This window comes from Paenibacillus sp. PastM-3 (assembly GCF_029893965.1).
In the GTDB taxonomy this organism is placed as follows: domain Bacteria; phylum Bacillota; class Bacilli; order Paenibacillales; family Paenibacillaceae; genus Paenibacillus_AQ.
In genome coordinates this window covers 1-115,343 of the sequence record NZ_JARXXP010000009.1, presented here as the reverse complement: position 1 = coordinate 115,343, position 115,343 = coordinate 1, and the positions used below count along the sequence as shown (strand labels likewise).

82 protein-coding genes, 1 tRNA gene and 3 pseudogenes (1 of these 86 running past the window's edge) are annotated in these 115,343 nt (G+C 51.5%); 19 read left to right on the top strand and 67 right to left on the bottom strand.

The window, feature by feature from the left end:
* The 5 genes from M2108_RS15220 to M2108_RS15200 all read right to left on the bottom strand — a co-directional run.
* Positions 1-1,315, bottom strand: partial view of a chitobiase/beta-hexosaminidase C-terminal domain-containing protein gene (locus M2108_RS15220; RefSeq protein WP_280777080.1) — the beginning only. 8,633 nt of this gene lie to the left of the window's left edge; the window shows 1,315 of its 9,948 coding nt (coding positions 1-1,315); its start codon is at positions 1,313-1,315; its stop codon lies beyond the left edge, outside the window.
* Positions 1,316-1,395: 80 nt separating this feature from the next.
* Positions 1,396-9,684, bottom strand: coding sequence for an S-layer homology domain-containing protein (locus M2108_RS15215; RefSeq protein ID WP_277470236.1), 8,289 nt, complete (start codon positions 9,682-9,684; stop codon positions 1,396-1,398).
* 28 nt (positions 9,685-9,712) lie between these two features.
* Positions 9,713-15,316, bottom strand: coding sequence for a hypothetical protein (locus M2108_RS15210; RefSeq protein WP_277470237.1), 5,604 nt, complete (start codon positions 15,314-15,316; stop codon positions 9,713-9,715).
* Between the two features lie 403 nt (positions 15,317-15,719).
* Positions 15,720-16,373, bottom strand: a complete 654-nt coding sequence (locus tag M2108_RS15205) for a deoxynucleoside kinase (RefSeq protein WP_090710991.1) — start codon at positions 16,371-16,373, stop codon at positions 15,720-15,722.
* A complete protein-coding gene (locus M2108_RS15200; RefSeq protein WP_277470238.1) occupies positions 16,370-16,993 on the bottom strand; it encodes a deoxynucleoside kinase in 624 nt (207 codons plus the stop codon). Before M2108_RS15200 ends, M2108_RS15205 begins: the two co-directional genes overlap by 4 nt.
* Before the next feature lie 164 nt (positions 16,994-17,157).
* On the opposite strand from M2108_RS15200, the gene M2108_RS15195 reads away from it, so the two are divergent.
* Entirely contained in the window at positions 17,158-18,735 is a 1,578-nt protein-coding gene (locus M2108_RS15195; RefSeq protein WP_277470239.1) for a stalk domain-containing protein, read from the top strand.
* 484 nt (positions 18,736-19,219) lie between these two features.
* Here the strand turns inward: M2108_RS15195 and nspC are convergent, their stop codons facing one another.
* The 7 genes from nspC to clpP all read right to left on the bottom strand — a co-directional run bounded on the left by nspC (position 19,220) and on the right by clpP (position 26,878).
* A complete protein-coding gene (nspC, locus tag M2108_RS15190; protein WP_481856915.1) occupies positions 19,220-20,356 on the bottom strand; it encodes a carboxynorspermidine decarboxylase in 1,137 nt (378 codons plus the stop codon).
* A 20-nt stretch (positions 20,357-20,376) separates the two neighbouring features.
* On the bottom strand, positions 20,377-21,576 hold the full coding sequence (locus tag M2108_RS15185; RefSeq protein ID WP_090715366.1) for a saccharopine dehydrogenase family protein: 1,200 nt from the start codon (positions 21,574-21,576) through the stop codon (positions 20,377-20,379).
* A gap of 615 nt (positions 21,577-22,191) precedes the next feature.
* A complete protein-coding gene (locus M2108_RS15180; protein WP_277470241.1) occupies positions 22,192-23,235 on the bottom strand; it encodes a FecCD family ABC transporter permease in 1,044 nt (347 codons plus the stop codon).
* Entirely contained in the window at positions 23,232-24,239 is a 1,008-nt protein-coding gene (locus M2108_RS15175; RefSeq protein WP_277470309.1) for a FecCD family ABC transporter permease, read from the bottom strand. Before M2108_RS15175 ends, M2108_RS15180 begins: the two co-directional genes overlap by 4 nt.
* Before the next feature lie 88 nt (positions 24,240-24,327).
* Positions 24,328-25,980, bottom strand: coding sequence for an AraC family transcriptional regulator (locus tag M2108_RS15170; protein WP_277470242.1), 1,653 nt, complete (start codon positions 25,978-25,980; stop codon positions 24,328-24,330).
* A 91-nt stretch (positions 25,981-26,071) separates the two neighbouring features.
* Positions 26,072-26,278: a hypothetical protein gene (locus M2108_RS15165; RefSeq protein ID WP_090715362.1), complete on the bottom strand. Its 207-nt coding sequence runs from the start codon at positions 26,276-26,278 to the stop codon at positions 26,072-26,074.
* A gap of 18 nt (positions 26,279-26,296) precedes the next feature.
* Positions 26,297-26,878 (bottom strand): ATP-dependent Clp endopeptidase proteolytic subunit ClpP, encoded by a 582-nt coding sequence (gene clpP / locus M2108_RS15160; RefSeq protein WP_068725413.1) that lies wholly within the window; start codon positions 26,876-26,878, stop codon positions 26,297-26,299.
* Between the two features lie 200 nt (positions 26,879-27,078).
* Here clpP and M2108_RS15155 point away from each other — a divergent pair, with 200 nt between their 5' ends.
* Together M2108_RS15155 and M2108_RS15150 are read left to right on the top strand one after the other, a co-directional pair.
* On the top strand, positions 27,079-27,822 hold the full coding sequence (locus tag M2108_RS15155; protein ID WP_277470243.1) for an RNA polymerase sigma factor: 744 nt from the start codon (positions 27,079-27,081) through the stop codon (positions 27,820-27,822).
* 77 nt (positions 27,823-27,899) lie between these two features.
* Positions 27,900-28,793 carry an NAD-dependent epimerase/dehydratase family protein gene (locus M2108_RS15150; protein WP_277470244.1) on the top strand — a complete coding sequence of 298 codons (894 nt, stop codon included), beginning with the start codon at positions 27,900-27,902 and terminating at the stop codon, positions 28,791-28,793.
* Here M2108_RS15150 and M2108_RS15145 read toward each other — a convergent pair.
* The 3 genes from M2108_RS15145 to M2108_RS15135 form a co-directional block, all read right to left on the bottom strand.
* Positions 28,773-30,593 (bottom strand): methyl-accepting chemotaxis protein, encoded by a 1,821-nt coding sequence (locus tag M2108_RS15145; protein ID WP_277506227.1) that lies wholly within the window; start codon positions 30,591-30,593, stop codon positions 28,773-28,775. The genes M2108_RS15150 and M2108_RS15145 overlap by 21 nt on opposite strands.
* Before the next feature lie 218 nt (positions 30,594-30,811).
* A complete protein-coding gene (locus M2108_RS15140) occupies positions 30,812-31,222 on the bottom strand; it encodes a VOC family protein (protein WP_090715353.1) in 411 nt (136 codons plus the stop codon).
* Between the two features lie 147 nt (positions 31,223-31,369).
* The gene (locus tag M2108_RS15135) at positions 31,370-35,452 is read right to left on the bottom strand and encodes a choice-of-anchor I family protein (protein WP_277470246.1); all 4,083 of its coding nucleotides are present in this window, start codon (positions 35,450-35,452) and stop codon (positions 31,370-31,372) included.
* 196 nt (positions 35,453-35,648) lie between these two features.
* Here M2108_RS15135 and M2108_RS15130 point away from each other — a divergent pair, with 196 nt between their 5' ends.
* Positions 35,649-36,806, top strand: coding sequence for a glycosyltransferase family 4 protein (locus M2108_RS15130; protein WP_277470247.1), 1,158 nt, complete (start codon positions 35,649-35,651; stop codon positions 36,804-36,806).
* Between the two features lie 322 nt (positions 36,807-37,128).
* Here the strand turns inward: M2108_RS15130 and M2108_RS15125 are convergent, their stop codons facing one another.
* The 10 genes from M2108_RS15125 to M2108_RS15080 form a co-directional block, all read right to left on the bottom strand.
* A complete protein-coding gene (locus M2108_RS15125) occupies positions 37,129-37,845 on the bottom strand; it encodes a PAS domain-containing protein (RefSeq protein ID WP_280768002.1) in 717 nt (238 codons plus the stop codon).
* Entirely contained in the window at positions 37,842-38,237 is a 396-nt protein-coding gene (locus M2108_RS15120) for a PAS domain-containing protein (protein WP_277470310.1), read from the bottom strand. Before M2108_RS15120 ends, M2108_RS15125 begins: the two co-directional genes overlap by 4 nt.
* A gap of 382 nt (positions 38,238-38,619) precedes the next feature.
* The gene (locus M2108_RS15115; RefSeq protein WP_277470249.1) at positions 38,620-38,883 is read right to left on the bottom strand and encodes a hypothetical protein; all 264 of its coding nucleotides are present in this window, start codon (positions 38,881-38,883) and stop codon (positions 38,620-38,622) included.
* A gap of 130 nt (positions 38,884-39,013) precedes the next feature.
* Positions 39,014-39,583 (bottom strand): GNAT family N-acetyltransferase, encoded by a 570-nt coding sequence (locus tag M2108_RS15110; RefSeq protein WP_277470250.1) that lies wholly within the window; start codon positions 39,581-39,583, stop codon positions 39,014-39,016.
* A gap of 72 nt (positions 39,584-39,655) precedes the next feature.
* Complete coding sequence (locus M2108_RS15105; protein WP_277470251.1) at positions 39,656-40,573, bottom strand: helix-turn-helix transcriptional regulator; 918 nt, start codon at positions 40,571-40,573, stop codon at positions 39,656-39,658.
* A 1-nt stretch (position 40,574) separates the two neighbouring features.
* Positions 40,575-41,132 (bottom strand): GNAT family N-acetyltransferase, encoded by a 558-nt coding sequence (locus tag M2108_RS15100; RefSeq protein WP_277470252.1) that lies wholly within the window; start codon positions 41,130-41,132, stop codon positions 40,575-40,577.
* 449 nt (positions 41,133-41,581) lie between these two features.
* Positions 41,582-43,417, bottom strand: coding sequence for a UbiD family decarboxylase (locus M2108_RS15095; RefSeq protein WP_277470253.1), 1,836 nt, complete (start codon positions 43,415-43,417; stop codon positions 41,582-41,584).
* Positions 43,418-43,564: 147 nt separating this feature from the next.
* The gene (locus M2108_RS15090; protein ID WP_277470254.1) at positions 43,565-44,986 is read right to left on the bottom strand and encodes a flavin-containing monooxygenase; all 1,422 of its coding nucleotides are present in this window, start codon (positions 44,984-44,986) and stop codon (positions 43,565-43,567) included.
* A gap of 171 nt (positions 44,987-45,157) precedes the next feature.
* Positions 45,158-46,138 carry a hypothetical protein gene (locus M2108_RS15085; protein ID WP_277470255.1) on the bottom strand — a complete coding sequence of 327 codons (981 nt, stop codon included), beginning with the start codon at positions 46,136-46,138 and terminating at the stop codon, positions 45,158-45,160.
* 122 nt (positions 46,139-46,260) lie between these two features.
* Positions 46,261-46,635 (bottom strand): hypothetical protein, encoded by a 375-nt coding sequence (locus tag M2108_RS15080; protein ID WP_280777079.1) that lies wholly within the window; start codon positions 46,633-46,635, stop codon positions 46,261-46,263.
* 172 nt (positions 46,636-46,807) lie between these two features.
* On the opposite strand from M2108_RS15080, the gene M2108_RS15075 reads away from it, so the two are divergent.
* Complete coding sequence (locus M2108_RS15075) at positions 46,808-48,073, top strand: S8 family peptidase (RefSeq protein WP_277470257.1); 1,266 nt, start codon at positions 46,808-46,810, stop codon at positions 48,071-48,073.
* Positions 48,074-48,165: 92 nt separating this feature from the next.
* On the opposite strand, the gene M2108_RS15070 is transcribed toward M2108_RS15075, so the two are convergent.
* Both M2108_RS15070 and M2108_RS15065 read right to left on the bottom strand, forming a co-directional pair.
* A complete protein-coding gene (locus M2108_RS15070) occupies positions 48,166-48,810 on the bottom strand; it encodes a TVP38/TMEM64 family protein (protein WP_277470258.1) in 645 nt (214 codons plus the stop codon).
* Between the two features lie 416 nt (positions 48,811-49,226).
* The gene (locus M2108_RS15065; protein WP_277470259.1) at positions 49,227-50,009 is read right to left on the bottom strand and encodes an SDR family NAD(P)-dependent oxidoreductase; all 783 of its coding nucleotides are present in this window, start codon (positions 50,007-50,009) and stop codon (positions 49,227-49,229) included.
* 272 nt (positions 50,010-50,281) lie between these two features.
* Here M2108_RS15065 and M2108_RS15060 point away from each other — a divergent pair, with 272 nt between their 5' ends.
* The gene (locus M2108_RS15060) at positions 50,282-50,728 is read left to right on the top strand and encodes a GlcG/HbpS family heme-binding protein (protein WP_277470260.1); all 447 of its coding nucleotides are present in this window, start codon (positions 50,282-50,284) and stop codon (positions 50,726-50,728) included.
* A 127-nt stretch (positions 50,729-50,855) separates the two neighbouring features.
* Here the strand turns inward: M2108_RS15060 and M2108_RS15055 are convergent, their stop codons facing one another.
* Together M2108_RS15055 and M2108_RS15050 are read right to left on the bottom strand one after the other, a co-directional pair.
* On the bottom strand, positions 50,856-51,995 hold the full coding sequence (locus tag M2108_RS15055; protein WP_277470261.1) for a zinc-dependent alcohol dehydrogenase: 1,140 nt from the start codon (positions 51,993-51,995) through the stop codon (positions 50,856-50,858).
* Positions 51,996-52,208: 213 nt separating this feature from the next.
* A complete protein-coding gene (locus M2108_RS15050; RefSeq protein ID WP_277470262.1) occupies positions 52,209-52,829 on the bottom strand; it encodes a nitroreductase family protein in 621 nt (206 codons plus the stop codon).
* A gap of 118 nt (positions 52,830-52,947) precedes the next feature.
* On the opposite strand from M2108_RS15050, the gene M2108_RS15045 reads away from it, so the two are divergent.
* Both M2108_RS15045 and M2108_RS15040 read left to right on the top strand, forming a co-directional pair.
* Entirely contained in the window at positions 52,948-53,115 is a 168-nt protein-coding gene (locus M2108_RS15045) for a type 1 glutamine amidotransferase family protein (RefSeq protein ID WP_277470263.1), read from the top strand.
* Positions 53,116-53,265: 150 nt separating this feature from the next.
* Complete coding sequence (locus tag M2108_RS15040) at positions 53,266-54,108, top strand: aldo/keto reductase (RefSeq protein ID WP_277470264.1); 843 nt, start codon at positions 53,266-53,268, stop codon at positions 54,106-54,108.
* A 224-nt stretch (positions 54,109-54,332) separates the two neighbouring features.
* On the opposite strand, the gene M2108_RS15035 is transcribed toward M2108_RS15040, so the two are convergent.
* The 7 genes and pseudogenes from M2108_RS15035 to M2108_RS15005 all read right to left on the bottom strand — a co-directional run.
* Positions 54,333-56,024 (bottom strand): methyl-accepting chemotaxis protein, encoded by a 1,692-nt coding sequence (locus tag M2108_RS15035; RefSeq protein ID WP_277470265.1) that lies wholly within the window; start codon positions 56,022-56,024, stop codon positions 54,333-54,335.
* A 28-nt stretch (positions 56,025-56,052) separates the two neighbouring features.
* A complete protein-coding gene (locus M2108_RS15030) occupies positions 56,053-56,451 on the bottom strand; it encodes an STAS domain-containing protein (protein ID WP_277470266.1) in 399 nt (132 codons plus the stop codon).
* Positions 56,448-58,925, bottom strand: coding sequence for a PAS domain S-box protein (locus M2108_RS15025; protein WP_277470267.1), 2,478 nt, complete (start codon positions 58,923-58,925; stop codon positions 56,448-56,450). The genes M2108_RS15030 and M2108_RS15025 overlap by 4 nt, the downstream gene beginning before the upstream one ends.
* 460 nt (positions 58,926-59,385) lie before the next feature.
* Complete coding sequence (locus M2108_RS15020; protein WP_277470268.1) at positions 59,386-61,728, bottom strand: PAS domain-containing hybrid sensor histidine kinase/response regulator; 2,343 nt, start codon at positions 61,726-61,728, stop codon at positions 59,386-59,388.
* Positions 61,729-62,015: 287 nt separating this feature from the next.
* Positions 62,016-62,315: pseudogene (locus M2108_RS15015) on the bottom strand (ABC transporter permease); the annotation flags it as partial.
* A gap of 12 nt (positions 62,316-62,327) precedes the next feature.
* Positions 62,328-62,676, bottom strand: a pseudogene (locus tag M2108_RS15010) (ABC transporter permease subunit); the annotation flags it as partial.
* Between the two features lie 309 nt (positions 62,677-62,985).
* Positions 62,986-63,649: pseudogene (locus M2108_RS15005) on the bottom strand (ABC transporter substrate-binding protein); the annotation flags it as partial.
* 391 nt (positions 63,650-64,040) lie between these two features.
* Here M2108_RS15005 and M2108_RS15000 point away from each other — a divergent pair.
* The gene (locus tag M2108_RS15000) at positions 64,041-65,210 is read left to right on the top strand and encodes a copper amine oxidase N-terminal domain-containing protein (protein ID WP_277470269.1); all 1,170 of its coding nucleotides are present in this window, start codon (positions 64,041-64,043) and stop codon (positions 65,208-65,210) included.
* Positions 65,211-65,281: 71 nt separating this feature from the next.
* Here the strand turns inward: M2108_RS15000 and M2108_RS14995 are convergent, their stop codons facing one another.
* The 8 genes from M2108_RS14995 to M2108_RS14960 all read right to left on the bottom strand — a co-directional run bounded on the left by M2108_RS14995 (position 65,282) and on the right by M2108_RS14960 (position 76,740).
* Entirely contained in the window at positions 65,282-66,067 is a 786-nt protein-coding gene (locus M2108_RS14995; RefSeq protein ID WP_277470270.1) for a nucleotidyltransferase domain-containing protein, read from the bottom strand.
* Between the two features lie 127 nt (positions 66,068-66,194).
* Positions 66,195-67,502, bottom strand: coding sequence for an amidase (locus M2108_RS14990; protein WP_277470271.1), 1,308 nt, complete (start codon positions 67,500-67,502; stop codon positions 66,195-66,197).
* Between the two features lie 99 nt (positions 67,503-67,601).
* Positions 67,602-68,498 (bottom strand): carbohydrate ABC transporter permease, encoded by an 897-nt coding sequence (locus tag M2108_RS14985; protein WP_277470272.1) that lies wholly within the window; start codon positions 68,496-68,498, stop codon positions 67,602-67,604.
* Positions 68,499-69,458: a carbohydrate ABC transporter permease gene (locus M2108_RS14980; RefSeq protein ID WP_277470311.1), complete on the bottom strand. Its 960-nt coding sequence runs from the start codon at positions 69,456-69,458 to the stop codon at positions 68,499-68,501. It lies immediately after the preceding gene.
* Positions 69,459-69,527: 69 nt separating this feature from the next.
* Complete coding sequence (locus M2108_RS14975) at positions 69,528-70,838, bottom strand: ABC transporter substrate-binding protein (protein ID WP_277470273.1); 1,311 nt, start codon at positions 70,836-70,838, stop codon at positions 69,528-69,530.
* A 759-nt stretch (positions 70,839-71,597) separates the two neighbouring features.
* Positions 71,598-72,413, bottom strand: a complete 816-nt coding sequence (locus M2108_RS14970; RefSeq protein ID WP_277506224.1) for an aminoglycoside phosphotransferase family protein — start codon at positions 72,411-72,413, stop codon at positions 71,598-71,600.
* Between the two features lie 523 nt (positions 72,414-72,936).
* Complete coding sequence (gene uvrA, locus M2108_RS14965) at positions 72,937-75,807, bottom strand: excinuclease ABC subunit UvrA (protein WP_277470276.1); 2,871 nt, start codon at positions 75,805-75,807, stop codon at positions 72,937-72,939.
* An 18-nt stretch (positions 75,808-75,825) separates the two neighbouring features.
* Positions 75,826-76,740: a nucleotidyltransferase gene (locus M2108_RS14960; RefSeq protein ID WP_277470277.1), complete on the bottom strand. Its 915-nt coding sequence runs from the start codon at positions 76,738-76,740 to the stop codon at positions 75,826-75,828.
* Between the two features lie 126 nt (positions 76,741-76,866).
* Here M2108_RS14960 and M2108_RS14955 point away from each other — a divergent pair, with 126 nt between their 5' ends.
* Entirely contained in the window at positions 76,867-77,757 is an 891-nt protein-coding gene (locus M2108_RS14955) for a helix-turn-helix domain-containing protein (protein WP_277470278.1), read from the top strand.
* A 136-nt stretch (positions 77,758-77,893) separates the two neighbouring features.
* Here the strand turns inward: M2108_RS14955 and M2108_RS14950 are convergent, their stop codons facing one another.
* The 6 genes from M2108_RS14950 to M2108_RS14925 all read right to left on the bottom strand — a co-directional run bounded on the left by M2108_RS14950 (position 77,894) and on the right by M2108_RS14925 (position 81,406).
* Positions 77,894-78,280 carry a hypothetical protein gene (locus tag M2108_RS14950; RefSeq protein ID WP_277470279.1) on the bottom strand — a complete coding sequence of 129 codons (387 nt, stop codon included), beginning with the start codon at positions 78,278-78,280 and terminating at the stop codon, positions 77,894-77,896.
* Positions 78,277-79,011 carry a metallophosphoesterase gene (locus tag M2108_RS14945; RefSeq protein WP_277470280.1) on the bottom strand — a complete coding sequence of 245 codons (735 nt, stop codon included), beginning with the start codon at positions 79,009-79,011 and terminating at the stop codon, positions 78,277-78,279. Before M2108_RS14945 ends, M2108_RS14950 begins: the two co-directional genes overlap by 4 nt.
* A gap of 303 nt (positions 79,012-79,314) precedes the next feature.
* Complete coding sequence (locus M2108_RS14940) at positions 79,315-79,842, bottom strand: metallophosphoesterase (protein ID WP_277470281.1); 528 nt, start codon at positions 79,840-79,842, stop codon at positions 79,315-79,317.
* Between the two features lie 48 nt (positions 79,843-79,890).
* Entirely contained in the window at positions 79,891-80,274 is a 384-nt protein-coding gene (locus tag M2108_RS14935) for an iron chaperone (protein ID WP_277470282.1), read from the bottom strand.
* 53 nt (positions 80,275-80,327) lie between these two features.
* Entirely contained in the window at positions 80,328-80,792 is a 465-nt protein-coding gene (locus M2108_RS14930; protein ID WP_277470283.1) for a DUF1801 domain-containing protein, read from the bottom strand.
* A 47-nt stretch (positions 80,793-80,839) separates the two neighbouring features.
* Positions 80,840-81,406 carry a YdeI/OmpD-associated family protein gene (locus M2108_RS14925; protein ID WP_277470284.1) on the bottom strand — a complete coding sequence of 189 codons (567 nt, stop codon included), beginning with the start codon at positions 81,404-81,406 and terminating at the stop codon, positions 80,840-80,842.
* A 254-nt stretch (positions 81,407-81,660) separates the two neighbouring features.
* Here M2108_RS14925 and M2108_RS14920 point away from each other — a divergent pair, with 254 nt between their 5' ends.
* Positions 81,661-82,005, top strand: a complete 345-nt coding sequence (locus M2108_RS14920) for a hypothetical protein (protein ID WP_277470285.1) — start codon at positions 81,661-81,663, stop codon at positions 82,003-82,005.
* Here the strand turns inward: M2108_RS14920 and M2108_RS14915 are convergent.
* A complete protein-coding gene (locus M2108_RS14915) occupies positions 81,957-82,979 on the bottom strand; it encodes a phosphotransferase enzyme family protein (protein WP_280777078.1) in 1,023 nt (340 codons plus the stop codon). The genes M2108_RS14920 and M2108_RS14915 overlap by 49 nt on opposite strands.
* Before the next feature lie 157 nt (positions 82,980-83,136).
* Between M2108_RS14915 and M2108_RS14910 the strand changes: the two genes are divergently transcribed.
* Positions 83,137-84,030, top strand: a complete 894-nt coding sequence (locus M2108_RS14910; protein WP_277470287.1) for a LysR family transcriptional regulator — start codon at positions 83,137-83,139, stop codon at positions 84,028-84,030.
* 85 nt (positions 84,031-84,115) lie between these two features.
* Complete coding sequence (locus tag M2108_RS14905; RefSeq protein WP_277470288.1) at positions 84,116-85,807, top strand: M3 family oligoendopeptidase; 1,692 nt, start codon at positions 84,116-84,118, stop codon at positions 85,805-85,807.
* A 156-nt stretch (positions 85,808-85,963) separates the two neighbouring features.
* On the opposite strand, the gene M2108_RS14900 is transcribed toward M2108_RS14905, so the two are convergent.
* The gene (locus M2108_RS14900; RefSeq protein ID WP_277470289.1) at positions 85,964-86,683 is read right to left on the bottom strand and encodes a glycosyltransferase family 2 protein; all 720 of its coding nucleotides are present in this window, start codon (positions 86,681-86,683) and stop codon (positions 85,964-85,966) included.
* Positions 86,684-86,922: 239 nt separating this feature from the next.
* Between M2108_RS14900 and M2108_RS14895 the strand changes: the two genes are divergently transcribed.
* On the top strand, positions 86,923-92,676 hold the full coding sequence (locus tag M2108_RS14895) for a bacterial Ig-like domain-containing protein (RefSeq protein WP_277470290.1): 5,754 nt from the start codon (positions 86,923-86,925) through the stop codon (positions 92,674-92,676).
* Positions 92,677-93,179: 503 nt separating this feature from the next.
* On the opposite strand, the gene M2108_RS14890 is transcribed toward M2108_RS14895, so the two are convergent.
* The 3 genes from M2108_RS14890 to M2108_RS14880 all read right to left on the bottom strand — a co-directional run bounded on the left by M2108_RS14890 (position 93,180) and on the right by M2108_RS14880 (position 95,774).
* Entirely contained in the window at positions 93,180-93,845 is a 666-nt protein-coding gene (locus M2108_RS14890; protein WP_277470291.1) for a hypothetical protein, read from the bottom strand.
* A 395-nt stretch (positions 93,846-94,240) separates the two neighbouring features.
* Positions 94,241-94,792, bottom strand: coding sequence for a hypothetical protein (locus M2108_RS14885; protein WP_277470292.1), 552 nt, complete (start codon positions 94,790-94,792; stop codon positions 94,241-94,243).
* 94 nt (positions 94,793-94,886) lie between these two features.
* A complete protein-coding gene (locus tag M2108_RS14880; RefSeq protein WP_280777077.1) occupies positions 94,887-95,774 on the bottom strand; it encodes a CPBP family intramembrane glutamic endopeptidase in 888 nt (295 codons plus the stop codon).
* A gap of 165 nt (positions 95,775-95,939) precedes the next feature.
* Between M2108_RS14880 and M2108_RS14875 the strand changes: the two genes are divergently transcribed.
* A complete protein-coding gene (locus tag M2108_RS14875; RefSeq protein ID WP_277470294.1) occupies positions 95,940-96,476 on the top strand; it encodes a CDP-alcohol phosphatidyltransferase family protein in 537 nt (178 codons plus the stop codon).
* A gap of 16 nt (positions 96,477-96,492) precedes the next feature.
* On the opposite strand, the gene M2108_RS14870 is transcribed toward M2108_RS14875, so the two are convergent.
* From M2108_RS14870 to M2108_RS14860, 3 genes are all read right to left on the bottom strand, one after another.
* On the bottom strand, positions 96,493-97,800 hold the full coding sequence (locus tag M2108_RS14870) for a DUF1963 domain-containing protein (protein ID WP_277470295.1): 1,308 nt from the start codon (positions 97,798-97,800) through the stop codon (positions 96,493-96,495).
* Between the two features lie 18 nt (positions 97,801-97,818).
* The gene (locus M2108_RS14865; protein ID WP_277470296.1) at positions 97,819-98,871 is read right to left on the bottom strand and encodes an LLM class flavin-dependent oxidoreductase; all 1,053 of its coding nucleotides are present in this window, start codon (positions 98,869-98,871) and stop codon (positions 97,819-97,821) included.
* Between the two features lie 186 nt (positions 98,872-99,057).
* The gene (locus M2108_RS14860) at positions 99,058-100,134 is read right to left on the bottom strand and encodes an ABC transporter substrate-binding protein (RefSeq protein WP_277470297.1); all 1,077 of its coding nucleotides are present in this window, start codon (positions 100,132-100,134) and stop codon (positions 99,058-99,060) included.
* A gap of 199 nt (positions 100,135-100,333) precedes the next feature.
* On the opposite strand from M2108_RS14860, the gene M2108_RS14855 reads away from it, so the two are divergent.
* The gene (locus tag M2108_RS14855) at positions 100,334-101,449 is read left to right on the top strand and encodes a FecCD family ABC transporter permease (RefSeq protein WP_481856913.1); all 1,116 of its coding nucleotides are present in this window, start codon (positions 100,334-100,336) and stop codon (positions 101,447-101,449) included.
* Positions 101,449-102,216, top strand: coding sequence for an ABC transporter ATP-binding protein (locus M2108_RS14850; RefSeq protein ID WP_277470298.1), 768 nt, complete (start codon positions 101,449-101,451; stop codon positions 102,214-102,216). The genes M2108_RS14855 and M2108_RS14850 overlap by 1 nt, the downstream gene beginning before the upstream one ends.
* Positions 102,217-102,326: 110 nt before the next feature.
* Here the strand turns inward: M2108_RS14850 and M2108_RS14845 are convergent.
* The 6 genes from M2108_RS14845 to M2108_RS14820 all read right to left on the bottom strand — a co-directional run bounded on the left by M2108_RS14845 (position 102,327) and on the right by M2108_RS14820 (position 109,007).
* Positions 102,327-102,399: transfer RNA gene (locus M2108_RS14845), tRNA-Lys, on the bottom strand.
* A gap of 157 nt (positions 102,400-102,556) precedes the next feature.
* Entirely contained in the window at positions 102,557-103,351 is a 795-nt protein-coding gene (locus M2108_RS14840) for a response regulator transcription factor (RefSeq protein WP_277470299.1), read from the bottom strand.
* Positions 103,344-105,038 (bottom strand): sensor histidine kinase, encoded by a 1,695-nt coding sequence (locus M2108_RS14835; protein WP_277470300.1) that lies wholly within the window; start codon positions 105,036-105,038, stop codon positions 103,344-103,346. Before M2108_RS14835 ends, M2108_RS14840 begins: the two co-directional genes overlap by 8 nt.
* A 119-nt stretch (positions 105,039-105,157) precedes the next feature.
* Positions 105,158-106,813 carry an ABC transporter permease gene (locus M2108_RS14830; RefSeq protein ID WP_277470301.1) on the bottom strand — a complete coding sequence of 552 codons (1,656 nt, stop codon included), beginning with the start codon at positions 106,811-106,813 and terminating at the stop codon, positions 105,158-105,160.
* Positions 106,810-107,916 carry an ABC transporter ATP-binding protein gene (locus M2108_RS14825; protein ID WP_277470302.1) on the bottom strand — a complete coding sequence of 369 codons (1,107 nt, stop codon included), beginning with the start codon at positions 107,914-107,916 and terminating at the stop codon, positions 106,810-106,812. The genes M2108_RS14830 and M2108_RS14825 overlap by 4 nt, the downstream gene beginning before the upstream one ends.
* A 44-nt stretch (positions 107,917-107,960) precedes the next feature.
* Positions 107,961-109,007 (bottom strand): ABC transporter substrate-binding protein, encoded by a 1,047-nt coding sequence (locus M2108_RS14820; protein WP_277470303.1) that lies wholly within the window; start codon positions 109,005-109,007, stop codon positions 107,961-107,963.
* Between the two features lie 278 nt (positions 109,008-109,285).
* Here M2108_RS14820 and M2108_RS14815 point away from each other — a divergent pair, with 278 nt between their 5' ends.
* Positions 109,286-109,651 (top strand): VOC family protein, encoded by a 366-nt coding sequence (locus M2108_RS14815; RefSeq protein ID WP_277470304.1) that lies wholly within the window; start codon positions 109,286-109,288, stop codon positions 109,649-109,651.
* 417 nt (positions 109,652-110,068) lie between these two features.
* On the opposite strand, the gene M2108_RS14810 is transcribed toward M2108_RS14815, so the two are convergent.
* Positions 110,069-112,261, bottom strand: a complete 2,193-nt coding sequence (locus M2108_RS14810) for a rhamnogalacturonan lyase (RefSeq protein WP_481856914.1) — start codon at positions 112,259-112,261, stop codon at positions 110,069-110,071.
* Positions 112,262-112,486: 225 nt separating this feature from the next.
* Positions 112,487-113,806 (bottom strand): APC family permease, encoded by a 1,320-nt coding sequence (locus M2108_RS14805; RefSeq protein WP_277470305.1) that lies wholly within the window; start codon positions 113,804-113,806, stop codon positions 112,487-112,489.
* A 404-nt stretch (positions 113,807-114,210) separates the two neighbouring features.
* Here M2108_RS14805 and M2108_RS14800 point away from each other — a divergent pair, with 404 nt between their 5' ends.
* Positions 114,211-114,861 (top strand): transcriptional regulator, encoded by a 651-nt coding sequence (locus tag M2108_RS14800; RefSeq protein ID WP_277470306.1) that lies wholly within the window; start codon positions 114,211-114,213, stop codon positions 114,859-114,861.
* 340 nt (positions 114,862-115,201) lie between these two features.
* On the opposite strand, the gene M2108_RS14795 is transcribed toward M2108_RS14800, so the two are convergent.
* Positions 115,202-115,343, bottom strand: a 142-nt coding sequence (locus tag M2108_RS14795) for an IS3 family transposase (protein WP_277470313.1), incomplete at its 5' end; no start/stop codon positions are given.

The window sequence follows — 115,343 nt, the reverse complement described above, 5'->3', positions numbered from 1 at the left end:
TTACAGTATTACCGCTAGCCTGAATATCAGCTGTATTCTTATAAGCATCTGCTGTTGAATTATTCAAAATAATACCCTTAGCGGCGTAACCGATTAATCCGCCGGTGTAGATATTTTGTAAACCAGTTGCGGTTACAGCCGTAGCGTTAGTGTATGGCTTAGTCCATGTAACAGTGCTGCCTGCATATCCGGCAATCCCGCCTGTGTGCACATTGCTCCCGCCATTATTAACAATAGCTGCAGTATTGTCGAATGCAATACTCATATCCGGACTGGTTATCACACCAGCCGCGCCAAGCAAGCCGCCTGCATATGTTGCGTTTGCGGCAGGAGCCTCAATAGTAACCGGTCCGCTATTGCTGGTTGCGTCTGAGAATACTGCCGTATTGTCAATTTTACCGATAATGCCTCCCGCATAGACAGTAGAACCACCATTTACAGTAACTGGAGTAACGTTACTGATAACGGTGTTTTCATCATTGAGGAACAGCGCACCGATGGCATAACCTGCAATACCTCCGGCGTAGACGGTATCCCCGCCTTGTGCGTTAGCAAGCACAGAGCCTGAGTTGGTGACCTTTTTGATATTCAATCCTGCTGCATCTCCGTAGCCTACAATTCCGCCGGCTGCCGAAGAACCGTTAGCAGTAACTGCACCATAGTTGAAAGAGTTGGCAATAGAGCCTTCCCCCATCCCTACAATCCCGCCTGCATACGCAGTGAAGGGAGCACTATCCGTTGTAACAGTAATGTAGTTGTTGATGTCATAAACGATACTGGAACCGGACATTTTTCCGACTGCCGCTCCTGCATAGACATCATAGGTAACACTTGTTACACTGATCGATCCGTTATCCCGGAACTGAAATCCCCCAACGGTACCTCCAATCATATTACCTACCAGCCCCTGGTAGGACAGATCAGGCTTAACGTTCATCCCGGAAATTTCGATTATTTGTCCATCCTTTGAAATGAGCGTTCCACGAAAAGGGTAATCGCCGGTTCCAATAGGTACCCATAGATATCCGCTCAAATCAAGGTCTTGGTCTACTTCCAAAATTTTGCCGCTGAGACCATTAATCTTATTTCCATTGTCATCCGTATCTTCATTTACCAGCTTCGCCACCCCAGCGAGCTTCCGAACTGAATCAATCTTAAAAGTCGTATAGTCCGGGTCGTACCATGACGTCTCTGCCGTGGTTAACCAGGTTTGGCCGTCAGCTTTGGCCATCAAACCGCCGGTAACTGCCGCGATAGTCAGTACGATCAGTACAACCGCCAACCCGAGGATTGATTTTTTCTTTATTGCCATCATGACACCACCTTAAAATAGGAATGTAATTCAATACAGCAGGATACCCACACCAGTTCTTTAACTGGTGCGGGCCCTCTGATCTATTGTTTGTCTGTAATATACTGGCTGAGTCTAATTGCAATAACTGCAGCTTCGGCACGGGTTAATACGCCGGATGGATTAATGCTGCCATCAATACCACGGATGATGCCGTATTTGATGCTGAGCGCGGTCGATTGCTTAGCCCAGGCCGGGATTGAATCTTTATCTGCGTAGGTACTGAGTAATTGCGTAGCTTCCGCATCACTAAGGACCTCACCGTCGGCACTGACTACATTCAGCAGTCTTCCAACCATCGTCATTGCTTCCATTCTTGAAACAGTATCTTGAGGAGCATATTTACCGGTACTTTGTCCGGTGACGATACCAAGTCCGGCTGCAATGGATACACTGCGGTTATACCAGCTGCCTGCTGACACATCCGTGAAGTTCTGACCGGTGAACGTATTGTTCATAAGACCTGCTACTCTAAGCAGAATAGTCGGCAGCTCTGCACGGGTAACTTGTGCCTGAGGAGCAAAGCTGTCAGCTGATTTACCCAGCACAAACAGTTTGCCGGAAGCTTCATTAATTCCCGCTGCTCCCCAGAAGCTGCTGGATACATCTTTGAAGAGCTTGCTGTTGTTAATAAAGAACAGGCTGCCTTCTCCCGTAATCTGCATATCCAGATTATTTCCGCTGCTATCCTTCTTCCAAGGGATAGTTGTCCAGTTTCCTTGTCCATCCTTCAGTACCACCGCTGTAATTTCTGCTGCTGTTATTCCCGCAGGAATGGCTACTTTAGCCTTTACAGACGGTGTCCATTTGCCGGAAGCCAGATTGGCTGTAACTGTGGCTCCTTGTCCAGAACCCAGTACACTGAAGTTCTGCGCTTTCGCCAGTGCCGTCATTGCATTCTTGTCTGATACAGCGTTGTTTGCAACGGTAAGCTTGAGCGGGCCTGTAAGTCCGGCCAGGTTCTCCGGTGTAAGCACAAACTGTCCAAGCGGTACATTGACCGCAATATTCTTCTTCGCTGTAACAGCTTGCTGTACTACACTCAGATCCAGTGTTATATCATAGCCTGTTGCTGTAGTATCAGTGCTGCTGATCATAATATCGCCACTGCCTTCTGCAGCTTTACTGCTGTCAGTAACATGGATTACTGCTGTAGTATTATTCCACGTAGCATCAACATCCTGACCGTTTAATGTTACCGAAGGTAATACTCCAGGTGCAGGTGTAGGTGCCGGCGATGCTGCCGGTGGAACAGCGCCACCGCCGCCAGAACCACCACCACCCGGTATACTAATAAAGATTTTCGCAATGGTCATGGCAGACGAAACGGCCAGCTTATCTTTGGAAGTCCGCTTAGCTACAATAATTGCGTCATCAGGCTTGGCAGCAACTACTCCGTTTGCCGGCAGCAGACTCCAGCTGCTCAAGTCCGAATTGAATTGCGGAAGCACAGCGTCCTTACCACCGCTATAAACTTTGTAGGCAAGTTCCTGACCGGCCAGACCACCGGAATCAAGGATTAATTGAGTATGTGCGGTATCATTGCTGATTTCTTTTGCCGAAAGGGATATTTTGGAATAAATGATTGCTCCAGCCATCCCTGCCCCCATAGAGAGCTTGTCCTGGGTAGTCCGTTTAGCTACGACAATGACATTACCGCTGCTCACAGTAAGCAGTCCATCATCAGGAAGTGTACTCCATGAGCTTATATCAGACTTAAATTCCGGAAGTACTGCTGTGGCCGCACTATTGTATACCTTGTATACCAGTTCCTGGCCAGCCATATTACTAGGTGCTACATCAACCTTTGTACGAAGCTCATCATTGTTGACTGCCTTTGTTGAAACAGACAAGCCAGTAAAGACAATGGCCGGTACGGTAGCAGCTGCCATAGCCAATTTGTTCAGGGATGTCCGTTTGGCTACTACAACGACATCACCAGTCTTAGCAGGAACCTTTCCGTCCGCAGGGAGTATACTCCAGTCACTCAAATCCGCTTTAAACTCCGGAAGAGTAGCTTTACTGTCTCCGCTGTAAATTTTATACGCCAGCTGCTGGCCTGTCATATCACCAGAATCGGAAACAATAACGGTACTATGGGAGGTGTCATTGTTTATTGCATGTGATGAAATAACCAGGCTGCCCAGCTTCACAGGCTCAGGCACTTCAACCGAAGCAACCATGTAACCCTGGATTGTTACTCCATCCGCTACTGTGTACTCCCCTGTAATCAGGCTTGAGCCGGTTGCCAGGGCTGTAACGGTCGTGGTCCGTTTTTGGGTTGCCGCATCCACAGTAGTCACAACGTCAACCGAATCTCCGGAAGCTAACGAGTAGGTGATTTTGCTCATGTCACTCTCTTTAACTTCCACTTGCTTATACTTCGTCTTACCGTTCTCGTCCTTGCCGTCGGCCACTTTAAGATAAGCTGTCTTGATAATGCTGGTCTGGCCAGGCTCCAGAGATGGAACCTGTTCGAGAATCAGTGCCGAAGGAACATCAAAGCTTTCATTGGAAATGTTCACCACTGCCGAATTTTCATTGCCTGCACCATCTGTAGCGGTGAACTGAAGCGCAACAGTCGGATCAGCCGACGCTACCGGCACTTGTGCATTAAAGGTTCCGTCTTCAGCAACCGGCACTACCGTGCTGCCTACTTTCAGGAGAGTTCCCTTTGTAGTAGTACCCGCTACAGTGATCTTGTTGCCCGAACCGTCGTTAACCGTTCTTGCTCCGGTCGCCGGCTGGTCAATGTAGAGCACAGGCGCAATGGTATCAACGGTCAGATACAGCATGGTTACGGAAAGGTCCTTGGTTACTGTATTCGTTGCCCGCAGTTCTACAGCAAACGGTCCGTCTGTCTGGAACTTGGTCAGCTTCAGCGTACCCTGGCTTCCGCTTGCAGTATTGCTGAGTGCTGCCTTGCCGATTGACTCTTCTGCATAGAACGCTTCTACCGTTACATTCTTCTGATCCGAAGTAAACGTCAGTGTCTGTTCCGTTTGCTTGGTAAGCAGATTGATGTAATCACCGGTGTTCTCCACGGTACCTTGACCTGTCACATTCAGCTTAGGCTTAACAGGTACAGGAAGCAGCTTCTTCGCAGCAGCAACCCGGTCCGCGTAATGGTAATTCTGGTTTTTGTCATCAGCCTCGGTCGGAACAGTTGCTGCCGACACGCCGATTTCGTATTCATATCCGACTTCAAGACCGACATATTTCACATCCTTCAGGTCGATCGTGGTGCCTTCCAGACTGCCCAGCTCCACAACATCTGATGTAGAGGTTGCGGACCAGCCGCCGATCAGAATGCCTTCGTACTTGCCTGTTGCCGCATTCCAGTAAGGGGCAAGCTCGGCTTCCGTAAACAGGATTTCGCCGAAGTTGTCATAATCCTTCATTTCGCCGTCCTGCAGACGTTTCGCATCAATAATATAGCTGTGCTCATAACCGCTGTGTCCGGCTTTTTTCGCTCCCGGTTTGAAGGAGAGGGCAAACAGTCCGTTTCCTGCCGGTTCAACCTTCAGATCGCTGACGTTCTGCGGTGCATACGGATCAACAATCTCAAACTTCTGCACCGAAGTCTTCGTAGCGAAGGTAGCGCTGGATTTCAGCTCGGCACGCAGATAGTAGTTCCCTTGTCTCAGCAGTCCGCGGATATCCTCCGGATTACCCATCAGGGTTACATTGGTTACGTCAATGCTTGTGCTTCCGCTGGTTACTCCGTTACTGAGGCCGCCATTCTGGCCAACCGGAATATCCTTGGCAATCAGCAGACCCGGATCACCTGCTTCAAGCACGGGCTCTCCGTTGTCCAGCGTCGTTGTTTTCTTGGAAACGGCGTCCTGGGCCAGATACAGATTGATTGTATCTCCTTCAGCCGCATTGGCAACTTTCCAGGAAGCGTTGAACTTGTTCGCATCCGAGCTGTCCTTAGCCAGAACGATATCATTCAGCTGCGGTGCAGTCGGTACGTTCAGCAGCTTGGTTTTGACCGGGGAAACCGCCGTCAGTGTCCATGTGCCGCTATTTACCTTATCTGCTGGAACAATGATATACGCTTTACGCACATCGACCTGATCCTTGGAATTTGCTGCCGGAATATACTGGGTGAACGCATTGGCAGTCGGGTCTGTATTCGTGTTATCGAATTTAACCGGGAATACCTTGCCGCTTGCATCCTTCAGCGTGAATTCCGGACGATCCTTGGATTCATATTCCATTTCGATAACCGCATTACCGGTTACATCACGCATTGGAATTTCATGCACTCTGCCGCTGTTTTTAACCGTGATGCCGCCTACGCTGACGTTCAGGGAACCATTTTCAACGTATTCCACACCTTCGGCTACTTCGCGGTAGACAATTTCCTGATTCTCCTGCTCAGCTGCAGGAACAGCAGCTTCGGAGGTCGCTACAGTCTCAACCCCCTGTCCGATAACCATCAGACGCGGTCCGAGCTCAGGGTCATCTACAACCAGATGAATCACGCCATCCGGCAGCTGGTCTGTTGAGGTTCCGAATTCAACCCCGCCGCCCCAGTAATAAGTGATTCCGAGCGAGATCAGCAGAATGCCGATGCTGCCCCATACTTTGTCATTGTTGACTCCGAGGAACATGCTGGAGAGCGGCATACCGCCGACAATCGGCACATCATTAGGAATCTGGATCTTGGAGCCGATATAGCCTTCAAAATCGGTGCGGTTCTTCTCGAGATTCTGCCCGACGAAGATCCCCGCTTTACCGATAATGATATCCCATCCGCCGATATCCATCTCTGCCTGTACGCGCACGAACCATGGAGTTACCCACTGGGCTTCAAGCAGCGCTTTGGTCAGCATCGGCAGCTTGTCATCATCTTCCGGCTCTGCCATCGTGGAGAAATCCATCTTGCCTTCCACTTTCAGTCCGGTCCGTTTCACCGTAAGATCGACATCTCCGAAGAAGTAAGCCGGAGCCATACCGAATCGTAAGCTTACACCAGCTGACACAGTCAGCGGGAACGGATCATCCTTGCTTCCGCCGGCGATCGTATCCGCAAGCTCACGGACCGCACCGCGGATTCCTGTCAGATACGTAGCACCGGTGATCAGAATCCCCGGAGAAGGCAGCCCTGCTCCGAAGGCAATGACATCCGGCAGGATCCGGCCGTCTCTAACCTTTTTAAGGGACAGCTCAACGGATACTTCAAGCATGTTCTTAAGCTGGGCATCAAAGGCCAGTCCGTACTGGTTCTCTACCGGCTCTCCGCCGATATCCTGAACAAAGTGGGTTACTGTAATTTCACCGCTTGGACTCTTAGGCCCGTCATCATCCTTTTTCTTGGCGCCTTCCTTCTTGGGTCCGAATAAGCCGATCGATTCTCCCAAGTCAAATTTGAGCGCTGCGTCAATGCCGACAAAACCTTTATCATTGAACACAACGTTGTTAATTTCTGCATTAACGATCTTCATCGACAGGGAGCCGCCGAAGGAGATTCCGCCTTCTCTTAACATAAAGTCATTAAAAGAAAGTCCGAAGCCGTCAATCGAGAAGCTTGGTGCTGCAAACAGCGACTGTCTGTTGAAATATACATCCTCGATCATTACCTGGCGCAGCGGGTTCAATCTGTCGCCCACGCCTCCGACTGCCCATTTCAAGCTGCCGTTTTGGGTATCATCTTCCGGGTTCGTATTTTCTTCTTCCTCTTCTTCCTCGTCATCATCACCTGTGCCGGCAGATGGAAGGTTAAAGTTCTCATCCCCCAGCGACTTGTTGAAGCCGTTGAAGAAGTCCAGCGTCCATTCCCCTTTGTGGAAAATAAAGCCGCTGCTCGCTACGCTCAGCGTTCCGTCCCCTTTGATGAACAGGGTATCCAGGAACGGCATGTCATCCGACTGTGTGGTTCCGAAGATATTCAGCTTACCGCGGACAAACGCCAGGTCTTTACCTGTATAAGCTACAGCATCATTAATAATGGCCGGTTCTGTCTTTGTATCTACAATAACCTGCTCGTCAGCCTTGGAGCCGACCTGCTTGATCATCCCGCGGATGACAACAACCACTTCGCGGTCAATTTCCTCTTCCTCTGCTTCAGCCTCGAATTCCTCCAGCTCTTCCTCGGAGTCAAACAGCCTGTAGTTATAGAGAGGTGTTTCTTCAAGCGCTTCATCATCCATGAATTCACTCAGCTCGAACTCCGGATCAACGGCCTTGCTGGCCATTCCGATTACCGCTTTGGTCTTCTTGTATTCCGTTACTGCGTTATAGAGGAACGCTCCGTCTTCAAACGGCTCGTCCGGGAACAAACTGTTCAGATCGTCGAGCAGATCTCCGCTTACAGACGATCCGTTTGCGATGCCGCTGACATCCACCAGCTGCTTGTATACGACCATAATGCCGGCTTCACGGATCCGTGATTCGTCATTGTCGGATACGAGAATGGTCTGTTCGGTGGTGATGTCGTACATGGAGGCCATTTCCTCGTCACCGCCGGCATCGCCCTTGTAGTCAATCTCCACCTGGTATTCACCGAGCGGAAGCTCTGGTCCGAGGCCTGCTTCGATTACATTGCCGGCCTCATCCACTTTATCTCCGCCGCGGTAAGTGATTCTCATATCACCGGACATACCGTCATCAGTCGGCTGCATAACAACAGCATCCTGGACGTTAATTTTGTAGCGTTCACCGGTCACTGTCTCTTTCAGATACAGATCAAAGTTAGGCGCTGTCGTCTCATTACCTGTATTGTAGGCTTCGATGTTCGACAGATTGACGGTCATATACTTTACGTCTGTGCTGTACAGCTCATCAGGAGACATTCCGTATACATAGGTCGGTGTAGCCTCACCTATAGGCGGCAGCAGAATGAAGTTCGATTTATTCGACTCATACTGTGCTTTGATGCTTTCATCCGCCATACCCTCTATCTCACTTTGGGTCTCCGGACTGCGTGCTGTAATCATATATTCGCGGGTAGTAGGCCAAGGTCTGCCTTTTGCCTGCACCTTGAACGATGCGGCAATCGTATCACCCGGCTTGTACTTCGGCAGGATGCCCTGCTCCGCTTCTTCAGGCGATGCCGTTTTCTTGAATTCCAGCGTCCGGCTTCGCGTATTCTCAAGCACCGCATTGCCGTTCGCATCTCTTACGACGTTCCCTTTACTGTCAAGTCTGACGAAGTTCAGCCCGCTTTCGAGCGTAAGCTGCACTTCAATCTTGGAATGCTCCATGTTAAAAGCGGCCAGATTCTCCACCTCGGCGGTGATATCGAAAATGCCCTCATCCCTGTAGGCACTGTCATCTTCAAGAGTCGCCAGCTGCTGAATCTGATCTACATAGCGAATCGAGAATACTTTATCCGGGGCAATGATTTCCCCGAGCCCGTAAATGGTCTCGAAGCTCTGGGAACCACCGGCGGCAATTTTGTCCGGGTTCCAGTAGAAGGCGACTGCAGAGTCGGCACTTCCGTAATCATTGGTGTCGCGGGTGAAATCCAGATTCGGGTTCACCTTGTAATCCCATTTCGTGTTGGCCAGCCCGTTCCAGTGGCCGACAATCATCTCATCAACAATGTTGATGTTCTGCTCGGCAATATTGTTGAAGCCGTAGGCGACAACATTTGTCGCCTGCGGATTGGTCAGGTCCAGCTTGTCACGCATAACCCAGTAGGAAGGAAGCTTGTACAGCGCCGCATCCTCTTCCGGAATGCCCGCTGCCTGCGGGTCATGCACCAGCTTTCTTTCTACCATCAGCGGAGCCTGGTAGGCAGTGCCGATCTGGAACAACGGTCCGTCATTGGCGCCGACCATTGTATCCAGCAGGATCCGGCTGCCGACCTCAACGACAGCGCCGCTCTTGTTATTGACTTCATAGCGGATATTGATATTACCGGAATTCACCATATCCTTGCTGTCGGTATAGAGCATCAGAATCTGCTTGATCTCTACGCCTTTGATTTTCCACAGCATTTCGAGCTGCTTGGTTCCATTAGAGTTCTCTACAATCTTTGGTGCTGTTGTTTCGGAATAAAAGCTACTGTCAAACTTGTATTTGTTACCGTAGATATAATCTGTACCATCAATCCGGAACGTCGTAAACGACGTTTCCGGATCATCTCCCTGGTACAGCAGGTTCGTATTCTGGTCTTTTTTGCGTATTGGCTGGCCATCCACTGTACGGACACCGTAACGGCCCGTAGCATTATCCACAGTGACTTTGATGAAGTCATTGGCGATCGTGGTTGTATTCGTCGCCTTGGCCGCATCCGCCAGGGCATGCAGGCTCTCTGATGTAGACAGGAATACCATCACGAAGGAGAGCATTACCGCACACGTTTTTTTAAGCAGCTTCACCTATAGTCCCCCTGTTCATAGTTCTTTTCTAGTTCGTGCTGCTAACGAAGAAGGTCGCATACTCACGGTCGCGCTCCTGCGTTCTCACGATAATTGTGTACCAGCCGGCTTTCGGGAAAGTAACCTTGTACTGTCCGCTCACGAGCTGATCATAGGTGATTTTGGTAGCGATTGTTTTCATTTGCCCTTCGCGGTAGAGCCCTGACTGATACATCAGATCGAATGTACCCCACTCATTCACTTTGTCAGCGCCTGAAACCTTCATTGTGTTGTAGCCGCTGATCTTGAAGGTAATGGTATTGCTGCTGAACAATGCGGATTCTCCGGAGGATGCCGAAATCAGTGTATCGTCCCCGAAAATAAGCAGTCCGCCGTCCTTCACGACAATAACATCCTGCGTCGCAACGGTTTTATTGCCGACCTGGTCAGTTGCAGTGTAAGTAACCTGCTGGCGGCCCAGCTTCGTCAGATCAAGACCGGTAACAGCCACCTTCACATTTGCTGCCGCCGATACATTATCGGAGACGGTGTAGCCGCCGAGGTCAACGGCGAAGTTAAAGTTCTGCTTGTTCTGGGCAATGCCGACAGCGCTCTTTTTCAAGGTCAGCTCAGGGGCCGTGTTATCCAGACCTTTTACCGTAACCGGAATTTTGCTCGAATTACCGAGCAGGTCGGAGATCGTCATTACCGTTGAACCGGCGCTTTCAAATTCTCTTGAGTAAGTGAATGTGCCGTCAGCCGCACTGATTTTGTTCGTGTAGCTTGCGCCCGACTGAATCGGCTTGAGTCCCGAGAACACCATATTCGGTGCTGTCGTCTTGCCGGACACCGTCACTTTCACCTTACCTTGTGCGTACTCCTGTCCGCCGATCGTAACGATCTTGCTGTCAGGTACTGCTTGGCCTGCAGCGTCCACGAACGTATAAGTGATTTTATCCGCATCCGGCGCTGTGTTCAGGATATTGGTTACAGTCTCTTTGATCACTGTCGTATTACCGAACTGGTCAGCTACAGTAAAGGAACCTACACCGTTCTCTTTCAGTGATACGGTCTGATTCTGGCTTGTGATAAAGATCTGCTTCGCCGAGTTATCCGCCTTTTGCACTTCCAGCGTCACTCCGGAGGAGAGCACCACATTGCCGTTGCCGTCCTTAATCGTGCCGAACTCCTTGCTGCCGTCAGGCCCGTACTGGTACGAGCGGACAATTTTCACCTTAGGTGCTTCTTTATCAATATTGTTCACTGTGGCTACCGCTGTGCCGGTGTTGCCTGCGGCATCCTTGAATTCAAAGGTAAACGAACCGTTCTCCTTAAAGGTGTAAGAGCTCTTGCCGTTGTTGTTCGTGATAATAATCGGTTCTGATGGGTCGACCAGCTGTGCTGTAACATTGCTGTTCGTCAGTGCTGTGAACGGATATTCTACGGTAGCCATCGGCGCCGTTCCATCCACATTCTTAACGACAACATACAGGGTGTCTGTACGCTCGGCATCATTAAGATCAATCAGATCAAAGCTGTAGAAGCCGTTCTCTTTGACATTAAAGGTATTGCCGGTGCGTGTCGGTACGGTTGGATTCACCTTTCCGACAATAACCTTGACGCCTGCAGGAACAGCCACCTCAATATTGGCACCCACAGTTGCATTCACTGGGCTCGTAGTGTTCATGCTGGCCAGTGCATATACCGGAGCATCATCCGGCATCTGGGCCGGTATCTTCAGCTTCGCAGCGTCGCTGATCTTGCCGCCCGGCGTTCTGTACTTCACCATCACTTCCAGGAATGCAGGATTGGCTGTAGGAACCTTAACCGATACAAAATTCGTGTAAGGCTTCCAGTTCACCCAGCTTGCGCCGTTATCCGGCGAAATGGAATATTCATAGCCTGCTTTATCCTCTGTCTCGATGCTCAGCTTCACAATCGCTGTATAGCCGTCTTCTTCATCACCTGACAGATACAGAAGTGCTGATTCGGCTGCTGCCGGAGGCGCTTCTGTATCTCCGCTCGCTGAAACCTTGAAGCTTTCAGGCGTGTGGGAGATGACACTGTTGCCTGCTCCGTCAACGGACCACACATACAGGGTGTAATCGGCTACTTCCCCCGGCTTCAGATCCTTGCCGGTAATTTCAACGGCTCCGCCGACCGGAAGGTCTGTCCATCCCTGGGAGACTGCATCCGGTGCAGGAGCATCCGCCTTGACCCATTGGTATTTCGTCTTAGCGCCTGTCTTGCTGTACAGTTCAGAAATCGTAACACTCAGCGACTGCTTAGGCAGCGGATAATTAACGCCGTTCTTGCTGTAGGTTACTGATGACGGCTCATTATCAAAATAATAGGCTTTGGAGTAGTAATACGCCTTGTCGCCCTGCTTCACAATTAAATGCACATACTGCACACCGTTCTTGGTGGCATCGGCCGGAATCAGATATGTGATCTTCTCAGGCTCTTCTTCTGCCGCCAGCAGCATGGCTGCCTGATCTGTCCCTTCTGTCAGCTCAGCATCCGCAGACGGCGATGCTTCCGGTGCGGCAGTTGGTGCCGGTGTTGCCGAAGCTTCAGGAGCAGGTGTAGCCTCCAGTGTATTGACAGCCACTTGCTTAAAGCTGCCTGTATTCAGCAGGCCAACGGACAGCAGCTTCATCATTGCCGCCGGTCCGACCGCTGCGCCGACTGCCGGTTCTACAGCCGGATCGGCTGCGGGTGTTGGTGCCGGAGTGATTTCCGCTCCTCTGCCTTCACCTGGAGCAGGTGTTGGCGTTGCTTCTGCTCCGCCGCTGCCTGCTTCAGCTGATGAAGACGGTGAAGGTGATGGTGATGCTTCCAGAAGCGATTTTTTTTCCGTTATTTCTACCGGCTCCAGTGCCGTAAATTCATTGTCGCCAGCCGGATGATTGGAGCTGCCGGTAATGGCATATCCGACAAAGTCCGGTGTAATGCCTCCAATGCTGAACATGACATCATGACTCTGTACATAGTTCGGGTTGGACGGTGGGGTGAATTCAGCGGGCATGCTGTCCTGTGAATTCACAGTGACCGTCTTGCTGTAAGCCACATCCGTAATTTCGTTACCGGCTTTATCAGCCGCCTTAAGGTAGAGCCAGTAGCTGCCATCCTCAAAAACATCCTCGTAGGTTGACTGGGTTACTGTTGTGCCATTGTAGTTCGCCGGCTTCCAGTCCACATCCGCCGGCTGATTGCCGTCTTTAACCCACTGGTACTTCACGGTATCGATGCCGCTGTGCGGATCAGATACAAGGGCTGTAATCTCAACGCTGTTCGAGTTGTCGTTGCTCGGAGTACCATTAGCAATGGAAGGAACCTGGTTGTCCAGCTTCAGGATACCTACGTTATGTGTCCAGTTGGAGTCATCCTTCTTGAAGTAGTCCAGCTTCCATACATTTGTATCGCCGTATTGTCCTACCGCAACCAGTGCCTTGTTGTCGGCATACAGGATTTTTTCATCTTCCGTGCCTGGAGCCTCTGCAAGCCAGGCCTTGTACTGCTCATCATGCTCTCTGACATATTGCTGCTTCAGCTCGTACTGCTTCAGCTCACGCGCTGAATCCCAGGTCATGTCTGCAGTCCATGTGTGCAGATACCACTCTCCGCTGTTCTCAGAGGTAAAGGCTTCTGCCGGAGGTGTCAGCAGGTTCGTCTTGTTATTGGCAACTTGGAGCTTGATATCCTGGAACTCGTCCGGATACAGTTCCTCGGAAGGCTGCTTCGCAGACAACGCATAGCGTTTAAGCGCAGCATAGTTATCATCCGCTACGGAAGCGAACGGATCTGCCGGACTCTGGCTCCACAGGTAGTACACCAGGCCAACCGACGGTGAAGCCGAACCGGTCATATTCGACGGGCGGTAAATCCCCCGGCTTGGTCTGTCAAGGCCGCGGTCCGCAGTAACCGGATCATACGCAGGTACCTTTACTGCCGGATCATTGGCATCAATGGTAACCTTGCCTTTTTTCTGATAAGTCGTATTGCTGCCTCCGCCTGTTTCATAACGGTAGCCGATGATCGGCAGCGTATTGTCGATGGACAGATTCGCCCAGTCGATCTTGGAATTGACCAGCGACGTATCACCGTCCACATGCTCGCCGTCATAGTTGGCCGGCTGGAACAGCAGGTTACCGGCATAGTCCTGAATAACGTTGATGTCGGTATTGTCACCCTTCGCATCATGCGAAAGTGCAATGACCTTAAGCAGCGGAGCCTCTACCGCAGTACCGCCGGGCACCGTCATCCGGAACGTCCAGTTCTTTGTATTGGAACCGCCAGTGTAGTAAGCCTTCATGCCGTTATTGAAGCGCAGGAAGGTCTGGGCAGTAACCCAGCCTTTTTTAACAACGGCTTCTTCGGTCATTTGCACCGTAAAATCAATAACATCGCCTTCATTAAGCGTCACCCCGGTCAAAATCTCCGGCTGGATGCCGTTACCAACCTTTGTGTACTTCGGCCGCACCGCATCGACAATGACCCGGTAACCGCCGCTCTTATAGTTGAACGGATCGACTGTCTTGCCCTGTACATTCGGCAAGCTCGCTGAGCTGCCTGCATTCGGGAAGCTGATCGTCGCCATATTACCCGCTGCATCGGCAAGTCCGGCTGCCGTGAATTTCTCCTGCATGGTCTGTTCCATCGGAGGATTGTTCGGGGTTGTCCCTGCAATCTTCGGCTCCACCGGAAGGTTTCCGCTCTGGGAGTATTCATTCGGGCTGTAGGAGAAGGCGATCGAATTATTCAGCGTACTCAGATTGGAGGAGCTGTAAGTGGTGTTCTCCAGATACTGCATCTGCCCCGCCCCGGGAAGTCCGGTCCCCGCCGGATTCATAAACAACGGATGCCGGAGGAAAAAGTCAGAGTTGCTGGCTACCAGCGTTGTAGGCTTAACCGGCTCTGTGAAATTGTAGGCGACCGTTACATTTTCGCTCTTTTTCACATACAGCTCAGTCTGGTTGATTGTTGTATTCTCACGGGTTGCACCGTTGCCGGTGAAAGTGTAGTCTTTCAGCACCGGACGCTGCATGTCCTCGAATTTGAGGTAGAAGCCGCGTACACCTGCCGCCTCACCATCGTCATCCCCTTCACCGTAGACCCACACGTTAATAACGGAGTTTGGCTTGATAATGGCAGAGGCCGATTTGTTATAAACCTGGCTGCCTCCGGTTCTTTCACTAATTAGCGTCTTTCCATCGATGCTTATATTAATAGCAGATTGACGTGTCCATAAAAACCCGGAGTGGCGTCTCAGAACCGCGAACCCGGTCTTCATTTCGGCATGTCCGCTCATGGCCATTTCGCGCAAAATCGGATTGTCTGCTACGCGGACTTCGAATTGAACCGTTGCTTCATTATCGTTGACACCAGCAAAAATATCGCCGCCTGCCCAGTCATATTGAGCATCCTTATCCGTCTCAGTCTGTCTGAACCCTTCTACCTGATTGTTATAGAAGTTAATAAATGTATTGGTAGCAGAATAGGACAGATTTCCTATACGCGCCCCGCTCTTAAAGACCACTTCAATGTCTTTTGCCGCAGCCTGCACCCGCCCTGTCCACATATCAGGTATCAAAGACAGCAGCATAATAATCGTCAGACTTAATGCGGTGTATTTCTTTGCTTTCCTGCTCATCAGCAATTCGATGCTCCCCCTTATTGTTTCATCATTCTAAGTCCGCCGTCCTACAAGAATGGTTGGTGTTTAGTCTCTTTTACCTTGTGTCTGCACGCTCTCTCCTTTCGGCTCCCTTACGACGGACAAGAATGATCAGATTCAAAATACCTATTTTTTCATATCTAAAATTCATTCTAGCAGGGAGCTCTAAACAAACTCTTAACAAATCTCGACAAAATACTGTTTCAGAGGGGATAAAAGGGGGTTAATTACATAAAAATGCGTATTTTTTTCTTTTTCCTAGAAAATATTTTTGTTTATTCGACTTTTTATTTGTTTTTGTGCAAGTTTTATATGCCTGTAAAAACAAAAAAAGCCAACCGCTCGCGATTGGCTCTCACTCTATACTCTATATAAAATATTACTTCGCTACCGCACCCCGGTTAATCGCCTTGCCCACCTGCTCCAGAATCGCGGACATTGAAGCCGGATCTTTTACATCATAGTCATCGATATTCAGGCGCAGCACCGGACAGGCGCTGAACTCGTTGATCCACTGGGAATAACGTCCGTGCATATGCTCCCAATAGGAGACATCGGTCTGGATTTCCATCTCGCGGCCGCGTTCATTGATCCGGGTGAGGATCGACGGCAGGCTGCCTTCGATATAGATCAGCACGTCAGGATGCGGGAAATACGGCGTCATCACCATAGCCTCATACAGGCTGGTATACGTGTCATAGTCAGTCTTGGACATGGTGCCTTGATCGGCATGCATTTTGGCAAAAATCCCGGTGTCCTCATAAATCGAACGGTCCTGCACAAAGCCGCCGCCCAGCTCGAACATTTTTTTCTGCTCCTTGAACCGCTCCGCCAGGAAGTAAATCTGCAGATGGAAGCTCCACCGCTCAAAATCATGGTAGAACTTCTCCAGGTAAGGGTTGTGGTCAACCTGCTCCAGCGAGGTCTGGAAGTTCAGCCGCTCCGCCAGCGCTCCGGTCAGAGTCGATTTCCCGACGCCCACCGTTCCGGCTACTGTAATAATAGCGTTCTCCGGAATGTTGTATGTGTTCATTTCATAAGCTCCTTTAATTGTGCGGCGATGGTGTGGTAATCCTCCTGATTTTCCACAAAATCAACCTTATTCCCATCAATAGTAACAATAACCGTCGACGGCTCGCGGATGGCAAGCTGGGCCATGGCATCGTCGTAATCCTCGATCAGCTGCTGCAGATAAGCCTTGGAAATTTCCTCCTCAAACGGACGGGCGCGCTTGGCGATTCTCGCCAGCAGTGTATCCAGATCTGCCCTGATATATAGAATGATGTCCGGCTTCGGCAGATCATCGGTGAGCACATGGTAAATTTCACGGTATTTGTCCCGCTTCGTCCCCTTCAGCGTCCGTTCGCTAAAAATCAGATTTTTATAAATATGATAATCCGAGATAACCGGCTTCCCTTTCACTATATACTCGGTCACGGTGTCTTCCAGCTGCTTGTACCTGTTACATAGAAAGAACATTTCGAGCTGGAAGCTCCAGTCATCCATGTTCTGATAGAACTTGTCCAGGAACGGATTCTCTTCAACAATCTCTTTAATCATCGGAAGCTCAAGCTCAGCCGCCAGCATGGTAGCAAGGGTGGTTTTTCCGGCTCCGATCGGGCCTTCCACTGCAATAAAAGGTGCATGTTTCATTAACGCTGATTTCCTCCTCAGATACGGACAAAACTAAAAAAACAGACTAGGATATTGTATCACAGGTCAGCCGGCAATGAGCGACATTTTTCTGCAGAAACTTTTTACATGGATGGAGCGTCTAATTGTAAGTTAATGGATTTCAAATTCTAAGGAGACCTCTTATGAAAAAATGGACAAAATTGCTCGGCCTGGCGCTAAGCCTGGCTGCAGCAGCCGGCTTTCCTGCAGCCGGCAGCGGAGGAGCTGCGGCAGCAGCCGACACTGCAGCTGCTGTTGCCAGTATCGCCGCCTATGGGCCGGATCACCTGATCAAAAAGGACGGCAGCCTCTGGGTCTGGGGCGACAGCCGCTCGGTGCCTACACGTGTGCCGGGACTTGCGGAGGTTAAAGCTTCCTTTGGCCTGGCCGGGGGCGGAGGGCTTGCGGTTAAGCAGGATCTCTCCGTCTGGCAATGGCAGACCAATACCAAGACTTTAGCAATGGAGACTGCACAAGTTCCGGAAATGACTGGCTTGACGGACCTTGCACTGGTGCAGGGTACATACCTGGCTGTAAGCGGGGCTGGTGCGGTCTATCAGGCAACGTTACCGGACGACGGTACCTCGCGGGTCTCCTTCTCCCCTGTTGGCGGAATAGAGGGAGTAACTGCTGCGGGGGGTTATTTTGAGGATAATGAGCAAGGCTCCTGGAAAAGATTCCTGTTCCTGAAGCAGGACGGGACGGTCTGGACCTCAACCGATCAGCTTACCTCCTTCCAGCCTGTCCGGAAGCTGAGCCAAATCATCCAGCTGGAGAGTAACTTCGCGCTTGCCGGAGACGGCACGGTCTGGACCTGGCCCGTCGAGTCGATTTATAATCCGGTTGCCGGGAGCGATGTAATGAATCCGGTACCTGTAACCGGACTGAAGGATATCCGTATCCTACGTGATAACGGGCGCAGCACGCTTGCCATCGACAATAGCGCTAACCTCTGGTTCCGGGGAATGACCATTACCGGCAGCTCCGACGGCACAACCTTCCATGAGCAGACGGTACCGCTGCGCTTCACCGGAATCAGAAATGTAACGGACGCCTATATTATGGAACGATCTATCGTGGCTTTAACAGCGGACGGCAAGGTATACACAACCTCCATCGGAGAAGAAACGATTACTGCAGATGCAGTGTTCACCTTGCTGGCCTCCAATATTACCTCCATAAAGGGCGGCGGACGCCACATCATTATGCAAAAGAGTGACGGCACCCTCTGGGGCTGGGGCGTCAACAAAAACGCTCAGCTCGGCTACGCCAACTATGATTTCAGCTTTGACCAGCCGGTGCCTATGCAGAAGCCGATAGCCGTTACCCTGAACGGAGAGCCGGTCAATCTGACGAATGGTGTGATTACCCGCGGCGGCCAGAACTTCGTTCCCTTGCGGTCGCTATTTGATAAACTGGGAGCCATCGTTGCCTATAAAGAGAACCATACGACCACTCCCACCAATAACGGCGGCACAGCATCCAAGGTGGACAAAATAGTAACCATTACCCGCACCGCCGTGAATAAAGCGTCTCTCTCTATCTCCATTAATACGGTAAGCGGAGAGACAACCGTCAACGGTACATCAGTCACCCTCGCCACACCGCCGTTCATTGTGAACGGTACAATCTATCTCCCGCTGCGTTTTATCAGCGAGCAGCTCGGCGCCACCGTCAACTGGCTGCCGCTGCAGGAGGAGATTGCGATTAGTATGAAGTGATTCAGCCTTGCTCTGATGTAGCTCTGATGTAGCTCTGATGTAGCTCTGATGTAGCTATGGAGCAGCTAAAGTGCAGTTAAACAATAGTGTCTCCACTCAAAGCAGCCCCGTGTCCCGCCTAATAGACGGTGATGCAGGGCTGTTATTTTCATCCTTTATGTAAAATATGCTTCAAGGGGCTGCTATAACTGCACTTTCTGCAACTATTCGGCGCGAAAAGAGGCTATTTTTCATTTTAACTGCAGTCTGTGCAATTAAAAATCCCCATTTTGCTTCTCAGAGCCGAAATTGCCGCTTTTAGTTGTATGAAGTGCAGCTAAAGCCGTGGCGACAGAAAAAATGAGCATAATAAGTGTACAAAGTGCATCTATCCACTATCCACTATTCACTATTATCTACTATCCACTATCCACGAGAAATCAAAAAAAAGCGCCCCGCAAGCCAACTCCAGCCGGCTTGCGGGGCACTCTATTATAAAAAAGAATTAAGACAAACGGCGACTGAAGTCACTATATTCAAACTCGCGGATAATCTTCAGGCCTTCTTCATCGTTGTAGGAAGCAATGGCCGGCAGGTTCACGCCGTTGAACATATGGTTCTTGACCATGGAATAGATCGCCATGTCGAGGAAGACCAGCTTGTCGCCGTATTTCAGCGGTTCCGGGAAGGAATAATCCCCGATAACATCACCCGCCAGGCAGGTCATGCCGCCAAGTCTGTACGTGTACGGGTATTCTCCAGGCTGCCCTGAACCGATAATGTTCGGCCGGTAAGGCATTGCGAGCACGTCCGGCATATGGCATTCAGCCGAAGTGTCGAGAATGGCAATGTCCATGCCGTTGCGCATTGTATCAAGCACAGTTGCTACCAGATATCCGGTGTTCAGCGCAACCGCTTCGCCCGGCTCCAGGTAAATCTGTACATTGTAGGTTTCTTTCATATGAAGGATACACTTGATCAGTGTCTCCAGGTCATAATCATCACGGGTAATATGATGGCCGCCCCCGAAGTTGAGCCATTTCATGCCGTGCAGATACTGCCCGAACTTTTCCTCTACAACCTTGAGTGTACGCTCCAGTGTATCGGAGTTCTGCTCACACATGGTGTGGAAATGCAGCCCTTCAATGCCGTCAAGCTCTTCCGGACGGAAGTTCGGCAGGGTTACGCCCATACGGGAGTAGTTGTAGCAAGGGTCATACAGCGGCACTTCAATCTCGGAATATTCCGGATTGACACGGATTCCGCAGCTGATTGGCTTGCCGGCATTTTGCACCCGGTCCTTGAACCGGTTCCACTGGTCAAACGAGTTGAACACAATGTGGTCGGTATAGCCAAGCAGCTCATCGAATTCACGTTCCATGTAGGCCGGCGCATAGACATGTACTTCCTTGCCCATCTCCTCGAAGCCCAGACGGGCCTCGAACAGGGAGCTGGAAGTAACGCCATGCAGGTACTTGCCGACAAGCGGGTAAAGCGCGTGCATGGAGAACCCTTTTTGCGCCAGAAGAATCTTGGCACCGGTGCGTTCCTGCACGTAATTCAGGGTCTCCAGGTTCTTCTTGAGCAGGCGCTCATCGACAAGATAGGCAGGTGACGGCAGCGAGCTGATGTCGATATCGATTTCTTTCATTGCCTTACGCCCTAGTCCAGCAGCGTTGGCGAGAAGTCTTCTTGCCAAGGCAGCCCGTGTTTGTTAAGTGCATCCATGAACGGATCCGGATCGAACTCTTCGATGTTGTGTACGCCCGGTTTGTTCCAGATGCCCTTGATAATCATCATAGCCCCGATCATGGCAGGAACGCCGGTTGTGTAGGAAATGGCCTGGGAGCCCACTTCTCTGTAGCATTCTTCATGATCGCAGACATTGTAGACATAATAGGTTTTCGGCTGGCCGTCTTTGGTGCCTTGAATAATACAGCCGATGTTGGTTTTGCCCTTTGTTCTTGGTCCAAGGGATGCCGGGTCAGGCAGGATTGCCTTCAGGAACTGCAAAGGAATAATCTCCTTGCCTTCATACATAATCGGCTCGATCGATGTCATGCCGACATTCTCCAGCACCTTCAGGTGAGTCAGATAGTTCTGCGAGAAGGTCATCCAGAAGCGGATTTTCTTTACGCCTTTAATATTTTTGGCCAGGGATTCCAGCTCTTCATGATACAGCAGGTAAATATCCTTAGGACCGATCTCCGGGAGATCGTAGACTTTCTTCTCGGACAGCGGAGCCGTTTCAATCCACTCGCCGTTCTCAAAGTAGCGTCCGTTCGCAGTAATTTCGCGGATATTGATCTCAGGATTGAAGTTGGTGGCAAACGGGTAACCGTGGTCGCCGGCGTTCGCATCAACAATATCAATCGTGTGAATTTCATCAAAATAATGCTTTTGCGCATAAGCGGTGAACACACCGGTTACGCCCGGGTCAAAGCCGCTGCCAAGCAGCGCCGTAATTCCGGCCTTCTCAAATCTTTCCTTGTACGCCCACTGCCAGGAATACTCAAATTTCGCGGTATCCTGCGGTTCGTAGTTAGCTGTATCTACATAATGCACTCCGGTAGCCAGGCAAGCATCCATGATCGTCAGATCCTGGTATGGGAGAGCCACATTAATCACGACATCCGGCTGGAAGCTCTTGATCAGTTCAATAACCTCTTCCGTGTTGTCCGCATCAAGCTGAGCCGTAGAAATCTTCGTCTGGCCGCCATCCAGTTTCTCCTTAAGAGCATCGCATTTCGCGACCGTACGGCTGGCAATACAGATTTCTTCGAATACATCCGGGTTCTGGCAGCATTTATGAACAACAACGCTTGCTACACCGCCAGCGCCAATAATTAACGCTTTTCCCACAATTAATAACCCCCTAAATTTGCTTAAGTTATTAGTTATTAGCCTTGCTGCTCTGGATTCGTTTCGTTGTCAGTCGTTTCGTTTCATCAAGCTTGGGCAGGCTACATCCTATGAAAAATCAACAAGGCTGATTATACATAAAGCACAGCAATAAATCAATAAAAAACGACAAAAATTGATGCATAGTCTGTAAAATCTTGCGATTATCCTGTTAATACTCCTGAACGCATGCAAATACACGCTTATGCTTCATTTTTCTAAGATTTATAAACATATCCTGTCAGAAGAAGCAGCTCATCCGAACATCATATTCCGCAAGAAGGACAACTAGGCTATTGTATCACAGCAGCGCCTTTCTTCATACGAATTTATTTTACAACCAAACAGCAGGCTCACCTCCGGATTCAGGCGCATAAATTAACCTTACCCGTTTTGGCTTGTCTGCTAACTGCTTCCAGTACCGCCCTTCGCGCCATTTTGCCGTTATCTGTGTTATTCTCCATTAGTAGTATGTGTAACAGCGGGAATCCAATACCTTCTTAACTGCTTCTGCTATATTTGAAAAAAAGAGCCCAGGCGCGCTGAAGCTCAGCGTCCTGGACTCTGCTTGTGATCTTATTTCACACGTGCCTTGAACAGCAGCAGGATGAAATAAGGTACGCCTATAATGGAGATAACGATGCCTACCGGCAGCTGCGCCGGTGCAAATACGGTTTTGCCGATGAAATCTGCCAGCACCACCATCAGCATCCCGATCATGCCGCATAAAGGAACAATGTACCGGTAAGCATTGCCGATCAGGCGCCTCGCGATATGCGGGGCAATCAGCCCGACAAAGCCGATGCTGCCTGATACAGAGACACAGGCACTGACCAGCCCGACGCAGCAGAGCAGCAGGATCTGTCTTTCACGGCCGGTTGCAACGCCCAATCCCTTAACACTGACTTCGTGAAGCTGCATCAGGTCAAGCACTGCCCCCCTCCGCCAGATGACCGGAGTCAGGATGATCAGCCAGGGCAGAGTGGATAATATCTGCCGCCAGTTCGCATTGTTAATGCTTCCGGCCAGCCAGACGGTGGCCATTTCGAAATTTTGCGGGTCCATCTTGAGCGAGATGTACAGTGTAACCGCCCCGAAGCCCGAGGCCAGTGCGATTCCGACCAGAATCAGCTGCTGCGGATGGAACTCGCCGTGCTGCCTCGCGAACAGGAACAGCAGCACAACTGCGACCAGTCCGCCGATGAAGCCGAACACCGGCATGGACATGACCGACAACCAGGCCGGAGCCTGCATAGTGCCTGCAGTGAAGAACATAAACAATACCACGAATGCTCCGGCGGCGGCATGGATACCCAGAATACCCGGATCAGCCAGCGTATTACGGGTGATTCCCTGAAGGACAGCACCGGCGATGCCGAGCCCGAAGCCGACGAGTGCGCCGAGTACAATGCGGGGCAGGCGGAATTCGAAAATCACAAGATCATAATCCTCAACAGGATTAATCCGCAGCAGTGTGCGGAACACATCCTTAACGGTAAGATCAAACGTCCCGTTGGTCAGGCTGACATATATTCCGGCCAGCGTCAGCAGGCTGAGCAGCAGAAACAGCGGCCAGAATCTCCGCTGCTTGGACTTCGGTGCAAGAGAAGGCTTATTCATGCCTGGCTGCCCCCTCTCGTCTTCACAAGATACAGGAAGAACGGCACCCCGAACAGGGCTGTGACCACGCCGACCGGTGTTTCGAACGGATAATTGATAAACCGGCTGATCAAATCGCACGCCGCCAGAAATAGTGCTCCGAAAAACGCGGCAAACGGCACGATTTTGCGGTAATCCTGCCCGATTAACAGCCGCGTAATATGCGGGATAATCAGGCCGACAAAAGCAATTTTACCGGCGATGGCGACCGAGATGCCTGTCAGAAGCACAACACTCAGCATCGTAAGCCCCTTAACGGCAGTCACCTTGAGACCGAGTCCTGCGGCTGTTTCCTCACCTAGCGACAGCATGGTTACCGGCCGGGACATGAGCATGCCCAGCGTCAGCCCGACAACCGCAAACGGAATGGCAAGCTTGATCACCGCCGGGTCCATCATATGCAGCCTGGCGTTATACCAGAAGCTGATATCCTGCGACACCTGAAAATAGACCGACAACGCCTGGGACACTCCGCCAAGGAAGGTACCGATGATTGTGCCGAGTACGGCCATCGTCAGCGGGGAAGCACCGCCGGGTACCAGCTTCGAAATTCCGAACACAAGCACAGCGCCCGTTGCAGAGCCTGCCAGGGAATACAGAATCATCGTCATGGACGACGTACCCGGCAGAAATACCATACACAGGGTAATCGCAAAGACCGAGCCGTCGCTGACACCCATAATAGAAGGTGAGGCCAGATAATTCCGGGTCATCCCCTGCATGAGCGCACCTGATACCGCCAGGAAGGCGCCGGTCAGCAGTGCTCCGGCAACTCTGGGGATCCGTGAAGTAAGGATAATCTGGTGGTCAATATTATCCGGGTCAAAATGCACCAGTGCATTCCATATCGTTATGTAGCTTATGTCTTTGGAACCGTAAAGCACTGATAATACACTGACAATGACAATCAGGACAACCCCCAGCACCAGCAGGGAGGCTGCTTTCAATCCGGCCGCTCGTTTCATCTCATCCCACTCTTTTAACATTCTTGAATACGATAATGATTATCATTACCGATTATAGCGGGACGCCAGCCGGTGCTCCATGGACAAATTACGGAACATGTATGGACGATTGGCCGAGGAACAGCTGCCTGATTTCCCTGATCATCCGTAGCTGCGCATAAGCAGACTGTTCACGCCAGGGATCGGAGGCCAGAAAATGCACCCGGTGCCGCTGCACAGCCGCGATCTTCAGCCACTGCGGATCATTTTGCAGCCGGCTCCATTCATTCAGCGTGTCACTCTCCCTGCGGATCAGCATCAGCAGATGGTCGGCACCGATCGCTGCAATTTCCTGCGGAGTCACCGGAATATTGTAGATTTCCCCTCCGGCATCAAATGCAGGCTTCAGCTGCAGCTCCTGGTAGATCATGCTGGCCATGCTGCGGCTGCAATGCAGGTACAGCTTATTATGCAGCATCCGGATAACCACCACCGATTCACTGCCGATCTGGGCATGCAGCTGTTCCCTGACCTGCCCCGCCTCCCAGTCGAAAGCGGCCAGCCATTGCTCCGCCTGCCAGGATTCCCCCAGCAGCTCTGCCAGCTCCAGAAAGGGGCTGCGCCAGTCAGCCGGCTCGGAGGACAGATAATGGACAGATGCAAGCTGCTCAAGGGCCGCCTTCTCCTCCGCCTGCAGCGATTCCTCAGCCAGAATGAGATCGGCGGATACCTGCCGCAGCACCTCCAGATTGGCCTGCCAGTCCTGGTTGCTGCGGTAAGCGCTGATATGAACGGGAATTTCATTGCGGTAGTTCATGTAATAGTACTCCGTCCACTTGGGATGGAGTGCCGCCGCATACGGCATCAGATTTAATGGAAGCAGCTGCCCCAGCAGCGAGGAAGAGTAGGCTACCAGCTTGCGCCGGCGGCTCTTCATGTAGACTGCCGGAGGCACTCCGATCATCTTTTTGAATTTGCGGCTGAAATAGAATTCGTCAGCGTACCCGACCTGATGGGCGATATCCCGCAGCTTGGCGCCACTCTCCGCCATCAGGCGTTTGGCCTGCTGGAGCCTCAGCTCGGTGGCATAATCCAGGGCGCTTTTGCCGTATTTCCTTTTGAACAGGTCGTTGAAATATTTGGGGCTGAATTCGGCAGCCTGGGCCAGTGACTGTGAGGTCAAATCCCGGGTAAAATGCTCTTCTATGTATTTCTTGGCTTGCTCCAGCGCATAATTCGTATCCCGGGGACGCTGCCAGCTGCTTACCCGGACATTGTAGAGCAGCTCCTGAAAAGCGATCTGTGCCCGGAAGCTTACCTTGCGCTGCTCCATTTCCTCCCTTTGCGCCAGCTCATTGCATAAGGTCAATATAAAGGGCATCGGGATCTGTGCCAGCTGGCCGGTCTGCGGAAGCAGCTGCGCATCCTTAAGGAGACGGCTTCCTTCGTCCGCTGCACCGTACTGATAGACGTTAAAATAAAACACATACATCTCCAGGCTCCCTGACTGCTCCACAGCTCCGAAGGTCTGCCCTGGAAGACAAAGACTGACCGAGCCTGCTGCCAGCTCCAGGAGTCCGGTATCCGCCAGAAGCTGCACCGTACCGCCGGTTACTACAATCAGTGCATAGGATAAGACAAGCTGCTGGGGCAGGTGTATCTCGTCGCTCCCCTTCAGCACTTGAACCGACAACAGCCGGAAGGCCAGCCCGTCCCAGTCCATCGGCTGACCCGCCTGCTCAATCATCTTCTCTTGCAACATCGACTGCTCACCACCATCAATAACATTTCATTCCTCTAAGTATAATTGATAATGATTATCAATGGAATCCTGTTGCCGGTGTAACGAATATCTATTGCCCGAATCCGACCCGCGGCCGTTCGCGTTCCTTGGTTTCAAGCGCAACTGCACGGATGGAAGTGACAGGAATATAGAGCAGCTGATACTCCGTCCGGTATTTTACAAAACGTTCGTCAAGCTCCTCAAGCACCCCCTCCCTTACACTTGTTCCGTCCAGAAAATGTACCGCCACCTTCTGTCCCAGCAATTCCTTCAGCATGTACGTCAGCTCCTTTGGTTATAAACTTGAAATCACTTTGTCGATAATGCCGTAATGGAGTGCTTCCTCCGCTGTCATGAAAAAATCACGGTCCATATCCCGCTCCACCCGCTCTGCCGGCTGGCCTGTCCGCTCTGCAGTAATCTTGACGATCTTCTCCCTGATCTGCAGAATCCGTCTGGCGCTGATGGCAATGTCGCTGGCCTGTCCTTGCGCACCGCCATGCGGCTGATGGATCATGATCTCGCTGTTTGGCAGCGCAAATCTTTTGCCGGGAGCTCCGGCCAGGAGCAGCAAGGAGCCGAAGGAAGCCGCAAACCCCGTGCAGATCGTGCTGACCTGCGGTTTGATTACCTGCATCGTATCATAAATGCCGAACCCGGCGGTAGTCGAACCGCCTGGACTGTTAATGAACATCTGGATATCCTTCTCCGGGTCCTCCGCCGCCAGATACAGCAGCTGGGCAATGATGCTGTTGGCCAGCTGATCATCTATCGCCGCACCGACAAATACAATCCGGTCCTTGAGCAGACGCGAATATATATCATAGGAACGCTCACCTCTGCCCGTCTGCTCAACTACATAAGGAATAACACTCATCCTTCATACCTCCTTGAAATGATCATTAAGTGATAACTGGTAAACGGATGAAGGCCGAAAAAGGATACGGGAAACAGCCAGACTAATCTCCCGCAAAAAAAAACATGCCGGCTGCGTACCTTTTATCTGAAGATATTCGCTTATATAATAGAGGGAACTAAACACAAGGGTAAGGATTGCCGAAAAGGAGATGAACGAGCATGTTAATCCTTGATGAACATAATCTAACGGATACCGCAGCTGAAGAACGCCTGCAGCCGCTTGATACAGCCTTGAACCGTTATTGCCTGGCGCTCACCCGCTCCGTGCATGAGGCTGAGGATCTGGCCCAGGACACCTGGGCCAAGGCGCTGGGCTACAGCGGTTGGGCCGCCAGCCCCAATCCGCAGGCACTACTGCTGCGGATTGCCAAACATACATGGATTGACAGCCTGCGGCGCAAAGCTGCACATCAACGCGCGGTGGAGCGCGGGCTGCAGCCGGCCGTGGCTACAGCTGAACAGGAGCAGACTGGCCTAAGTGAGCTCGAAACGGTATTTCATGCCCTGGTTAACTATTTGCCGCCGCTTCAGCTGTCGATATTTCTGATGCGGGATGTGTTTGGCTACCCGGCACAGGAAACGGCTGATCAGCTGGACACCACGGAAGGAGCAGTCAAAGCCGCACTGTACCGGGCCCGGCAGGCTCTCGCAGCTGTGCGCATGGAGCTGGCAGCGGATGGGCCGGCTCTGGCCGAAGACAGCGATTTCCGGAGGCTGCTGCGCGCGCTGGCCGAAGCTTACGAGCAGGGCCAGCTTCCCGTAATGCTGGAGCTGCTGCGCCGGGAGAATGCTGCCGGGATTACAATGGCAGCCGGCATCAGAACTGTCCGGTCCCGGCACAGTACAGTCCGCACTGCTGACCGTGCTGGTATGTACGGCAGCGTGCTGATGATGGCTGCTTAACTGACCCAGGCCCAATTAACTGGCCAGCGGACTCAAGGAATCTGCATGAAAATTTGATTCAACCAGGGAGGGAAATGATGAGGAGCATATTAGTACTCGGAGGAACGAGGTTTTTCGGCAAACGGCTGGTACAGCGGCTGCTGGAGGACGAAGATACAGAGGTGACGATTTTAACCAGAGGACAGACAGAAGATCCCTTTGGTGAGCGGGTGATCCGGCTGACCGCCGACCGCTTTGACGCTCAGGCGCTGGCTGCGGCCGTTCACGGCCGGCACTACGATGTCGTCTACGACAACATCTGTTACTCGCCAGACGATGCGGCGGCGGCGGCCCGGATTTTCGCAGATACTGCAGGCCGGTATATTCTGACCTCCAGCCTGTCCGTGTATGATCCAAGCAAGCAAATGCTGCGTGAAGCCGATTTTGACCCGGCACATTATCCTGTCACCCTCGGCCCCAGAGAAAACTTCAGCTACCAGGAGGGCAAACGGCTGGCCGAAGCCATTCTGCTGAACCAGACAGCCTTCCCTGCGGCGGCGGTCCGTTTTCCGATTGTACTCGGAACGGATGATTACACGCGCCGGCTGCATTTTCATATTGAACACATTCTGGAAGGCCAGCCTGTCGGCATACCGAATCCCGATGCGCTGATCTCTTTTATCCGGTCCGATGAAGCTGCTGATTTCTTGTATTGGCTGGGCTTCTCATCGCTGACCGGGCCTGTGAACGCCTGCTCGGACGGGGCAATTTCGATTAAGGAGATCATCTCGCTGCTCGAAGCCGTTACAGGCGTACAGGCAATAACACCAAGCCGGACCGAAGAAAGGGATATGTCCCCGTTTGGCATCACTGAGTCCTGGCATATGGATACAGCAAAAGCCCGCACTGCGGGCTTCGTCTTCCTGCCGCTTACCGGATGGCTGCCTGAGCTGGCGGCTTCGCTGCACGCGTCACTCCGCGATCGCCAGTAACGGAGCTTCGTCTGCGTTGTCCTTACTGCTGCGGGCTTCCTCTATAATCAGCACCTGCCCGCCCTGCGGCTTGATGTTCTCTTCCTGACCGATCTTGAACACATTGATCTCCCTGAACAGCCGCTGTGAAAGCTCGCTGATTTCCAGCGCCTGCCGGGCGATATCATGAATGGCCTGATCCTGCTGGGTGCTCGATGCATTCACTTCCTGAACCCCTGCCGCTGTCTGCTCGGCAACGGAGGCTACGGAATGGATGGATTCGCCCAGCCGGGAATTAATCCGCCGCGTCTCCGCAACCTTTCCGTGAATCAGTGTAATCTGCCGGCTTATTCCGGCAATCGAGCCGTCTATGGCCTGGAAAGAAGCCAGCGTTTCCGCAACCTGGGAATCCTGTTCCTCCAGGCTTTTTTTCGTATCCAGCATATACTCCTGAAATCCGGCCATGCTCTCCTGCAGCTCTCCGATAATCCGGCTGATCAGAATCGAGGAATCGCTGGTCTGCACCGACAGGTGGCGGACTTCGTCAGCAATGACAGCGAACCCTTTGCCTGCAGCCCCGGCCCGCGCCGCCTCAATCGCCGCATTCAGCGAGAGAATATTCGTCTGCTTGGAGATTTCTGTAATGGAGTTAGTAATCCGTGAAATATCCCCCGACTGCTCTACCAGCTTCTCCAGTGCTTCATACACTCTGCCGATGGAGGAGCGGGAGCGCTGTGAAATCCGCTGCAGCTCTCCGACCGTCTCGGAGCCTTTGCGCGCGTTATGATCAGCACTGCCGCTGGTCGCCAGCATTTTGTCGGTATAGTCGGTGATCTCCGCCACTTCCCGTTCAAGCTCCTGCAGCAGGAGTGCACTCTGTTCAGACTGAACTGCCTGCTGGTCAGCCCCCACTGAAATCTCCTGAATCGTTCTGACAATTTCCTGATTCATATTTGCGGTAACTGTTGAGGATTCCTGAAAGGACCGTGAATAATCCGCCAGTGTGGAAGCAACCTGAACCGTCTGGCGCAGCATATCACGCACTCTGCTCACCATATGGTCAAAATGGAAGCTCAGCTGTCCCAGCTCATCATTATACGGGGAATTGATCTGCTGGCGGAGATCCCCTTCAGCGATATTGCGCAGCGCATGCTGCAGCCGGCCTACCGGAGCAAGGAACGAGCGTGTCAGCAGCACAGCAAGTACAAGCATGAACAGGACTACTGCACCAGCGGCATAATAAACTATCGAAACAGTGTGCTCCAGCAGCCTGAAGGAATCCGCCTGTGCCTGGTCGGCATTATCCGCTGCTGCCGTATAGAGCTTGGTGTTAATGTTGAGCAGCTGCTGATGAACAGCCAGCGCATTTGTATGCAGACCGTCAATCTCCTCAAGCACCGTAAGCGGGTCAAGGCTTGGATCCTCCAGCGTTTCTATCAGCTTCCCGACATGTCCGGTATACATATTGATTGCAGACTTCAGCAGCTGCAGATCCTTCCACGCGGCGGTTTCTTTATCAAAATCAACCTTGGCCACAGCTTCGTCCAGCTGCTGCTGCTTGTCCATAAACGGCGCTGCCAGCTCCAGGTCACTGGATTCGGCAAGTGAGGTCTCCAGGCTGTTCAGCTCCTGCAGCAGCTGGGTGATGGTCGAAACGGTGATTCTTTTTTCCATCTCCGACTTCTGGCGTTCCATCGATAGCTCCACCTGGCTAATCTTCTGCCCCTGAAGCAGGGCAACCCCTAAAAAGATCAGCGAAATCGCAGTAAAACTTAGAATCAGCTTCCATTTCATGGATAAGTGCAGCACACTTCTTTTCAAACCAATCATCCCTTCTGTTAAACCTTTGGTCATTTCGTTATGTATGTCATTTTTGCCACGCACTTATTGTAGAAGCTGGATATTAACGGGTCTGCGGGGTTATGTATGTGGAATGTAAAGAATCTGTTGCAATACTGTAAACACCGGGGTATGCAGCAACACAAAAAGGCAAGCACCGCGAGGGCACCTGCCTGAACACTTTTCTATAATTCAACCTTTTACTGAGCAGCACTCTCATCCATATACACGACTTCCCAAAGATGCCCGTCCAGGTCCTGGAAGCTCCAATTATACATGAAGCCGTGATCAACCGGAGCATTGAACGGCTTGCCGCCGGCATCCAGCGCCTTCTGCACCAGCTCGTCCACCTGTTCCCTGCTGGCTGCCGAGAAGCAGGTAATGACCTCTGTATGGGCAGCAGAGTCAATGATCGTCTTGTCCGTAAACGTGCCGAAATACTCCCGTGTCAGCAGCATCGCATACGTATTTCCGTTAATGATCATACAGGTTGCGTTCTCATCCGTAAACTGAGGATTAAACTCAAACCCTATTGCGGTAAAAAAATCAACCGACCTCTGCAGATTGGCAACGGGCAAATTAATAAACAGCTGGCCTGCCTGGAATCCCATTCGCTGATCACCTCATACATGGATTTGGGAGTGCTGCCTTCCATTATAACATGTCGTTTTGCAAAACTATAAAATTTAAGATACCCGTGCCGCAAAAAATGACCGGCCTCTCTCCGGCTGTTTGCGGCGCGGAATGCTCCATACTAATTAGTACTGCTGCTGCACAGCCTTCAGCAGTTTTGCCAGCAGCTGTGCGGTTTCTTCACGGGTTGCCGGCGCCTGCGGGGCAAAGTTAATCTTGCCGTCCGCCGCTGCCTGGCCGGACAGGATGCCTGCCTGCCGGACTTCTGTTGCAGCTTCCTGTGCGTAGCTGCTGATCGACGTCTGATCAGCGAAGCTGGCCGCTGCACCGCCGTTCACCGGCAGTCTCCAGTTCATCGCTTCAGCCAGACGGACAATCATCACGGCCAGCTGTTCCCGTGAAACATTGGCTTCCGGCGCAAATTTGCCGTCGCCAGTACCGTTCACGATTCCGTTTGCGCTGGCCCAGCTGACCGCAGCAGCGAAATAATCATCCGCCTGCACATCAGTAAAGCTGCCGGAGGCTGTATTGCCAAGCTCAGCACCGGCCAGTCGGGCCAGCAGCAACGCTGCATCCCCGCGACTCAGCTTGCTTTTCAGGCCAAACTGCTCTTCCGAGATACCGGAAATGATGCCCCGTGCTGCCAGATAGGTAATAGAATTCTGCGCATAGCTTAATGCTGTATCACTAAAGGCCGGTTTGTAATAACCGACAGCATACACCGAGAAATGCGATGTCTGGAAGGTCAGCTGGCCGGTTTCCGCATTATAGCTGCTTGCCGGCAGCACCGTCAGCTCACCCGCTGTGGATACATAATAAGCAACTACAGCAGCGGCATCTTCTCCGGCGGCAAGTGTATAAGGAACACTTACCACCGCTCCGCCTGTGCCGAAGCTGGAAACGCTCCGGCTGCCGGTCTTAACCTCAAGGCTCACTACCGGACGGCTTCCGATCAGGCTTGAGCCGGTTGTAAGATTTACAGCAGCAATCGTCAGGCTGACCTCCTCACCTGCAGCGGCAGTTTGAATAGCCGTGACAGCCGCCCGGTCCAGGGAAATCGTGCCGGTGCTGCTTGCAAAGGTTACTGTCTGCGCAGTGCTGCCGGCAATCTCGGTCCAGGCTGCCGAAGGAACATTAAGTGTAGCCGTCCCAGCAGTATTTCCTGCAGCCGTGCGGAATACCAGTTCGTCCGCGGCGGAGCTCTTCAGCGCCTCAAGGGCTGCTGTCACCTCTGCCGCGCTGACCGGATACGATGGATTGCCCGCCGCATCCGTTGCTGCTTTGATTTCAAGGATTGCCTTACCGTCAGAAGTACTCACTTCTGCAGCCGGCGTGGTCACCACTGCAGTTGATCCGCCCGAAGGGTTTGAGCCCGGCTGGCTGATTACGGGTTCTACAGCCTGCACAGTCACTTTAGCTTCAGCCAGACCATAGCCGTCTGCACTGTATACAGAGATTACGGCTGTTCCCGCTGTCAGCGGCGTGACCTTGCCTGTCTGGTCTACAGCAGCTACAGCTGTATTGGAAGAACTCCAAGCCAGCTCTTCCGTTCCTTCACCCGCAGGCTGTACTGCCGCTGTGAGCACTGCTGCTGCACTGCCAGCCTGCAGGGACAATTCGTTCTTGTCCAGGGTTACCTTAGTCACATTCAGCTGGTAGATGGCAACCGTGCCGCCAACTTCATTGGCAACCAGCACTAAGGGCAGTCCGGTCGGGCTGTCTGCTGCCGCAATGAACTCGATTCCTTCCGGCCCGGTGTCTGTCTCCAGGTTATTTTTCGGAGTGAACTCGCGCGTGTTTATATAGTTCACAAACTGCGGCTGCTCCGGAGTGGTCACATCATAGGTCATCAGACCGCCGATCCGCTCCAGCCCGATAAAGGCCAGCGCCTTCTTGCCCACCTTGCCGATTTTTACATATTCCGGCTCAGGCCCTTTTTTGCTGCTGCGGCTGTCCAGGGTAGTGTTGCTGTTGCTGGCATTGAAGTACGCCGGCAGCCTTTCAGCCGTAATCTGCTCAAAATCGCTGCCGCTGTCATATACCTGCTTCATGTCTGCAGCATCCCAGATGGAGAAGGAACGGCCTCCGTATAGATAAATGCCGTCATGCCCCATATCCGACATCACTTCAACACCATCATACTTTGTGGTTCCAGCCAGGAACCCCGCGGCATCCGAGTCCGGATTGAGCGAGCCTTTCATTTTGCCGATGGTGCTGGCATTCTCCTTGCTGTCCCATTCCGTTGCATCGCCTTCGTTGGCCGTGAACAAATAGGTTTTGCCGTTAACCGTATACTGGCTGATCCCATCCGGCATGTATACACCGAAGAACGGTACATTTTCCAGCTGAATCTTACCGTCATTGAGCAGGTCGAGCGCGTTGCCCGGAGCATTCAGGTTCTTCACCCCAAGCCCCTTAACCGACAGCAGCTTGCCGGATGCAATATCTACAGTGGCAATAGCGTTGTTCTCCTGAAGGCTGACATAGGCCGTTTTCTGGTCTTCGGACAGCTCGATAAATTCCGGCTCCAGGTCACGCACAGCGTCTTCTTTGGCGCCTTCACCGGTGATCAGCTTCGTCTCCGGGTCAACCGCTCCGCGGATGTGCACCAGGTCATCAATAACCGCAGGGTTATCGAACCTCACCCGGTTTACTGTTTTGGTCACTGTGTCGATAATGGTCACGCTGCCTTCTGGATCGCCGGCCAGCGTACGCGGCTCTGCTTCATCCGCAGTCAGGATATAGCGGCCGTCTGCCGTATATTTAACCATGTCCGGCTGAACCCCGGCCTCAAAGGTTTCCAGCAGCTTGCCGTCATAATCGAGCACAAGCACCTTGCCGTTCTTCATGGCATCGGCTTCCTGCACCGCTACAGCAATCCGCCTGGTTGCCGTATTAATGTCCACGCTGGTCAAATCACCATATACAAAGCCGCCTGTCTCGGACAGTGCCTCTACATTGATGCTGGTCTCTTTTTCCGGATGAGCGCCATCTTTGAGGTTAACCACATCTACAGTCGCAGGCTGCGTCGAACCGTTAACCAGATAAAACTTACCGTTATCCCGGTTGTATCTGACAATCTCGGCTACACCGCCGTCCTTATTCGTCGTACCTACGGAATAACCTCCGATTTTGGTAATGCTGATCAAATCCGTTTTGGGCTCAGCAGCAGGCTTGCCCACTTCCAGCTTGAGGATTCCTGTAACTTTGGCAGGCGTTGTCGAGCTGTCATAAACGGTATAGCTTACAGTAGATGTACCTGCTGCCAGCGGAGTCCCGCTGATCGTACCGGTTGCTGCATCAAGCTTAAGGCCTTCTGGCAGACCAGCTGCAGTAAAGGAATAGGGCTGTATGCCGCCGTACACCGACAATGCAACTGTATATGGTGAGCCTGCTGCTGCCGCTGGTAGTTCGGTGGTTGCTACGCCGAGGGCCGGAGCTTTGATTCCCCACGCCCCGTCTGCGCTGCTGTGCGGCTTCATCAGATTCATGCCCGCCGCATCCAGATTGTCGAAGCTGATCTGCTTCAGATCGCTTTTATTGTTGTCCGTATCGGTGAAGTCCGCGCGGCGCACCGATTTCTGCTTGGAGGTTCCCTCCTCCTTGCCGGTCGGATAATCTCCTTCGTAGCCGTCGATGGCGGAGCCTTTGTCATTTCCTGCTGTGCCGATCATGTCCACATAAGCCGCTGTTTTGCTCGCGAACGGATTAGCTGCAGTCAGCAGGTCTGTATTGCTCAGCAGCACAACCTTCATGCCTTTATTATTGAAAAGAAGCCCGCCCCACGTCTGGTCCCCTTTGGCACTGATGTCGCTCTGGAAGGTGGGGTTATTTTTGCTGTCGGTAATCAGGTAAGAGGAGTGTGCCTTGATGGTGCCGCTCAGCTCCAGCCTGCTCCATGCCCCGTTCATTGCCGGATCGGAGTATTGCAGCGACCAGCCGTTCAGGTCAACATCTGTGTCCAAAGGGTTATACAGCTCAATATAGCCGTTTGAAAAATAGCCGCCGGTAGTATCTGCATCCCCTCCGCCATAAACCTGATTCACAATAATATGAGGAACCTTTACATTATAAGTGCCGTCAGCATTATACGGAGTGCCCGGCAGCTGTGCGGCAGCCGCCGCTGCAGGGGCAGCGCTCCAGGCGGGAACAAGTGCGATTTCAGCTGCAAGCAGCAGAGAGAGGATGGTTGTGCCTGATCTTTTCAAGTCGTTGTCACTCCTATAGTTTATTTTTTAAATAACTATAGTGGACGAGTGTTTGCGGTTATGCTGATTTGTATCAACGGAGCGTAAAGTGCGGGGACATGCCGGCATATCCCGAAAAAAGCCTTAACATTCCGCTGACTCCGCTCAAATATTCACCTGTTATGATCAGGGCAATCAGAGCTCTGGAGGGGATATTATGCGTCTTGCCCTGTTTACAGACACTTATCTTCCGCAGACCAACGGCGTCGCCCGTACGCTTCAGCGGCTGACCGGCCATCTGCACCGCCGTGGAATCGAACATTTGCTGTTCACCCCGACATCGGCCTCAGAGGAAGAATGCGATGATCCGGTGCGTAAAATCTCCAGTATCCCCTTCTTCCTGTATCCGGAGTGCCGGCTGGCTCTGACGGGTATATCCTCGATTCAGCATGAGCTGCGTTCTTTCCGGCCTGACCTGCTGCATATGGCCACTCCCTTTAACCTCGGCCTGTGCGGGCTGCGGTACGCCCAAAAGCACAGCCTCCCGCACATCGCCTCCTACCACACCCATTTCGACCGTTATTTGCACTATTACCGGATGCGGGGGCTGATTCCGCTCTACTGGAAATACATGAAATGGTTTCACCGCACCTGCGATGCTGTGCTGGTCCCCTCCCAGGAGACAGCAGGTGTCCTGCGGGCACACGGCTTATCCGGTCTGCGGCAATGGTCGAGAGGGGTCGATTGCATGCTGTACGATCCGGCAAAACGTTCAACTGAGGTGCGGGAGCGTTACGGGATTGAAGCTCCGCTGCTGCTGCTCTATGTCGGACGGATTGCTCCGGAAAAAGATCTGCCCACGCTCATTGCGGCTATGCGCCTGCTGCCGGAATCCGTTGCCGCCGCCGTCCATCTGCTCGTCGTGGGTGATGGTCCGCTGCTGCCGGAGCTGCGGGCTGACGCTCCGCGCAATGTCAGTTTCGCCGGCAGCCGGCATGGCGGGGAGCTGGCAGAGCTGTATGCCTCCGGCGACCTGTTCGTGTTTCCGTCCAGTACGGAAACCTTCGGCAATGTCGTGCTGGAGGCCATGGCCTCCGGCCTGCCGGTGATCGCCGCAGATGCAGGCGGCCCAAGCGAGCTGGTCGCCTCCGGCCGGAGCGGCATCCTGCTTAGCCCGCAGCAGCCGGGGGCAATGGCCGAAGCCATCTGCCGGCTGGCAGAGCAGCCGGAGCTGCGCCTGGCGATGGGCCGGGAAGGCCGGCGGCTGGCGCTCAGCCGCTCATGGGATGAGATTTTTGACCGGCTCATCAGGGACTATGAGGAGGTCATCGAGGCGCGGCGCCGGAAGGACGGCGCGGGGATTTATACGGCTTAGCGGCAGGGAGGGGCAGCGGGAATGAGAGGCATTTTTCCCTCTCATTTCGCCATCCGGCCCGTTTCCACCGAAATCAGAGGCATTTTTGCTTCTCATTCCGCCACCCGGCCCGTTTCCGCTCAAATCAGAGGCACTTTTGCCTTTAGTTGCCCGTAACTAGTCTCTTTAATGAGACTTCTCCCTCTATTCCACCCAGCAGCGCGCTTACCGAACACTGTAATAGGACTTCTCCCTCTATCCCACCCGGCAGCACGCTAACCGAACATTAAATAATGCCCAGCAGTGCGGTGCCGGCGTTATGGATTTTGGAGATATAATCCTGCTATACAAGGTTTAGGCCGATCTTTTGTGCCAGATAGGCTATTCCGATAATCGCATTCATCGGTGTACGGATCTCATGGCTCATATTAGCCAGAAAATGCGACTTGGCAACTGTTGCTTCTTCCGCCAGATTAAGCGCGGATTTCAGCTCCGCCTCCTGCCGTTTAGCATCAGTAATATCCTCCGATACACTGAGCAGGTAGAGCGGCTGCCCCTCGGCATCCATAATCGGGAGCTTGGTGGTCTGCACATATCTAAGGTTACAATGCTCACCGTCGTCCGGAATAATCTCGATCTCGCTGAAGGTCTGGCCGGTGGCGAGTACTCTTTTATCCGCATCCATCAGCTTGCGAGCAATCTCCTCAGGGAACACCGTCCGCAAATCCAGACCCACCAGCTGCTCAGGAACTACGCTCAGGAAATCCGCACTAGCCTGGTTAGCCCTGAAAATCTTCAGGTGCTGCGCATCCTTCACCGTTATCATGACCGGCATATGGCTGATAATGGCATCGAGGAAATTGCGGTTATCCATAATCTGTTTTTCCTTCTGCTTCAGATCGCTGATGTCCGTCATAATTCCCAGATACCCGCCGACCGAATAATCAGACAAGCGGAAAGCAGACAGGGAATACAGGATATGTTGATCCTCCCCTGAAGCAAACGTTCTGACAATCTGCCGGTTCGAGGATCTGCCGGTCGCCGCCACTTCAGTCATCATCTCACTGAGGTGAAGTACAGCTGGTCTGACAGCTCTTTTTTCATGCGCTTGTATTCTGAAATATCCTCCTTGATGCCAACGTAATGCGTAACCTCGCCGCTTTCATTTTTGATGGAGGAGACCAGCACAGCTTCCGTATATTCCTCACCGTTCTTTTTACGGTTAACAAAGTGCCATCTCCCCCCTGCCTCCAGCATGTCATTTAATTGGTTATAGGTCTCACGCCTGGTCTTGTCTGTCTTCAGGAGGGACGGTGTCTTGCCGAGTATCTCTTCTTTGGAATATCCGGTCACCTCGGTAAAGTATGGGCTGATATATTCGATACGCCTGTCTTTATCGGTAATCAGAATGGACATCGGCGCCTGCTCAATAACATTCAGATAGAGGCGCAGCTTGTCGTTGTACTCCCTTTAAAAGAGGGCCCCACCCTTCAGCATTCGCGGAGTATTCTCCGGTTTTGCTGCAGGTCCTGTTCTGCCCATCTGCAGCGTCCCCATAATACCGCTGGCTATAATACCTGCGATGGAGAGCCTATACAGGCTGTCTATGTATGGACTTGAGATCATTCCCTTAATTTCGATAATATTTCTTTACTCTAGCTCTGCTGCCGGTTCTTGATAGTGTTGTTTCATTCCACTCTTATGCTATCTTATTCCTACTCCTTTTTCCGACATTCTTCTGCAAATAACTTAGCCCGGCCAAGTCTCCACCTGGGAGTTTGGACGGGCTATTAGCAACTTTTGGCCGGGAAAAAGAAGAATCCTGCTGAAATAATTACACGCTGGATTCCGTTCCCTCATAATGGTCTCTCGAAAAGTAGCGGTCAGCACAATCTTTGACAAGATATTCCCGGGAATCTTCATGTAACTTCAATAGCTGGTTTAACACAAAAATCCGCTGGACATTGTCCTCTGCATACATAAACAGCTGCTGCTTATAATGATCGATCTGCCGCTGGTTGGCCCCGGAAGGCCGTATGCTTTTTTCGTATACACTTAGCAGTTGTAAATGCAGCCTGTAAACCTCTTCGTCATTCATGAAAGGCATCCCCCTGTAAAAACAGTTCTTAGATGCCATTGTCTCCATCTCTGAATGATTAATACCTGTTAATAGAGTGATTAGGTAGATTTGATGAACTTCCCACTGGACATGCTGGGATAAGTTCCCTCTACTGCACCACCTTTATGTAATAATCCTCATAAGGCAGCTCCTCGCTTCTCTCCAGCTTGTGGTAGCCCAGCTTTTGAAGAACTGCGACCCGCTGCACCGCCTGCTTAACTGCCTTGGTTAACAGGCCGCTAAAGGTAAAATGCTGCGGAAACTGCTGCTCTACCAGCTCTATCATTTCAGATAACACTCCAGACTGCTCATACTCAGAGGCCAGGTCAAGTCTCAGAATGCCCGCCTCACCCTTTTCATCCCCCTGCCCAAGCTTCCTGGTGAAAAATTCGACAGTTCCGATTACCCGCTCAGACGTTTGTTCAACAATACTGAATCGTACAAACCCCCGTGCCCGGAATTCTGCCAGCCAGGCTTCAATACAACGCCCCATTTCCTCAAGCGTGTTCATGCTGAACCCGTAAAGGCAATTGTCGCTGTTAAACAGAGGGATAGATTCGGGATCACTGTAGCATCTGAGCAAATCCGCAGCATCGTCCATCCGGACTAACCTCAGGCTAAAGCTTCCGGTTTCATATACGGGGCAACTGGTATAAGGATCTGTAATGCCAAGGTTCATGGTAAAATCCTCCTTAATGAATGGGAATGAATCCATTATAAGCAGGTAAACCGGACAACAGCCTGTCGTCATTTACGCATATTGCTGCAAAATCATCCGGGCGTGGCTCTGCAGCCGCTGGCGCAGCGTCTCAGGCTCCAGCACGGTACAGCAGCCGGCGTTCAGCAGCAGGATCCCGAACCAGCCGGTTTCCGTCTCAGGCACACTGAATTGCAGGATCAGCTCACCGCAGCGTTCTTCAACTACCCTTGCATTTGGAAAAGCCTCCTCCAGCTGAACCCTCCTGTCGACAGGACAGGTAAGCTTGATGTCAATATAAGGCCGCACATCCTGATGGTCAGCAAGCAACTGCTCCGCATTCCCATGACTATGCATAATGGCCTCGCCGGTATTCCGTATCTCCCTGATCCGCGACAGACGGAACAGCCGGTAATTTTCACGTTCGCAGCAATAAGCAAACAGATACCAGGCATACCATCTGTATGACAAAAGCAGAGGCTCCACAAAACGGCTGGTCACAGACTGTTGTGCATCCGTGTATTGAAACTGCACCGCAGTCCGGCTGCGGATCGCTTCTTCAATAACTTCGATAGAGTGTAAGGTTCCGCTGCCTTCACGCAGTGTATCCAGCTGCAGCCGGAACGGCTGTTCAGGCAGAAGGCCCTCCGGGGACAGGGATATCATTTTTTCTACCGTTTCCTCTGCCCGCCTGCTGTTGTACCCGGAGACCAGTCCCTTTAATGCAGCCAATATGTACATGTAATCCTCTGACTGGAGCAGCTGCCTGTTCATTTTGAAGCTGTTCAGAATGTAATAACCGCCACTTTTACCCTGAATAGAACCAACCGGGATACCCGCCTCACCAATCGAGTCCATATCACGCTGAATCGTCCGCGGAGAAACTTCAAATTTCTCGGCCAAGGCACGTGAGCTGACCACATCCCTGTTAAGCAGGTATACCACTATGCCCAGCAGCCTGTTCACTTTCATCTCATTTCACCGGCTCCGCCATACTGAGCCATTCGCTCCCCAGCAGGCCGTATGCAAAGGTATCATGCCATTTGGGTTCACCCTGCTCATCATACTTAAAATAACCGGTCTCGCGGAAAAAGCCTTCCCGCCGGAGCTTCAGCCGTTCCAGCAGCCGCCATGACGGAGTGTTATCCGGATTACAATGGGCCGTTACACGCCGCATCTGCAAATCGGTGAATCCGTAATCCAGCAGCCGCCGGCAGGCCTCCGCCGCATACCCGCAGCCGTGAAAATCACTGTTAAACACATAACCAAGCTCCCAGGTCCGGAATGCTGCTGGCTGCTGCTGCTGAAAATACAGGTTGCCGATCAGCTTGCCCGAATCCTTCAGGCAGACGGCCCAAAACGCCGGATCACCGGAACGCCGCAGCGCCTCTGCCTCACACTCAGCCTCATGATGTACACCGTATGGCTCAAATTTCACAACATCCTCCCTGGAGAGGTACTCATACAAATCCGTGGCATCCTCAGGCTTGAATCGCCGCAATATCAGCCGCTCTGTTTCCAATACTTTCAATGAATTCACCTCATACTGATCGTTATGGGACGCACCAGTTCTTTCATCCATATTTTTCCTAACCAGTATAAAGGAGCGCATGGGTTTCTTCAAATGAACATATGAAGGCGGTGGGCTTGCGGTAACTCTGACCTTCTTTTCGCTAACCATCCTGTCAGCCGGCTCTATAAAAAGGATGAGAACGCTAACGGACTCAAATGACGTTAATTCGCAAATACAGGGCACTCGCACAGGCTAACGGACTCCACAGTCCTTATTTTTCCAAAAACCATGCCATCAGCTCGAAATCATCAACAATAAGGGCAACTGGGTCCGTTAGCTTGTCGAGTCACTCTAAAATCCGCAAATAACGGCAACTGGGTCCGTTAGAATATGATTCTGCTGTATAAAAGAAAAAGAGATGCCCGCCCGGCCATTACCCGGCTGACGGAACATCTCTTCTCCATATATCACTTGCGGATGCCGCTGAGGCTTCCGCCCTGTGCAAACACCCGTTCAATATTACGCTGCACATCCGGATCGGGAATGAGCGGCGGCGCCTGGTGCGGCTTCACGCGGGCATCGATAATTACATTGTCGCAGGCCCAGTGCTTGTGTACGATTCTGCTGTTTACACCGTGAATATCATGCGACGGGTTGCTGCGCGTAAAGGTGGCCCACAGGAAATTGTTCAGCTCCTCGCTGATAAACCTGCTGTCATCGCACAGAATGATCATCGGGCACTCGGGAAGCGCCCCCTGTGCTTCAATGGCAGCACTCAAGCGGCTCATTTCCTGCTCTGTATCCTCATAGGTTGTGAACGCAGGTCCCTGGAGTGCCACTATTCCCGGCAGGACCAGCTTGGCTTCACCGAAGCCTTCCAAAGAAGCCAGAACCTCCGGCACCTCTGTGCACAGGTTTCTTTTCTTATCGCCTACTGCGGCAAAAACAACCTTACTCCCCGTGTTGATCCCCGTTCCCGAGTAATCCAGCGTATCAATGGTCGTATTCGTCTGAAAATGAATATCCCGCCGCAGGTCAATCCGCTCCAGAATGTACGTCAGGAAGCCGGGGATATTATGCGTGCTGAGCGGACGGTCTTCCTCGGCGGTAATGAACAGATACTTGGCCAGGCTGAGCTGGCCGGTGCCCAGCACCCGGTTGGCAATCGTCAGCAGCTCGGCGGGCTGCTTCAGCTGCTGGTACGGCGTGTAGCGCTCGCTGCCGATTGCGAACAGCAGCGGATGCACACCGGCCGCATCGACGGCATGCACTTCTTTTACACCGGGCACCTCATTCTTGATCGCACTTCCGGTCAGCTCATGGATCAGCTCGCCGAAGGCGGTATCCTCCTGCGGCGGCCGTCCGACAACGGTGAAGGGGAAGATTGCGCCTTTTTTGGCATAGACCTTATGCACCTTCATTACCGGAAACGGATGAGTCAGGCTGTAATAGCCCAGGTGGTCGCCGAACGGCCCTTCCGGCTTCGTGTCGCCGGGATGGATCTCACCGGTAATTACAAAATCCGCATCCGCACTGACGCAGAAGCCGTCAACATAGCTGTAGCGGAAATGGCGTCCGCCGATCAGGCCGGCAAAGGTCATCTCGCTGAGGCCTTCCGGCAGCGGCATAACAGCAGAGAGCGTATGGGCCGGAGGGCCGCCGATGAAGCAGCTGACCTTGAGCGGCTCGCCGCGCTTGACCGCATGGGACTGGTGGATGCCGATGCCGCGGTGAATCTGGTAATGGACTCCGACCTCTTTGTTAATCTCATAATCATTACCGCTGAGCTGGATCCGGTACATCCCGAGATTGGAATTCATGATCCCCGGCTTGTCCGGGTCCTCCGAATAGACCTGCGGGAGCGTCACAAATGCGCCGCCGTCTCCTTGCCAGTGCTTGATCTGCGGCAGCTCGGAGATCTGGATCTCCTCGAAGCTAGGCGGCAGACCGCCGGGCAGCTTGAGCGGCAGCGCCTTCCGGGCGGCAAGTCCTGTGCCGACATATTTGAACGGTGCCTTCAGCGCCTTCATCGGATCATCCCGCAGAGCGATAACACTCTGGGAAGATTCCCAGGTATCCCGGAAAATAAACTTGCTGCGCTCGATTGTCCCGAACAGGTTGGACACGGCTCGGTATTTGGAGCCTTTTACCTTTTCGAATAATAATGCGGGTCCGCCGGCCTCATACACCTTCATATGAATGGCTGCCATCTCAAGATGGGGATCAACTTCCTCAGTGATCCGGATCAGATGCCCGTGCTTTTCCAGGTCGGTAATGCATTCTTCCAAATTGCGGTATGTCATTGGTCTTACTCCAATCTGCAGAAGAAATATGAACCTCTTTATTATCAATGAGCCGGGAGCCAAGGTCAAACTTCTAATGTGCTGCAGCAGACAAAAAAACCTGCCCGAACCATTGTTCAGGCAGGCGTTACTCTATAAATGAAATAATCAGGCCTTGGCAGGCTGCCACTCAGCGGTAAACTCGGCCACATCATATTCGTAAAAAGCCTGCAGCACCGCCTCCCGGTCATCCGTGAATAGCTGATCCGCCACGCCGGCGACCAGCTTCGGAATTGCGTTCCGCATTCCGGAAATCGCCGAGGCCGACAAGCCGTTGCTGGCCAAAGCCGAATAATTGAACACAAACAATCCGTGCAGTAGCTGCTCGCCCTCCTTACCCCTGCTCTGCAGGGCGAAGCCCGGGCTGAGATATGGATGTGCATCGAGCAGCGGATTGGCCGTTTCCGGCGGAGCCTGATAACGGTCGCTCCAGCGCGCGATGTGACGCTCAATCAGCTGCAGCTCAGGACGCAGGCCCGGATCACTGAGCAGTCCTGTGCTGACAATCAGAAAGTCAAAAGTAAACTCACCCTTGGGAGTAGTGACCAGCGCCTGATCGCCTGCCGCTTCCACCTTCAGCCAAGGCGAGCCGAGATGGAGGCGGAAGCCGGGCCAGGCTGCCGCGCGGGCGAAGGTATCGTTCGTCGGCGGCTGATTATATTTGAAGAAATGCGAGATAACCCCGTATTTGTCAGCATCCGCCAGGGTATGGAACCGTTCGATCATTCCCGACTGCTCCATCTGGCGGATCGGATTAATGCTGGGCAGCTGCTCGCGGCGTACAAACACATGAGCTTCAGCAGCACCCTCCGACAGCACATAGTTTGCATTGTCAAAGGCAGATGCGCCTCCGCCGAGAACGGCGATCTTCCGGCCGGCCAAGGCAGCAAAATCAATGGCTTGCGAAGTATGGGCATAGAGGTGCTCCGGCAGGCTGGCCGCAATCACCCCGGGCACATGCCACTCGCCTCCGCCCTGGATGCCTGTGGCCAGTACAACCTTACGGGCCAGAAGCACTTCTGACGGCGCTCCCGCTCCGGCAATATGCAGCCGGTGAATACCGTTCCCAGCCGGCTCAATGAGCTTCAGGGTTACTTCATTAATAACCGGCAAATGGAGCACGCTGCGGTACCAGCGCAAATAATTCATCCAGTCGCCGCGCGGAATTTTATCGACCGCTTCCCAGCCTCCGGGGCCATGCTGAGATTCCCACCAGGCGCGGAAGGTCAACGAAGGAATTCCCAGATCAATAGAAGTCAGATGCTTCGGTGTCCGCAGCGTAACCATCCGGGCATAAGTCTCCCAGGGCCCTTCCCGCCCCTCCTTGTTCTCATCAATCACCAGAATATTGGAGATCCGCTCCCGCAGCAGCCCAAAAGCCGCTCCCAGCCCGCTCTGCCCGCCGCCAACAATAACAACATCATATACATGACCTTCGGGATGCTCCAGGGGACGCACCCAATCTGCTCCGCCGTAGGCCAGATAGGAAAGATCGGTTTTCACTCGTTCGTTCAAAGCTTCCAGGCTCATCATTCCTCAGACCTTTCACCGGCATATTATCAGGAACCCCTTTATGCAGGCCGTTCCCATGCGCTTCAGTAATATTATTTGCCATATTATATCCGCTGCAGGCTGTCTTTTGAATATATATGTGAGGTTAATTGTCATTAAAGCTAAAAAACAAGCAAATGATTGTACATTTCAACCAAATTTCAGCGCCTGGTTAACCTCATCCATCATTCTTTGTAAAGTATCCTCATCAAAAAACAAGCTGGTCCCTTCCAGACACTCTGCTGTCCCGGGATCAAAATCCGCAAAGTCAGTGTCCTCTCCCAGAGAGTAAAGCTTAGCCTCTGTAAATCCCTCCCACTTCGTAATCACCGGCTGCACCAGCAGGTTCACCACATAGACCAGCCCGTGGCCGACATTCAGGTATAGATATTGATCCACCCGTCTTGACGGCTGCGGCTGTGCGGACGGCAGATACAGCTTATGGACAGGCTCTTTCGCCGTTATGTCCAGCAGAATAACTTCATTACTGGACTCATCCACAGACAAGGTCAGATTCGGTGCAAGCCCGGCAACAAAACGCAGTGCCGCAGAATGTCTTAAGGAATCGTCAAACGGCCAGCCGAGCGGCATTATTCCAAATTCAACAGCTTCACCGCCGAAATAAGCCTGCTGCAGCAGGGCTTGAACCTCTTTTACCTCTGCATCCTCATAAGGTTCAAGCTCTGTAGTATCGACAGTGTAATGCACCAGCCTGCGCTTTTGTCCGGAGTACCAGTGCTCACTATCGTTATGACGGTACAAATCCTTCATGACAGGTAAAATGCCAGTCTCTGTTTCATGGAACAGCCTGGCCGATCCGGGCTTCAGCTGATTCATATGTACTGATTCAATCCGCCCTTTGCGTTCAAGCTGTGTCACCACACCGAAATGCGGAGCCACCTCCCGCATAATCCGCTGCAGCATTCTATCATCAGGCACTGGAATGGTAATATTGAAATCCACATTGAGCAGAACACTTCCCGCTGTAAAATATTGGGCCAATGCGGTCATCCCTTCCGGAGCCTCTGTTGTGACTGTATTCATAAAAAACCGGGAGCGGTCTCCAAAATTCATGCGCTCCTGCCTGCTGCAATACTCCAGTAAGCGGTAGTCCTGAATCCATTTCCACATGGCTTCTGCCTCCTATCGTTACAGTATATAAGTAGAAATGCAACATATCCCCTATAATATCCTATTCAGGATGTTTATAGGGGATTAGGATGTGACTATTCTACATTAAGACTGTAAATCTATTAGAAACGGGCTACAAAAAATTCACGGTTAGCGGATACACTTTTAGTTGTCAGAAGGTTACCAGCTTCATCTCTTATCCGCAGCACATAGGACACTGTCGTCAGAGTAGAAATGGTCGGAAATTGGGCTACACCAAAATCGTCGAAATCCGTAGTCGTTGTGACCGTCCCGCTAGTCAGCGAGGCTGTCCAGCCGGTGGTATCCTTATTTACATTGCCTGTGCTTGTTGCCAGAACGACGAAACGGCTGAAGGTTTGTTTGATTCTCCGTTTTCTTTTCACAACCTTCTTTGCATTCGTTTTGCGGGCCATCAGTGCTTTCTTAGCCAGTAATGCTTTTTTTGCCAACAATGCTTTTTTCTCAGCTTCTCTCACTTTGCTTCACCACTTTCTTTTAAGATAGTGTATTTAATGCAATTTAAGAGCTGCCTGAAAGGAATAATGACCTACTCTCGTAAAAATGTGGTATTGTCTCCGTTTCATAGATTGGTGTCCGCCGGGCTGTTCTCTGCATAGGATGTGCTATTGGAGAGGTGAAGCGACAGACATGAGTGAATCAATGTGGGTACGGCATTACGCCGCCAAAATCAACAGGCCTCTAATGCACAAGCTGCAGAATTCTATGGGATCAGCTAAACAAGCTGCCGCAGTTCCTGTAATTGTCCAGTTCAAGCACAGGCTGACCCCGGCCCGGATGCAGGCTCTGCAGAAGCATTTAGGGGGGCATTCTTTTTCTGTAAAGCACAGGCTGTCTCTGCTGAATGCCGTATCTGCACAGGTTTCGGTGAAATGTCTGGAGCGGATCTGCAGCTGCGAAGAAGTCGGCAAGGTCTATCTGGACGGGGTCAAAAAGGCTTTCCTGAATGTCGCCACTCCTTCAATCGGATCGGCAGCCCTTCAGCAGACACGGGGGCTTACCGGAAAAGGAATTAACATTGCTATCATTGATACGGGGGTTTACCCTCATCCCGATCTGACCCGGCCGGTCAACCGGATTATCGCCTTTAAGGACTTCATTAATCACCGGAAGAAGCCGTATGATGATAATGGTCACGGCACACATATCAGCGGGGATGCCGCAGGTAACGGCTGGTCTAGCAAAGGCAAATACAGAGGGCCTGCTCCTGAAGCAGGTATAGTAGGGGTAAAAGTGCTCGATCAATACGGCGAAGGCTATGATTCTACCATTATTAAAGGCATTGAATGGTGTATCGCCAACAGGAAGCGGCTTAGACTGCGCATCCTGTCCATGTCCTTCGGCGGACCGGCAGCTGCTTCAGCCGCAGACGATCTGCTCGTCCAGGCAGCTGAACAGGCCGTCAAGGCCGGACTGACGGTAGTCATCTCCGCCGGCAACAGCGGTCCCTTGGCCCGGACGGTGGATTCACCGGGAATCAGCCCTTCCGCGATTACAGTCGGAGCGGTTAACGACCGCCGGACGCTCACCCAGGCAGATGACCGGATTACGTTCTATTCCAGCCGCGGTCCTGCTCCGGGCGGCAGAGTAAAGCCGGATATCGTGGCGCCCGGGGAGATGGTCATCTCCCTCCTCGCGCCCGGTTCCCGGCTGGCCCGCCAGCAGCCGGGACTGAGAGTGGGCAAATGCTACATCAAGCTGTCCGGCACTTCAATTTCTACGCCGATTGTCTCAGGCGCGGCCGCCCAGCTGCTGCAGCTCCGTCCATGCCTGGCACCGCAGCAGGTAAAAACCACCCTGAAACGTAACGCCTTCAGGCTCAACCTGAAACCAAACACTGCCGGGAGCGGCGAGGTAAATATGCGGTTTCTGGACTGCCGGAAGAAGCGGAAATGATGAAGCTGCGGGCTGTGAGCGCAAAGCAAGGCACGGGGGATGCCCGTGCCTTTATGTTTTCTTTTTATTTGGCTAAACCAAATCCACATACTCTACTGTTTGTTTTCTAAGCGTCGAACACTTTTGATGTTCGGAAACAATCGGACATAGATCAGATATACAACACTTAGAAAAACAGTATATATCAGCAGCACCGGCAACCAATATTGAGATCCAGATACTGCAGAGATACCGATATAAACAAAAACGAGCATCGTTGGAATTTTCCCGAGGGCGGTTGCTGTCACAAATGATACGAACGGGAGTTTAAACCAACCGGCATATCCATTGATCAGAGCGGCAGGAATAAATGGCAGCATACGCCCGATAAGAACGAATAGAAATGTATGGTGTTTGATATGTTCATTCCATACATGCAGTTTGCTCCTGTTATTTGGACTAAAATGTGTCTTCCCCCCTGCAGCCAAAATGAAATAAGTGAGTACGGCAGCCAGTGTCGATGCTGTTACGCTCAATGCACCTCCCCCCCACAGCCCGTATTTGATACCCAAAAAGCCTGAAACCAGCGCAAATGGGATGACCGGGACCATGGCAAGCACAGAAGAAAGCAGCAGGATAATGGGCCAACTGCCGGGGGCCAGGTTATCCAGCCAGGGGAGCACATTATCTTTTATTACATAGATCACACCAATCAGAATTAAATAGAAGGTTACTGCAGCTATCTTACGAGTAAACATCCTTTCCTAGTCGACTCCCTTCTCTCTTTATTGTGTGGCCACACTTTCGATGTCAGCCCGCAATACCCATATCAAGTCTTATCCCTAATATATAAACGCCAATGACACGTATCAGCCACATTCCGATTGCCGTGCTATACATGGGACTCTTGGTGTCTCCTGCACCTTGCAACGCTTGCTCTGTTTTCACCTGAATTGTTTTATTAAGGGTAGACACAATGTCATATCCCTTAACTGGCGGTTCGGTCAAAGGTACTGAATCTTTTTCCGGTAAGTTAACGGCATTAATGTTCTAATATATTTTCATATGTAATATAGTAATTCACTAAATAATTGGCAATATAAATTTTCAAGTGCCAACTGTAGAATCATACAAATGTTAAGCAAAAATATATAGAATGTATTCGCCTCTCCTATTATTTACTTTTTTCCTTTAACCAACTTTCAAATTCGGAGGCCACAATGCGTTCCCCCGTGATGCCCTCCGCTTCCGGTGAAGCCAAGAAGACAATAGGCTCCGCCATAACCTCCGGCTGCATCAGCCGGAATTTCGCCTCGATCTCGCTGCGCAGATCCTCCGGAATCATTCCCGTCGCCGTTGCTCCGCCCGGAAGCAGCATGTTGACCGAAATTCCTGATTCCTTCAGATCCTCCGCCATGATCGCCGACAGCGATTCTGTTGCGGCGCGCGATGGACCGTAAGGAACAAAACCCTTTCTTTTCATGGTCTCATGATTCATTGAAATGTTGATGATTCGTCCCTTTCCTTGTTCGATCATGAGTGGGGTGAATCCTCGCGCTACCAGAAAGTAACCGGTGAGATTGGTTTCGATAAGATCGCGGAAGCCTGCCGGTGTCACCTTGTAAAAGGGCTGCGGCTCCTCCAGAAAACGCGGGTTAACCGTTCGCATCCCGATACCGGCATTGTTTACAAGGACATCAATTTTACCCCATTTAGTTTTCACCCATTTCACAGCATCTTCTACCGATCCCTCTGACCTTACATCCAGCGGAAGCTCAAAAACAGTAGTATATCCCTTTGCTTTAAGTTTTTTTACGGCTTCAGTTAATTTTGACCCTGGACGGGATGCTAATGCTACTTTTGCCCCTTTATCAAGAAGGGCTTCTGCCATGGCATAACCTAAGCCGTCGGAGGCACCGGTAATGACAACATGTACATTTTCTAATGCTTTTACCACTCTTTCACCTCTTTCAAATTGTTAGAGTGTTCTCCACTGGATTATACACAATTATGTGAAGAAATATCCGTTTTTCGTTTTTCTCCGGTTTGCTCGACATAGTAGTTCCGTCATAACACTTTAGGATAATACTATAGAGAGCAAGAATAGAAGCGGAATTTTACCCGCTCCATTCATGGATGTACGAATGCCTATAATGACGGGATCGAATGCATACCTAAACCATATGATTCATATCATGTATCGACTCAGTCGAGAGGGAGAGGACGCAGATGTTGAAAATTACTCTAGAAGTCGCTAAAGTTTTGATTCACGCAGCGGAACTCCGGGCAAGGGAGCTCGGGATCGCGGAAGTGATCGCCATCGTAGACGATGGCGGGAATTTCGTTGCTTCTCATCGGATGGACCATGCCTGGCTGGCCAGTGTCGACATCGCCCATAATAAGGCATGGACGGCGGTCGCGCTAAAAATGCCCACGGCGAGGCTTGCTCCGTTGGCGGTCCCGAGCGGGGAGCTGTACGGGATCAATACGACCAACCACGGACGCGTTGTCGTATTCGGAGGGGGGATTCCGTTGTCGTTCGAAGGGAGAATCGTCGGGGCGGTCGGCGCAAGCGGCAGTAAGGTCGCAAACGACATTGAGGTTGCGGAAGCGGCGGTGCGGGCTTTCGAAACCTATCCGAAGGCGCGGATCGGGTCTTCCGGGAGCTTGCTGTAAACCTGGCGGCTTTAGCCCTATAACGAAACTAGGTCCCACCAATATTGGCGAAAAATCGGCTAAACACATGGGGCTGTCCCTCAGGGTACAATACCCCGTGGCACAGCCCCTCTTGTCATGCCATCATTTAAGGCTTCAGGACGAATTTAATGCATTCGTCCGCATGGTTGTAAAAGGTGTTGTACGCGTTATGCGCCTGATCGAGCGGCACTTTATGCGTGATGATCTCCGTCGGATCGAACTCGCCTGCCATAATTTTTTGATACAGCATCGGCATGTAATGAATCACGGGCGCCTGTCCCATCGTCAGCTTCACGTTTCGTTCCCACATGTTTCCGAACATGAACTGGTTGTATTTCGAACCGTATACCCCAGTAATCTGAATCGTGCCGAATTTTCGCACCGCATTCATCGCGATGTTGATCGGGCTGAGCGTTCCGCCAACCAGCTTGGCCTTCTGCTCTTCCTCCTCCAATGGCGTCTTCTTGCCGTCCATTCCGACGCAATCGATGACGACATCAGCACCCCCGCCCGTTATTTCTTTTATGTGAAGCCCCATGTCTTGGAAATCTTCAAAGTTGAAGATTTCGACGTTATTCATTTTTTTAGCATGGTTCAGCCGGTACGGGAGATTGTCGATCGCGATGACCCGTTTGGCCCCTTTCATCCAGGCGAATTTTTGCGCCATCAAGCCGACGGGGCCGCAGCCGAGCACCACCACCGTATCCCCCTTCTTCACGCCGCCGTTGTCCACGCTCCAATAGGCCGTCGGCAGCACGTCGGACAGGAACAGGAGCTTCTCATCCTCCAATTCACATGACTCCGGAATAACGAACGGCATGAAATTGCCGTACGGCACGTAAAGCAATTCGGCTTGTCCGCCCGAATAATTCCCGTAACGTTCCGTAAACCCAAAGTAAGCTCCTGTATCCACTTGGGGATTGGGGTTGGAGTTGTCGCATTGGCTCTCCATATCATGCTGGCAGTAATGACAGCTGCCGCACGATATATTGAACGGGAGCACGACCCGGTCCCCTTTTTTGACCTTTGTCACCTCAGGGCCCACTTCTTCGACGATGCCCATCGGTTCATGTCCGACCACGTATCCGGGTTGGGCTTGAATAGCCCCCTGGTATATATGGAGATCGGAACCGCATATGGCCGTCGAGGTGATCTTTACGATAATCCCGTCTTTTTTCTGAATCGTCGGATCCGCGACCTGCTTCACTTGCATATTCTTCATGCCATTGAAAGTTACAGCCTTCATAATCACCCTCCTGTTATGACATGCCTTGAATTTGCATGCATGCTTCTATTATGGAATTGAAGAGTGAGGATCATACATTCGGTATAAGGTATTTTCGATCGGATAATTCCAGTTCCTTTAAATTTCCCGATGCGGACATCATCATGGCTATGAAAACAGCTGTGTCCAGATCTATTTATATAATATAGGTACGCTTGCCTTTTCGAATCCTGATTAATGGAAAATGGCGATTCGGTCGACAGGATGGCGATGGGTGGGGTATCCTTCGGCGGCTTTGCGCCCGATCGGCACCATGGCTGCGAACTTGACGTGTTCAGGAAGATTCAAGATTTCCCTGACTTTATTCTGGTCGAACCCAAGCATCGGGACAGTGGCATATCCCATCCCCTCAGCTGCAAGCAGTAGAAATCCGAGCGCGATATAAGTTTGCCCGAGTCCCCATTGCCCTCTTTCTTCTACGCCCATCGGCCCGAAGTAAGCGGACAAATTGGCCGTTTCCTCTTCTTTTCTCTCCGCAGACAGTCCCGGATGTACGGTATCCGCAAGCTTTTCCATCACATCCTCCATATCGCTGGCGACTATGGCGACCGCCTGGGCGGAAGTAACTTGCTGCTGGCCGTATGCGGCTTCTTGCAGCTTCTCCTTCATCGCGGGATCCGCGGTGATGTGAAACCGCCAAGGCTGGAGGTTCCATGCGCTCGGCGCCAACCCGGCCAATCTTATCATTTCCAGCAAATCTTGTTTCGGGATCGCTTCCTGATCGAATTTACGTATGCTGTGGCGGGATTCGATCGCCTCCTTGACGGTCAACGGCTGAGCTGTAACTTGCGGCATGCGGATTTCCTCTTTTCGATTGGATTCGGGAGCTCGTCCCACTATTATATTTCCCTCCGTGAATGGGTTTCAAAAGTTGAACGCATACTAAAATAAACCCAATAATGGAGGGATTTGCATGAGCAAAAGAGTGTTGATCGTATCGGGAGACGCGGCCGTTCTTCCGGAATTGATGCATGGGCGGGAATATACGGCTTATCCGAATTGCCAGCCGGATGTGACGGCATGCGGAGCCACCTCTATCGATCAAGCGCTGCATACGCATCGCATTCTAGTTTCGGGTTAAGCTTGGCCTGATGTACGGATAGCGCTGCTATTGCCCCTCGTACTGAGTGCGGCAGTCGCCATTATGATCAATCGCCTGCCCTATTCTCTATGGAGTATAGGACGGGGCGATGCGGGAAAACATATTGTAAAAAAATAAGGGGGTGGGCGCGTGGTAACCCTTCCTGACGGGACGTCTTTGCCCAGCATCGGTCAAGGTACGTGGTATATGGGGGATGAGCCGTCCAGGAAAAATGAAGAGCTTCGCACGTTAATACGCGGTGTGGAGCTTGGATTGAACCTGATCGATTCGGCTGAAATGTATGGCGACGGCAGATCCGAGTCCTTGGTTGGAGAAGCGATCGAAGGGATACGAGACCAAGTGTTTCTGGTATCCAAAGTGTATCCGCACAATGCGGGACTGAATCGCATCGCCCGCAGCTGCGAACAAAGCTTGAAGCGGTTAAAGACGGACCGCCTCGACCTCTATCTCCTTCACTGGAGAGGGAGCATTCCTTTAAGCGAAACGGTAGAAGCGATGGAACAGTTGGTCGAAGAGGGGAAAATTTTGCGATGGGGCGTTTCGAACCTGGACACGGACGATATGAAAGAACTGTTCGATGCCGCGCGAGGGACGCATTGCATGGTCGATCAGGTGCTGTATCATCTCGGTTCCCGCGGCGTAGAATATGACCTGCTCCCTTGGTTGAGAGAGCGAAAAATCCCGATGATGGCCTACAGTCCGCTCGCCCAGGCGGGCACTTTACGAAAAGGGTTGGTTGAGCATCCAGCGGTTAAGGAGATTGCCGATCGGCATGGCGTGAAGCCGCTTCAGATTCTCTTGGCTTGGTGCACTAGAAGCGGTGACGTGATTGCCATTCCTAAGGCGTCGACAGCAGCGCATGTAGAAGAGAATGCCGAGGCAGAACGGATTAAGTTTACCGAGGAAGACTTGGGGATGTTGGATGACGCGTTCCCCAAACCGACTAGAAAGGTTCCGCTCGACATTATTTAAGAAAGCCTTCACATGAAAGTTCCTACAGGTTAGACTTGTTTAATGGATTCCCGAATTTCAAACCGCTGCTTTCCGTCATTTACGACAACTGTAGCACAATAATGCCCGCTCGGCACAGCGGTTTTCGAGCAGCAAAAAATGGCAGTCCGGAACTTGTTGGTTCCGGCTGCCATTTTGTTATCAACGCCCTCATCACCGATGTCACGACAGATCGATCCGCCGGTTTATGAAATTGTGAATTCCTTTACTTTACGGTTCAAGTTACTGGCCATAAAGTTAACCCCGCGCGAAGCGGAGAAGATTTCGTTCACGGTTGCCGACTGCTGCTGCGCGGAGGCAGCGACTTCTTCCGCGACGGCGGCCGAATTCTCAGCAAATTGGCGGATCACTTGGATGGACTGCATCACGTCCTCCGAATTATCGACCAGCTCGGAGAACAGCTCCTGCAAAGAAGCCGCATTCTGTTTTGTTTCACCTGTTTTGTCCACGATCTGCTTCAGCGCTTCCCCGCCTTTGGTAATGATTCGCACCTGCTCATTAACGGCCGACAGATTGGTTTCCATCGTTCTTACCGTAACAGAGGTTTCGGATTGAATGTCCTTGACCAGGTTCGTAATCCGCTCCGCTTCGATCTGGGACTGCTCAGCCAGCTTGCGCACCTCCGCCGCAACGACGGAGAACCCGCGTCCGCTTTCCCCGGCGCGCGCCGCCTCGATGGCGGCGTTAAGCGCCAGCAGATTGGTCTGGCTGGCAATATCCGAGATCGCTTGAATGATACCTCCGATCTCTTCTGAACGCAGCCCCAGCTTTTGGATCGCATCGGTCGCAAATTTAACGGTTTTGGTAAAAGTCGAAAGATGCTGAATAGCTTCTTCGATCGCCTGATTTCCTTCATCGGCGATTTCAGCGGACAGAACCGCGTTGCGGTAGGTTTGACCCATCTGCTGTCTGCCTTCCTGCACTTTGGATAAGGTACCCTGCATTTTCTCGTGAATCGCTTGCGAGTGGGTCGTCTGCTCCACGGTGCCTTCGGCCACCTGCTGGATCGCCTTGGCTACTTCATGCGAAACATGATCAGTCTGTGAAGCCGCTTCGGACAGGTAGGAGCTGTTTTCCTTCAGATTGACGGAAATATCGCCCAGATCTTTCAGCATTACAGCCAGGTTGCCCCGCATCGTCTCAAAGGATTGAGCCAGTCTCCCGGTTTCATCGGATGAGGAGATTTCCGCTTTATGCGTCAGATCCTTGTCGGCAATCCGCTGCGCCACCACAGACAGCTTGCGGATCGCTGTCACGATCGGACGGCTTAACAGGTAGGAAGCGACGATTGCGAGCAGCAGAACGATTGCGCTGATCGCTAGAATCTCGAGACGAAAGCTGTTCGCCAGCCGGTCGAACGGCGTATTCGGAACGCCGACATACAGGATTCCGATTATGCTTCCCGAAGCGTCCTTAATCGGTTCGTAGAGCGCCTGGTTTTTCGTGCCGACGACGTCCGCTTCACCCAGATAGGTTTGGCCTTGTTTCAGTACGGAGGTGCCGACCATCTCCGAAATCTGCGTTCCTACCGCGCGCTTTCCATCCTTCTGAACATTCGTTGCGATTCGCGTATCGCCGAGGAACAGGGTGACGGTATCCCCTGTTGATTTGCCTATCGCATCAACGAGGTCAAAGCTGTCATTGAAGGCCATATCGCCCTTTAACAGCTTGCCGTCCTTGACCGACCATTCGCCGGGATATTCGGCATTTATAATCATTTTGGCCATTTCCATATCGGATTTTAATTTCTGATGAGAGGCGAGCACCAGTTTACTCCGCACATTCTCTCCGGTATAAAAATTAATAATCAGCGTAAACAAGGTAAGGATAATGCTGAATACAAGTATTATTTTGATGGCAATCGATTTGAATTTCATGCTGCTTCCCCCATCTGTATATATAATTCTAGTATTTATCGAGCGGAAGCGGCCGGTCTCCTTCATCCGTGTTGGCGCCGTTTACCGCCTCGGCTGCTGTCGAATATAACGGAAATACCAGATCCAGCTTGGCCATCTCCAATAATTCTCTCAGCTCCCCGCCCGCGGCGATGGCGACATTGGGGCGATCGGTTCTGACCTCCTTGGCGAAGCTGATCAGCATACCGAGTCCCGTACTGTCGATCCACGCCAGCTCCAGCAGATCGAACACATAATAACGCGCCTTAATCTGCTGCTCGCGAAGGACCGTCTTCGCCTGCTGCACGTTGCCGTACCCCACCGTTCCCGTAAGCCGGAAAATTTGAATGCCGTCCTGCTGCTCGTTAATAATCGTGAAAGGATTCTGATCTGCGTTTGGCTTTGTCATCCGTGCTGCGCCTTCTCTCTGTATGTGATAAGTGTCATTATATTCCTCCCGGTTCCATTCACCCGGCAGGATATCTCGTCCGTCATTTTACGCATTAATAAAATACCTCGGCCGCAATCGTCCCACAGCATCGCTTCAAGCTCGTCCACGCTGCGGGTGAAATATAACGGGTCAATCGGATCGGCCTCATTCGCGATGTCGACGATGATCCGCCCGGCTTCAGCCTGAACCGTGACCTGAACGGGCGGCGCCTCTTCGTTTTCGCCAAATTTCCGCATCGTCGCCTCTGCGGCGTTGATTACCGCTTCATTCACGGCAAACAGCAATTGATTTGGCTTGGGCAGGCGTAAAGATAGGAACAATGCCTGCAATTCCGGCCTGAGCTCATCTGCCGACGTATTTTTGCTGGGCAGAAGCCATTCCCACCGATGCGTTTCCGAGTCGTTCAAAGGCTCCAATCCGTCCGCACCCGCTTGGCGAATAAGTTCCACACAGACGGCTGTGGCATCGTCTTTACCGGGATTCGTTTGAATAATCCCCTGCAGCCTGGCGATGACCGCATCGATGCTGTCGTCCTGCCATGTTTCAACATCCTTGATCATGTCGCTGATTCCGTCGGTCACCAGCAGCAGCCGGTCGCCGGCTTCAAAAGGGAGGGTGACGTCGTCGTAGGTCATCTGCTTTATAATTCCGACAAGGCCCCCAGGGGCTTTCTTTAGCTCAGGCTTTCCGTTCCGGTACAGAATCAGTTTATTAATTCCTCCGGAAGCATAGGTCAGCGTCTTTGCGGCAATGTCGATCTCGGCGAATAATCCTGTCGTAAAATAGCCCTCCGGAAATAACTGCAGGCATTCGTGGTTCATTCGGGCCAGTTTTTGCGCAGGGCGGAGTCCGCTGCGGCTCATTTGCTGGAGCATGAGCCGCAGCGCAGAGCAGTTCAGCGCCGTGGCGAAGCCGTGCCCCATCACATCCATCAGATAGACCTGCAGTTTCCCCTCGGTTTCCTCCCATTCATAGTAATAGAAATCACCGCTGACATACTGGCTTGGCTGATAGAGGTTTCGTATTCGAAAGGCCGGATGGTCGAGCTCTTTCGGGAGCAGCTGATCCTGAAGCCTTCCGGCATGCATAATATCCTTACGCATTTGAACCCGTTCGGAAATATCTTTTCCGACACCCGCATAGCCGATGGGCCTTCCGTCCTCGTCCCGCAGCAGTACGACGCTCCATTGAAAAGGTATCCGCAATCCGTTCCGGGCGCTGAGGCTCGTTTCCAATTCTGTTTTTTCGTGATGCAGCCCGTTTATCAAAGCTTCCGAAAATAATGCCCTATCTTCGTTGATCATCAGGGATTGAATCGGCGTGCCTTTAAGCTCCGCCATCGTTTGTTCCGTCAGCCGGCAAAGCTGTTCGTTCATTTTAAGCAGCCGCCCCTGTAAATCAAGCGCGTAGATGATATCCGGCAGGCTTTGCAGCAGGTGATCCTGCTCGTAGAAGGCGTTCTCCAACGCTTGCTCAGCCGCTTTCCGCGAACTGATATCGTTCTGAATGCCGACAAAATGAATCGCGTCGCCCTGCTCATTATCGACCGGATTGATGAGAAGCTCATTCCAGAATGAAGTGCCGTCCTTCCTGTAGTTCAGCAGCTCAACCCGGGTCATCGCCTGCTCCCGGATCCCGCTGCGGACTTTTACCAGAGCAGCCGCGTCCGTATCCGGTCCCTGCAGAAATCGGCAGTTATGTCCGATTATCTCTTCACGGGCATACCCCGTCAGCTTCGTAAAGCCGGGATTCGCATAAATAATTGGGAGATCCGGATCGGTTGCGTCGGTGATGACAACTCCTGCCGAAGAGTGCTCAAGCGCTTTCATCAGCCAGGCGTTGCTGGCGACCAGTTCCTTCAAATGCAGTTCCTGGATCATTTTCTGCCGCAGTTCCCGGCGCAGCTCCAATTCCGTCATGATCCAGCCGCTGAACTGCTGCAGTAAATCGGCTTCCTCTTCGGAGAAGCGGCGAGGCGCCGAGTCAATCAAGCAGAGACTGCCCAAGATGTTCCCGGCCTTTGTCTCCAGGGGTGCGCCCGCATAGAAGCCAATACCATGGTCGAGCACCAGCCGGTTGCCCCGGAATAACGGGTCCTTTGCCGTATCCTCGACAATCAGCATGTTCCGCTTAGCGATCACATGCTGGCAGAAGGAAGCTTCTCTTTCCGTTCGCCGCAGATCCAGCAGCTCTCCCTCCAAGCCGAAGCAGGATTTAAACCACTGCTCTTTTTCCGTCACCAGCGTAATGAGACAAATGGGCACGCGAAAAATACCGCCCACCAATTTGGTGATGCGGTCAAAACGCTCTTCAGGCTCGGTGTCCAAAATCCCGAGATCGTACAGCTCCTCTAAACGCCGCATTTCTTCTTCCAGTGAAGAATAAACGATGCCCTCTCGATGCAAATCATCTATGATAGTTTGGGTATCCACTTGATATGCTTCCTCCACTGCAGTCGTATTATGTATAAAAAGTAATATTTTCGGTTATTAGTCAGGTATGTATTAGAGCCGGGGAAGCAGTTGATTCGGCCTGGCCTCATCCTTCTCCTTTTATATCGTCAGCAGGCGGACAAAATATGAGTTTGGCGGTTCAATAGTTTTATGATTTTATAAAGAAATCACGACTATTGTTGTTCAGCTTCCTGGCCTCAACTGCTTTAGTGGAAAGGCCACCGATCCTGTTTATTCGGTGGCCTTCTCCTAATGTTATTCATCTAACGTTCCCCGTTAGCACAATGATCACATTGATGTTTTATTACACATATCTGCCCCATAGTTTAGAAAAATGGCTGCTGGGTATAAAGCGCAGCCGGACTCTTGCGATGGATTCAACTATTTGTCCAGTACCAGGCGGAGGTGTATTGAGGATTTCGTACCGCTGCAATTTTACTTACTTTCCCCATTTGTTAAGGATATGATTGATGTCAGCGTTTCGAATCGGTTTACTGATATAATCCTGCATCCCGACTGCTAAGCATTTTTCCTTGTCTTCCGGTCGGGCATATGCGGTTACCGCTACAATGGCGGGGCCTTTGTCGGCTGGAAGAAGCCGTCTTATGATGGAGGTCGCTTTAAGACCGTCCATCACGGGCATTTGCAGATCCATGAAAATTAGATCGTATTCTTTATGGGAAATGGCTTCGACGGCATCGGCTCCATTATCCACTAGATCCGGCGCGTACCCTTTTTTCCGTAAAATCGTCACAAGCAACTTTTGATTGACCGGATGGTCTTCCGCGACCAGTATGCGTAAAGAAGGATGGTGCGCATCTTTTTTTTGGTTGGCTGTTGTCGTTTCTGCGATGTCTACGGAAGATTCTTCTTTAGGAGTGTGGGATATGATAGTGAATCGGAAGGTTGAACCATCGCCCTCCGTACTTTCGACCCCTATCCTGCCGCCCATCAGCTCTACCAACTTTTTGCAAATCGCGAGGCCTAGCCCGGTACCCCCATATTTGCGGTTGATAGCCGGATGCAGTTGGGAAAAGGATTGAAACAGTTCACCAAGCCTATCAGCTGGAATTCCGATTCCCGTATCCTTAACCGAAAATTCCAACAGAATAATACTTGAATCTTTTGTCGGATTTTTATCAACAGCGACTAAAATCTCACCGGTATCCGTAAATTTCAATGCATTACCTACTAGATTAACTAAAATTTGCTGTAGCCTGTGGGGATCCCCCATGATAAAGGTTGGAATCTGCGGGTCTATGCGATAGGTCATCCGGATATTTTTTTCATTCGCCTTGCCTGCAAACAACTCGGCGATACTTCTTAAAATGGAATGTAGGTCAATGGGATCATGGCTCAGCATTAATTTGCCGGCTTCTATTTTGCTGAAGTCCAAGATATCGTTCAAGATATAGAGTAGGTCTTTCCCACTTTTCCGGATGATTTCAGCGTAATCCGCCTGTTCTAGAGTCAATCCGGTTTCCAGAAGCAAATCGGTCATGCCGATAATGCCGTTCATTGGAGTCCGCAGTTCATGGCTCACGATAGCGAGAAACTCGGACTTCGCATCCGCCGCCCGTTCCGCCGATTCTTTCGCTTTCAGAATCTCATTTTCATTCGTGATATCGCTAAAGACGACGACCGCTCCTATGATCCTACCGTTTTCAATAATAGGATTGGTAGTGTAATCAACCAAGAAGCTCGAGCCGTCCTTCCGCCAAAAAATTTCTTCCTTCACTTGTCGGGGCTGGCCGTCCTGTATCGTTTTATAAATCGGGCAATCTTCCAGCGGATAGTGATTGCCGTCCGGTTTGGTGTGATGAATCGCGGCGTGGTTTGGAATTCCAATAAATCCCATCGCCTCATATCCCAACATTTTGGCTCCCGCAGGATTAATGAACATCGAGATCCCTTGAGTGTCCATGCCGAATATTCCTTCGTTAACAGAGTTCAGAATAAGACTGTGCTGATAGCTGAGGGTTTCGATCTGCTCTACATATTTCTTTTGTTCGGTGATATCCATAGCTATGCCATACACTCCGACAATCTGTCGATTGATAACGATCGGTACGTTGGTCACATCAAGGACAAGCGTGTGGCCTTCTTTATGAATAATGCTGATTTCATAATGCTGAGGAATTCCTTGGGTGGCCTGTTTAAAATGCTCCTTCGTTCGCGTCAAATCCTTCGGATGAATGAGGGGGACAAAGGAGTTCCCCACCAATTCCTCCTTGGAATAACCTGTCATTGCTTCCAAGTTGGAGTTGGCGGACAAATAAACGCCCTGTAAATCAAAAGAGTATACGGCAGCAGGTGTGTATTCAAATAAGGATTTATATCTTTGCTCACTTTCCTGCAGCTGCTTTTCCGCTTCTTTCCGCTCGGTAATGTCCCGTGAAATGGCTATGATTTCTTGAACTTCTCTGGTCTCTTCGTCATAGGTATACCGCCCCGTGCTTTCAAACCAGATATATTGGCCGTCTTTATGGCGGATCCGGTAAGCGACGGTATATACACCCTTGGACTCCAGGTTTGCCAAAAGATATTCTTTGATAAGATGAATGTCTTCGGGATGAAAATAATCGAATGCGCTAGCGCCGAGCAATTCGTCGGGTTCGTAACCGAGCAGAGTTTTGCATGAGGGGGAGGCATATAAATAAGTTGCTTCCTCCGTTGCGGCATGTCTCGATATAAAATCAAGCGAGTATTCTGATATGAGACGGAATTGTTTTTCGTTTTCGGATAGGCGTTCGGTTGTTTCTTCTTGATTGGGAGTCTTCATACAATGTGGCTCCTTCCTGAATTGCTTCAACTAGTATGTCGAACGATCTCCATGAGTAATCTTACTCAAATAACTATGTATGTTCAACTGAAGAATTTGCTAATCTGTCCATTACCATCCTGTATTGGCCACTTTGCAGAAGTAACGGGAAACTATAGTTCATCAACATAGCGGCCAGTCTATGGCTTTGTTTTTCGTTCAGATCGGATATTCGCCAGGCGTATACGCTCTATGAATTATCTTGCCCCACTCCGGATCGGGCGGCTGCGCGCCAAGACCGAGGAAGCCCAGAGCGATATCCGCGCTCCGTACAGCACGCGTGTAAACAGATCACGGCCGAGATCGTCCGTACCAAACCAGTGATCGGCCGAAGGGGCCTTAAGCCGGTTGACAAGCTCCTGCTCTTTATAGTCGTAAGGCGCTATTAACGGAGCCAGCAGCGCGATCAGAATAAAAAAGACGATAATGCACAAACCCACCATGGCCGTTTTGTTCTTGCGGAAAGCCTTCCACGCATCGCGCCAAGGACCGGAGACCTTTTCGGCAGGGGCATTCGGAGGTGCAGCATTTAAGGTTGCCTGTGACACAAGGTTCACTCCTTACTTGTATTGGATGCGCGGATCGATGGCGGAGTACAGCAGATCCACAAGCAGATTGATGACTACAAAAATGAACGCGATAATCAGAATGCCGGTTTGGAGACCGACGACCGTCAGTACGGGAATCAGCGAGTTCTTCAGTGCGTGCTTGTACACGACCAGAAACTGTGACAGACCTTTTGCTTTTGCCGTGCGGATATAATCGGAATTCATAACTTCCGGCATGCTGAGAGCGCGTCATCCGGGCGATAATCGTATCGATGACATATAGATTCGTTATGCTCTCAACCGGATCGCGCTGATCCATTCTTCCTATTGAAGGAAGCCAGTGCAGCTTCAGGGCAATGATCATGGCTGTGTAGTCAGGTGTATTAGAGGATAACACCAACTTACCGCCGCTGTTTCAGCGGCGGTAAGGCTGTCTGTCAAACGTCTATTCGAAATATACTTCGCTGTAGTACTCGGTACCTGTCGGGTCTGGCACTGGCACATATCCCTTCAGATTGGCTTTGGCTGCCAGCAAAGGCGTTGTATGCACAAGCGGAATCCACGGTGCGTCCGCTTTAATGATTTCCTGCGCCTGTTTATACAGGTCGGAGCGTTTATTCTGATCTGTTTCCTTCTGAGCGTTGATCAGAATGGTGTGTAGCTCTTCATTGGCGTAGAACGAACGGTTGTTGCCCGGGATGGAGCGGACGATCACCTTGTTCACTTAGGCAGACCTTCCTTCCAGTAGTCCGCATTCTTATCCAGGGTGATGGCGTCATTGCGTTTCCATTCCACAAACTTGAACGGACCCGTGCCGACCGGCTCATTCTTGAAGTTCTCTTTCTTCTCCTTAACCGCGGTAGGGCTGGCGATACCGAAAGAAGTCATGGCTATGTTTTGCAGGAACGGAGCCTGCGGCTGGTTCAGTGTAAACTGCACCGTCGAATCGTCAACGGCTTTTACTTCCTTAATAACGCGGGAACCGTCCGGTCCGAACATGGAGTCGTAGTAGTCAAAAGAGTCCCCTTCGAATTTAAATTCGCTGTTAGGATCGCTCCAGCGCGTAAAGTTGAAGACTACGGCTTAGGCGTTGAAGTCAGTATCGTCATGGAATTTGACGCCCGGGTGAAGTTTGAAGGTGTAAGTCAGGCCGTCTGCGGAAACTCCCAGCTGTCCGCAAGCAATGCCTGCACTTCGGAAGTCCCCGGTTTATACTCCAGCAGGGAGTCGAACACCTGGTGAGCGATTTTGAGGGACTCGCCGTCGGTGACGATGGCCGGGTCCAGCGAAGCCGAATCGCCGCCTCGTCCCACAATCAGAGTATCCTGCGTCGATGCCGTAGCGTTGCCGGAGTCCGCCTGCGGCGCATTGGTCGCCGCCGTATTTCCTCCTGCATGGCGATCATCACCCGCTGGCGCATACCTCCGGACAGCTGATGCGGATATTCGTCGATGATCGCTTCCGGCCTCGGGATACCGTCGATAAGATGAAACCGGTTTCCCAACGAAATCGCTGCGTAAGGTTCGATTTCGAGCCCTTTTTCCTCTGCGCCAACTTTGTTTTCTTTTGATAGATAGCAGTATATTCTAGTTGTAGAGTGTTTTGTATATTTTTTCTATTTTCCCTCATATAAAGGAAACATTCTCCTTCATTCCTCGTCTAATCTTTTGAATCGTATATAAAGCTTCTGCCTAATCCTATTATTCCGAAAGGAAGGTAACCTGTATGATCAGAAAACTGCTGCTCCTGTCCACTGCCGGACTTATGCTTGTATCAGGCACAATGTCAGCTCCGGCATCAGCCAGATCAGGCACCGAAGAAGTGAAGTATTATGTGACTTATAGCAGTGACAGCGGCATATCAGGAAGCTCCGTAGGTACAGCCTTGATTAAAAACGGTGTATCCTATCTGCCGGCTAACATCGTTAACAGCCTCGGTATCGAAATGACCTGGGACAAGACCCGTACACGCGCTTCATTCAGCGGCTGGGAAAAAAGCTTTGCCGTACGGCTAGGCAGTACAAATGGAGTACTGGATAACGTCAGTGTGAACATCGGCGGTACCCCTTTCCTTATCCAGGACGAGCTGTATCTGCCTGCCAAATTCCTGGTTAAGGCGCTGGAAGGCGGCCCGGTCCGCTGGGACGCCAAGACCCGCAGCCTGCTGGCTAACGGCCTCCATATGTACCGGGGGTATACAGAGACTTATAAGGGTACACATTACTCCGTCTCGCTTGATACCGGCGACCTTTACATTTCATCCGGGAAAGAGGACAAGCGTAAGCTCGCCCATCTGGGCAGGGGGCTGGATATTGTGGATTTCACCTTCGAAGATACACCCGGCGGACTGACTGTACTGCAGGTCAGAAACGCTTACGGTGAACCGCATCTCTATGCGGAGTACTATACCTATCTGCTCAAAAAAGGGGCACTTATGCGCCAGGCACATACCGATTTTCATTCTACCTTTGATGAGCCTGCCCTCTGGTCCGAGGGCCGGCTGCTGATGAATGACGGACAGACCCTTCGCCTTATCGAAGACGGTACCGGTGCCGTAAAAGAAACCGTCGACTTGCCGAAATTGATGGGGACCAGCGTGACGCGGGACGTCTATTATAATGTGGAGGCTTTTTATTCCGATGTTGCCCTGATCCGGCCCGGCGATACCGCCTTTTTGACGGCTGTAGACCGTTCCACCGGCACCCAGACCCTATTATATGAACAATTACCTGCAGCCGACAGCAAATGGATACTGGACCAGTGGGACTCCATGTTCCCTGGTGATGATCTACGGTTTGAAGGCCGCAGCGGCAATGAGCTAACTATCCGGGCTTACAATCTTGGCTTGGAGAGGAAGGAAAAACAGTTCGTATATACCCTGCCGGCACCGCAATAATAATGCTTAGATTCAGCAATAATATAACAGCTGCCGGACACTGAACATGTCCGGCAGCTGCTATATTATGTTTATAAATCAAGTACCGGCACCATACCGTCTACCCAATTCAGCTGGCTGTCCAGCATAAATCTCACAGTCCAATGCTCGTTAGAGGTGTACCAGTTGTGAAATCCCGTAACGCTCTCATACAAGCGCTCGATGGAGTCCGGGGTCTTAAGCGTAGCAACAGCCTCCAGCAGCTCCATGAAATTGTCCGGTTTAGCCTCAGCCAGCTCCAGCTCTTTAAGCAGCCATTTATAGGAGGGGAACAGCCTGTCATTATAGGCTAATATCAGCCGTCCGGCGAACATGACGTAATTCGTGCGGGAATAGTCCATTAGCAGCTGGTTGTCTCTTTTCAGGCCTTCATAGTAATACCATTTCCATGTCTCCAGCTGGGCATAGAACTTCTGAATATTCTCTTCTTTTTTCTCTGCAGGATAGCAGGAAGCTGCCTCGATCAGCTCGTCAAGTCCGTTGATTCTGGAATAGGCAACAAAGGCATCCTTAAACGCATATTTGGCTGGCTCGCTTCCGGATGCAGCGACCTTTCTGATATAGTCTGCCGACAAGCATTTACCATCTACGTAGCCGCCTTCATAAGGAGTAGATTCTGTTTCAAAATAACCGATTTCCCCGGTCCCCAACGCCTGCTGGTAATCTTCCTCAGAGAGTACAATTATGATATCAATATCTGAGGTTTCATTGGCATACCCGTGCGCAACCGAGCCGCCGATAATGACGCCGAGTACTTCTTCTCTGGCCTGCATCTTGAGAGTAATGGCTTCAATTGCTTTTTGATGGTGAGGATACAACTCTATCACTCCTAGCTTAGATTAATAATTAATAAATTTATTAATTAATCAATATTAGAACTAACCTTATCCATCAAAATAATAGCACATGCCGTTTGAAAAGAATACCAGAATTTGTTAGTCTCAATCAGATTTTATCCGGACAAAGCTCCAGTACGACCTGCCGTGCCCTGGCCAGCAGCCATTCATCTTCCCCGTAGCTGCCGACACACTGAAATCCGAGCGGCAGTCCCCCTATACTGGCCGCAGGAATACTTAGAGCCGGACATCCGGCAAAGCCCCAGACCGCCGTCATGCCGGACCAGCCGGTATTGTTAGCCTCCAGCCTTGGCGCGGTACCGCCCTGTGCCGGTGATACCCACAGATCAATCCCCTCCTGATTCATGAGATTCTCCAGACGGGCTCTTAATTCCAGCTGCAGCTGCCGGCAATCAGCCAGCTCCTCCTCCGGAATGGCCTCACCGCTGAGAATGGCTTCCCTGACACTTGCACCGTAATATGGTTCATACGCGCCGAAACGCTCCGCGTGCTCCCGGGCCATTTCTCCCTGTATAAACCGCAGCATGGCATTGCCGTAGATCAACTCGTCCTCCCAGGGCATCTGAACATGCTTCACCTGATAGCCAAATTGCTCCAGAGATTTAATCTGTGCTGTAAAAACCGCTTTAACCTCATCACTCATCAGCTCCATATATACCCCGCCCGGAATGCCAAGCACAGGCTTACGACTCACCTGCCGGGCATTCCATTCCGGTATGAGCAGTTCGGCTGCCGTCTCCATACCGGACAGATCCTGAGTGAACAATCCGATCGTGTCAAATGAGGGTGACAGCTTGATTACCCCGTCCAGCGGAACTCTGTCATAGCTCGGCTTAAAACCCACCACTCCGCAAAAAGACGCCGGCGCGAGAACAGATCGTAAGGTCTGTGTTCCCAACGCCAGCGGACATAGGCCTGCAGCAACCGCAGCAGCCGAGCCAGCACTGGACCCTCCTGGAGTATGCTCAGAATGATGCGGATTAAGGGTAGCGATCGGCCCATGATAGGCAAACTCCTCGGTTACCGTCTTGCCGGCAATAACCGCTCCCAGTTCTCGCAGCCGGGTGACGATGGAGGCTTCCCCGCCGGCAAGTGCCTCAGCAGGCAGCCGGGACCCGGCTTGCGTGGGAAGGCTCTCAGCATGGATCAAATCCTTGATCCCGACCGGAATCCCCCAAAGGGCTGGTCTCCCGGCGGTGCCGGCGAGAGAAGCCAGCAGGCGCTCCTGTTCCAGCTTAAGCCGCTGCTCCAGCCGGGCTTCGGGCACAAAGGCATGAATCTGCGGCTCCAGCTCCCGGAATCTTGTCAGATAGCTGTCAATCGACTTCCTGAGCGAAATCCCAGCCTCATCAGTGTTATGTATCAGATCGTTAAGAGAATTGCGGACAAGCTGCATATCATCATCTCCAGGATCAGTTTGGACATTCTCCTGACATACGCAGTCCGCCCGCAAAGGTTACATTTTTTTCCTGAATAATTTCCCGGGAATTAATTTCTATCCCTTAGTCCCTGCTGTCAGATTCATCCCTTCAATGAAATACCGCTGGAACACGAAGAACAGCACAATCATCGGCAGCAGCACGATCACCGAGCCTGCCATCAGGTAATTCCACTGGGTCTGCATCGCTCCGCGGAAGGACTGAAGCCCGATCTGCAGCGTGTACAGGGATTCATCATTTACATACAGCAATGGTCCGAGGAAATCATTCCAGGCTCCGTTAAAAGCGAAGATCGCAATAGCCGCCAGCGCAGGCTTGGACAGCGGGAGAATAATGCGGTACCAGATCTGAAAATGCCCGGCCCCGTCAATCCTTGCCGCTTCACTCAGCTCTGTAGGAATAGTGAGATAAAACTGTCTCAGCATAAAAATATAAAAGGCGCTGCCCAGAAACTGCGGAATAATGATCGGGTAATAGGTTCCCACCAGACCTAATTTGGAGAACAGCACATACTGCGGAATCAGCGTCACAAAGCCCGGAATCATAATCGTGGACAGCAGCACGGAGAACCACAGCTTTTTACCGCGGAAGCGGATTTTGGCAAATCCGTAAGCTACAAAGGCATTCACCAGCACATTGCCTGTCACCGCAAAAAAAGTCAGCAGCAGCGTGTTCATCGTGTAACGGGTAAACGGAGCAGCCGTCCAGGTCTCCAGATAGTTTCGCCAATAAAAGGTCTCCGGAATAAAGGTAGGCGGATATTGGGCAATCTCCTGCATGGACTTTAGTGAGGTTGAGATCATCCACCACAAAGGCAACAGGAACAATATACTGCCGGCAACTAAAAAGGTAAGAATCAGCACGGTGCGCAGCGGAAAACGTCTGGCCCTCTTATACGATGGCGGCTGAAGCAGATCAGCCTTTCTTTTGGAGTAGGAGTAAGCCTGTCCCATCTATGCATCCCCTCCTTCATAATGAACCCAGCGCCTGGAGAGCTGCAGGTTCAGAATGGTCAGGATCAGCACGACCACAAAAAGAATCCAGGCCATGGCCATCGCGTATCCCATATCGAATACCGTGAACGCCTTATGCCACATGTGCAGATTGTAGAAAAGCAGGGAATGCATTGGCCCTCCCCCTCCGGCTTCTGTCATGACATACCCCTCCTGGAATACCTGAAACCCGCCGATCAGGCTGGTAACCACATCATAAAAAATGACGGGCGAGATCATCGGCAGCGTAATATGCCGGAACCGCCGGAACGCAGATGCACCGTCCAGCCGTGCAGCTTCATACAATTGCGGTGGCACACCCTGCAGACTGGCCAGATACAGCAGCATCCCGCCTCCGACCGCCCACATTTTCATAAAAATAACCGCCGGCTTGGTCCAGAACGGATCAGTCAGCCACGCCGGCCCTGCAATGCCTACCCATGAGAGCATGGTATTGATAAGACCGGTGGAAGGATTCAGCAGCTGCATCCATAGAAAATACACCCCTACGCCCGACAGAACGGATGGCAGATAAAAAATGGTCCGGAAAAAGCGCATCCCTGCCACACGTTCATTCAGCAGCAGCGCCAGCAGAACGGAACCGATTGTGGTCAGCGGGACCATCCACAGCACGTAATAGATCGTATTCGAGAGCGATTTCCAGAACAACGGGTCATTGTTGAACATCCGCTCGTAATTGGCAAGACCGATAAAATCCATCTGTGAGGTAATATCATAATTTGTAAAGCTGCCATACAGCGAAAATAACAGGGGCAGCAGCGTAATGCCAAAAAAGCCGATCAGCCATGGAAGAATAAATATGTATCCTGCGCGGTCTTCACTTTTTGCCAGCTTGCCTCTCCGCGGTTTCGGCCGCTTGAGCGCATAACGGGCATCAGCCTGAGGCTGGTTCATGTTCATTCCCACCATTTATCCCCCTTCATAAAGGATGGAATGTATGGCTAACCATACATTCCACCGGCAGTTTGTTTATTTTCCCGCTTGCTCCATCATGCTTTTCACATCGGTTTCAGCCTTGGAAAGAGCCTCCTCAGCAGAAATATTGCCCAATAAGGCTGCATCGATCTGCGGAGTAATCAGATTTTTGAAATCAGGTACAGAAATCGGGGCTCTAAAGTGTGTGGTCACCGCCAAATTCTCAACCGTGGCTTTATAAATAGGATCACTGGACAGCTCCGGATCACTTGCCGCTTCCTTATTGGCTACATTATCAAAGTTTTTGAGCGCCCAGTATTGCTGAGCATCATAATCCGTTAAATACTTAATGAACTCCCACGCTTCATCCGGGTGCTTGGCACCTTGCGGAATTTCCACCACAAAACCGCCGCCGCCGCTGTAATGGCCGGAGCCGGCTGTTTTTTCGGGAATCGGTGCAATGCCTACTTCCATATCAGGTCCGTAATCACGGATTTGGGTAGCGAAGGTGCCCTGGTGAATCCACATGGCGACTTTACCGGAAATAAACGGATTGCTCTGCTCACTGCCGAATTCAGCCTGCATGGCATCCACAGTCTTTTTGCCCAGCCGGTCATTCCACGATTTGATCCAGTTGATGGCTTCCACCTTGGCCGGTGTATTAATGTGCATGTTACCCTCATTGTCAAAATAACCTTCTCCGCCGTCCGCATTCAGCAGCCAGTTGTCAATCCCGAAATCGCCCCAAAGCGGATGGAAGCCGACCTGATCATAGCCGTTACCGTTTTTCTTATCCAGCTTGATTGCATATTCCTCCAGCTCATCCCACGTAGTTGGCGGCTTTTCCGGATCAAGTCCTGCTTCTCTGAACGCCTTCTTGTTGTAATAGAGCATACGGGTATCCGTGTTGAACGGAATCGCATACGCCTTATCTTCATACAGCACATTTTCCCAGAGGTTCTCGTAAAAGCGGTCCTGGATGTTGTCCTGCTCCAGATAGGCGGTCAAGTCTGTATTCTGTTTTTTGGAAGCACGCTGGTCCACGCTGGCAATGTCATTGATGATGACATCAGCCGGATTTTTGGCGGCAATCGAAGCCAGATTCTTGGTCCAGATATCTCCCCAGGGCAGATATGTATGCTTTACAACGATACGGTCTTGTGAAGCGTTAAAATCACTGATGATCTTCTCGATAATGGGACGGCGGGTTTCAGAGCCCCAGAATGTCCAGAAATCAACCTCAACTTTTCCGTCAGCGCTGGCTACCGAAGCATCTTCTTCTGCTTTGGGTGTACAGCCTGAGATGGCAAGCCCGGCTACAAGGAACGGCACTAAAAGACTTTTTGCATGTTTGTTGATACTCATGATGAACTGTCCCCCATACTTTTTAGTTAAAGTATTTAATTGTTTTAATATACAATGTTAAACTTTAAACAATGTTTTTGAATCTGTTTACATAAATAAATTCATTAACCTATTATTTCTAATTCAATCAAAGCATGTATTGAAACATAACAAAAAGGAGCTGCCCGGACGCAACTCCTCCACTTCCATCATTTTTTGCTGATCAGCTGCTCTGAGGTGGTTGTGAAGCCTGTTCATTATCTAACCAAAGCATGCGCGGATGAATCTTTCATTTTATACTCTGCTATGGGGCTGTTCATGCTATAATACATTCTTGGCCGAAATCAGCCGCAGGCTCCATGAGCTGGATGAGAACTTAACCTATGAAATAGGTACTGTAAATGCAGATGGGCAACGGGAGTTTATCATTTCTGCTGACGGAATCGCAGATTCTTTTGAGACGGTGGAGATGCTGTGCGGTAAGGCACCCGTCTATAGCAATTGGATAATCATCCCGTTCAGGACCCGCATGAATTCTGACCGTATTCAGATTGACATGGGAGATGTCAGCCTGGTGAGTATAATGCGGTGAGTAAAATTGGAAATACCCACTTTGAGCCGCTGACGGCGATACATAAAAGCAGAGCACTTCCTTTTGTCAAGCTGCGGGGGATTGTAGACGGACTTATTGTATAAACTTCTAAAAGAATATTGCCTATGAATAACAAGCCACTCTAACTAAGGCGATCCCCCGCCAGTAAGTGATAAATATGGTTACACTCATCCCTCTTTGTACCCTATGCAGTTCATTTGAGCCTGAAGCAGCCTTCTTCCTTTTGCCGCAACTCCAGGATTAGTCTGCCATGTCCCCCAGTAAATATCACCGAGCGCCAGCTTAATGCAGCTGATTCTGATCTGAATTTGCTTCTCCCGCAGAATGTCTGCACCATAACCGGCAAAGAACGCCTTCATTGAAGCTTCGTCACTGATAAAATATTTCCCGAACAAAGCTGCGAAGCTGTCAACCTCCACGCCCCACAGCATATTCTCAAAATCAATCATCCCGGCAAATTCACCGTCAGCGCCGACCAGCCAATTGCCGGGAGTCGAATCCCAGCTTACCGGAACAGGCTTGGCACCTGCAAACACAGCTGCCTGCGCTAGCGCCCATTCCAAGCATTGCTCCTCTGCAGGCTCTAGCAAATTTGCTGCCAGACACTGGCTGCCGAGGTCTGTGAGCGACTGCCTGATATAGGTTACGGGTTCACTGTGATGATACAGCTCTATTGGCTTTCCGTTCTGATCCGGCCGCCCGAACCACTCCCCACACTGTGACTCATGGATCTGCCTCGTCAATTTCCCGGCCTTACAATAGGCTGCATGTAAGGCCGGAGGCTGCAGGCCCGCTTCCCGCATAATCGTTCCTTCTATGGCTGTGATCAGAATCGCCTGCCAGCCCTCCCCCTCATAAACCGCGATCAGCTCCGGCACATACGGCTGCAGACCATTCACCCAGTGCTTATAAGCATAGACCTCCGGGTGCCATCTTTCCTTGCGGCTGAACGTTTTCAGGTAATACATCTTCTGACCTTCCATCGCCCGAAGCTTCCAGACCCCGGTTCTTGTACTGCCGGGCCTTAGATCTGAGATGACTTCAAATGCCCCCAGTGTTGATTCTACTCGGTAATGTAATTCATACGGTTGTAGCGTCAGTAGTTGCATGACTCCCTCCCAATCAGTTCTGCGTATTATACAGTAGCCGTCGGCACTAATCGATGTCCGGCGGCTGTATATTGATTGCTTATCGTTTGAGTACCAGCTTCTGATGCGTATATCCGCCATCTAAGTGGATTTTCGCCACCTAATTCTGCGATTTATCGAAATTTCTAAGCATTAGTTGGAAAATCGGCACCTAATTCTGCCTAAAAGCCCCCTTTAGGGCTGAAAACGGGAAAATTAACTGACTTTTTTCCACCTAATCCTTTTAACTGGCCGAATCACCTTGAATTAGGTGGCTAATTTCCACTTAATTTGATTAGCCCCTCTCACTTACCCAGAAAAACCAGCACTCGCTAGCTTGTTAGCTCTTTACCACAGCACTCGCTAGCCCGTTAGCATTCTACCCCAGCACACTCCGCAAATACCGCCCGGTATGCGACGCCTCAACCTTCGCAACCTGCTCCGGGGTCCCCTCCGCGACCACAAATCCGCCGCCGTTCCCGCCCTCCGGACCCATATCGATGATGTAATCGGCGGACTTTATCACGTCAAGATGATGCTCGATCACGATGACGGAATGGCCGCCGTCCACCAGCTTGTTCAGCGCCAGCAGCAGCTTCTGGATGTCGGCCAGGTGCAGCCCGGTGGTCGGCTCGTCGAGAATGTACAGATTGTGCGCGCCGCGCTTGATCTTCGCCAGCTCATTCGACAGCTTGACCCGCTGTGCTTCCCCGCCGGAGAGGGTCGTCGAGCTCTGGCCGAGTGTCAGATAGCCCAGTCCGAGCTCGTTCATAATGCCCAGCTTATGTCTGAGGTACTTGTGGTCTGCGAAAAATTCGACAGCCTCCTCCACCGTCATATCCAGCACATCCGAGATGGATTTGTCCCGGATCTTGATCTCCAGCCCTTCCTCCGAGAAGCGGTTGCCCTTGCACACCGGGCAGATCGTTTCGATGTCGGCCATGAACTGCAGGCTGGTGACGATGATCCCGTCCCCTGCACAGTGCTCACAGCGGGTCCCGTTGGCATGGGTCAGACTGAAGTCGATCGATTGATAGCCGCGCTCCACAGCCTCCGGCTGCGAGGCAAACAGATCGCGGATTTTATCATACAGCCCGATGTAGGTGGCCGGGTTCGACTTGCTGTTGCGGCCGATCGGCGACTGGTCGATATTGATGACATGGTTGACCAGATCAGCCCCGAACACATAGTCATGCTTGCCGGCAACGATCCGCGCGCCTGTCTTGTCGATTTTGAGCTGCTTGGTCAGGATTTCGTTGATCAGCGAGCTTTTGCCCGAACCGGACACGCCGGTAATGCAGATGAATACATTCAGCGGAATATCGAGATCGACCTCCTTCAGATTGTTCTCCCTCGCGCCTTGAATGGAGAGAAAGGTATCTCCCAGATTGCGCCGCCGCTCAGGCACCGGAATAACCGTTCTGCCGGACAAATAGCTGCCTGTGACCGATTCTTCAGCTTCCTTTATATCCTCCAGTGTTCCGCTGGCAACGATGTTACCGCCGTGAATTCCCGGACCCGGGCCAATCTCGATAATATGATCGGCACAGCCGATCGTTTCCAGATCATGCTCCACAACGATTACCGTGTTGCCGAGATCGCGCAGCTTTTTCATCGTCTCAATCACTCTGCCGGAATCGCGGGGATGCAGCCCGATGCTCGGCTCATCCATAATGTAGAGCATGCCCATCAGCTCGCTGCTGATCTGGGTGGACATCTTAATCCGCTGCATCTCACCGCCGGAGATACTGTCACTTCGTCTGCCAAGATTGATGTAATGCAGGCCGATTTCGATCAGCAGGCTGATTCGCGTATGCAGCTCGCGGACAATCGTCTCCGCCACATCACGGACCTCCGGCTCAAAGGTGAGCGCCTCCAGAAAAGCCAGCAGCTCCTGCAGCTGCATCCGGCTCAGCTGATCGATATTTTTGCCTCCGACCGTTACCTGCAGCCGCTGCTGCTTGAGCCGGGCGCCGCCGCATTCCGGGCAGATTTTTTCAATCATACAGTCCTTGATGAAGGTCGGCTCAAACGCCTCTGTTGTGGAGGACTTGCGGATATAATGCTTGTACCAGCTCTCCATCTCATGGACAAAGCCGCCGAATGCCCGGTCCCGGCCGGTCATCCAATTTTTCTTCTGGGAAAACGGCGGCTGCAGCATCGGCACAAGCTCGCCTCTGGTTCCGTAGAAGAGCAGCTCGTGAATTTCTTTTGGCAGCTCATAAAACGGGGTATCCAGACTGAAATTGTATTTCTGCGACAGGCTGTACATCAGCACCGTACGGTAGCTATCCTTGCCTGAGGTATTGAACACCGTATTCTTGAGCGCGCCTTTGCTGATGCTCTTCTCCGGGGCGACCACCAGGAAATGCGGCTCCACTACATAGGACATCCCCACCCCGAGACAGGTATGGCAGGTACTCGCCGGCGTGTTAAAAGAGAAATGGAACGGCTGCATATCGCACAGGAAAAAGTGATGCTCCGGGCAGGCAAAGTGTTCGTAGAAATCCTCCGGCGCCCCGCCGATCACCTCCACCTTGATCATAATATCCTCATCCAGTGCCAGAATGGCCGCTTCAATGGACTTCGTAAGCTGAATATAGGTATCATGGCGCAGCGTAATCCGGTCAATCACAATCTCGATGACATGGGACTTGCTCTCATCCGTCTCCAGCTCATCCCCCAGCGATACCGGCTCCCCGTCGATCAGAAGATGCTTGAAGCCCTTTTCCCTTAGCTGCTGGAAGGTGTAGCTGTAATCCTCCCCGTATATTTTGTACACCGGAGCCCGCAGCTCAATGACCGTCCCCTCCGGCAGACCGGTAATATGCTCGGCAATCTGGGCGGCAGACAGCTGGCGCAGCGGCTTGCTGCATTCCGGACAATGCCCCGTACCCGCTGTGGCGAACAGCAAGCGAAGATAGTCATTGGTATCCGTCACCGTCCCGACCGTGGAGCGCGGGTTATTGTTGCCTTTTTTCTGCTCAATCGCTATGACCGGAGACAGGCCGCGCACATAATCGACCTTGGCTTTTTTGAGCTGGCTGATCCGGCTTTTGGCAAAATTGGAGATGGAATCGAGAAACCTCCGCTGCCCCTCCCCATAGATCACATCAAATGCCAGCGAGGACTTGCCGGAGCCGGAGACTCCCGTTATCACCGTCAGCTTATCGCGCGGAATCTCCACCGACACATTCTTGAGGTTGTTCTGCTTCGCTCCGGAGATTTCAATACTCGTTCTTATGGACATTTGCCCGTTCTCCCCCCGCTATGGTATGTATAGAAATCCGATTTCCTCCGCCGCCGGTTTGCTTTTGGATGTGATGCGAATCGTCTGGGATACCTTCTCGATGATCCCCTTATCCGCCATATAGTCCAGAATGTTAATCAGATAATGCCCTTCCATATGAAAATGCCTGGTCAGCATGGTCATCGTCTTAAGCGACTGATCCCCCATAAAATCAAGCACCGGACGGCTCATAGCCTCAAGATGGCGGTCCAGCACCTGCTCTATCTCCTGTATGGCACTCCATAGCTCAGCTTCGCTTAACGGTCCGGACAACGGCTTCTGGTAAAAGGGGGCCATCTGCGCCGGGGAACGCTCCAGCATGCTCAATACCGCTTCACGGGTCGGCGGCTCAGCTTGTGCACACAGCTCCATACCAGCGATCAAATCAGCTGCTTTCAGGAGGAAAAACTGGGTGTACCTGTGGTCCTTACGCACCGTCAGCCATTTCTGGCATTTGTGATACACATCAATCAGCTCACAAGACCGCCACAGCAGCGACCGCGCAATATCCTGGCTGCCCATCCTTCTCATCTCATCAAAATAGTCATATAGACTGTCATCCGAGCTGTAAACCATCTGCCCCTTGGCAAAATACGACTGCGGCATCGAGCCGCCAAGCAGCCGGTCCATCCCCCGCTTAAAGCTGCTCCGCTCAAACAGCTGCACATTGATGATGATGCCGTCTTCATCCAGACAGTATGCACTCTGCTGCAGCGTCTGGTCACGGATGATCAGGGTCATGTCGATGTCGCTTTTCTCCCAGACCGTATCGTAAGCCAGGCTGCCGCACACAATGACCGCGATGATATTCGGGTCGCCCTTCACCCGGTCTACAAAGCCATCCGTTGCAGCCCGGTATCGCTCCTGCAGCTCAGGCAATAACCTTTTCTCCATCTCCGTTCCTCCTTCTTCCCTCGCTTTATGATTGAAATCGCTTGCCCTTTTTTGAGCTTATGGTAGAATTATACACCTCATCCATTTCCCAAACCGGACACTAATTGCTAAGTACAGGAGGAACACATGGATCATTACCTGCTGGAAACCATTAACCGGACAACGGATTTTATTGAAGAGCATCTGCTTGAGCCGCTGTGTCTTGACGATATTTCGGAGCATGTTAAGGTCTCCAAGTTTCATCTGCTGCGCATCTGGAAGGGAGCAACGTCAACCGGCCTCATGGAATATGTGCGGAGAAGGCGGATCGCCAGCTCACTCGGAGATCTGCTGACCCAGCAGACCGGCATTGCGTTTATTGCGGATAAGTACGGCTTCAGCTGTGAACGGACCTATAACCGCAGCTTCAAGGAAGAGTACGGCCTTACTCCGGCAAAATGGCGCAAATCCCCGTCCCAGCTCAGTATCCTCGACCGGTTCAATGCAGACTTTATGAGCCGCGCCGGCGATGGGCTGGTCTTCTTCCGCTCCATCAGCGTGGTCCCTTCCTTCTCGATTGCCGGCCCGGAATATACCCTGAAGGACGGGCGCAGCGCCGACGCTGTGGATGCTGCCAGACTTGGCGTTGACTTCTTCACCCTGGACCGCCAGCGTATTCTGAGTCCGGTGCAAAAGGATGTTTATATCGGTTTCACTGCTGTTCCTGAACCGTTCCAGGGCTTGACTTTTTACCAGCCGTCCCTGCAGATCAATCACAGCAGCATCATCCCGCCGGATATGAATGTGCGGCACACGAAGCCGCATAAATACGGGGTGTTTACCTATATCGGCCTCCACCGGCCTGAAGAAATCTCCGCCGAGTCCCTGAGTGAAATCTGGAGGTATATCTTCGATATCTGGATGCCGACGGTGCAGTTTGAGCTGGAGGAGAAATTCAGCTACGAGTCCGTCAATTACGCCAAGGGCAACAGGCATTATTGTGAATGTGATTTGTATTTTCCGATTGCGGGGCTGTGAACAGAGCTGTCGGTAAAATGGGTTACGAGGCAGCATCCGGTACAGCCGGTTTTTGACACAAACAAGCCAGGCTCTGGAGTTCAAAGCCTGGCTCAGTCATCAGATTATTTTTTTGCGCCACACGCCCAGCTCAAATTCACCCTATGTGTTTCTGATAACACGAATCACAGTGAGCAGACAGCCAGCCGTTATTGTCACGTATCTTCCCTTTCTCACCGCATTCCTCGCAAACTTCCGACGAACGTTGCTCATAGGTATCAACGATGTTATACACTTCACGCAAACTGCTCCCGATACTCACCCTCATTTCGCCGTATTTTTCTTTTATCTCATATACCTCTATGTCCATTGGTCTGTTTTCCGCTTTGAACAAGTTTTCAATTTCTTCAAACATGCTGTAAATCAAGGTATACCAGCCATCCCCGCACCAGCACGGAGCCAGATGGCCTCTCCCGCAGCCGTTACCGTCCTTGCTCTCCGCCCACGGAAAACGCTGCAGCAGCTCCTCCTGTTTATGCATCATTCCCTGTCCCTCCTCTGTACGCTTGACGTTTGATACCCGGCTTGCTCATCAATAATCAGGGCATTCAGCTGATACCCGAACTTCACACCACCGTCAATCCCGGTATATTGCTTACCGAACCATGGGTTAAAATTCGTCTCATCCTGATGGAGCCTCGCGCAAACCTCATGACCGAAGATAACCCTTTTTGTTAATGCAGCATTCCCGTCAGTGTGATAGAATCTTCCGCGGATCCAGCGGAAATCCTTGGGCGAGGTCTGCCGCCAATCTCCAATAGCAGGGTCTATGCCTGCATGCACATAAATGTGCTTTTCATCTTCAATGTAATAAAGCAGACGGCGCAAAAACGAAATTTCAACGGGATAGTGCTCTTTAATATATTCTCTTGCCCTGAAATCATCAGCCTGAGACTGATACCAGGGACATAAGGAGCGTATCGTAGCGGCACCGCCATTTTTGGGGTTGGTATAGGGCATTCTGGGGTAGTCGTCATCGTCCAGCCAGTGCAGCAGCATATCATCATGGTTTCCTCCTATTGCTTTTACGAGATTATCTTTTTCAGTAAGCTGCATGACACTCCGGATGACTGCCAGAGACTCAGGACCTCCATCCACATAATCCCCTAGCAGGTACAATCGATCGCAGGCCGGTTCATATTTCACTTGTTCCAGAAGTTTCATAAAGAGATCGTAGTAGCCGTGAATATCGGAAATCACAATGGTTCTTGACATCTGTCCACCTCATTCTATCAAATTCACTTATTCCATCATCCTCAAATATAATTGTTTTTCATTCGGGCAGGGTACGCTTTTTGTCGGCCGGCTTGATCTGTGTCCCATTCTAAACTATCAACCTGCAAGCACCTCAGGAATTAATACCGCGAATAGCCCGGAATATGATGGGCAACCAGAGAGCCAGTATACGGGGCTGAAGTCCTTAACCGGATTATGACCCACAAACAAACGGCGCAGCTGGTGTAAGCACAAGTGTTGACAGCAAGAAAAATCCAGCCGGAGCTGGATTTATAGAATTGCTTATACAGCTGCAATGACAGTTGTTATCCTGCCTTGCGGACGGTTGTACTCATTCGGGTAGCCGAGGGCATTATTAACAAATAGACAACCGCCCCTTCTGTAAGAATGGTTAATATGAACATGACTGGAGTACCACACCTTGCCGTCGATATGAGCAATATACTCTGAGCCGTCAAAATAATAACAACCGCTTACCGGATCAGCAGCATGCTCCTCCGCAATATGTGACCAGCGGTTCATCGAAGTCTGCAGCTTGTATCGCTCCTTGCTGTTCACCAGATAATAATCATGGTTCCCGGCTACAACCAGGATGTTGGAATAATACTGTCTTAGTGCAAGCAGCAACTCCACATTCTGCTGGTTGCGGTGTCCCAGATCACCGGCAATAACCAGCACCTCCGACACCGTCTGCGGCAGCAGACGCTCTGCAAATTGTTCAACCTCCCGCACATTATCCTCCGCTGTCGGTCCCTTGCGCCTGAGCCAGAAGTCCAGATGAATGTTGGAGATGAGATCGAATTGTTTCATTGGGGCTCCTTTCAAGTCACAGTTACTAATGATTCAGTGCGCGGCGGGTCATCCCTTCCGCTTCCCCTTAGCTTTCTCAATATTCTCTGCCGCCCTGAATTTCACAATCCGGCTGATCAGGTCATAGGGCATCGGCTGGTCGAGCGGGAACTGGACGGAACCCTTTGCTCCTTTATAGACGGACAGCTCGTCTTTAAAAGCTTCGATTCCCCGCGGTGCCGGATAGAAACCGATATGCTTTTTGAACGCTGCAAAATGTACCAGATTACCATGCAGGTCAAACGTAGGCATCTGATAGCTGATTTTCTCGGTGGCTTCGGGTACTGCTTCATGAATGACTTTCCGAATCTCCTGTAAAAGCTCCCGGACCTCCGGTGCAGCCTGTCCAATATAATCGTCAATGTTCTCAAATGTAGCCTTTTCAGCGTCCATTTCATCACCCTCCGTAAATGTCTAAAAGCCAGGTTGTATCAAAACCAGCTCTATTATTTCTTCTTCATTTGTGCAATTTCCCGCTCATAAAGCTGAATATATTCGGTGACTGTCAGCTTGCGGCTTAACTCGCTGATCAGTTCATAAGGGATGTTGCCCGCCGGCTTGAAACGGATACAGGATTTGCCCATATCCAGCTTGGTCTTCATATGCTTCGGGTACTCCTCCCGGAACCAGGACAACAGCTCAGGCTGCATATAAATACCCATGTGATACAGTGCGATATGATTTTTCTGCGAGGCTATACTAATGAACGGCAGCGGCTGCTCCGGCTTCACATGATACCCTGACGGATACAGCTCATGCGGAACTATGTATTCAATCCCGTAACCCATAGTCTCTGCATAACCTTCCGGCAGATTCTCCTTTATCACTTCTCTAAGCTTTGCAATTATTATCCGGCGCTCTTCCGGGAGCTGGCGGATATAATTTTCGGGACTGCTGGCGTTGTACTCCATGCTTGCTCCTCCTCGGTCAGTCGGGTTATTGTGATCACCCGCATCATTCAGTAATCAATCAGACGCCCGTTATCATGCCATGCCCCATACATCCGGTTCTCCCGTGTATTGGCAATGAATTTATCCAGTCTGCTGCGGAACAGCTCCGGCTGCTTCTTGTAGCCTTGAATGTTATCAATCCGGATTCTGCTGTACAGCAGCGGGAAGGCCAGAAAGTTCGCATAGACCTCCGGGTCCTCTTTTAACCTCTGCTCAATTGCTTCATCTATTACAAAAGATTCCGGGGCCATATCAGGCAGCACCCGTCTGCCCTCCTCGCTCATCAGCCCCAGCTTATCCAGGCGGCGGACCCGTTCTTTGTTCAGCTCGGTCCATAAGCTTCTTTTGGATCTTGGTGACAGCCGCTGCACTACACCCTGCTCCATGCTTTTCTTGACTCCGTCAATCCAGCCGCAGCATAGCGCCTCCTCAACCGCATCCAAATACAGCAGCTTGTCCGGAGCAGGCGTCATACTTACGATAACCCAGCAGCATTTCTCCGTTCTGCCGTATGCCTGCAGCCAGCTCCGCAGCTCTTCACGCGTTGTTAATGTTAATAGATTATCCATCTCCATAGTGTGCATTCACTCCTAAACGGACTCAGATGACCTTATCCGGACTTACCACTCATGTTACCATAAGCTAACGGACCCAGTTGACCTTATCTGCAGCATTTCTTCCTATTATTGCCCGACAGGCACACAATAAGGTCATTACGGTCCGTTAGACTACTTGAAAACGCATACATTTAAGAATAACGGCTGTACGGTCCGTTACGGTGTGAGGCTGGGATTTATCCCCGGTGTACGTTCAGAGTCAGACTGGACAAATGGACGGCGCATGTTACAGAGACAGGCTGTTATTAAAGCGTTATGTTTTAGCATTAGCATTAGCATTAGCATTAGCACTAGCACTAGCACAAGCACTAGCACTAGCACTAGCACTAGCATTAGCATTAGCATTTGCATTTGCACTAGCACTAGCATTAGCATTAGCATTTGCATTTGCATTTGCATTTGCATTTGCATTAGCATTAGCATTAGCATTAGCATTAGCATTAGCATTAGCATTAGCATTTGCATCAATATCAGCCGTCTCCCAAGCATTTGCGCGTCCGCTGCATTTTCAAACTTCCGCCAGCCATTCCAGACAAAGCGGTATGAATGCCGCATAGTCGTCCAACAATTCCAGTGTGCCGATAACCTGACTGGCCCCCAGCTCCTGCTCTGCCTTATCTGCACATTCATCCCCGAGTGCACGTTTCAGGCTGTATTCCAGCCAGTCCAGCTTGCCCTGGTAACCAAGATTCAGCACATCCTCCCAGTTACTGCTGAGGGTTCCGCCGTTATTCCGGTAAGCCCGGATTAGCAGCTGAAAGGCCTCTTTGCTTGGATTCCCCGCCTCGAATCCCGACCAGTACAGTGCCACCTCAACCAGCTCCTGCATCGGATGAACAGCACCTGCCGATTCCCAGTCGATCAGGAGGGGCTGCCGTTCAGCGGTCCACAGCACATTCTTGGGGTCCAGATCCCTGTGGCTGATCACCCGTTCATATTGGAGACTCTGCACAGCAGCGTTTGCCAGCTGTCCGTACTGCTGCAGTCTGGTGTAACCGCCGGCAAGCATGTCTGAATATTCCATCCGCAGCTGTATAGGCCGCCCGGCATAAGCTTCCCAGTCTACTGCGGGCGGTATGAATGTTTCTTCCGGCAGCTCGGCCAGCAGATCAGCAAAATCCGCTGTATGAATATCCGCAAGCACCGCACCGATCTTCGCCGCGGAGTCCAGATCGACAGTTCCAGCAGGCAAGGACTTTCCTTCCCGCCACGGAAACACCAGGTAATACTGTCCGCCGGCTTCATACATGCAGCTGTCACTGTCCAGCATCGCCGGAAGTGCATTGATCCCCTGGGCCAGAGCCTTCGTTGCAACCTTTTCAGCAAATATTATATTGCCCGTTGCCTCTCTGCGCTGCATGATTTGGGGATTGAGCGCTTTGACTGCATATTCCGCCTGATCAGTAACAACCCTGTACATCCTGTGCAAAAAACCGCCGGCCACCGGCTCCGGTACCCTGGTAACTGCCCCAAGCTTGTACTTGGCACACAGCGCCGCAAAATCAAGCCTATAATTCGTTGTATCCATCATAATTGGTCCTTTCATTTCGTATAGGCGGCGCAGTGTCCGCAACATACGTGTATTTGCAGAATGTTAGCGCGATATTAACTTTTTGATGCATCAGTTTTAACATTCATAGAATTCTTCTATGTTAACCTGTAGCTAATAGCGCGGGGGAGTGAACGGAATGAATTTGAATTTAATCAAGCTGCAGATCGTTGAGCTCTTGCATAAGCATAAAAAAATAACAACGGTAGCTGCTGTACTCGGCCTAAAGCAGCCGACAGTAACCTACCACCTGAAGAATCTGGAGCAGCAGCTTGGAGAGAAGCTGTTCGAGCCAAGGATGGATAAAATGATTCTTACCGAAAGCGGTAGAGCCTTTCTCCATTATGCGGTCAAAATCAATGCTCTGGCCACCGAGGCAGAGCGGGTTGTGAAGGAGTTCAGCCAAGCGGGCCGCAGTACGATCAGCGTCGGGGCCAGCTACGTTCCGGCAACCTATATCCTGCCCAAAATACTCAGCAGGTTCGGCGAGCTGCATCCGGAGATAACGGTATCACTGTCAGTCAAGCCTTCGCCTGTGATCAAGGAAATGCTGGTGAACCAGGAGCTGGATCTGGGGATACTGTCAACGGAATCCTTTTATCTGCCCAGCCTTCACTGCCATTCATTATGTGAGGACGAGCTTGTGCTCGTATTTGCTCCGGCTCATGAATTCGCCGGTCAAGCCGGCCTGACCGCTCCGCAGATTTCAGCGGCAAAATTCATTCTGCACAGCAGCCAGTCCAGCACCAGCCGGATCACCAGTAAATGGTTCGAGGATTGCGGCTGCGAGCCCCATGCCCCTCTGCTGCTAGATTCCCTGGAGGCGATCAAGCAGTCTCTGATGGGAGGCAGATATGTATCGTTCGTTTCCCGGCTTGCCGTCGCAGATGAAGTCGCCTCCGGTAAGCTCATGATGCGGTCTATTCCGGAATACCATTACCAGCGGAGAATCTATTATTCCTATAACCGTGACCGCCACCTGTCCCCTCCTATCGGATTTCTGATCGAGCTGATGCAGGCAGCCTGCCGGTAGATTCCGTTTAAATTGTGAGTATTGGTTTTCTCTTCCACATTGTATAATATACTTCATCTGGCAGAGAAAGGATGTTGATTGTTTTATGAAATTTACAGAGTATCCCTATGAGCGCCCTGACGTAGACAAGTTCAAGCAGGAATTTACTGCACTTCTTAAGGGACTGGAAGCAGACAGCCTGGAGGAGCAAAAGGCTTCGATCGTCGCGCTGAATGAGCTGCGCAGCGAATTCGATACGCTTCAGAGCATCGTATATGTCCGCCATTCCATTAATACTGCTGATGAATTTTACAAGGCGGAGCAGGATTACTTCGATGAAATCGGCCCAATTTTCCAGGAGTACATAACAGAATACTATAGGGCTATCGTTAACTCCAGGTACAAAGCGGAATTCGAGCAGGAATGGGGAACACAGCTGATCAGCCTGGCGGAGATTTCGCTCCGGACATTCAGCCCGGACATTATTGAAGATATGCAGCAGGAAAACAGGCTGTCTACGGAATACACCCAGCTGCTGGCCTCTGCCAAAATCATGTTTGAGGGTGAAGAGCGTACCCTGGCTCAGCTCATTCCGTTTGAACAGTCGGCGGACCGCGAGGTGCGTAAAGCTGCTTTTCAGGCCCGATTTGATTTTATGTCGGCTCATGAAAGCGAATTTGACCGCATTTATGATGAGCTGGTTGCCGTACGTGCCGCTATGGCCCGCAAGCTTGGCTACCCCAGCTTCGTAGAGCTGGGCTACGACCGGATGAACCGGACTGATTATAATGCCGGCATGGTCGCGAACTTCCGTAAGCAGGTGCTTGAGCATATCGTTCCTGCGGCAGGCAAGCTGAAGCAGCGCCAGAGCGAACGACTGGGCCTGGATAAGCTGAAGTTCTATGATGAAGGTCTCACCTTCAACACCGGGAATGCTTCGCCCAAGGGCGATCCGGAGTGGATCGTTGCAAATGGTGCCCGCATGTACAAAGAGCTGTCGCCGGAAACGGATGAATTCTTCCGTTTTATGCAGGACAACGCGCTGATGGATCTGTTAAGTACAAGCTCCAAGCAGTTTGGCGGCTACTGCACATATTTCGAAAAATATAAAGCGCCTTTCATTTTCTCCAATTTCAACGGAACCTCAGAGGATATTGATGTACTAACCCATGAAGTGGGTCACGCGTTCCAGGTATATTCCAGCCGCAGCCTGAACATACCGGAATACGCCTTCCCAACCTACGAGGCGGCTGAGATCCACTCGATGAGCATGGAGTTTTTTGCCTGGCCGTGGATGAATCTGTTCTTCGAGGAGGATGCCGATAAATACCGGTTCAACCATCTGGCCGGCAGCCTGGAATTTGTCCCTTATGGCGTAGCGGTTGACGAATTCCAGCACTTCGTCTACAGCCACCCGGAAGCGACACCGCAGGAACGCAAGCAGGCCTGGCGGGAAATCGAGCAGAGATATCTGCCGCACCGCGATTATGACGGCAACAGCTATCTGGAACAGGGCAGCTTCTGGCATAAGCAGTCGCATATTTTCCGCACCCCGTTCTACTATATCGACTACACCCTGGCCCAGCTGTGCGCATTCCAGTTCTGGAAACGTTCGAACGAGAACTTTGCGGAGGCCTGGAGTGACTATCTGCAGCTCTGCAAGGCCGGAGGCAGCAAGTCTTTTGTTGAGCTTGTAGAGCTTGCCGGGCTCATCTCACCGTTCAAGGACGGCTGCGTCAGCTCCGTAATCGGTGAAATTGAGAGCTGGCTGGATTCAATCGACGATAAAGCATTGTAAGACAGCTTCACTGGCTGCTATACGCCAGCGGGCCTAACAGAAAAGTCCCGTTCCCCGACACAGCCGGAGTGCGGGACTTTTCCATTTTTAGAAGGGTAATTATTTCTGCAATACATGATGCCAGGACGCGCAAACCGCAGTTTTTGTTCATCCGGGCTATTGCTCACGGTCGGCAAAGCTCCGGAAATTCCCGGTTACCGCCACCGGAACACTGCCCTTCAGGTAAAAATAATCCTTGGCCTTCCAGGTATGGCTGCCTTTGTCCGACCTGCGCACATAGACATAGTTATACGTGGAGGTCGCGAAGGTGCGGAACCCTTTTCTTTTGCAGCGTCTAAGGAAGTTAACATCCTCACCCACCGAACGGTCGGGGAACAGCACCTGCCGGGTCACCCGTTTCCTGAACAGCAGCGTCCCCCCCTGCAAAAAAACAACCGGCTTCCGCTGCTCCTTCGGCGAGCGGATGATCAGCTGGCGGCTGGCCTCCAGGTAGACAAGACAGCCATGCTTGCCGACAATATCACTTCCAGTCCGGTTCAGCGCCCTGATCTGCTCTTTCAGATAATAAGGGGAATAATAATCGTCATCGTCAAATTTGGCGATCAGCGGATAACGCGCCTTGATAATAGCACCGTTCAGGCATTGGCCGAGCGAGACGGACTCCGGCAGCTTATAGACCGAAATGTTGTTTCTGGAGCCTGCCCTCAGCTGATACTCCTTCAGCATCATGCTGTCCTTGTTAAGGATAATAATCAGTTCCTTGTGCTTGACCCGCTGGCTCCTGTAATTGGCAAGCAGATTATCAAAAAATTCCGGGCGATTCGTGCATACGATAATAGAGACTGCATTGACATGCTTATCCGTTGCTTTTCCCACTGCCCCTCTCTCCCCTCCTGTTATCCCTTCAACATATGAGCTCCGTTCAGGGCCCGTTCGGGCATAGGTCAAGTACTGGTACTCCTAGTATCATTAGCTCACATTTTTGCCATTTCTCCTCTGAAGCGCAAGATGTGAGTTATTGATTGTAGCCGCACTTTTCGGCTGTACGGTATAATTTCGCTTGATCAGGCCATCCGGCCGGTCGAATACAGGTATATATGGAGGGGATTCCGGTTTTGTATAAAAAACGCTTGCTGTCTGTACTCACATCCATCCTGTTACTGTCATCCTCGCTTCCGCCGCCCGTCTCTGCAACAGAAGGCTCTGACACTGATCCGGCTTCCGGTATGATCAATATCAGCAGCAGCTGGAAGGGCAGCGTGTTGGGCGATGTGGGCGGACAGGACAAAATTACGGCGGCGAACTTCGGCATCACGGAGCATGCGGATTCTACTGTTACCCTGCGCAGCTCAGCTGACCGCGGCAAAATTTCCGGCAGCACCGAAGGAATCGCTTATTATTTCCAGCAGATGGATCCGGATGCGGACTTCGAGCTCAAGGCTAAGGCTCATGTGGATGCCTGGACAGCGAACAATCAGGTGTCGTTCGGAATTATGCTGCGCAGTAATGTGTGGGATAACCAGTCCGGGGCGTACACAGGGGATTTCACTGCAGTCGGTGCACTGGACCAAGAAATGAAAGCGTTTTATAAGTCGAATGGCGGCAGCCTGCAGAAGACCGGTTATCTGTTTGATACATCCGGCAAGCCAGCAGCCGGTGTGGATTATGATCTCAGCATCCGAAAAACCGGGAATCTGTATGTATTCACCCTTGACGGTGTTACCAAAACGCTTGAAGGCTTCGGCGGTACTGTTCAATATGCCGGACTTTACACCGCGAGGAACACAACTGTTACTTTCAGTAATGTACAGCTTCTACAGGAGAAGCCAGTCGAGCTTGGCCCATGGACTTACAGCGCTTTTGGCGGAAACACCAGTGCCCTGAAGAATCCTGAACCTGTGGATGCAACTGAGACCTCGGTAACTCTGGAAACCTACGGCGGGAAAATCTCCGGCAGCGACGAAGGGCTTTCCTTCTATTTCAGGGAGATACCTGCCCAGGCCAATTTTGAGCTTACAGCTAAGGCCAAGGTCATTTCGTTCAACAGCAACAGCAGCATCAGCACACCAAACCAGAAGTCCTTCGGGCTGATGCTGCGGGACAGCGTCGGCGTGAACGGAGATTCTGCTGCAGCAACCTCCAATTACGCTGCAGTCGGGGCGCTGGATCAGGTAATCAAGGGCTTTTACAAGCAGGCCGCACAGGTGAAGCTAAGTCCGTTCAGCGGTATACCCGCCCCGGCAGCCGGTGCAGAATACGGGCTCAGCATCAAAAAATCCGGAAACACCCTGCAGCTTAGCGCCGGCGGCCAGACCGAAACCGTAACGCTGGACGGAGCCTTCAGCGATACGCTGTTTGCAGGGGTATATGCAGCCAGGGATGCCGTTATCGTCTTCAACGATATCAGTATCAGGCTGGAGACCAAAACCGTCACCGCTTTGACAGCTGATACCAGCGCGATGCCGAAGACCTCTTATTTGATCGGGGAGGCGCTTGACTTGACGGGCCTGTCGGTAAAAGCACTGTATTCCGATAATAGTGAGGCTGTCCTGTCACCGTCCGACTATATCGTTACAGGCTTTGACAGCAGCAAAGCCGGAGCAAATACGGTAACTGTTCATTACAACGGCGCGTCTGCGGCAATTACCCTGCAGATTCTTCCGCTGTCCGTGTCCGAACTTACGGTCAAATACTATCCGGCCAAAACGGTCTATTATCCGGGGGATGCCTTCGATCCGCAGGGGCTTGTCGTGCTGGCCGGCTATAACGGCAGCACCTCGGCGGCAGAGCTGGACGCCAGTCTCTACTCGCTCTCCATCAAAGGCCAGAATGTAACGGAGCAGGCGCCATACCTGTTCACCGAACCGGGCGTTTATGAGGTGACTGTCACCTCGGTGGAGACACCGGAAGTAACAACTGCCTTTGACATTAAGGTTGAGGATGCTACTCTCAGTAAACTGGAGATCCGCAATCTCCCTGAGCAGACGGTTTACTACATCGGGGATTCCCTTAAGCTGGAGGGCCTTGTGCTCTACGCGCATTACAGCGACGGGACGTCACAGCGGCTGATGAAAGAGGAATACACAGTTTCCCCGCTAGATACATTGGCACCCGGCACGAAGGAAATTACCGTGAGCCACAAGGGAGTTACAGCCAAGTTCCCTGTTCAGGTCAAAATCAAACAGCTGACCGGCATTGAAGTCACCGCCTATCCAAAAACAACCTTCCTGCTTGACGACAGCTTTGATAGTGAAGGACTTGCCGTCTCCAAGGTGTACGACAACGGTGACCGGGAAGTGCTCAGCAGTTATATGCTTGACTCAAGCAAGTTTAACAGCAAGGCAGCCGGGGTGTATGCTATCGGGATTATCCCGGGTGATCACTCCATTGATCCCATTACTTATTCTGTAACCGTAAGAGAAGCTTCTCAGCCGGTATGGAACAGCATTCAATTCGGCCAGTCTACATCCGCTGCCAATAACCAGACGCTTGTCCGCGAGGATGGCTCAGTCCGTCTGATTGCCCTGGAAGGCGGAGGCAAGGTTACTGAGGATCATGACGGTATCACGTTCTACTACACCGTGCTTGATGCGGCACAGGATAACTTCGTGCTGTCTGCTGACATTCAGGTGTCGGCCTATGCCAAGTCCCCGCATGACGGCCAGGAATCCTTTGGCATTATGGCCCGGGATGTCATCGGCACCGCAGGCAATTCCAGCGTGTTTGCTTCCAATATCGCCGCAATCGGCGGCTACAGCGGTGGCACCAAGAGCAGCAACGGAACCCAGCTGTTTGTGCGCACCGGAGTGGAATCCTCTGACGGGGCCGGCAGCAAGGGAATCCAGGCTGTTATGCTGAAGAATGAGCAGCCTGCTCCAGGTAATACGTTCCCTGCCGCTCCTTACCGTCTTACATTGGCCAAAACGAACAGCGGCTTCACCGGCCAGCTTAACGACGGTAAGCAGGCAGTGTTCTTTACACCGGATATTCTGAACGTGCAGGACGGCAAAATGTATGTCGGCTTCTACACAGCCCGGCTGGCTACCATCGATGTCAGCAGCATTCAGCTGACCGTAACCTCGGCGGCGACGGATGCCCCTAAGGTAGATCCGCCGCAAAATCCGGTTTCGCCAGCCTTTGACATCCTGTCTCTGGGCAGAACCTCCCAGCCGGATTACCGGCTGATTCTGCGGCCGAATGTCAGCGGAACGGTAACTTTGAAGCAGGGCTCCGCCGTGATTGCCCAGGATGTCAGAGCCGAAGCCGGCAAACGGCTTGCGCTTCCGGCCGTACTTGCAGCGCAGGATACGAATTTCAGCATCAGCTTTTTGCCGGATGATACCCAGTACCTGACCTCCTACGATAAAATCGTCCGCAACTTTACCGTTACTATGAAAAGCTATGCTGACAATAGCGATATTTACGTCTCTCCTGCCGGAACCAGCACCGGGGACGGTACACCGGAGCATCCGCTCGATGTGGATACCGCGATTGATTTCGTACAGCCGGGACAGCATATTATCGTTCTGGACGGCCGGTATGTACGCAGCAGCAAGCTGGAGATCAAGAAATACAATGACGGGACGGCAGACGCCGTGAAGGTGCTTGAAGCTGCTCCCGGAGCGAGACCGGTATTTGATTTTGACAAAAAAACAGAAGGTGTCCTGCTGAGCGGCAGCTACTGGCATATCAAGGGACTTGATTTCACGCGTTCGGCCGGCAATACCAAAGGATTTACTGTGGGCGGCAATCATAACATCGTTGAAAACAGCCGTTTCTATGCCAACGGCGACACCGGCCTGCAGATCAGCCGGACGGACGGAACTGCTGCGGAAATCGCGGATTGGCCGTCGTACAACCTGATTCTGAACAGCTCCTCCTTCGATAACCGTGACCCTTCCGACAATAATGCCGACGGCTTCGCGGCCAAGCTGACCTCCGGAGTCGGCAATGTGTTCAGAGGCTGCCTGTCGTACAACAATATTGACGACGGATGGGACTTGTACACCAAGGCGGGAACGGGAGCGATTGGTGCTGTACTGATCGAGGACAGCGCGGCCTTCAACAACGGCCGCCTGACAGACGGAACCGTAGGTGCAGGTGACAAAAACGGCTTCAAGCTCGGCGGGGAAGGCATTTCGGTCCATCATATCATCCGCAATTCCATCGCCTTCGGCAATGGCGCGTACGGCTATACCAGCAACAGCAATCCCGGCGTCATTGCCGAGAACAACATCGGCTTCAACAATACGCGCGGCAATCTCAGCTTCACCACTTATGATCACATCACGCCGGATTTCACTATTAACGGCTTTTTATCCTACCGGACGGCGAGCATTGCCAAGGACCAGTATCCGGCAGGACTTGCAGCAGACAATAACTTTATGTATGACGGAGCCATTTCGGCGAACAAGTCCGGCAAACAGCTAAGCGATGCCAACTTTGCCAGCCTGAACCCGGTCAGCTCCTATGCAAGAGATGCCGCGGGTAATGTGGTCTGGGGTGATTTCCTGAAGTTCATTCCGTTTAGCGAGAATGAACCCGGAGGGGAAGAGCCTGTTGCGACCCCAACTCCAGGAGCAACACCAAGCCCAAGTGCAACACCGCAGCCGACAGCCACAGCAGTTCCGGCAATCCCGGGCGGTACTGGCGCAGCGGCTGATCTTGCGGTAGCGGCACAGCCGGATGGAAGCGTCCGCGTTACCCTCCCGGTTACGTCTGCACAAGGCACGGCCCGGGCGGCACTTACTGATACCGCGCTGCAAAATGCGCTTGCCCAGGCTAAGAGCCAGGCAGACGGCACCCGGCTGCTTCAGCTCCGGCTGAAGGAGAACGCGGCAGATGGCTTCAACGCCTATGAAATTACACTCCCTGCCTCCTTGTTTACAACCGGGAACTCGAGGCTCCAGCTGAAGGTAGATACTGCCATCGCGGGCTTTGTGCTCCCGGATACCTTATTCCGGTCAGCAGCGCTCACAGGTGCCAGTACGGTTATGCTGGAGGTAAGCATCGCCGAACCTTCCAGTGCCCTGAAAGGACAGCTGGAAAGCTCTCCGCTTATAGCCTATGAGCTTCTGGTGGACGGCAACGCAGCAGGAACTGACAGCCTGAGTTCAGCAATCGAGATCCGCCTGCCCTACCAGACTGCTCTGCCTGCTTCCGAACACCCGTTTATCGTTGTCTGGCAGGTCAGCGGCAGCGGTGTCATTACGCCTGTAGTGAACAGCAGGTTTGATTCCGCCGGGAAACAGGCCGTCTTCACGGCTGAACATTCTGCCGGACAGTATTCTGCTGTCCATAACCATCCGGCCTTCGGCGATGTCTCCAGCCAGCACTGGGCCAAGAATGAAATCGAAGTTCTGTCCTCGCGCGGGATTATCCGGGGAGTAACTGAAGACGGCTTCCTGCCGGGGAAATCCGTTACTCGCGCCGACTTTGCCCTGCTTCTGGTCCGGCTGCTAGGGCTGTCCGGAAGCGCCAGCGGTACCGGCTCAGGCTTCACAGATGTAGAACCTGAGGACTACTTCTATGAAGAGCTCATGACAGCAAAGCAGCATGGTCTGGTCAACGGCCAGCAGGACGGAAGCTTTCATCCGCAGGAGCCGGTCTCCCGTCAGGATATGTTTGTGATGACGGCCAGAGCGCTCAAGGCTGCGGGCATTCTGCCGGGAGATTCTGCAGCAGCAGCCAGCACATTAGCAAGTTTCGCCGATCAGGCTGGTATTGCCTCCTACGCTGCCGCTGACATTGCCTCGCTGGCCGCAGCTGGCTTCATTAAGGGAGATGCCGGCGGCCTGCTTCAACCGGCAGCCCTGTCCTCCCGTGCTGAAGCAGCCGTCTTGATCTACCGGATTCTAATGCGGCAATAGCTGCAAAGAAGCAGATGCAGTGGTAACAAGCAGCGATATTCGGGCTACCAGCGTCAGGGCACAGACTATGAGGTCTTGTAATAGGAGCCTCCATACAGCACAAAGAGACGGCACTTCTGCCGTCTCTTTGTGCGTGTCTGTTAAGAAGAGTACGAGACACTATCAGGTGAAGCACCCGACACTATGGTTTTGAGTTTCTTTCGCAGTCAGCAGACCCGCCCGGAGTATAGGCCTAAGCCATCTCCCAAACGGTGTCTGACACCGGGATCTAACGGACCGAACGGACCTTATCTCTGTGAAAATACCGCTTTTGTCAGGCTAACGGACACCAGGGCCCTTATTTTCGGGCTATTTCCCCAAATGGGACTTTTCGGGCGGCAATAAGGTCCCTACGGTCCGTTAGTCCCGATAAATGAGCCTATTCCGGCAAATAACGCCAATACGGTCCGTTGGAATTTCAAAATACAGACAGCCATTTGCCTTCGGCAGGTAACCAGCCCGTCCTATTCCAGTCCATGCTGCTTCCGGATGTTGTACATCCCGGCAAGCACCAGCTCGGATGGATCGCGGTTCAGCTGGAAGTGTGTGAAGAGCAGCTGGAGCGGAACTGCGCAGACATTGTTGCCGTCGGTAATAGACGGGAAGCCTGCCTCGAACACCGGTCCGTGGTCTTCATTCCAGGCCAATCCTGCATGTACCTTCTCCGGTGCAAATTCCTCTTCCACTGTCTTGATGCACAAAGGGATCACCTTGTTGTCAATGATCGCCTTGGCTTCATCTTCGCTCTCAGGCTGCTTCGGAAGCGGCTGGCCTCCCTTGGTCTTCATCAATTCGTGGAAGAAGGAGGACACCCATACTTCCGGATTCTTATCCGACTGGAACCGGTTCACCAGCTCGCGCAGGAAAAATCCGGTCGAATAAACATCGCCCGATTCATTTTTCACATGGTATACAAAGACAGGTCCAAAAGCCGCCAGATTAATAATCTGGCTCTGCACCTCTTTAAAATACATTTTCAAAGCTACCATACCATTATGATGAACCGCTTTGATCAGCTCATTCCATTTCTCTTCGGTCATACCTGCCGGGTTATTGCCGGTTTCCTCAGTCGCTGTTTCAGCTGCTGTTTCGTTAGCTGTTTCGTTTACTGTTTCATTCTCATTATTCATTCGTCATTTCACCCCGCTATCTATCATACCATCAACCGGCCCCGGGTAAAATATAATCCTCTTTCCCAGCATCGGCCGGAGCGCCCGCACACGCATAAGAAACCCTGCAATGACGGGCTTCCATCCGGGTCTGCGTCGTAATTTTACAATACAGTGAAAACTATTTCCTGTAAAATATTTATATATCATTCTATCACTAAAGGAGAAATCCGATGCTTATTCCGCAGGAAGCACAACCATCACAACGATCGGTCCGGTTTTCTACAGTCCGTGCATGGTGCAGTTTGCTGATCCTTTCGGCGTCCGCTGGTGCTTCATGGTATGATTCCGGCACACAAAAAACACCTTCACAGCGATTACTGTGAAGGTGTCTGCACTCTCTAAGTTGCAGCGGTTTATTTGGCCGCTTTGGCGGCATCAAGAATGGCCTTGAGGTAACCATGGGTATCCACAAGTGTAGCTCCGCTTACCGCATCAACTACCTGCTCAGCCGATTTGTATGTCAGTGTCTGTTCCAGTGATTTGATAGTTCTGCCTGTTGCGAATTTCTCGATCGCTGCCAGGTTCTTGTCATAAGCTACTGTAGAGCCTGCAGCTTCTGCCATGTGCTCACTGTAGTATTTACTGTTGGTTTTTTTGGAAGCAAGAACGACGTTAGGGTCTTTATAATTCTGGCCAAAGTCTTTATCCGAGTTAGGCACTCCCTTAGCCACATCAGTGCTCAGGAACTGGTAGTCATCCAGCGAAGCAGCTACGATTACACCGTTCTGAACGACTGCAACGGCTACAGTAAAGCATTTAGTCCCATGGGCTGCTGCCTCTACACGGCCCACTTTCAAAGGTGCGCTGGCTGCAGAAGATACGTTGTTAAGCGCACCGCTGTTGCCTACGCCTACAAGTGCCAGTGAGAGTCCAGCCACCAGCATTAATTTTGTAACTTTTTTCACAAACATTCCCCCAGTCATGTTATAAAAAACGCTTACAACCTATTTTTATCAAATTCTAGCATTAAACACTGTTACAAATGTTACTAGAAATATGTTAATTAGTGGAAGTAGGCAGCGCCTGCTGTTTATGCCATAACTTGACGACAATAATAATCCCAAGTAGTAATACAAGGGTTGTAACCGCTCCTCCCTCCGGACCAAAAGCTCCGCCTGTAAACAGCGCCGGCCCCGTCTGACTCAGCTTTACGAGCGTTGGCCCATTATCCGAAAATCCGCTGACCGGAAAACCGTAAACATTGCCCAGCGTAACGTTCCACGCAAAGTGCATACCGCAGACACCCCAAATATGCTTAGTAAGAATTGCATAGCCAGCGAAGAACACTCCGGACAAGATCAGATTGGTAAAAGACAATACAGTAACCCCGGCACTGAACAGATGAAAAAATCCGAATATAACGGAAGACAGCAGGATTGCAAAAGCAGGTGAGCTTTCCTTTGCCAGCATGGGAATAAGCCAGCCCCTTACGGCCACTTCTTCCGCTGCGCTCTGAACAATCCAGCCAAGAGCAATAACTGCTGCCAGCGGTGTTATAGACACCAGATGAGAGGCCTCCACCTGTACCATGTCCATGCCCAGTAATATGGCAGTGACTGCTGAAATCGCACAGAACCCGATGAAAACCCCAGTCCAATAAGCTTTAAGCGGTTTGACCGCATGAAGTCCTGCTGATTTGAGCGGACGTTTTTCGATCAGAACGATCCATAAGCCAAAGATGATAACTTGTATAGCGCATACCATTATCTTCCGGAAAGCCTGCACCGTAGCTTCATCCACCCCAAAAGCCTGGGACAGACCGGAGGAGAACACGAAAAAAAACAAACGGCCTGCAGTCAGGCTCCCCATCCACAAGATAAAATAAAGCGGCACCAGCATATAAACCTTTATCTTCAGTCTGCTGGCCCCGGCCCCGGCAAATAACACATTTCTCCTCAAAATTTCATTTAGTCTCTGAATAGCAAGTCACCAACTTTTATACAGTATTGTAATCTTCACCCTATCATGAAAGCAGGAGGCTCAGATATAATAAAAGTCCCTCCCCTTTATATACTCCATCACCAAATCCCGATTATAATTTCAGGAGGCATAATGATCAGATATCTCCCTAACGCGCTCACCGTTATGCGGATCATCGGCTCGCTCAGCCTGCTGTTTGTGCAGCCGCTATCCGGCTTGTTTTTGACCATATATACCCTGTGCGGGGCAACCGATGTGCTGGACGGCTATATCGCCCGCAAAACAAACAGCGCCAGCGAAGCTGGCGCAAGTCTCGACAGTGTAGCCGATGTATTTTTTATAGGCGTGTTACTGCTGGTTTTCCTCCCGCTCCTTCAGCTGTCTGTATGGATCATTTGCTGGATAGCCGACATTGCCGTCATCCGCACCGCTTCGCTCCTGACCGGATGGTTCAGATACCACGCTCTGGCCTTCATCCATACCTATGCCAACAAGGCGACTGGGCTCCTGCTATTCTGCTTCCCGTTTCTGTACACATTGCTTGGACTTACGGTAACCGCAAGCCTGCTGTGCTTCGCAGCCAGTCTGTCAGCCCTTGAGGAGCTGGCAATCAATTTCCGGTCACAGGAGCTTAATAGGGATGCCCGTTATTTCCAATGGAAAAGATAGACTGCCGCATCATACATCACGATTGCTGGAACAGTGTGGCAGACATCCTGCCTTTCGGGCATAGGAACATGTAATATATCCCTTCCCCGTAATCCTCTACCGCTTCCCAGTCCAGCTGGCCGATAAAATGCATGCGCTCCGAGCAGCAGGGACACTCGGGATATTCTGCATCCTGAATCCAGGTCGGATACCCGCCAATCTGCGAAGCCCAAGGCTCCATGGTCCACTGAACGGCATGGTAGGTGTTTCTCGGCTTCTCCGCTATCCGGAAATGTTTCCCGGCAGACAGGTATGCCCGGCTCTCCTCAGCCGGATTTGTGTCCGGCAAATAATCAGGCTTTCGGTTAAAAGCACTCCACCGCGCTCCCTGCACAGAATCCAGCTCCATATACACCGGACCATAACAGCTGCAAATGACACAGGTCTGCACCTGCAGCCGTTGTCCGGTCACAGGCATACGTTCAATGGATGGGTGACCTGCATGGATATCTACCAGAACGGTGAGCGGACTCCCGCACCATTCACAAACCTGGCTGCTGCCAGTCAGAAAGACTGCCGCAGGTTCCACGGGATATGCCCCGGCAGCAGACGGGTTCATTTTCTCAACAGCATAATTATCCGGATAAAATAAATCCCGGCGCTCCCCGGCAGCAGTCAGCTCCCAGCCGGCTTCATGTGCATAACGTTCAGGTGCGATGTATAGCTCTTCCGCCCATTCCGGCGCATGCTCACGCCATTCCCTGAAGCGCTGAACGACAGCGTCATCACCGATCCAGCTTAAAGCAAGCAGGAGTAAATTACGGTTTTCCCCGTCTGATTCCACCTGCTCCAGCAGCAGATCCCGGATTTCCGCCGGTGCATGTTTATACAAAAATGCCGGATCGTATATTTCCCGGTGAATCAGCTCAGCAAGAATGCCGGTTCCGCGCAGCATCCGGTTGTTATAGCAGACCAGTGACATCAGGATTTCAGTGCAGGCCTCTTCATCCCCAGTCTGCAGTAATTCAACAGCATAAGCCTCAAGCCTGCCGGCATCCTCTGCGGAAAGTGTGCGGTACAGCTCCTCCTTGCCGGATCTATAGGGTGTGTACACAATCAGCGGGTCATGGGGTCTGGAGGCATGCATAATCTTCAGTACCTCAACAGGGTCCGTAATGCCTGCATATAAATCCACTGTTTTGCGGTGCTGCATAATGTAGGCCTGCCGTTCCTGACGTTCTTTTTCCTGCACGCAAGGCATACAGTAGCCGCCGGTTTTCTGAAAAGTAGCCGGAAGAATGGTCGCGCTGCAGCCTTCACTTTTGCAGGGGATGCGTTCTGTCATTGATAATCCTCCTTTTGCCTACTGATTCTCCTCCCAGCGGGCTATCTCCTCGCGCACCAGTGGAGCAACCTCTGTTCCCAGGAGCCTGATGGATTCCATCACCTCGGCGTGGGCCATGGTGCCATGCGGGACATGAAGCAGGAATCTGGTGATTCCGACTTCCTTGCGTAATTGAATGATTTTGTCCGCAACTGTCCGCGGATCGCCGACGAATAACGCGCCCTCCGGACTGACTGCCGCATCATAATCTGCGCGGGTATACGGAGGCAGGTTCTTCTCAACCGCCCGGACATTGGTTCTGGCAAAGGTTGACGGGAAGAACTGCTCAATTGCCTTCGGCGTACTTTCCGCAACAAAGCCATGCGCATGTGCTGCAACCGGCAGCTTGGCGTGATCATGGCCGGCTGCTGCTGCAGCTTCTTTATACAGCTTCACCTGTGAGGCAAAATCCAGCGGCCGGACCGGGCCAATCATCGCCAGCGCAAACGGCAGGCCCAGGACACCTGAGCGTACTGCAGATTCCGGGCTTCCCGCACTGGCAATCCAGACCGGCAACGGCTCCTGTACCGGGCGCGGATATATTCCTAAATTATGTATAGCGGGTCTGTGCCTGCCTTCCCAGGTTACCCGCTCAGACTGCTGAAGCTTCATCAGGAGATCCAGCTTTTCATCGAACAGGCTCTCATAATCCTGCAGATCGCAGCCGAACAGCGGAAATGATTCTATAAAAGAACCCCGTCCGACCATAATCTCCGCCCGGCCGTTACTCAGTCCGTCCAGGGTGGCAAAATCCTGATAGACCCGCACAGGATCTGCCGATGACAGAATCATCACTGCACTGGTCAGGCGGATACTGCTCGTCTGGCTTGCTGCTGCCGCCATAACCACTGCAGGAGAGGAAGCGGCAAAATCAGGCCGGTGATGCTCCCCGACACCATACACATCCAGCCCGACCCGGTCGGCCAGAACGATTTCTTCTACTACTTCACGCAGCCGTTCTGCGTGGCTCATTGTTTTCCCTGTGACTACATCGGGTGTAGTTTCCACAAATGTACTGATACCAAGTTCCAAGGTTCTGTTCCCCCAAGCTGTTGTTAATCACTATTACACCATTACTATCCATTCACTATTCCATCATTCTATCTCTAAATTGCTGAATATTCAAAATTAATATTTACTAGGCTCCCGGCCGCAGCAAAAAGCAGGTCGGGCAGCTGTATCGCCGCCGAGCCTGCTTTTTTCGTAATGATATTCTTATTACTGATTAGCCAGGATATCGGACAGCAGCTTCTCGGCCCCGTCAAAGATAGAGTAGCTGTAGCCCCAGAACTGGTTGAAATCGATGAGGTAAATGGCTTTATTCTTGATGGCATTTAGGCTTTGCAGCGACGGATCGGCATAGAAGGCTTTCAGTGTCGTCTGCGGATCAACCCCGCCGGTGTATACAGAGAGGAGCAGTACATCAGGGTTCGTGGCAAGCAGCTGTTCTTTGCTGATATCGCCTGTGACGTCACCGAAGCTGTTCTTAAGACCAAGCAAACCAAGCACATCACCGGCAAAAGTATCAATATTGCCGCTGTATACGGCAATTGCCCCGTTTCCGCCGTCAGAAACATAAGCGAAGGTTTTGGCGTTGCTGGCTGCAGCCCCGTCTTTAATCGACTGCGCACGTTGTTTGAGTTCCTCGATATAAGCGGCAGCGTTCTCCTGTACATCAAAGATTTGGCCAAGCTGCTCGATATCCTTATACAGGCTGTCCAGAGTAGCCCCCTTCACGCTGGTGTTCTGCAGGTAGGTTTTGATACCCAGCCCGTTCAGGCCTTCTACGGTTCCAGCACCCCAGTCAGCGTCCGCGAACAGGTCGGCACGTCCCAGGACCAGGTCAGGGCTTGCTCCGACAACCAGCTCTTTGCTGGCATAATTCTCGGAGATTACCGGGATTTTTTTGAATTCCTCCTGGACAGAAGGATCGCCTGCACCGTACAGTGCGGCAACGCCTACCATTTTATCAGTCAAGCCCAGTTTGATCAGCAGCTCAGCGGCACCTTGAGTATTAGCCACGACTTTCTCAGGTGCTTTATCAAAGGTCACTGACTTGGCTGTCCACGGGGTGCCCTCACCGTTATTGGTGTAATTCTCAATAGTCAGCGGATATACCGTGTTTGTACTCGGAGCAGCAGTCGAAGCCTCGGTTGCCTCCGCAGCAGTATTTGTTGGCGCTGCCGTAGCAGCAGAAGCATTCTCATTCTGTGTACTGGATGAACAGGCTGAAAGTATCCCTACCAGCAGCAAAACAGCCAGTATCGGCGCAAATCTCTTGAATACATTAATCATTATTCCTATCCCCTTTTCTATATTTCTGGTAACAGCCTTGCTTGGATTAGCTTGGGTTGGTATAACCTTCCGACCTGCAAGGAATACAATCGTAGAATATAGAAAGCAGCACCATCTGTCAATGATAATAATTCTCATTGACAACGATTCTCATTATGCGATATATTTTAAATTAAAACGTTATAATGAAGGAGTTCCTATGAACGTTATGCAAACCGATATAGCCGCTCAGCCGGCATCCAAGCAATCGATTATCAGCAGCCGTTACGGATTCACCGCGGTTATTATCGTTCTGCTGGTCATCACTGTTCTGTCCGCAGGCGCCGCCGTCTCCTTTGGACAGGTGGAAATTCCCGTCTCCCAGTCGTACCGGATTCTGCTCCATCAGATTACCGGCATTCAAATTGGAAATGTGCAGGATCTGACTTCCGGATCGTTTGTAGACATCATCTGGAAAATCCGGTTTCCGCGCGTACTCATGGCCCTGTTCATCGGTGCAGGCCTTACACTGTGCGGTACCATTATGCAGGCTGCCGTTCAAAATCCGCTCGCTGATCCATACATACTCGGCATTTCCTCAGGCGGCTCGCTGGGTGCCACCTTCGCCATTCTTATCGGCTTCGGCACGATGGGTTTTCTCGGTCAGACCGGTGTAGCCTTCTGGGCCTTTGCCGGGGCTGTCGGGGCTTCATTGCTTGTGCTGCTCCTGGCTAATGCCGGCGGCAAAATGACCTCCGTCAAGCTCGTGCTGGCCGGTATGGTTATAAATGCGCTATGTACCGCTTTTGCCAACTTTATCGTCTACTTTGCCAACAATGCTGAAGGCATCAAGACCGTTACCTTCTGGACCATGGGCAGCCTGGCCGCCTCAAGCTGGGACAAGCTGCCGCTGATTGCGGTGTCCGTGACGCTTGCCGCCGCATTCTTCCTGATACAGTTCCGCGCCCTGAATGCCATGCTGCTTGGTGATGAAGCGGCGGTTACGCTGGGGATTTCGCTTGGCCTTTACCGCAAGGCTTATATGATCCTCACCGCCCTGATTACTGGTATTATGGTCGCCAGCTGCGGTATGATCGGCTTTGTCGGCCTGATTATCCCCCATCTGGTAAGAGGATTAGTTGGTCCTGATCACCGCCGGCTGCTCCCGGCCTCTATCCTGTTCGGGGCAATCTTCATGATCTGGACAGACGTTATCGCCCGGACCATCGTTCCGAATGTAGAGCTCCCGATCGGCATTATCACTGCCCTGATCGGTGCACCGATGTTCATGTACATGCTGGTCAAAAAAGGCTACGCGTTTGGAGGCAAATCCTAATGGACTTAAACGTTGAACGTCTGGCAGTCTCTATCTCCAATGTTAATATCGTCAAGGATGTATCGCTCAAGGTCCGCAATAAGCAATTCGTCGGCCTGATCGGGCCGAACGGCTGCGGCAAATCCACGCTGCTGAAGAGCATTTATAAGGTCATCAAGCCTAAACAGGGAGATGTCTTCCTGTCTGACCTCAATGTAATCAAGGCAAGCCCCAAGGCGGTTGCGCAAAAGCTGGGCGTCGTCGGCCAGTTCAATGAATTGAGCTTTGATTTCAAGGTACGCGAGATGGTGGCAATGGGACGGACCCCGCATAAAGGCATGCTGGAAACAGACAATAAGCAGGATCATGATATTGTAACCGGCGCCCTGCGCAAGGTTAATCTGGAGGATCACGCAGAACGCAGCTACAATTCACTGTCGGGCGGTGAGAAGCAGCGTGTCATCCTGGCCCGTGTGCTCGCCCAGCAGCCGGAATTCATGATTCTCGATGAGCCAACCAATCACCTGGATATCAAATTCCAGCTGCAGATCCTGAACATTGTAAAAAAGCTGGACATCGGCATCCTCGCCGCACTCCATGATCTTACGCTGGCCGCCCAATACTGCGATTACCTGTATGTGATGAAGCAGGGTCAGGTTGCGGCATGCGGCAAGCCTGAGGATATTCTGACCAAGGAGCTGATCGGCCAGGTATTTGATGTGGCCTGCGAAACCTACCGCAATCCTGTTACCGGGGCGCTGGGTATTGCTTATCTGGAGACTACATAGCCTGAATCTGTGTATAAAAAAAGAGCGCCTCCCTTTGCCTGGCCGGAGACGCTCTTTTGGATATGTATATGTACAGCAAAAGAACGGCATCGCTGCCGCTCTTTATAGGATGGACTCTCAGGGGCTCGAACCCTGGACAAATAGATTAAGAGTCTACTGCTCTACCAACTGAGCTAAGAGTCCATATTATGTTGTTTGCAATAACATTTGCTCTCAAAAGGAACTCTTATAATATACCTCGCAGAGATATAAAAGTCAACCATTTATTTTGCAGCTGCCTGGACTCACTCTGCCGGGCAGCTGCCATCACCTTCTCCAGTGGGCCGCCTCAACCTGTAAATCACCGGCCTGCCTCTCCCCTGCCGAATCTCTCCTGATAATAGCTTGGGGTACACCCCGCGTATTTTTTAAAAATGGCTATGAAATATTTATAATCCTTATATCCAACAATCGCAGCAATTGCATAAACTTTATCCTCGCCGCTGCTCAGCAAATCCATCGCTTTTTGAATGCGGTAGCGGTTCAGAAAATCGTTGAAGGTATAGGTTGTTTCACTTTTGAAGGTCCGGTTTAGATAAGTGGCGCTTACGCCCAGGCTGTCTACCAGATCCTTAATGCCGATTTTTTCCGCATAATGCTCCTGGACATATTGGATCATTTTGGATACATAACGGGATGATTTCCCGGGCAGCTTCACGACAGACGCCTGCAGCAGCTCTCCGTTTCCGGCTCCAGAAGTGATCATCGCAGTGTACTGCCGTTTCATTTCCAGCTGGCTCTTTGCACGCTCCAGTGCAGCTGATAGCTGCTCCTGTTCCAGCGGCTTCAGCAAATATTCGGTTACCCCTAGCCGGATAGCATCCTTGGCCAGCCTGAATTCATCATAGCCGGACAAAATGATATAGCTGCAATCTGCTTCCTCCACACTATGCTCAATCATGGAAATTCCGTCCATCAGCGGCATGTTTACATCAACAATCACAATATCGGGGTGAAGCAGCGCAATCTGGCGGAGTCCCTCCTCACCGTTCTCTGCTTCACCCACAATTACACACCCGGCTCCCATCCAGTCAAATGTAAAACGCAGGCCTTTACGGATCATCTCTTCATCCTCAACCAGCAGCACCTTAAACATCTGCGGCCTCCTTCCTGTATGGCAATACAAAAGTTACCCGGGTTCCCTCTCCCGGAGTGCTGTCAATCTGTATGCCATAACGTTCCCCATACATCAGCACTAGCCGCCGGTGTAAATTATGCAGCCCGATATGCGGAGCACGGTTATCCTGAGACTCCATAATAGTCCGGACTTCCTCCAGCCGTTCGCTGCTCATCCCTCCCGCATTATCCTTCACCTCAAGGATCAGATCCGCCTCCTCTACACGGCCCGTCACTGTAACCGCTACAGTTCGGCGCTGGCGGTAGCCGTATTTAATTGTATTCTCTATGACTGGCTGCAGCATCAGCCTGGGAACCAGTGCAGTCTTGGCCGCCAGGCTTACCTCTTCCCGGTAATGGAGCCTGTCCTTGAACCTTATCTGCTGCAGCTTCATGTACCCGGCAATATACTCCAGATCATCGCCAAGCATAACATGGTCCTTTTCGTTGCCAATGCTGTAGCGCAGATGTCTGGAAAGCGTAAGCACCATATCCTGAGCGAGCTTGTTGTCTACAACAATAGCGTAGCGAAGCGTCTCCAGCACATTAAATATAAAATGCGGGTGAAATTGCGACTGCAGGTGCTTAACCTCGATAACCCTGCGCAAATCGGACAGCTCCGCATTCTGGGCGACGAGCTCATTCAGTCGCTGCAGCATCTGATTATATTGGCCCGCAAGCGTCTCGAACTCATCCCCGGTGCCGATATAGACGTAGGAGTCCATGTTACCTGACTCCAGCTCTCTGACGGCATAGATCAGCTTATCTATCGCCCGTGACTGGCGGGTGGAGATAATGCGGGCAGAATATTGAATAACAAACCATAACAGCAGACTGGCCATCACAAAAAACACAGCCAGTGACCAATAGGCGCTATGATTCCCCTCAGCAGCGCTTAACGTGTAAACTCGCCACTGCGATAACGGTATGTATGTTTCTTTACTGTAATACTTTCCATTATCAATCCAAACGTAGCCCTTAGAATCACTGGACAGGCTATATTTATTCATTAGCCCCTGCGTCAGATTATTCGTAGTAGCAATAATGGTGCGGTAAGAATCAGTAACCACGGCAATTTCGTTATTCTGCACAAAGATCAGCTTCTGCAGATCCAATTCATACAGCTGATAGATCAGATAACCGAGCACTTCCCTTCCGCTGCGGATTTCATGGGCAAAGGTATAGGCGGTATAACGGTCATGCGAGAAACGGATATGATTGGTTTCGGCAAGGAGCGGCAGGCCTTGGCTGTGCATCCGCCGGGCAATTGCTTGCAGTGCGAGATCAGACGGTTCAGAATTATAGTTGGCTGAAGAGGCCATAATCGTTCCATCAGCACCGATAATATACATAATGCTTTTTACCTGCTGCCGGTTATTGAAGTCATAAAACCGCTCGAACACCTCCGGACCATGATTACGTGATCCGGCAAAAGAAATAACGGTTTCCAGCGCTGCAGCTTCGCTCATTTCTTTGACATAGGAGCTGTAGACCGTCTCCATCGATGATTTGATCTGCCTGCCCGCTTCCGCCGTCTGGCTGACCAGCACAAACCGCGAATTGATCATCATGAATACCAGAAACAGCACAAACAAAATGGAAATCGGCACAAGGGTGTGCAGCAGAAACATCCGGCGCAGCGAATCCTTGAAACTTCTTTTTACCATTGCGCCACTCCCTTTCTGATACATCCTACTATCATACCCGACTGTCCGGATTCACGAAACCAGCGGATGCACCGGCAGATGAACAAAAGCCGGCCCGCTTACGCGGGACCGGTTCGCTGTTACATGGTTACTTCTTTTTTGCCGGAAAGCTTGAAGAACAACAGCAGGGAAACTACAGTAATCGCAGTCAGCAGGGTTGATAGTGCGGCTGCAACCCCGTAATTGCCGCGTACAACCTCTGTGTAGACAGCAACCGTCATCGTGCGGGTATTTCCCGTGTAAAGAATAATAGAGGTGCTGAGCTCCGTTATAATGCTTATCCAGCTGATGATCGCTCCGGCGAATACACCTGAAATCATCATCGGCACGGTAATCTTGAAGAACGTCCGCATAGTTGAGGCTCCAAGGCTGATTGCCGCTTCTTCAATGCTGTCATTCACCTGATGGAGCACTGCAGCACTGGAGCGGATCGTGTAGGGCAGACGCCGGATGACAAAGGCGGCAATCAGAATTATGGAGGTTCCGCTCAATACCAGCGGCCCCTTGTTAAAGGTAACCAGCAGGGCGATCCCGAGTATGGAGCCCGGTACGATATAAGGAAGCATCGTAAAGGTATCCAAGACATTCGCAACCGCACCTTTACGCTTTACTGTTACATAAGCGATCAGCACAGCAGCGAGCGTGATAATGATGATCGTAATGCCGGCCATCATAAAGGTGTTGTAGATGGAATCACCGACCTTCGAGAAGGCTGCACGATAGCTGTCGAGAGAGTATCCGTCCACAAAAATTTTACCGGAGGTCTTAAGGAAGGACGTATAAGCTACATATCCCTGCGGCATTAATGCCAGTAATGTAAACAGATAAACATAGGCATGGGCTGCAAAATTGGCGAATCCCTTAAGTTTCTTAGGTTCAATTGGATTCAGTGCGCTCATACTGTATGATTTCCGGTTAGCCACGAACTTTTGCAGCAGAAACACAGCAACGGCGAACAGAACCACAATAACACTGATCGCAGCGGCAAAGCCGTCATCTCCTCCAACCTCACTAATAAACTCATTAAAGATCAGCACCGGTACGGTCCGGTACCCTTCACCGATTAGCATCGGTGTGCCGAAATCGGCAAATGCCCTCATAAAGACCAGCAGGCCCCCGGCGAGTAAGGTCGGTGTAATCAGCGGTACGAGTATTTTCCACATTTTCCGCAGACCCGTGCAGTTCATGCTTTCGGCTGCTTCCATCAGCGAGTTATCGACATTCTTGAGTGCCCCCGACACGTACATAAAAATCAGCGGGGACAGCTGCAAAGTCAGCACAAGCAGGATACCGGAAAAGCCGTAAATATCAGGCATACGAATACCGAATACACTGGATAAGAAGGTGGTAATCACCCCGCTGCGCCCGAGCAGCAGGATCCATGCGTATGCGCCGATAAACGGGGCCGACATAGAGGAGATCAGAATCAGGATGCGCACCGTTGCGCTTCCTTTAATTTTGGCAACCGTCATAAGGTAAGCCAGCGGCCCGGCCACCAGGATGGACAGCAGTGTGACGCTTACAGTCACCTTTATGCTGTTCCATACAGCATTCATATAATAGGCTTTGCTAAAAAATTTATGAAAGTATGCGAGCGAGAACTCGCCGGTTGTCCCGTCAAAGAAGCTTTTGATCAGCAGCATGAATAAAGGCAATGCCAAAAATATCAGATATCCTGCAAAAATAATAAAGGTAATCAGCGACCAGATATCCAGGCGCTTTGTGCGGCCGCTCATGAGAGAGCTCCCCGGTTCAGATTGCGCTCACCGGACGCATCATAGACATTGACTGTTCCTGTAAGGATGGCCAGCGTAACCTTCCTGCCGATTTCTACTACTGTACTTACAGCCGACTGCTGAATGATTTCTACTTCCTGCCCGTTTTCGAGCTCGACGACCAGATGTGTATTGAGTCCCAGAAAGACATTATTGACGACCTTTCCGGTGAGTCCCTGCCCGTCCTCCGAGAGTACAAATTCCTCCGGGCGGACTGAAATTTTGACCGCAACCGCACCAGCAGGCTTCACTTCCGCCTGCAGCTCCGGCATCTCAAGGATATAGCTGCTGCCGATACGAAGAACAGGCCTGCCCTCAGCACCGTTCTCCAGCTGTGCCTCTATTACATTTGTCCGCCCTATAAACGTAGCGACGAACAGATTAGCCGGACGCTGGTAGACATCTCTAGGGGTTCCCACCTGCTGGATGATGCCAGATTTCATAACCGCAATCCGGTCTGATACTGCCATCGCCTCTTCCTGATCATGCGTTACATAGACCGTGGTTATTCCAACCTCGCGCTGAATCCGCTTAATGGCATTACGCATGTCGACACGGAGCTGGGCATCCAGATTGGAGAGCGGCTCATCCATGAGCAGCACGTCCGGATTAATGACGATGGCCCGGGCCAGGGCTACCCGCTGCTGCTGTCCCCCTGACAAATTTTTGGGCATCCTGTTTTTATACACTTCAATCTGCACTGTATCGAGAATTTCTTCTACTCTGCGCTGCTGCTCCTCCTTGCCGACTTTACGGTTCTGCAGCCCGAATGCAACATTCTCGGCTACATTTAAATGAGGGAAGATCGCATAATTCTGAAACACCATCCCGATATTCCGCTTACCCGGCGGGACGTTATTCATCACCTTATCATTGAAACCAAGATCGCCGCCTTCAATAGTGTTGAAGCCTGCCACCATCCGCAACAGTGTCGTTTTCCCGCAGCCCGAAGGACCCAAAAGGGTGAAGAACTCACCCTTTTGAATGTCCAGGGACAGCTCGGGGATAACGGTTGTGTCGCCATATTTTTTAACAATGTCCTTGAAGGATATCGCAACGCTCATGTTATACACCCGCTTTCGTTCTAATTAGCTGTGCTGATTCCGAATTATTCCGCTATATCGGTAAAGAGCTCCGTGTAACGCTCCACAATGGCTGCTTTATTCTCCGCAACATACGCTACATCTTCATCAATGACCTGGATTTGCTCAATCGGTGTCATGAAGTCGCCAATCGCAGCATCTGTGCGCAGAGGCCGGTTAGTCGTCTCCTGGCCAAGGGCATCCTGTCCTTCTTTAGAGATCAGGAAATCAATGAATTTCTTGGCATTGTCCTGATTTGGCGAGCCCTTTATAACTCCCGCTACCGCATCCAGAAATACCGTTCCTTCTTCAGGATATACAACCTTTACCGGGGCGCCGTCTCTAACATAGCTGACTGCCGGATCTTCATAGGTTAACGCCACTACATATTCACCGTCTGCTACACTTTTGTGCGCTTTGCTGGAGCCGCCGGCAATTTTACCATCCAGATTCTCCAGAAGCTTCGCCACATAATCCCAGCCTGCATCAGAGGTATAATCCCCGCCCATTGCTTTCAGCATATTAGTCAGCTGTGCAAATGCCGAGCTGGAGTTGGCAGGGTCAGCCATCGCAATCTTGCCTTTCAGCTCCGGATTAAGCAGATCCGCATAGCCGTTAATTTCAATACTGCCTGCCAGATTTGTATTTACCAGCAAGACACTTCCATCGGAAACGTAAGAGGTCATGATGCCTGTTGTATTCGTGTGTCCTTCAAGTAAATCTTTATCATTAGGTGACACGTATTCCTCGAACAGATCCGCATTATCGTTAAACAGAGCGTATGCTCCGCCAAACATGACGTCAGCATACGGGTTTGATTTTTCCGACTGAATCCGCTTGATCAGCTCACCGCTGCCTGCCGATACCAATTCCACCGTTATGCCTGTCTGCTTCTCAAATGCAGGAATAAGAGCATTGATCATCGCTTCACTGTTTGGTGTATAGACCACCAGACTGTTTGATGAACCGCTGCCGGAGCCCGACGCTGTCTCATCTGTTTTGTTACCTCCGCATGCCGATAGTACCAGCACCACCATTGTCATAATAATTGACACGTTTAGCCATTTCTTCATTTCCTGCTCACCCCTTATATGAATATATGTCTATTTTAGCAGCTTGAAAATTCATTTAAATCCTATTATTCGACAAAATCATCTAAAATGCACAACCTTATGTCATTATTTATTACATAAGTAGAGATTGCAAGGGGAATAATATCAGTCAAACAATATAGCATTAATTTTCTCTACAGGCATTCCTCCTAGACCCCCAGGCTTTCACAAGGTGTAAACTAACGTATAATGAATAAAGCGAGAGTGTTGCATTCATCAGGACATGGAGGTATTTTATTATGAACTTAAGTCTTAACTGGATTACGCTCAGGGTACGCGACCTGGAGGCCTCTCTACATTTCTACCACGGGATTCTGGGTCTTCCCATTGAACGGCAATTTGAGAGCAGAGGCAGGCAGATCGTGATGCTGGGCCCGGAGGCTCAGCCCAAAATCGAGCTTATTCAAGGAAGTGATCCGGCATTGCTGCCGGAATGCGGGGTGTCTGTCGGATTCGAAACGGAGTCACTGGACAGTGCCATTGAAGAATTAAAAAGCCATGGCATCCCGCTAGCCCGCGGGCCTATCTCCCCTAATCCGCACCTGCGGTTCTTTTATGTGCTGGACCCAGACGGGTTTGAGGTGCAGATCGCGGAGCACAGCTAGGCTGTTGTAGCGGGTTGTGAGAAGCCTGCCTACAATAAACCTAACGGAGGGAGGAGCCGTTATTCTCATAAAAAAGACGGATTCGGCAAGCTTACGGACACAGCTGCCGTTATTGACGGTGGTATGGCTGAAACAAGCAGGTTTGGGTGTAAATAAAGTCTTTACGGTCCGTTAGCTTGGATAATGACGCTATGTGGCGGATATAAAGGCTTTACGGTCCGATAAAACAATGTCAGAACATAGTAAGAGCCCTCATTATAGGTTTGGAGGATGAAACAAGATTCCGCGCTCCCTTTATGCTCAAAGTCCGCCATATCTGCTGAGCTGGCATAGACGGCATAGCATCAAATTAGTCAAAACGACCGTTCCCTTAGCTAAGGGAACGGTCGTTTTGACTTTTCATACGAATCGATTGAACTATAACAGATCCGGAACCGGTACCTTAGACCAGTTCATGTCCGTACCCAGATAGAAACTGGTGTAGCACGGCTGGTTATAGACTACATTCTGCCAGGCTACCCCTGTCCGGTACTGGGGATCATGCATCAGCGTGTACAGCTTGCGGTCCGTTACTTCTGTGTTCATGTAAATGCGTATAGCCGAGCTGTCCGCCAGCCGGACGACCAGCTCCTCCCGCCAGTCACCGAACAGGTCTGCCACCAGGCAGGGGTTGCCCTTGGTGCCGTTGTTGGAACGTGTGCCCTCTGCCGTCAGGAGTGTGCCCTGCTTCCAGTCTTCAATGGTAACCGGTTCTTCAAATGTGCCGCTGATGAACTGGGTCGTCATATCAGCCGCCCACTTGATATTCATGTTCGTTCCCGGCGCCCGTTCATCCAGCTTCTCGCCCTTGGCTGAGCGAAGTCCCCGTGATGGCTCATGAGCCAGGTGGCTTTCGCTGCACCAGGTCTGCAGGCCGGGCACGGCCGGTTCTACTTTACCGATCATGCCCCGGCCTACATCCTCCTTGGCAAAGCCGCCGTACAGCACCTCTCCGGTCGCCGCATCCCGCAGCGTATATCCATAAGGACCGTGAATGCCCTCCTCATGAACCATATAAATCTGCAATCCGTCCCGGTCAGGATCGACTACGGCTACATGCAAGGCGTCCCCGTGACCCAGCTTGGCGTATTCCCCCGGAGCCGCGCTTCCCTCAGGCAGAATTCCGCCTGAGCTGTACAGGATGCTGCCGTCATGGTCGATCGTGGCCGACCCGTAGATAATCTCCTGGCAGCCATCTCCGTCCACGTCGGCTGTAGATAGTGCATGAGCACCCTGCTTGGCCAGCCCGCCAAAGTCCGGGTTCCGGCCATCCTGAAGGTGCAGGGTGTCTGCAAAAGGATTGTTCATTGTAACCCAGCCGCTGTCGATGTACCACGTTTCTGTCAGTTCCTGTCCGTTCCAGCTGTAGGCGGCCATGGTGGCCCGGGTATAGTATCCGCGGGCAAACAGCGCATACGGCTTCTTTCCGTCCAAATAAGCGACTCCAGCCAGGAAGCGGTCCACCCGGTTCCCCGGCTCAATCCGGTTCCAGGAGTAATCCCCCCACATCAGCCCATCGTCATGGCGGCCCGGCTTGTAGCGGACTGTTGCAAGCTCCTCTCCTGTTTCACCGCGGAAGACGCTGAGGTACTCCGGCCCTTTTAGAATAAACCCTTCAAAATCACGCAGCTTGTTGCGTTCGCTTCTTGAAGGCGCATATACATCCAGAAAATAATCCGCAAGCCGGACCGCATCCTCCCGGGACAACGGATAGGAATATTCAGGGTCGATTCCGAAGCACTCCTCCAGTGTAGCCGGCCAGTGTCCCGCTACCACTTCTTCATGGCTGTGCCAGCCCTCGAACAGCTCCGCAACATGCTCCGCATACGCTGCACCGTTCATGCGGTAATCATCATTATGGCTGTACCCGGCAGCTTCATCCTCGGGCAGCAGCGTAATGAATGCTTCAGAGACCGGAGCACCCTCCTCGTAACGAATCACCTTGGTACCCGGCGCTGTTTTGAACATCAGCTCAGCCTTGCCGTCTCCGTCAAAGTCATAGACCAGGAACTGGGTGTAATGCGCCCCTGCCCGGATATTAACACCTAAATCGATCCGGTACAGCAGAGTACCGTTTTGTTTGTAACAATCCAGATACACATTTCCGGTATAGCCTACATGGGAGACATCCTTGGCATTCGACGGGTCCCATTTTACGATGTATTCGTACTCTCCGTCACCGTCAACGTCGCCTACACTCATGTCATTTGCACTGTATGTGTACGTTTGACCGGCAGGTGTAACCCCGTCTGCGGGCTTCTGCAGCGGTATTTCCAGATAGGGGGTCTCCCATGGCCGGATTGACCGGCACTGCTCTTTCTCTTCTCCGTTTATAACGGCGGCTACCGCATACTCCGCTTCCCGGCTGCCGGACCTATCCAGATAATTCGTGCTGTCACTAATCTCAGCAATGCGTTCGCCGTTACGATAGATCCGAAAATCTGCAGCAATCAGGCCGTTGTCCGTAGCAGCGCTCACTTCCTGTCCCAGCAGCCGCCAGCTAATAAATATCCCCTCCGAGGTGCAGACTGCCGCCAGCCCCCGGTCCAAATGCTCCATTTGAATACTCATTTGCGTTTCTCCTCCATACCTGCCTGTTTATAATGAGATCTCTCCAAAGAATTAACACCTGTAGCATACTTATCTCCCGTTATTCCGGCAATAGGACAATTTTGCCCGCCCTGTTATGGGGTTTTGGACTATTTGTCACAGATTGAACATTCTTGTATCCCCGGCTGACTGTACGCAAAAAGACCACCTTTCTGAATTAACAGAAGATGGCCTGTTGCATAGGGGTTAAGCTTTTTTACGCGATAAAACATAATAGACCGGCAGTCCCGCCAGCGTAATCCCTATTCCAATCAGCGAGCGCAGCGGGTCACTGACAATTGTGCTGCCCAGAATGTAGAGTCCGCCTGCAACACCGATCACCGGAGTAACCGGATAAAGCGGCACACGGTAGCGGCCTTTTTCCGGCGGCATTTTTTTGCGTAACAGAAAGACTCCAAATACACCCATCGTAAAAAAGATCCACAATACAAACACCAGCAGATCCGTCAGCGTATTAAAAGTCCCGGAGAAAATGTAGACTACCGCCAGCACACTCTGAAAAATAAGCGCATTAGCCGGAGTCTGGAACTTGGGATGAATACTGCTCAGCACCCGTGAAAATGGAATCTGCTGCTTCTCCCCCATCGCCTGCGGTACCCGTGCTGCGGTCATCAGATAGCCGTTCAGCGCACCGAGCACAGAAATAATAATGCCCGCCGTAATAAAAGCTCCGCCCCCGTTGCCAAACAGCGCATCAGCCGCATCAGCCCCTGGAGTCGGTGAACTAATGATTTGCTCATAAGGAAGCGCCTTGAACACCGCCACATTAAACAGCACATACACAGCAATCACAAAAATAACCCCGATCGAAATGACCTTTGGCAGGGTCTTCGCCGGATGTTTAATTTCACCTGCCATATTCGTTACACTGATCCAGCCGTCATACGCCCAGAGTGTCCCCAGAACCGCCGCCCCAAAGCCTGCCCCCGCTGCCGGTGCACTGATGCTGTCAAAGCCGGGCGCCAGATTCGAGAACAGGCCAACGCCGATAATACCCGCAACCGGAATCAGCTTGCCCACCGTCGCAACCGTCTGGATCATCCCGCCGAATTGGGTGGCAATGACATTCATAATCAGAATAAACGCCAGAATGGCCACTGCCAGCAGCTTCTGCTGCCAGCCGTTCAGCGGCACGAAATACCCGGAATAGGTGGCAAAAGCAATCGCCAGCGCCGCTACAGACGCCGGATAAGAAATCACAGCCTGCACCCAGCCCAGCAGATACCCGAATACGCCGCCGTAGAGCTCACCCAGATAGGTATACAATCCGCCGGATTTAGGAATCGCAGCAGCAATCTCAGCCACAGTCAGTGCTGAAGCCAGTGTAATGATCCCACCAACACTCCAGGCCAGAATACTCATCCATGGCGTTCCGGCATTGCTTAACACAATCCCCGGCTTCAAAAAGATCCCCGACCCGATAATCATCCCGACCACAATGGCCAGGGCCTGAGTGGAGGTTACTGTTTTACCGAGTGATTTCGTTTTCGTCTTGTTCGTGTTCATAATTAAATTTCTAACCCTTCCTGTCTCAATAATCACGGCGAATTTCCGCCTGCATATCTTACCATGCTGTGTGAGATTTAGAAGTGGGGAATTTCACTACGGCCTGACTAGAATTCTGCTACTCTTCCTCGTCATCCCAATCATCTTCAACACCAATTGCCCCTCCTGCGAATTCTAGTATATGGAATTAATGTCGAGTGTATTTGAAATTTATCATTAATTGCGGTTGTAATCAACAGCATGTCATAGCTTCATAATTTGATGGCGATATAATGGAGATATAAGCCGTGAAGCACACGCCGTTTTCATACATTCTCCTCCTAAAGTAAGCTGGAGGAATGTGTGGGAGCGGCTTTTTTGCGGACAAATATAACGCTCGAACGAGCGTTCAAGGAGGGTACAGCATGACACGTTTTGAGCAGCGTTATGATGAATGGCTAGCTCACAATCTGGAAAAGGAAAGCAACCATAGGAGAAAAGAGTTACTCGGCAAAGGGTTAGGCTACGGAACCGTTGAATTCCTCCGCACGGTCTGGTTCCCGGCAGTCGGCAATTTGGATTATTTGTTTCCGGAGTGGGAAGTGCGAGACTTTAGTAACGGATACCGCTATCTGGATTTGGCGTATATGCCTGGAGGTGTAAAGGGAGGGATTGAAATTCAAGGCTATGGACCACACGCCAGAGATCTTGACGTTAGAAGATTTAAGGATTTATGCCGCAGACATTGTCTGCTGGCGCTGGATGGCTGGACGTTTCTCCCCATCGCTTACCCCTCTATTGTAGAAGAGCCCAAGCAATGTCAGCAGCTGGTGCTGTCTTTTATAGGTAAATTCGTGGCGACTGATGTTTCTTCTACATTAACTTGGCTCGAAGCGGAAACTATGCGTTATGCCAGACGTTTGCTCAGGTCATTCACTCCTCAGGAGCTCGCAGACCATTTGCATGTAACAGACCGGCATGCCAGACGCATTCTGCACGGATTAGTGCAACAACAGCTGCTGGATATAGCAAGCGGCGGACAGCAGCGCAATAGGACATACCAATTGAGAATATAGCTTATAAACGTTAGGTCTTGAGATGAGCAACTGGATAAAGCGTTACGGACCGAGGAGCCCTTATTTCCGCAAAAGTAAGCATTACCCCAGGCTAACGGACTCAGATGACGTTATTTGCGTTCCAACTGCTGAATTATGCTGGAATTGGGGAGAATAACGTCATTACAGTCCGTTAGCCTGTGCAGGTATGCCGAATGGCGGAAATAACGGCGCTACGGTCCGTTAGAATTCATAAGGTGCATAGGATCAATCAAGCACAGCAGGTTATGCTGAGTTATGACTAAGTAAATTGTTAGCCAAGGGAGTGGGCTGATCGATAGACTGGATTGTCAACAGTAAATCAGACAACTTTTTTAAGGGCTTCTTGACGATACTGAACCGGTGTCTGGTAACCCAATGTGCCATGAATACGATGCTTGTTGAACCAATTGACGTAATCGTATAGTTCGATTTCCAAGTGCCGAAGACTATGGAATTCCATT

Excerpts from the sequence above, each read along its gene's own strand:
- M2108_RS15130 (WP_277470247.1), top strand. The coding sequence starts at position 35,649 with ATGCGTCTTGCCCTGTTTACAGACACTTATCTTCCGCAGACCAACGGC.
- M2108_RS14955 (WP_277470278.1), top strand. The coding sequence starts at position 76,867 with ATGGATCATTACCTGCTGGAAACCATTAACCGGACAACGGATTTTATT.
- M2108_RS14950 (WP_277470279.1), bottom strand. The coding sequence starts at position 78,280 with ATGATGCATAAACAGGAGGAGCTGCTGCAGCGTTTTCCGTGGGCGGAG.
- M2108_RS15110 (WP_277470250.1), bottom strand. The coding sequence starts at position 39,583 with ATGAACCTTGGCATTACAGATCCTTATACCAGTTGCCCCGTATATGAA.
- M2108_RS14825 (WP_277470302.1), bottom strand. The coding sequence starts at position 107,916 with ATGAGCGTTGCGATATCCTTCAAGGACATTGTTAAAAAATATGGCGAC.
- M2108_RS14910 (WP_277470287.1), top strand. The coding sequence starts at position 83,137 with ATGAATTTGAATTTAATCAAGCTGCAGATCGTTGAGCTCTTGCATAAG.
- M2108_RS15095 (WP_277470253.1), bottom strand. The coding sequence starts at position 43,417 with ATGACATACCGCAATTTGGAAGAATGCATTACCGACCTGGAAAAGCAC.
- M2108_RS15085 (WP_277470255.1), bottom strand. The coding sequence starts at position 46,138 with ATGTGGAAATGGATTCAGGACTACCGCTTACTGGAGTATTGCAGCAGG.
- M2108_RS14970 (WP_277506224.1), bottom strand. The coding sequence starts at position 72,413 with ATGGAAGGTCAGAAGATGTATTACCTGAAAACGTTCAGCCGCAAGGAA.
- M2108_RS15075 (WP_277470257.1), top strand. The coding sequence starts at position 46,808 with ATGAGTGAATCAATGTGGGTACGGCATTACGCCGCCAAAATCAACAGG.
- M2108_RS15045 (WP_277470263.1), top strand. The coding sequence starts at position 52,948 with ATGAGCAAAAGAGTGTTGATCGTATCGGGAGACGCGGCCGTTCTTCCG.
- M2108_RS15050 (WP_277470262.1), bottom strand. The coding sequence starts at position 52,829 with ATGCCGCAAGTTACAGCTCAGCCGTTGACCGTCAAGGAGGCGATCGAA.
- M2108_RS14830 (WP_277470301.1), bottom strand. The coding sequence starts at position 106,813 with ATGAGCGGCCGCACAAAGCGCCTGGATATCTGGTCGCTGATTACCTTT.
- uvrA (WP_277470276.1), bottom strand. The coding sequence starts at position 75,807 with ATGTCCATAAGAACGAGTATTGAAATCTCCGGAGCGAAGCAGAACAAC.
- M2108_RS14815 (WP_277470304.1), top strand. The coding sequence starts at position 109,286 with ATGAACTTAAGTCTTAACTGGATTACGCTCAGGGTACGCGACCTGGAG.
- M2108_RS15200 (WP_277470238.1), bottom strand. The coding sequence starts at position 16,993 with ATGAAACATGCACCTTTTATTGCAGTGGAAGGCCCGATCGGAGCCGGA.
- M2108_RS14960 (WP_277470277.1), bottom strand. The coding sequence starts at position 76,740 with ATGGAGAAAAGGTTATTGCCTGAGCTGCAGGAGCGATACCGGGCTGCA.
- M2108_RS15070 (WP_277470258.1), bottom strand. The coding sequence starts at position 48,810 with ATGTTTACTCGTAAGATAGCTGCAGTAACCTTCTATTTAATTCTGATT.
- M2108_RS15150 (WP_277470244.1), top strand. The coding sequence starts at position 27,900 with ATGAGGAGCATATTAGTACTCGGAGGAACGAGGTTTTTCGGCAAACGG.
- M2108_RS15020 (WP_277470268.1), bottom strand. The coding sequence starts at position 61,728 with ATGAAGACTCCCAATCAAGAAGAAACAACCGAACGCCTATCCGAAAAC.
- M2108_RS15195 (WP_277470239.1), top strand. The coding sequence starts at position 17,158 with ATGAAAAAATGGACAAAATTGCTCGGCCTGGCGCTAAGCCTGGCTGCA.
- M2108_RS15055 (WP_277470261.1), bottom strand. The coding sequence starts at position 51,995 with ATGAAGGCTGTAACTTTCAATGGCATGAAGAATATGCAAGTGAAGCAG.
- M2108_RS14920 (WP_277470285.1), top strand. The coding sequence starts at position 81,661 with ATGGACGGCGCATGTTACAGAGACAGGCTGTTATTAAAGCGTTATGTT.
- M2108_RS14980 (WP_277470311.1), bottom strand. The coding sequence starts at position 69,458 with ATGAACATGAACCAGCCTCAGGCTGATGCCCGTTATGCGCTCAAGCGG.
- M2108_RS14940 (WP_277470281.1), bottom strand. The coding sequence starts at position 79,842 with ATGAAACAATTCGATCTCATCTCCAACATTCATCTGGACTTCTGGCTC.
- M2108_RS15175 (WP_277470309.1), bottom strand. The coding sequence starts at position 24,239 with ATGAAACGAGCGGCCGGATTGAAAGCAGCCTCCCTGCTGGTGCTGGGG.
- M2108_RS14930 (WP_277470283.1), bottom strand. The coding sequence starts at position 80,792 with ATGGAGTACAACGCCAGCAGTCCCGAAAATTATATCCGCCAGCTCCCG.
- M2108_RS14915 (WP_280777078.1), bottom strand. The coding sequence starts at position 82,979 with ATGATGGATACAACGAATTATAGGCTTGATTTTGCGGCGCTGTGTGCC.
- M2108_RS14860 (WP_277470297.1), bottom strand. The coding sequence starts at position 100,134 with ATGATTAATGTATTCAAGAGATTTGCGCCGATACTGGCTGTTTTGCTG.
- M2108_RS15155 (WP_277470243.1), top strand. The coding sequence starts at position 27,079 with ATGTTAATCCTTGATGAACATAATCTAACGGATACCGCAGCTGAAGAA.
- M2108_RS14870 (WP_277470295.1), bottom strand. The coding sequence starts at position 97,800 with ATGACAGAACGCATCCCCTGCAAAAGTGAAGGCTGCAGCGCGACCATT.
- M2108_RS14855 (WP_481856913.1), top strand. The coding sequence starts at position 100,334 with ATGAACGTTATGCAAACCGATATAGCCGCTCAGCCGGCATCCAAGCAA.
- M2108_RS15140 (WP_090715353.1), bottom strand. The coding sequence starts at position 31,222 with ATGGGATTCCAGGCAGGCCAGCTGTTTATTAATTTGCCCGTTGCCAAT.
- M2108_RS14975 (WP_277470273.1), bottom strand. The coding sequence starts at position 70,838 with ATGAGTATCAACAAACATGCAAAAAGTCTTTTAGTGCCGTTCCTTGTA.
- M2108_RS14945 (WP_277470280.1), bottom strand. The coding sequence starts at position 79,011 with ATGTCAAGAACCATTGTGATTTCCGATATTCACGGCTACTACGATCTC.
- M2108_RS15165 (WP_090715362.1), bottom strand. The coding sequence starts at position 26,278 with ATGCTGAAGGAATTGCTGGGACAGAAGGTGGCGGTACATTTTCTGGAC.
- M2108_RS15170 (WP_277470242.1), bottom strand. The coding sequence starts at position 25,980 with ATGTTGCAAGAGAAGATGATTGAGCAGGCGGGTCAGCCGATGGACTGG.
- M2108_RS14985 (WP_277470272.1), bottom strand. The coding sequence starts at position 68,498 with ATGGGACAGGCTTACTCCTACTCCAAAAGAAAGGCTGATCTGCTTCAG.
- M2108_RS15035 (WP_277470265.1), bottom strand. The coding sequence starts at position 56,024 with ATGAAATTCAAATCGATTGCCATCAAAATAATACTTGTATTCAGCATT.
- M2108_RS15000 (WP_277470269.1), top strand. The coding sequence starts at position 64,041 with ATGATCAGAAAACTGCTGCTCCTGTCCACTGCCGGACTTATGCTTGTA.
- M2108_RS15090 (WP_277470254.1), bottom strand. The coding sequence starts at position 44,986 with ATGAGCCTGGAAGCTTTGAACGAACGAGTGAAAACCGATCTTTCCTAT.
- M2108_RS15030 (WP_277470266.1), bottom strand. The coding sequence starts at position 56,451 with ATGACAAAGCCAAACGCAGATCAGAATCCTTTCACGATTATTAACGAG.
- M2108_RS14990 (WP_277470271.1), bottom strand. The coding sequence starts at position 67,502 with ATGCAGCTTGTCCGCAATTCTCTTAACGATCTGATACATAACACTGAT.
- M2108_RS14925 (WP_277470284.1), bottom strand. The coding sequence starts at position 81,406 with ATGGAGATGGATAATCTATTAACATTAACAACGCGTGAAGAGCTGCGG.
- M2108_RS15205 (WP_090710991.1), bottom strand. The coding sequence starts at position 16,373 with ATGAACACATACAACATTCCGGAGAACGCTATTATTACAGTAGCCGGA.
- M2108_RS15125 (WP_280768002.1), bottom strand. The coding sequence starts at position 37,845 with ATGATGACTGAAGTGGCGGCGACCGGCAGATCCTCGAACCGGCAGATT.
- M2108_RS14850 (WP_277470298.1), top strand. The coding sequence starts at position 101,449 with ATGGACTTAAACGTTGAACGTCTGGCAGTCTCTATCTCCAATGTTAAT.
- M2108_RS15105 (WP_277470251.1), bottom strand. The coding sequence starts at position 40,573 with ATGAAAGTGAACAGGCTGCTGGGCATAGTGGTATACCTGCTTAACAGG.
- M2108_RS14800 (WP_277470306.1), top strand. The coding sequence starts at position 114,211 with ATGACACGTTTTGAGCAGCGTTATGATGAATGGCTAGCTCACAATCTG.
- M2108_RS14805 (WP_277470305.1), bottom strand. The coding sequence starts at position 113,806 with ATGAACACGAACAAGACGAAAACGAAATCACTCGGTAAAACAGTAACC.
- M2108_RS15210 (WP_277470237.1), bottom strand. The coding sequence starts at position 15,316 with ATGAGCAGGAAAGCAAAGAAATACACCGCATTAAGTCTGACGATTATT.
- M2108_RS14810 (WP_481856914.1), bottom strand. The coding sequence starts at position 112,261 with ATGAGTATTCAAATGGAGCATTTGGACCGGGGGCTGGCGGCAGTCTGC.
- clpP (WP_068725413.1), bottom strand. The coding sequence starts at position 26,878 with ATGAGTGTTATTCCTTATGTAGTTGAGCAGACGGGCAGAGGTGAGCGT.
- M2108_RS14835 (WP_277470300.1), bottom strand. The coding sequence starts at position 105,038 with ATGGTAAAAAGAAGTTTCAAGGATTCGCTGCGCCGGATGTTTCTGCTG.
- M2108_RS14890 (WP_277470291.1), bottom strand. The coding sequence starts at position 93,845 with ATGAATAATGAGAATGAAACAGTAAACGAAACAGCTAACGAAACAGCA.
- M2108_RS15115 (WP_277470249.1), bottom strand. The coding sequence starts at position 38,883 with ATGAATGACGAAGAGGTTTACAGGCTGCATTTACAACTGCTAAGTGTA.
- M2108_RS14875 (WP_277470294.1), top strand. The coding sequence starts at position 95,940 with ATGATCAGATATCTCCCTAACGCGCTCACCGTTATGCGGATCATCGGC.
- M2108_RS14820 (WP_277470303.1), bottom strand. The coding sequence starts at position 109,007 with ATGAAGAAATGGCTAAACGTGTCAATTATTATGACAATGGTGGTGCTG.
- M2108_RS14905 (WP_277470288.1), top strand. The coding sequence starts at position 84,116 with ATGAAATTTACAGAGTATCCCTATGAGCGCCCTGACGTAGACAAGTTC.
- M2108_RS15060 (WP_277470260.1), top strand. The coding sequence starts at position 50,282 with ATGTTGAAAATTACTCTAGAAGTCGCTAAAGTTTTGATTCACGCAGCG.
- M2108_RS15180 (WP_277470241.1), bottom strand. The coding sequence starts at position 23,235 with ATGAATAAGCCTTCTCTTGCACCGAAGTCCAAGCAGCGGAGATTCTGG.
- M2108_RS14840 (WP_277470299.1), bottom strand. The coding sequence starts at position 103,351 with ATGTTTAAGGTGCTGCTGGTTGAGGATGAAGAGATGATCCGTAAAGGC.
- M2108_RS14935 (WP_277470282.1), bottom strand. The coding sequence starts at position 80,274 with ATGGACGCTGAAAAGGCTACATTTGAGAACATTGACGATTATATTGGA.